The following is a 115,343-nucleotide window of genomic DNA, read 5'->3' on the forward strand; positions in this document are numbered from 1 at the left end:
CCTTTGACACGTGTTTTATGTTTAAAAATGACAATTTGACCGTTATAAATGTTAAATAAATGTCAAAAAGTCAGTTAAAGAGGCTTGGTACGTGAATTGTTTATAACAGTTCAAATTAAAAGTCTAATACAAAACATTGAAGTCATGAGTATAGTAAAAAGAAATAACCTGGTTTTTCCTTCTTTGATGAACGATATTTTTAAACCCGACTGGTTTGGAGGTATGGAAAATGTCGCGGCCAGTTCACCTGCAGTAAATATTAAGGATAATGAAAAGAATTTTGAGCTCGATTTGATGGTTCCTGGTCGAAAAAAAGAGGATTTTAATATTGAAGTAGATGCCGATTTATTGACTATTTCTTCCGAGATCAAGAAGGAGGAAGAAACAAATGAGGAGAATTACACCCGTCGTGAGTTTAGGTTTTCGTCTTTTAAGAGGGCATTTACCCTTCCGGAAACTATCGATTCCGAAGCGATCAAGGCGGAGTATATTGATGGGGTATTAAAAATCACCTTGCCCAAAAAAGAAGAAGCTTTGCCAAAACCAAAGCGTGTTATTGAACTAAAATAAACGGTGGTTTGTTGGGTCCGACCTTCGTGGTTTGACCTTTCATAATTCCGATTTAGATCGGGTTTTATTTAGTTGGTTGGTTAGTTGAAGAAGCCCTTTAGATTTTTCTAAAGGGCTTTTTTTCTGTTGGAATTAGTTCTAAATTACCGTTTTTTCCTCGCTTGTTCTCTTCGGATGGGAGGGGGGAATTCAATAAATATAAACTGTTTTTCTTGGATAAAAATCGGAATCGGAAAGGGTGTGAAATTAATGGATTTTTATAGGAAAAATACGATTTAGTCTTGTCTAAAAATTGTAGTTACCTATCTTTCAATCAGTTTTTTAGTCATTGTTATGTAAAGATTATATGTAAGTTGTTTAGTTTTTGTGACATTTTGCTTTTTATAGGGGAATCAGACTTGTTCTTGCAGTGATTTTATCTCGTCCCTCAGTTTTGCCGCTTGTATAAAATCGAGTTCTTTGGCGGCTTTTTCCATGGCCTTTCTTTTTTCACGGACCATTTTTTCGATTTGGTCTTTGGTCAGGTAATCGAGGTCGGGTTCCGCGGCCCGCATTTCTTCTTTTTCAAAATGGTAGGTGGATACGGAATTTTTTGCCAGCACACTATCCAAACTTTTATTCAGGGCCTTTGGGGTAATTCCATGTTCTGTATTGTAGGCAATTTGTTTTGCCCTTCGGTAGTTGGTTTGGTCAATCGTCTGCTGCATGCTATCGGTAATTTTATCGGCATACATGATGGCCTTTCCGTTAAGGTTCCTTGCGGCCCTTCCCACGGTTTGGGTCAGTGATCGGTTGCTACGTAGAAAACCTTCTTTGTCTGCATCTAGGATCGCTACCAATGAAACTTCCGGTAGGTCCAATCCTTCACGAAGCAGGTTCACCCCGATCAATACATCAAAAATACCTTTCCTAAGGTCTTGCATGATCTCTACGCGCTCTAAGGTATCTACATCACTGTGGATGTATCTACAGCGAACATTTATCCGTGTGAGGTATTTGGCGAGCTCTTCGGCCATTCTTTTGGTCAAGGTGGTAACCAGGGTACGTTCGTCTTTTTCGACACGTACTTGAATCTCTTCTACAAGATCATCGATTTGATTTTGGCTGGGCCTCACCTCGATTATAGGGTCTAAGAGTCCCGTTGGCCGTATCACTTGCTCTACAAACACCCCTTGACAGAGTTGTAGTTCGTAATCCGCAGGGGTTGCGCTCACATATATGGCTTGGTTTTGTAAGGCCTCGAACTCTTCAAATTTTAAAGGGCGGTTGTCCATGGCCGCGGGAAGCCTAAAACCATAGTCCACTAAATTCACCTTTCTTGAACGGTCACCACCGTACATGGCGTGTACTTGTGGTATGGTTACATGACTTTCGTCGATGACCATTAAGTAATCGTCGGGAAAGTAATCGAGTAAACAGAAAGGTCTGGTTCCGGGTTCTCGGCCGTCCAAATAACGGGAGTAATTCTCTATTCCGGAACAATAGCCCAGTTCACGAATCATTTCTAAATCAAAACTTGTGCGTTCTTCAAGGCGTTTTGCTTCAAGTGGTTTCCCTATTTCCTTAAAATAGTCTACCTGCTTTACCATATCTTCCTGAATTTGATGAATAGCACCTTGGAGGATATCAGGAGAAGTAACGAACATATTGGCCGGGTAGATATTCAAAGTCTCATAAACCTCGATTACGTTGTTGTTAAACGGGTCAAAAGCCTCTATTTCCTCGATTTCGTCCCCGAAAAAATGAATGCGAAAGGCGTGGTCCGCATAGCTGGGGAAGACATCCACAACGTCGCCCTTCACCCGAAAGTTACCGTTTCTAAAATCGGCGGTAGTTCTTGAGTATAGGCTCTGCACCAATTGATGTAGGAACTTGGTACGGGCGATCACTTGGTCTTTTTTGATGGAGATGACGTTCTTTTGGAATTCCACAGGGTTTCCAATACCGTACAGACATGAGACGGAGGCCACGACCAAAACGTCACGACGCCCTGAGAGCAAGGATGAGGTGGCGCTCAAACGTAGTTTTTCAATATCTTCATTGATGGAGAGATCTTTCTCGATGTACAGTCCGGACGAGGGTATAAAAGCTTCCGGTTGGTAATAATCGTAATACGAAACAAAATACTCCACCGCATTTTCTGGAAAAAATTGCTTGAACTCCGAGTACAATTGGGCGGCCAAGGTTTTGTTATGGGCGAGCACCAAGGTGGGGCGCTGTACTTGTTCAATAACATTGGCTACGGTAAACGTTTTACCCGAACCGGTTACCCCTAAAAGGGTTTGGTAGCGTTCACCGGTTTCCATTCCCTCAACAAGTTGTTTTATGGCTTGGGGTTGATCGCCCGTCGGTTTGAACTCTGAGACTACTTTAAATTTCATTCCTTAAAATTACAAAAGAAGTGTGATTTAAAGGGGTTCAATTCAAATATTCCGTGCATCTATCGGAGTACTGAAAAATGACCTGTATAGGTTTTGCCCGAATCGGAGCTTTGAAACAAGTACCAATAATCGGTTTCAGGTAGTTTTCGTGATTTTTCGGTGTTATTTCCCCGGCCTACTTCGTAATTAGAAGGGTAGTATTTACTTGAAGGAAAGCTATTATAAAAGCCAAAATATTTGTTCTAGTATAAATTCTATGAGTGGTCCATTTTATCGGTTTAAGGTAAAATGGCCTTTAAATTCTTTGCCATTCTCTAAGTTGATCCTAAACCAATAGTCCGATGACGGAAGGGGCTGGCCGTTCATAGATCCATCCCAGCCAGTAGAGTTGGGGTAAATTTGCTTTACCAGTTTGCCGTAGCGATCATAGATGTGGATTGCCTGGTTTTCAAAATGGGTGATGACACCGGTTATTTGCCATCTATCGTTCGTGTCATCGCCATTGGGGGTAATGCACTTGGGGAATCCAATGACCGAGATTTCCTTTTCTGTGATACCGCACCCATTTTTACCACGTACCACGATGGTATAAAACCCGGTTTCTACATTGTTGAACCTATTTTCGTCTTGGTAATTTTTCCCGTCAAGGGAATACTCGTAGTCTCCATCTTCACGTACTTCTATCTCAACGATATAGTTGCCGAAGGATTCCTCAATGCTTACTTCTTCAATACGAATGGGGATTGAAGGGACAAGCAACAATGAAATGGGATATGTAATCTGGAATATCGCTATTTCCACAAACAACAATAGCATCGATACAGTCATTTGCTTGCTGGGAAATGCCGCGGAAAAAGCTTGAAATAAAAATTACCGTAAAGAAGAATTTCATCGTGTTCAATTATATTCCAAGGTCGAATATAATCGAAAGGGTGGGTCGCCAATAATTCGAAGGAATAAATACTAGAAAACTACGACCTATTTCGACTGGATTACCGGTAGAAAACGTTAAGAATTAGCTTTTATAAATCCCGTTTTTTCAAAAGGGCATAAGAACCGTAAATAAAAATGGCCGTCCATGCCAACACAATAAGTATTTCGTACCAATGTACATGATAGTTTAGAACAATTTCCTCTCCCATTTGGTTGACGGCGGTCTGTACGGCGCTCAATCGGGAGAAGGGTTCCTTTATCAGGTTCCACATGGCATTTAGGGGAAAAAAGCCCATAACAAAATCGGTTGTCTCCCCATCAAAAAAACGCCACCTGATGATGCCGCGTACAAAGGTCTCAAATACTTGCCACAGGATTAGAAACCCCAATGCAAAAGCCGACCTTTTTACCAAGATGCCCAAGAAGAGGCAGAAAGAGAAAAAACCGACCAGCTTAACAAAAAATGCAAGGAGGAACTCCAATCCCGAAAAGATAATGCCGATTTCGTTAAAGTCGGAATAGATAAGCCCTAAAATAAGGGACACTACAAATACAAAGACCGTTGATGCCAAGGCGAAGGAGATGACGGTGAGAAACTTCGATAGAATGAATTCCTTTTTTGAAAGTCCGTCTATCAAGTTCTGTTTAATGGTCTTGTTGCTGTATTCGTTGGCCATCATGGACACGATGACAATGGCCAGGAACAATTTAAAAAATGCGGTTATAAAAGCGTTGAAGTGCCATATGTAGGGAAAGTTGAAAATCCCCTGTTCGGCCAAGTGAAACTTTATCGGTCCGATATCGAATTTAACCGCGGCGACCAAGGCAATGGAACTTAGAAGTACAAAGTAGGAGAGGATTAAGATTTTGCTGGCCCTGTTGTTCCACAATTTTATGAATTCTATTTGTAAGAGTCGAGTCATGGCTTTTAGTTGGATTGGTTTTTGGTCAAGGTCAAGAATTGCTCTTCAAGGCTTTCTTTTCTTTTCACTAGGTGAGATAGTACAATACCTTGGTCAAAAAGGGTTTTGTTAAGTTCGCCGGCATCCATCTCTTCTTTTAAAAAGGCGGTGATGTGGCCGTTTTCCAATTTTATTTGTCCGAAACTTGCGTGCTTTTCCAGGTAGGTTTTTAATTTGTCGAGGTCATGGGTTTTTAGTTCAAAAAAACCGTGACTTGCTAACAAGCCGTCTACACGACCGGAGTATAATTTTTCTCCTTTTCTTAAGATGATAACATGGCTACAGACCTTTTCGACTTCGTCAAGCAGGTGCGATGCCAATAAAATGGTCGTGCCCTGTGAAGCGATTTTCTTTATGATTTCCCGTATTTGGTGAATACCTTGGGGGTCGAGTCCGTTCGTCGGTTCGTCGAGAATTAATATTTCGGGATCGTTGAGTAGGGCAGAGGCAATGGCCAAGCGTTGTTTCATTCCTAGGGAATAGGTTCTGAACTTACTGTCTTTACGGTCGAGCAATCCGACAAGTTCTAGCTTTTCCTCTATTTTTTCTTCACCCACCTCTTTTATTTTACAGACCAATTTTAGGTTTTGGACCGCTGTCATATACGGGTAGAAATTAGGTCTTTCAATGATGGCACCGACCTTTTTTAAGGCTTCGTGGGTCGTTGAAGAACCATCGAACCACTCGAAATTTCCTTCGGTTCGGTTCACGACGTTGAGAACAATGCCCAGTGTAGTAGACTTTCCACTTCCGTTAGGGCCTAGAATACCGTAGACATTGCCTTTTTCAATCGTAAAAGAAAGGTCTTTGACGGCGGTCAGGTACCCGAATTTTTTGGTGAGATGGTTAACGGTTAGAATGGTGCTCACGTCAAGTGTTTTTTAGATGGATTACTTAGTACTTGACGAGATACCTTATGGAATGTTACATAAAAATATTAATTTCTATTTACGCGGTAGGTGATTTTTCTATTCGTTATTACGTTAGTGGGGCTACTCCTGTTCACTGTCACGGTTTCGGAAGGGTCGTCCGTAGTGATATTGGAGTCGACCTGGTCTTGGCTATTGCTTACCGTATTCGTATAGTTCGCAGTTGTCATATAGATATTGGCTAAACTGGCCCTAGTGACCAAAGTCAAAGTTTCTAGGTCACCGGAAGTCATACCTCCAACATTCCAATCAGGATAAGTGAACGTTCCTTTGGATACGGAAGAGGAAATGAACTCTAGGCCAGGGGGTAAAACATCGGTCAAGACTAGGTTGGTGACCGGGTCTATGCCTAAGGTTTCGACCGTAATCGTAAAAGTGACCGTATCTCCTTCGGTAACCGTATTTTGGTCGGCATCTTTTCTTAGAATGATATCGGGCTCACAATAGTAAGCGGTCAAAGGTTGCGAATCATAGGAACAGCCTCCTTTTGTAACCCGTACGTAATAATCGCCTGCATTGGTTGGTGTATATGTGGCACTATTTGCACCTGCGATCAAAGCGCCGTTTTCAAACCATTGGTAATCGTCAAAATTGGGGTCGACAACGACCACCTCTGCATTGGGCAAGCAACCGCCACCTGTAACTTGTAAGTCTACTTCCGGTACGGTATCAAAGCCTGAAAAATATCCGGCAATACCTCTGGCACCACTAAAACCAATAAATCCAACAGCAATTGGTCCCGTTGATTCTACGGTTACATCTCCGGTTAAGCCGGCAACATAATAGGTTTTCCACAAGCTTGTTCCTGCAACTGTGGAAGGGGCGGGTAGGACGACCGGTCCACTACCATCCGTTACCGTAATATTGGCATCTGGGGTTGAAGTAGAGGCAATTAGGGTTACCCCGCCTGTCATGGTTATTCCTGCGGCATCTTCTATATGTGTAATATTATCTACCGTATCGGGTAACAAACAGTTTACGGGGGCGATAAAGTTTAAGCCTTGGGTGTAAATAGCACTTGCCCCTGCCATTAGTTGATAGGCATAGGCATCCTTTGAGGTAGTTACGTACATATTTCCTCCTGCGGAAGAAACCGAGTAATTGCTTTCGGGAATCTCAAAATAATCCCCATCATTTATAGTGGCAATAGGGGTGGTACTTCCGTTGACATAGATATTGGTGCCGTTTTGGGTACCGATAATAATTGGTATTTCTGTTTCACTGGTACCGTTTCCTCTAATAAAAACATATTCCTTTCCCAGTTTATTCTGGGGTACCGGTTGGTCAATTGCAGCATCCCTACCCGAGTAACCGGTCCTAACACTTGTGTTAAGTCCCCCATTACTAATAACGATAGGGCTATTGGAAATCACGTCAGCTCCTAACCAGCCGTCGGCATTTGCGGGAGTTTCACCAACATAGGCCTCAAAGACAAAAGATTCATTGGCGTCTAAATTAATGGTGTAAGAATCGGCAGTTATTCCGTCTCTATCATTGCCTAACCGAAACTCACAACCTGGGTCATATCCTGAAACTGTTACCGTAGTGCCATCTTCGGTAGCCATTATTCCCAATGAATTTGTCAGGCTTCCTTGAGTTCCTTTATTCGGGGTTCCCCCCCACTTAAAATGGGTTCCCATCGCCTGCCTTCCTTTACTGGTCAAGGAAGTTGCTTGTGAACCGGACCTACCTCTGTAGTTCACGTAGAATTTTTGGCCGCCTGGAGCTTCCAATCGTAATCCGCCACCTGTAAGAACCACTCCCGTACTATCATTTACCATCATGGTAATGTTATTGTCCCCATTGGCCAATACGATTTCTTGAGGTGTAGTTTTGGATAGGGTAGTAGAGGAGTATGTTGAGGTAGACGTGCCTTGATATATGTTAACGGGAAATGCCGTGGTTTCCGGAGTGGATAAATAAATGCTCTGTTGCGTAACAGCTTGGTTGTTGCCACCTTGTTTTAATGGCGGCAGATAATGAAGGTCGCTCAGCTGTGAAAACCCTGCGGCAGACACCATAAAAAAGAGTATAAACGAAAATAACTTTAGTCTCATTTTGAAGCGCTAGCGAATGAATGTTTGTCAAATCAACTCAAATTGCAGCATGTTGGCAAATATTAGTTGTCAAAGCCTTGTTTATAGTTGTTAAGGGTAAAAAAACAAAGGCAGCTACTATTGTAACTGCCTTTTTTCTAGTTGATTGTGCTTATCGGTAGAGGGTGAAATGTCCGACGAATTCCCTTGTGTCGGCCTCACCGTTCAATTTAATGATGTACCAGTAATCTCCAGAAGGAAGCTCTGAGTCTTGGTAAATTCCACTCCAACCATCTTGGTTGTCCTTGAACCGGTATACGGTACGACCGTATCTATCATAGATGCTGATAAAGATATTCGGGAATATTTCAATGTTTTTCGGTTTCCAAATATCATTGGCACCGTCTCCGTTAGGCGTAAAGAAATTAGGAATCTCGATATCTATAAATTCCATAAAGATACTTTCGGTAGTCTCGCAGCCGTTTTCATCGACTACGGTAACCAAGTAGGTATCCGTTTTGGTAATATAGAAGACATTATCGGAACCATTGTTGGTGTCACCGAAATAATAGGTATATCCTTCCCTACCACCGTTAACCGTTGCGGTAATCTCATTGATATTGGTCTGTTCTACCGTTAGGCTCAATGGCTCGAACGACTCTACCTCAAATTCGTAGGTCGCCATACAGCCGTTCGCATGTGAAATGGCAATGTAATGGGGACCAGGAGCGAGATCCCTAAAGAACGGATTCAGTTGCATTTCAGATGGATCGGTGGTGTCTAGGCCGAACAGCACGTCTTTTTCTATGCTCGTATCATCAAGAACTATATTCACGTAATTGTTAGGTGTATTGCCGTTACATCCGTAGACGGGTTGTACAAAAGCTCCTAGGTTGACTCCATGGTCTATGGTTACCGAGATATTCTCTTCACAGCCTTGGGCGTCTTGAACGTAGATGATATAGAATCCAGCCGCCAAACCGGTCAAACTGGTACGGTCTTGAACAAAATCGGCTTCTGTGGCCAAGCGTGTGCTATATGGGGCCGTGCCACCGGTAATGGTCAATTCAATGGCTCCATTTTCCTCGCCTACACATATCTCGGGTGATGCGGTAGCAGTTACTTCAAGTACCGTTGGTTCGGTTATGGTAGCGTCGATTACCTCAAAACAACCGTTGGAGTCTTGTGCAATAATGGTATAATCACCTGGGGCCAGTTCTTCAAAAACATTGGTATTGCTAAACCGACTCAAGTTCGGGGAAATGGCATATTGATAGGTACCTGTTCCGCCAGTCATGTTCACCACGATGTTACCGTCATTGGCACCGTTACAGGTGACATTGTTAATTTCGGTGTTGACCATTAAAGGCGCTGGCTCGTCTATGCGGATTTCTTGGGAAACCAGCTCGCAATCTTCGCTCTGTACCCTTACGAAATAGCTTCCCATTGGCAGGTCGGTAAACAGGCCTGATGCTTGGTTCGCCCGTATCTCGTTGGTAAGTGCGGCATCGGAGAAAAGGGCGTATTGGTAATTGCCCAATCCGCCTTCGGCCTCGGCCTCGATGGCTGCCGTGCTTTGTCCGTTACAGTTGACCGTAGCGGCCGAATCGTCTATTGAAACCTGTAGCGGTTCTATCGGATTAATGGTAACACTGTTGGTCAGTACGGAGACACAATTAAAACTATCGCGAATGTAATACTCATAAACACCAGGTGTTATGTTGGTGAACAAATGACTGTTCGGTCCACTGGTTTCGTTCATGGCATTGTAGGTAGTTCCATCCGTACTCCACATGTAGGGAGCGGTACCACCCGAAGCCGTCAATAGCAGTTCGGCATCGGACAGGCAGGTCAATCGCTGTGCCGTAACCAGTTGTCCCCCTACTTCGGTAGGTTCGACAATTTCTTCAACAGCGGTTTCAAAGCTACAGTTCATATCATCTAAAATGGTGATACTATAGAAACCGGACCTTAAGTTGTCGAAGGTACTGGTGGTTTGCGAACTCGATGTTTGCAATAGGGTCGTACCTGTGGCATCGGCATAGGTGTTGAGAATGTACCTGTAATTTGTGGTTACATTTCTTGGGGCTACCGCAGCCGTGACGGAGGCATCCGTATCGCCAATACACAGCAAGGTCGTACTTGAAATGGTAGCCGTAATCGGGTCGGGTACGACGAGTTCGAAGGCATTGGCGAAAGTCGGGTTACAACCTAAGTTATCGGTTACTTCCACGGTATACTGTCCGGCGCCCAATCCTTGGAAAAGGAAACTATGTACTTGGTTGGCCGTGTACGAGGTGCCTGAGGCATTATGGGTCAAGATAATGTCATAGGGTGCTTCGCCTCCTAGGGGTACGATATTGGCACTACCAAGATCGTTGGTACAACCTACGTCTTCCGTATCGATCGTTGCCAAGGTTATGGGTGCGCTTGGTGTGGTAATGGTAAACGAACGGACTTGACTACAATTCGGTAAATCATCTTGTACCACTTCTACCAAATAATTTCCGGCAGGTACGGCAATGACCGGGGTAGGCCCTACATTGACCGAACTACCCGTGATTACCGCTGGTCCGTCGTCTGAGCGGTCCGCAGGGGTGTCATTGGTGTCGTAGATATAGTATGAGAATCCTGTGGTATACGTAGCGTCTACGAGGGTCAATCGTATGCTGCCGTTATCGCCATGACAGACTACATCGGACAGCTTTTCAACGACGACATCAAAAGTATTGGGTTCTTCGACAGTATGGGTTCGGGTAATTTCGCATCCTGTGGTGATATTTCGAATACCAAAGGTATAGGTGCCCACGGCCAAATTCAAGAACTGGTTCGAAGCTTGGTATGTGGCAGATGGTAATTGCCTGAACTCATAGTTGCCAGGGTTGGACGTAAAGTCGGTAAAAGTGCTGCTAACATCTATACTGATGTCTTCGCCACTGTTGATACAGCTTATGTCCCTATCTACGGTGATGGTAGCATCTACCAAGGCATCGTAGGCGTTTATGGTAACAGTTTGTTCTGCAGAGCACCCGGCATCATCGAATACACGGACAATAATACTACCTCCGGCAAAATCCGTATAGGTATATGTCGGGCTTAATCCACTTTGTAAAATAGTACCTGTTGCAACATCTTCAAACTCGTAACGGGAATAGGTGCTGCTGCCACCTGACAGGGAAGCCTCGTCCAAGGTGATTAGGGCATTGTTGACCGCATTATCGGAAGTACAGCCAAATTGATCTACAACTGGTGTATCGAAAGTAATGGCCGGGCGTTCGTCAACCACAATAGTACGGGTTGTTGTGCAGCCATTTGTTCCTGTTGCAAGAACGTCATATGTGCCGGCAGCAAGGCCTTCAAAACTATTTGTCGTAGTATTGAATGTTGCGCTGGCGGGACTTAAGGTATATAACAAAGGATTAATGCCATTATTTATTTCGGTAATCGCTATTGCACCGTCAGTACCTCCATTACAAGTAACATCTGTCGCTGTTGCCGTAAAGTTGGGTACAACGGCATCTTCTACTTCCAAGGTGAATGTAATTGGGTTGCATAAAGGAGTGTTGGTATCATAAACGGAAACGGTATATGTTCCTGCGCTTGAAGCCCCATCCCAAACAATGGTATTCGCAGGACCGGGTATTGCCGTTCTTGCTTGGTTGACCGGTCCGGAAACTTCATATTCAAAGGAACCGTAGCCGTCAAAAGCGGTAATCGTAATTTCGGCATTCGGACTGCCACTACAATCCAATAACTTGGTAATCTGTGCCGTAGCCTGGAATTTAGGCGCTATATCGAAGTTTTCCGAATTACCACATCCATTTACATCGGATATCGAAATGGATTGTGGCGAAGTGGAGGAACTTAATCCCGTAACAGTGTAAACCCCACCAACAAAATTGGCACTTTGTAGGGCACCGCCGTTCACACTTATGTTGTACGGAGCGGTATCTGGGGTGGTCAATGTCACTTCTACGGAATAGTTGCCTTCAGCCACACAATAGTCGCTTATGACGATCGTATCAATTTCAGGGGCCGTATCAAAGCCTACGGTAACCGAAGTGTGCTGGATACAGTCATGGGCATCTTTAATATAGACGATATAATCACCTGCGGCAACGTTTTTCACGGTACCGGTTTCCCATCCGCTTGATGTTGTGGTCGGGGCCGTAGCCGTATCGGGTAAATATTGATATTCATACGGACCCACCCCGTAGCGTCCCGAAGCTGTAATGGTACCATCTTCGTTACAGTTGGCGTTTTTAGTGGCCGTAGCGGAAACTTCCAATAGGGTAGGGGCCTGTTCGATTACAAAGATGTCCGAAGTATTTACACAACCGGTATTGGTCCCGTCCGTCTCCGTGAACAGAATATAGAATTCACCGGGAGGCAGAAGGTCTTTTATTTCGGTTTCGGGGCCTCCGACAGCACCTGAAATACTTCCGGTTATTCCGGTACTTGTATTTGTTGCGTAATGGAAAATTTCATAGCCAACGGTAGTGGCATCGTAACCCGAAATGGTAAACTCAACCTTTCCGTCGGAACTGCCGAAGCACGTAATCGGTGTTGTACTGTCTATGGTAGAAGTTAAATTGGAACTGGTAGAAACCGGAACCGTAGCTTCTTGCATGTATTCACAGTTGGTATCCGTATCGTGTACAATAAAGGTATAGGTTACACCCGGTGTTAAGCCAGTAAAATTATAGCTGTTGTCCAATACCGCATCTTCCGGGAACCAAGCGGGATCGCTAGGATCATACGGAGGTGCCGGGAATACGGCGAAATAGAACGAACCGGCTCCCAATGGGCCTGTAGAAGCTTGGGCCTCCACTAGCATTTCCCCACTTCCGGGCGTACAACCAGAGGCGCCTTGGGTCGTAATCAAAATATCCGGACCTGTGGCAATCGTAACCGAGCTCACGGTTTCACAACCATTATGGTCGGTTACGGTAACCGTATATTCTCCAAAATTCAGACCGGTAAAGGTATGGTCATTGGTGCCCGAAGAAGTGTCGTAAGTTTCAGAAACGCTAAAATCGGCATTATTGACCCTATAGGTATACGTTGCAGTACCTCCAGTGGCATCGATAGTAATCGTACCCAACTCTGTGCCAGTAGGCGTACATTGTAAATCGGTAGATACAATATTCGGATTTATAATAGTTGGCTCATTAATAGTCGTAGTTCCTGTTATGGTACAATTTTTACTATCGGTTACGGTAATCGTATAATCACCTGCGGCCAAACTCGTGGTATTCTCGCCATAATCCGTTGAGGTAGTCGTGTTGTACACATTGATGGTGTATGGTGCTAAACCTATGGAAGTATCGATGTCGATATCCAAGGCACCGGTATTGTCTCCGTTACAGGTTAGGTGGGTCGGGGTAATAGTTGTTATTGCCGGGGAAACGGCTTCCGTAACCGTTACGGCATTGGTAACAAATGTACACGGCGTAGGGGTTGAGGTGTCGGTGGCCCTAAAGTAATAGGTGCCTGCAGTACTTGTAGAAAAAGTATCTGCGGTAAATCCGGTAGCATCCCATGGTCCCGTCGTTGAAGTGGACCATTCATAGGTATAGCTTCCCGAACCACCAGTGATGTTGAGGTTGATCTCGGCATCGTCGGTACATGTTTTGTCCGATTGTAAAGTGGCGTTGCCGGTCAATTGCGGACTAATGGTAACACTTTTTTGTACAGGTCCACAGCTATAAGCATCCTCTATATCAATAGTGTATGTTCCGTTGGCCAAGCCCGAGAAGGTATAGGTGGTAGGGGTAGCCGATGCCGGGGTAACCCAGCCGCCGCCGTTTAGACTGAAGGTGTAGTCGCCATTACCGGAGGTGACATCAACGGTAATGGTAGCGTTGTTTGCACCGTCATAGCATTCGGTATAGGTGATATCGAAATCTATGGTTTCGGGAGCGGAAACCGTTACCGGAACAGTGGAAAGTACTTCACAACCATTGGTGTCCCTGACACGAATTAGGTAATCGCCGTCGGCCACGTTGTTAAAGATGGTGCTGGTTTGATAGCTTACAACAGGGGTGCCCGAAGTATCTTCCAATTGATATTCATAACCTGGTGTACCACCCGTAGCCGAAGCTTCTAATGTAGCTCCTGTATTGAGGCATGTATATTCTGCTGTTTGTTGTAGGCTGGGTACTATGGCCGCTGGAGCGGTCAGGGTTACCGATGTGGCCGAAGTTGCCGTACATGAATTGTCATCTACTTTTCTAACCATTATTCCATATGTACCATCGCCCAGTGTAGCAGGGGTGGTAATTGGGGAGGTAGTTTCGGCGATCCAACTCGTACCCCCGTCCAAAGAATATTCATAGCCGAAGGCAGGGTCGAAATTGTTGACTTCAAAACGGATGCTTCCGTTTGTATTGCCGTTACAAGTAGGGTTAGTGCTTCCCAATATAGCCACTTCAAAGGCTTTTCCTGTTTCTACGGAAACCGTGATGTCTTGGGTTTTTTTACATAGTTCAGGAATCTGGGAGGCCTGGATATCGTCCAAGACCAAGAAGTTTCCATAGTCGCTATCCAAGTTGGTGCGTAATATCACACCAACGCTAGTGTTTGCTCCAGGATTAAAGGTAACCTCCCTTAAATGCCAATCATCGGCATTGTTATTTTTAGGAATTGCCGTAGTGGCGGTGCTACTAATAAGGGTTCCTGAAGCATCTACAAGCTCTACAAGAATTTCAGGGTCGTTGCCCAAAGCACCGGTTTTTAATAGGTTATAGGCGTAAAAAGATATGGTAATGTCTTGGTCGGGGAGGACTTCCAATCCAGACCTAGACCATAAGATATTGTTGCTGCCCGCTGAGGTACTTACCCCTATGGCCATGAATCTGCCATCCGATAGTCCGGTATGGTCGTTAGGGGTTCTCCATGAGGTGTTGGGGTTGGTAACCGCTGTGGTGACCGTATATTCCCCGTTGACCAAAATGCCTGCAGGACCAAGGTTACAGGTGGTTGCACTACCGTTTTGCGGTTCAAAACAATAGCCAGGCCCGATTTCTCCGATGGCCGTGCTTATACCCGTGCCAAAATCTTCGAAAAACAAGGTACTTTGACTGGCGGCCAAGGTGCTTGTGTAGCCTACGGTAACGGTTTTCGTACCAGGGGTTATATTGCTGAAGATATTACTGTCAACTGGCGAATTGTCCGATCCGTCGATTTGGTAGGTATATTCAAAGTCCGTGGTGTTCGACGGGGTTATGGTAATAACGCCGTTACCATCGCAGTTATAGGTGACGTCACTGTCGAAGCTGGGGTCGGTCGGACTGTTCGGTACGGTGATTTCCATATTGAAGGTACAGCCCAAGGCATCCTTAAGTACCAATTGGTAGGTGCCCGAAGAAAGCCTTCTTTCGTTCGTAGCTTGAAACGAACTACCTCCATCAAAACTATATTCATAAGGCAATTGCCCTCCATTGGCATTTAAAATTTTGATCAAGGCCCCTGAAGGATTGCAAGAAGCGTCTTCTACGATAGCCGGTGATGCTGTAAGTCTAAACGGTTGAACGATTTCATAGTCTATGGAAGCCACACATTCGTTGCTGCCCGTACCGCTTGAATCCTTTACAGTAATCGTATAGTTGCCGCTAGCAAGGCCGTTAAAGAAATTTTCGTTTTGGTAGGTGGTGCCTCCATCCAAACTATATTGGTAGGGAGGGGTACCGCCCGAAGCGTTTATCGTCAAGACCGCGGTAGATGAGTCTGCACAAACAATATCGGTGTTAGTGGCAGAAATACTAACGGTTCCCACATCGTCCATATGTACGATATTGGAGAATCCATAACATCCATTGTCATCTTTAACAATAAAAACATAGTCGCCATCTTCGTTGGGGAAATATGTAGCGGGACTTCCCCGGTAACCGAATAAAAAGTTCGAGTTAGCGGTAAAATCCGTATCGGGGATACTGTTTTCATCGGCGTAATTTGCGATGCCGTCCTTACTCCAAATCGCATATTGATAGCCTGTGGTACCGCCCGAAGGGGTCAAGTTGATAACACCTGCGGTACACGTAATATTCTCTTGGTTTGCAGCGGTCAGTTGCAATTGTGGAATTTCATCCACGGTGATGGTCTGACTGTCGGTACAACCATCCGTAGTGCTGGTGACCACTATATAATCGCCCGGGGCAACACCAGTAAAGGTGTGCGTATTGTCGTTGACGACCAGTTCCGATTGAATGAACGAGCCGCTACCTCCATTACTGCCGTCATCTAAGAACAACTCATAGCTGTAAGTAGGTGAAACGTTCAAGGCTTGTACGGCAACGGTTCCAAGTTCGTCGCAATCCGCTGGGGTACTGCTTAGGTTGACCTGAAAGTTTCGTTCTTGAATTCCTATATCCTCGGTTTCAAAAACACAACCGTTCGGAATAGGGGCTCCCGTAGCAGGGTCGAGTTGGGTAACCTGTACTTTATAGGTGCCACTAGTGGCAATGCTAAAATCAGGGCCTTGTCCCGCGCTGAATGGAACCTCTATAGTATTGTTCGATACATTGTACAATTGATAACCATAGCCGTTACCTACACCAGTAATACGTATGGAGCCATCGGTATTACAGATAATATCCGAAGGGGTATAATCGAAATCCAAGGTGTTTTGATAAACGTTGAAATAGAATCGGCTGAAACATCCATTTTCATACGCGATAACCACTCTAAAGCTTCCGCTTTCGGTTACTGTAAAATTATTTTGTACCGTCTGTACCTCCCAGCTACATGTACTGTTTGTGTTGGCGCATTTATCGCTAACGGCCCCACAACTTGATTCGTCCAATTTTTGCCATGTTATACTTTGTGCATCAGTGATCCCCAATTGGATGGAAGCACTGTCATTGATGCCGCAAAGGAAAATGTTGGGCAGCAAACTTCCGTCTATAGAGCATTCTACAACTTCACCTTGAATGTCATTATCGGGGTTGGAATCACTATTGACTTGATTGAAGTAATCGATAATAGGGTTGGTCTGGACCGTTCCAAAACGATTTACGGTGATTCGTTCCACATGATCGGAACATCCGGCAGCTCCTGATTTTTCAACAATGTAGTTTCCTACTGTGGTGGCGGTAAAAGTACTTGGGTCGCCACTGTTGGGTAGGGTCTCCCCAGAATCGATTTGTCCGTTGTTGTTAGTATCAATTGCCCAGTTGTACGTGGTAAAACCGGAACCGGCGGTAAGGGTTACATTATCGCCACAAAGTAGGACCGTTCTGGCTAGATTACAGTTGGTGAGCGCATTGGCTACGTTATTGGTGGCAACCTCCAATGTAGTAGTACAGGCTCCTGCAGGGTTACTGCCGTCCTCGTCCGAAAAAGTATTGGTGTTCACCGTGCCGGTATAAGTGGCATAGGCCTGGTTCTCAAGTTGCGATGCACAGGCGGCAACGAACTCGGAACAATTACCGGAAATGGAAACCGTTATTTTGATCTTGTACTCCGGGTCGCCAATCTGCACCAAATCATCAGGAATGGTAAAACTGATGGTTTGCGTATTGGGGTCGTAGGTATGCGAAGCCCCTGGGGCATCACTATAATCTACATTGTCTAAAGTTACGTTGTCGGGAAGTACATCTCTTATCGTAAAATTGGTGGCATCGTCATCACCTGTATTTTGAAAACGGATGACATAGTTAAAAGTGTCTCCCAAGTTCAGGTCTTGGCCGTTAATGTTTGTTCCGCCAAGTTCCTCTGAAGTATTTCCTAAAACAATGATAGGCGCATAGACTTGGGTGTATGAAGCTGCATTTACAGTTCCGTCGATAGGGTCGACTACAGGTACTCCCGTGCCGTACTCTCCACCGTCGCCGCCATCTGCGGTGTCGTCTTTGTAAAATTCGTTGGCGTCACTACAACCGTCGCCATCACTATCTAAATCCAATGAATCGGGGTAATTGTCACCATCGGTATCACAACCGGCCGTTAAAAGCACGCCACGCATATTGGTGGGGCCCCTTACATCTTGGTCTATGGTAACGGTATTATTTCCAGAGGGGTTCCAGGCAATGGTACTGGGCGGGGTGTCAAGAACCATGGGTTCAAGGGGACTACCAGTGGTCCTTTTGCCAAATAGTTCGAATGTACCGCTTTGGTCGATTACAATCCGAATTACGGGATTACCGTTGGAGCCACTTACGGTCCATATGCTCGAATTGCCGTTTGTTCCATGTATGCTGCCATCTAAAAAGCGGGCGTAATTCCCTCCGGCACCATTTTCAAATTGTATTTCCCCGGCAATATCATTCCCATTGATGCTTAAGTAGAACGAGTTGTCCAATGAAAATACGTCGAGTACCAAATAGTTGTTGAGACTCATTAGGTTACTGGTAACCGGGGTGCCGTTAGTAATGTTGTAGGAAAGTGTGTCACACTCGTCCTCGTCATAAATACCGTCATTATCGTCATCAAGGTCAACAATGTCGATTACACCGTCTTTGTCAAAATCATTATGAACGATGATATGGGCAGAGGGGTTGTCGTCCGTAATATTGGTGTCGGGTTGATCTTGTGTGTTATATGCTGTATTGGTCAAACTTAGCAATGGCAGCGTATCGATTTCATCCGCTTGTACCTCTAGGGTCAAAAATGCGGTTTCACCACCGTTCAAGGTTCCAATATTCCAAGTGTTACCACTCCAAGTGCCTGTTATGGTCTGTGCATTTACAAGGCTCAGTCCTGCGGGAATATCATCCGTAATTCTTAAATTGGTCAATGGGCCAACACCAAGGTTTCTGACTTTTATGGTAAAGGTTGCCATTTCGCCTTCCACGATTTCAGACTTGTCTACGGTTTTGTTCACCACGACATCAGGGTCGCAATAATAGGCCGATATCGGTTGGGAATCGTAGGTACACGGTCCTTTGGTACCTCTAACGAAATAGTCTCCCGCTACGGAAGGGGCATAGCTTTCACCATTTGCTCCGGGAATCAATACTCCGTCCCCAAACCATTGGTAGGCATCAAAATTTCCCGTAGCCTCAAAAATTTCGGAACCTACAAAGCAACCGCTTCCTCCGCGAATACCTAGGTCAACGACAGGTACGGTGTCAAAACCGGAGAAATAACCGGCCACGCCACGTGCACCATTCAAACCAAAAAATCCGACCGCAATAGGGCCAGTTGATTGAACGCTTACGTTTCCGGTGAGGCTGGGTATAAAAATCGTTTTCCAGTCGGTAGATCCCGCCACCGGGGTCGAAGCCGGCAGTGCAACCGGGCCGCTGCCATCGGTTACGGAAATATTGGCATCAGGAGTGGTGGTGGCGGCAATGATGGTAACACCTCCGGTTACCGTAGTGCCCGCTATATTTCTGATGTCGGGAATGTTGTCCATTACATCGGGTAAGAGACAGTTTACCGGGGCAACAAAGTTAAGTCCGTGGGTATAAACTGCACTACCACCGGCCATTGATTGGTAGGCATAGGCATCTTTTGAGGTCGTTACCAACATATTGGCTCCGGCCGAGCTACTGGAATAGTAGGTGCCGGGAATTTCAAAATATTCGCCATTGTCTATAGTGGCAATAGGCGTAGCGCTACCGTTCACAAATATTTGTGTGTTGTCGGCAATACCTATAATCAAGGGGAATTCGGTCGAATTGGTACCATTTCCCCTAACAAAAACATAATCCTTGCCCAATCTATTTTCGGGCACGGGTTGGTCGATGGCAGCATCCCTATTGCTGTTGCCGGCCTGTCTACCGGTGTTAAGTCCACCATTACTGATAACTATATTTTTATTGGCTTCTATGCTTGCACCGATCCAACCGTCTACATGGGCGGTAGATTCCGATAAAACCGTTTCGAATACGAAAGATTCGTTGGCATCTAGGGTTATGGTATACGAATCGTCGGTAAGCCCATCGGGATCTCCTTGTAGGCGGAATTCACATCGGGGATCATAGCCGTATAAACGCACTGTGGTATTGTCTTCGGTGGCCATAATGCCCAAGGTGTTCGATTTTGAACTATGTGAACCAAGGTTGGGCAAGCCTCCCCATTTGAAACGGGTACCCATAGAAACTCTACCTTTGGAGGTCAGAGATGCTGCCTGGGCCGCTGAAACACCGCGATAGTTGACATAAAATCGGTTACCACTAGGCGATTCAAACCTTAGGCCTGCATCGTCCAATACCACTCCGGTGTGATTGTTGTCAACTAAGGTGATATTGTTGTCACCGTTACTCAAGGTATAAACGGCCGGACTAACATTATTGATATTAAAAGTAGCAATCGGAGTACCGCTTGTTCCCCTATAGGCGTTTACCGTAAAAGAGGTGGGCTCAGGCGTAGAAAGATAAATAGCCTGTTGCTGTATCGCTTGGTTGTTTTGCCCCTGTTTTAATGGGGGAAGGTAATGCAGGTCGCTCAATTGGGAGAAACCTAAAAATGCATTAAACGCTGTTAAAAAGAAAAGAACTACTTTAAGGTATGGTTTAAGCAAATTAATCATCGGTATGGATGGTTTGATGTGGAACAACAAACAAATAAAACGTACTTTGATAACATGGCTAAAAAAATGTTGGCAATCGTATATATTCTGTTGTTTTAAGTGCAAAACCTGTTTTTTAGGTTTAAATTATTTTGCAGAATTGCCTAATTTGTAAGTAAATTGATAGTATGTCAGAAGAGAGGTTAATGTCGAAAAAAAAGCCGGCCTATCCGGTGTGTAAAAAATTGGACCAATATTTAGAGCATTACAGCCGAAAAATTGAGATCCCTATTTTTTATGAAGATTTGTTGCGGTTTTCAGGGTCGGTTGTCGTTTATGATGCGGATGATGAAGATACATTGTGGGTCAGGGTCTACTACTCTGAATTCGATAGGATTGAAATAGATAATAGCCTAAAAAAGGTATATTCCATTCTACATTCCGATGGAAGCAATAATATTCACCAATACCTTAATATAGATGCCGTCGATTTTTGCACCTTCGGAAACTCAAAGCCTTTTCGAATCAAGGTAAGAAATATTCTCAACGATAACTTCACCTATTTCTATGTAAAGAAAACCGATGCGTCGCGGATATACGGACTTGAACTGGAGCACATGCTTTCGCCTTATAACCTGAATTTTTTGGTTTATAAGGATACGCTCATAGAAGAGCACATAGCGGGTATACCCGGTGATGTTTTTATTAAGGATATGTTGCCCAATTGTACCGAGTCGGAAAAATCACAATTGGCCAAAGAGTTCGTAAAGTTCAATGAGCGTTGTATGATCCGCTTATTGGGTGATATGAGATCTTATAATTACGTTATTGTTCCTGTACACGATTTTGATCATGTTGTCTACCGCATACGGGCCATAGATTTCGACCAGCAGTGTTTTGAAGGAAAGTTAAAGGTCTATCGACCTCAATTTTTTAAGGAGAACTTTGAAATGGTAGAGTTGGTCAGGAAGAAGTTGAAGCGTGATTCCGTAGATCAGTATAAACTAGAGGAAAGATCGATCGTAGCCAAGAGAATATTGAGTTCGGGGGCACGTATAAAACGATTGCGGTCTATTGGGAAAAAAGACACTATTTCTACCCAGGAAAATATTGAAATGTTGCGTGAGCAGATTTATGAACTTACGCTAGATCAGCAGTTCAGAAAGTCGAAAACTATGGGGGAAGTATTAGATCTGGCCTTGAACTTTGTACGCCGTAATTACGAAGATGTAAGTATGAAACAGATTATAGAACACCGAATAAAAATCTAAAAAAAAAAAAGCTATCGAGTGCACTGGCAATCGATAGCTTTTGATAAGAAACAATTTTGTACTAGCTTTTTTCCTCTTTGTTGAAGTATACCAAGTAATAGTACATCTGACGTTCTTCGTCCCACCCTTTTTCAACAAATTTTTCTGCCGACTCAGGGTTGATAAAATCCATTTTTATCTGAATATTGGTGTCAAGGTTGATGACGTTCTTTATCTTTTTACGGGCATCGGAAACCGCTTTGTTGGCAATGTCAAAATTGGAGACATCTTCAATACTGTATTTTGGGCCTTTTTCTTCTTTGTAATGTTTGAATTCGGGCACCAATTCGGGGTTTTCGAGTACCTCGTTTAAAAAATTGGTCTCTTCAAAAGCATCGTTTTTGGCAAAATGGTTGACTGCGCGATTCATGAAAAGCACTTCTTGCTGTTTGTCTTCGGCAGGTAATACCACGTCTTTGGCGAAATTCTGACAAAATTTCAAGTAGTTTTTGGTGTAGAAATTCTCATCGGCCAAGGGGTCGACACCCAAAAAGTTTTCGAGCCAGTATTTGGTGTCGTAGCGGTTGCTGTCTACGGAAAGTACTTTATATCCTTCCTCTTTATTGACATTAAAAATAAGACAGCCCTTGTCGAGCTTATTTATATTGATACCTTGTTGAATAACGATATCTAGGTTGTTGCCCCTTTCTTCAAACTGAAGAAAGTCGTGCTTAAGCTCGCTTTTAAAGATACCGATGGCTTCGGTCTTGACATTGTCGAGCATTACGTTTGATAAATGGGCCACGTAAACCTCTCCGCTCTTAATATGTGGGTGGTTCGATTGTTCGAAAAGGTGGGTGGCAATTTTTTTCGAATTGGCATGCATGCTCTCCGGGTCGTCGAATATGGCGGAAACGATCTTGTAAAGTTCGTTGAACTCTACATCTACATCATTCGTCAATTTAAAATAGTTCTCCTCTTTTTCGCGGAAAGGCTTGAAGAAATACTCTTTTAAAAGACCAGTGGTCTCATCATTGAGCGAGAAGGGTTCTTCGGAAAGAAAAATACCTTCACTCTTATTCTTGTTCCCCACTCGGTGCAGGGAAATCGTTTCGATTTGGGTAGGGTAGAGGTTAATCATATGTCTATAGTTTTTTTAATTTTAGAAAGGTCTGGGTACGTGTCGTACGTCCAGAAGGATGAAATGTAATGAAAGGGAATGCTATTTTAGGAAAATATCAGTTCCAGTTTTCATCAAAATCTAAATCATCGTAATTTTCAAAGGTATCGTCGAAATCGAAGGTAGGCTTCGACTCAAAGTTTTTTTCCGGAGGGGTTTCCGGAAGTTCCCCAAAACTGAACAACAGGTTCGGGTAGGTTATACCGGCCTCATAGGAAACAATATCGGCGAGTTCGACATAAAATGTCCACATACTCAAAAAGTCGTAGACATAGATAAGTTTCGGACTCTCTTCGGTCATGACATCCTCTAAGAAGGTTTCGTTCATCAAACGAACGTCAGACCCGTTTTCACTCATGTCGAAAAGGGCTATTTCTTCGTCTTGGTTCCATTCTTCGTCACAGGTATAAAACGAGGCCATTTCATTGCCCAAAAAGCCAAAAGACTGTGCTATGGCATTGTGAAACTCTTCCATAGAAGTACTGGCCTCTATTTCGAGGTCTCTGAAAATATCCTCTTGGGCATCTAAAATGACACGTATCTTATAAATCATAACCGCAATTTTTAAGGGAAGACAAAGTTACGAAGATTTATAGCTTCTTTTGGCACTTAAAGCCTCTAAAAGCAAATAAAACTGAACCCCAAAAAGTAAGCTTGCCAATACAAGATGAACCGTTTGTGAACCGAACGGAAAATCAAAGTAATACATGGCAATGCCCGAAATGACCTCAATGGACAAAAAGGCCAATACCCAATTGATCTTTAAAAAATGAAGTTTGTACTTGTAGATGCGTTGTGCCAATAATAGGTTGAGAAAGACAACTATTATGGAAAAGGTCCGATGTACGTAAAATTGCCAGTTGGCATTGGTCAACCATTGGTCTTTTGCCGCTTCGCCAAGGAGGTCTATACGGTCGTCGACAAATTGCCTGACCTGGGTGCCCAATACTACCTGAATTGTGGTCAAGGCCAATACAAGCCATAAAAGCGGTACTATGTTTTTATGCGTTTTGGGTCGTTCGGCCAGGGGCTTGGTCTCATGTATAATATAGAGGATAAACGCTACGATTACCAAGGCCATGACCATATGCACGGTGATCTTTACAGGCTCTAAAAGGGAATAGACTACAGTGGCACCCAGCCACGCCTGAAATCCCATTCCGAAGACCACCAACCAAGATAAAAAGGTTATTTTTTTGTTCGTTTTCAACAGCTTGAGCGAGAAAATAGCTAGGGCAAGGGTAGCTAAACCGGCCAAGGCCCCGAAAAGACGATTAATATATTCGATCCAAGTATGGGCAGCGTTAAATTCGGCGTAATCGTGCTTTGTGTAGGTTTTCCATTTCGACCGGTCAAAGGAAGAACCGGTATTAAAATCTTCCACTGCAACTTGAAGGGTTTGGTCAACAATGATAATTTGGCCCTTTTTAAATGGGGTATCGGGTTGCCATTGCAACTCTGAAATTTCTGTCGGGGGAATATAATGTCCAAAACATTTGGGCCAGTCCGGACAGCCCATACCACTGCCGGTCATACGTACTACGGCACCGGCAATAATGACGAAATACACGAGAACCAAAGCTACTTTCGCAACTTGTCTGAATTTTTTTTGCATAGGTGTGTTTCCTTTGTGCAAAAATAGGACTAGTTGAAGAATTTTGGCCCTTCTTCCGCTATTTCTTATAGAGGAAAAGCTTATTTTTCTATGACGATGAATTCAGAACGTCGGTTCAGCTGATGTTCACTTTCCGAGCACTTGACACCGTTGGCACATCGGTTCAATAATTGGGTTTCCCCATAGCCTTTACCTGAAATGCGAGAGGGGTCGATTCCTTTCGATGTAATATACTCGACCGTTCTCATGGCCCTTCGCCTAGAGAGCCATAAATTGTATGCATCCCCTTCCCGGCTATCGGTATGTGAACCTACGGCTATTTTTATATCGGGTCTTTTACTCATATAATCGACTACCTTGTCCAGTTCCGCATAGGCATCTTTCCGTAAGTAAGAACTGTTCAGGTCAAAATAGATGGGAGTGAGCTCCAAGAGTTTGACCAAGTCGGAACCTAAATCGGCCACCTTGGTCGATTGTTCTAGCTCTAAATGGACATCTTGAACCTGTTTTTTGTCTTTAGGGGTGAGCATATATAGGTTGGACGCTTCATAACCTTCCTTGGTGCCTGACAGCTGGTATTGTTCCTTTTGACAGGGTATGCGTAAGGTGTAGGAACCATCCGAAGCCGTTACCGTCTGCGACAGGGTTTCCCCGTCATGGGCAAATGCTTCTATTAAGGTCTCGGCCAGGGGCTTATCGGTGTCCTTGTCACGGGCGATACCTTCAATAAAGGTGAAACAATCCGAATCACTTCGCTTTAAGATATAAATATCGTCATTGCCAATACCCCCTTTTCGGTTTGAAGCGAAATAGCCGATTTCGCCAGATGCGTCCATTACCAGTGAAAAGTCGTCATCAGGACTATTAATGGGGCTTCCCATATTGGAGACCTTATCGTTTTTGTTGATGTCTATTTTAAAGATATCGAGACCTCCAAGGCCCGGATGTCCATTGGAAGCGAAGTACAGTATACCCGAATCGGAAATGAACGGAAAAGTTTCCTTTTCCTCCGTATTGATAAGTTTACCTAGGTTTTTGGGCTCCCCGAACTTGCCATCGGATAGTATATCCACTACATAAATATCAGATGCGCCCATACCTCCGGGCATGTCGGATGCAAAATAGAGCTTGGTACCGTCACTACTTAAAGAGGGGTGGGCTACCGAATAATTAGAGTTGTTAAAGGGAAGGTCTTCCGGTTCGCTCCAAGTACCATCGGTAAGCCGAGACCTGTATATTTTTAGCCTACTTATTCCGTTTTTATCTCTTTTAAACGATTTTTTAGAGAAGTTGTTTCTAGTGAAATAAACCGTTTTGCCGTCTTTTGAAAACGCGGTAGAAGATTCATTGGCTTTGGTGTTCAAGGTTTCTGAAAGTCCCGAAGCTTTTCCTGTTTGGCCATCTTCCTTAATTTCCGTTTGGTATAAATTAAGGTAGGGTAATTTATTGTATGTCTGTACATCGAGATCTCTGGCCGTGGTAAAGACTAAATTCCCCGAAAGGTATGAGGGGGCAAAATCAGATTCCTCAGAGTTGAGGTCGATCAGGTTTTTTATGGTGTATTGTTCTTTTGGAATCTGTATTTCCTTTAAATAATCCGTATTGTCGGCATAAAGACTGGCGCGGATGTCATTCTTCTTTATCTTTTTGAACTTTTCCATCCAATGGTGCGAGTCTTCATATCTTTTTATCGATTTAAGGGCAAGGGCATAGCGATAGAGGTAGTCGGGTGAGATGGCGATCTCATCGTTTTCAAGAAGTTTTTCGTACCAGAAGGTGGCTACGTCATAGTTGGCGTTGTGGTAATTGGCATTGCCCAGCTTTTTATAAATGGTAATTTCGTCATATCCTTTTTTTAATAGGGATGGATATGATTCAATATTTTGCATATAGGCATAGTGGTCAAAATTATCAGTGTCGCCTTCTTTCTTGTTTATTTGGGAATGGCCGTAAGCACCCAAAAAGAGCAAAAGAAGCGGAACTAGCTTATGTATTGGCAGGATGCTCATTTTAGAAAAATCTTGGGGTTAGGTCAATTTTATTGTTCTTGATAAATTCATATCTAAGGAATATTTCAAAAGAACCATCATTGAATTGGGTGCCGCCCAATTCCGATATTTCGCGGTCATAGGCCAGCCCGAGCATGAGTTTTTTCCCCATTTGAAACCCGAATAAGGCACTTATTGCCGCATCTAATCTATATGCCGCTCCTAAGGTGAATTTTTCATTGATCAAGAAATTAGCGGATAGGTCAACTTGGAGTGGGGCCCCGGCGACCGCTTTTATAAGGTATGCAGGCTTGAATTTTAAAGTAGGGTTAAGGTCGAAGACATATCCGGAAATCAAGTAAAAGTTCATTCGTTCGGAAGCTATTACGGAACCTTCGTCATCAGGGTTTTGAAAGTGTTCGGTCTCTAACAGACCGGGCACCGAGAGGCCCACGTAAAACTTGTTGGAGTGAAAGTAAACCCCGGCACCGATATTGGGGGAGAACTTTTTATACAGTTCGTTTTCTACCGAGGGCGCGAGACTTGCACTGTAGTTTCGCAACTTATTGAAATCAACGTTCAATAAGTGTCCGCCAGCTGTCACCCCGAAAGAGAGTTTGTATTTCTCAGAGGTCTGAACGCTGTATGAAAAAGCAACATCGAAGCTTGTGTTTTGGTTGGTGTTGTTTCCTATCTCATCGTGAACAATGGAAAGTCCTAATCCCATTTTATCCTTATAAGGACTTTGAATGTTAAAGGTTTGTGTGCTAGGGGCCCCATCAAGGCCAACCCATTGCGATCTATGCAATACAGAAACACCGAGCGCCTCCCTAGAACCTGCATAGGCCGGATTCACTGACAATGTATTATACATGTACTGAGTGAATTGCGCGTCTTGTTGGCCGAAGCAGAATGGCATCGTACAGAGTAAAAACAAGATTTTTGTTATTGTACTTTTCATGTTTATTTATTCTCCTTAGTCCTGTAAATAGAGATATCCTTCTTTCATTTTATCCTCGCCCTTAGCTACATACTTTATTTTATAAAAATAGACTCCGGAGGGTAGTTTTTGATTTTCGGTAATGGTAATCCTTCCTTGTGACAGACCGTCGAAGGCATTGTTCTTATTGTCGTATTTGGAAGACTCCCAAACTAAGATTCCCCATCTGTTGTATATCTCTACTTGGTGGTCGGGGTAACGCTCTATATTGATAATTCTAAAGCTGCCGTTTAAAATATCCCCAGGCCTGACCAAGTCTAATTCTACGTAAAGTTCGCATGCAATATGGCTTGGAGGGGTCCCACCGATTGAATCGCAAGGGTCAAGGGGATCGGTATGGTCCCGTACTTCTTGGCCATCGTTAATGGTGTCACCATCCGTATCGGGGTTGGTGGGGTCGGTTCCTCTATCTATTTCCTGTTCGTTGGTTAGGTCGTCCATATCACAATCGGCGATATTCCAATGGTTTGTAGGGGTAAGGGTCTGGCTCGCCAATAGAAAATCACAAAGGTCTAAAGGATTGGTGGCATCGGTTACCTCTTGCCCGTCAATGACACCGTCTCCATCCGTATCGGGGTTGGTAGGGTCGGTTCCCAATGCCTCTTCCTCTTCTTTGGTAAGATTGTCATTGTCGCAATCACTACTAGGTAAGGGTTTGCCTCCTATAGAATCGCAATCGTCAAAAGGATCGGTTCCATCTGTCATTTCCTTACAGTCCAATATAGTATCCCCATCTGAATCCAGGTTGGAAATAGTAACGGTAACCGTGGCGGTCGAGGTGCCACCACAGATATTGCCCATGATGGAATAAGTGTACACTCCGGCACCGGCACCGGCACCATCGGGATTAGGGCTCCAAGTTCCTCGATTATCATCTGTTCCCAAAAGTGAAAGGAGTTGGGCTTCGGTAACTGTGGTATCTGGACATATCGTAAGTGTAGCATCGGTTCCGGCATTCGGTTCCACTTCCTCGGTAACGGTTACGATAGCGGTCGCATCCTCGCAGGCATTCCCTTCAACGGTATAGGTGTAGGTTCCGGCACCTGCAAGTGAAGGGGTCCATGTTCCCCCTGTATCGGGGCTTCCTCCTAATTGGGCAAATAACTGAGCCTCGGTAACGGTGCTTCCTTCACAAATGGTAAGTGTGCCATCGGTACCCGCGTTCGGTAAAGTCTGTTCGGTTACGACGATTTCTGAGCTGTCATTCCCGGTACAAGGTGTCGATGCGCTTACGGTATAGGTGTAGGTTCCGGCCCCTGCAAGTGTTGGCGACCATGTTCCCCCTGAATCAGGACTTCCGCCCAATTGGGCAAATAACTGAGCCTCGGTTACGGTGCTTCCTTCACAAATGGTAAGTGTGCCATCGGTACCCGCGTTCGGTAAAGCCTGTTCTGTCACGACAACCTCTGCGGTAGCGTCCATGGCACAAGGTGCTGTTGCGGGTACGGTATAGGTATAGGTTCCGGCACCGGCAAGGGCAGGTGTCCATGTTCCTCCAGAATCAGGGCTGCCACCCAATTGGGCGAATAGCTGGGCTGTAGTAACTGTTTCTCCCACGCAAATGGTGAGCGTTCCATTGATTCCGGCATCCGGAGCTGCTTGTTCGGATACTGTAATTTTTGCGGTATCGTCTACGGTGCAAGGTGTTGTCGCGGGTACGGTATAGGTATAGGTCCCGGCGCCTGCTAGGCTAGGTGACCAGCTTCCTCCTGAATCAGGACTTCCGCCCAATTGGGCAAACAACTGTGCTTCGGTGACTGTTGTTCCTTCACAAATGGTTAGTACGCCATTGGAACCAGCATCAGGAGTGGGTTGAACCACTACGGTAACAATACTGGTGTCGTCTACGGTACAGGGTGATGTGGCACTTATGGTATAGGTATGGGTGCCGTCTCCGTTGTCCGTCCAAGTTCCCCCGGTATCTGGAGAATTACCCAGTTGAGCAAAAAGGTCGGCCTGTGTAAAGGAGTCAATTTCACAAATTGTGAGTGTTCCATCGGTCCCTGCATTGGGTGCCGCCTGTTCGGTCACCACGACCTGGGATGTATCATCCACGGTACAGGGTGAAGTGGCACTTACGGTATAGGTGTAGGTTCCGGCCCCGGCAAGGGTAGGCGACCATGTTCCCCCTAAATCGGGATTGTCATTTAGCTGTGCAAAAAGCTGGGCCTCGGTGACTGTGGTTCCCGCACAAATCGTCAATATGCCACCGGTCCCCGCATTGGGTGCCGCCTGTTCGGTCACCACGACCTGGGATGTATCATCCACGGTACAGGGTGAAGTGGCACTTACGGTATAGGTGTAGGTTCCGGCCCCTGCAAGGGTAGGCGACCATGTTCCCCCTAAATCGGGATTGTCATTTAGCTGTGCAAAAAGCTGGGCCTCGGTGACTGTGGTTCCCGCACAAATCGTCAATATGCCATCGGTACCTGCATTGGGTGCCGCCTGTTCGGTCACCACGACCTGGGATGTATCATCCACGGCACAGGGTGAAGTGGCACTTACGGTATAGGTGTAGGTTCCGGCCCCGGCAAGTGTTGGCGACCACGTTCCCCCTAAATCGGGATTGTCACTTAGCTGTGCGAATAGTTGTGATTCTGTTACGGTAGTTCCCGCGCATATGGTCAATAGACCACCGGTACCTGCATTGGGTGCCGCCTGTTCGGTCACGACCACTTCAGCCGTATCCGCTGTGGCACAAGGTGCTGTTGCATTTACGGTATAGGTGTAGGTTCCGGCCCCGGCAAGTGTTGGCGACCATGTTCCCCCTAAATCGGGATTGTCACTTAGCTGTGCAAAAAGCTGGGCTTCGGTTACGGTTGTCCCTGCGCATATGATGAGCGTTCCATCGGTACCTGCATTGGGTGCCGCCTGTTCGGTCACTACGACCTCGGATGTGTCATCTACGGTACATGGTGAAGTGGCACTTACGGTATAGGTGTAGGTTCCGGCCCCTGCAAGGGTAGGCGACCACGTTCCCCCTAAATCGGGGTTGTCGCTGAGTTGTGCGAATAGTTGTGATTCTGTTACTATAGTTCCCGCGCATATGGTCAATAGACCATCGGTACCTGCATTGGGTGCCGCCTGTTCGGTCACGACCACTTCGGCCGTATCCGCTGCGGTACAGGGTGAAGTAGCACTTACGGTATAGGTGTAGGTTCCGGCCCCTGCAAGGGTAGGCGACCACGTTCCTCCTAAATCGGGATTGTCACTTAGCTGTGCAAAAAGCTGGGCCTCGGTGACTGTGGTTCCCGCGCATATGGTCAATAGACCACCGGTCCCCGCATTGGGTGCCGCCTGTTCGGTCACCACGACCTGGGATGTATCATCCACGGTACAGGGTGAAGTGGCACTTACGGTATAGGTGTAGGTTCCGGCCCCTGCAAGGGTAGGCGACCACGTTCCCCCTAAATCGGGATTATCGCTTAGCGTTGCAAAAAGCTGGGCCTCGGTGACTGTGGTTCCCGCACAAATCGTCAATATGCCACCGGTCCCCGCATTGGGTGCCGCCTGTTCGGTCACCACGACCTGGGATGTATCATCCACGGTACAGGGTGAAGTGGCACTTACGGTATAGGTGTAGGTTCCGGCCCCTGCAAGGGTAGGCGACCACGTTCCCCCTAAATCGGGATTATCGCTTAGCGTTGCAAAAAGCTGGGCTTCGGTTACGGTTGTCCCTGCGCATATGATGAGCGTTCCATCGGTACCTGCATTGGGTGCCGCCTGTTCGGTCACTACGACCTGGGATGTATCATCCACGGTACAGGGTGAAGTGGCACTTACGGTATAGGTATAGGTTCCGGCCCCTGCTAGTGTTGGCGACCATGTTCCCCCTAAATCGGGGTTGTCGCTTAGCCGTGCGAATAGTTGTGATTCGGTTACGGTTGTCCCTGCGCATATGGTCAATAGACCATCGGTCCCCGCATTGGGTGCCGCCTGTTCGGTCACTACGACCTGGGATGTATCATCCACGGTACAGGGAGAAGTGGCGCTTACGGTATAGGTGTAGGTTCCGGCCCCTGCTAGTGTTGGCGACCATGTTCCCCCTAAATCCGGATTATCGCTTAGCGTTGCAAAAAGCTGGGCTTCGGTTACGGTTGTCCCTGCGCATATGATGAGCGTTCCATCGGTACCTGCATTGGGTGCCGCCTGTTCGGTCACCACGACAAGGGATGTATCATCCACGGCACAGGGTGAAGTGGCACTTACGGTATAGGTGTAGGTTCCGGCCCCTGCAAGGGTAGGGGTCCATGTCCCCCCTAAATCGGGATTATCGCTTAGCTGTGCAAAAAGCTGGGCCTCGGTGACTGTGGTTCCCGCGCATATGGTCAATAGACCATCGGTACCTGCATTGGGTGCCGCCTGTTCGGTCACGACCACTTCGGCCGTATCCGCTGCGGTACAGGGTGAAGTAGCACTTACGGTATAGGTGTAGGTTCCGGCCCCTGCAAGGGTAGGCGACCACGTTCCCCCTAAATCGGGGTTGTCGCTTAGCGTTGCAAAAAGCTGGGCCTCGGTGACTGTGGTTCCCGCGCATATGGTCAATAGACCACCGGTACCTGCATTGGGTGTCGCCTGTTCGGTCACCACGACCTGGGATGTATCATCCACGGCACAGGGTGAAGTGGCACTTACGGTATAGGTGTAGGTTCCGGCCCCGGCAAGGGTAGGCGACCACGTTCCCCCTAAATCGGGATTATCGCTTAGCGTTGCAAAAAGCTGGGCCTCGGTGACTGTGGTTCCCGCGCATATGGTCAATAGACCACCGGTCCCTGCTTTTGGTGCCGCCTGTTCTGTTACCACCACTTCTGCCGTATCCGCTGCGGTACAGGGAGAAGTGGCGCTTACGGTATAGGTGTAGGTACCTGCCCCTGCAAGGGTAGGCGACCATGTTCCCCCAGAATCCGGGTTGTCGCTTAGCCGTGCGAATAGTTGTGATTCTGTTACTGTGGTTCCCGCGCATATGGTCAATAGACCACCGGTACCCGCATTGGGTGTCGCCTGTTCGGTCACTACGACCTCGGATGTATCATCCACGGTACAGGGTGAAGTAGCACTTACGGTATAGGTGTAGGTTCCGGCCCCTGCAAGGGTAGGCGACCATGTTCCCCCTAAATCGGGGTTGTCGCTTAGCCGTGCGAATAGTTGTGATTCTGTTACTATAGTTCCCGCGCATATGGTCAATAGACCATCGGTCCCTGCATTGGGTGCTGCCTGTTCGGTCACTACGACCTCGGATGTATCATCCACGGCACATGGTGAAGTGGCACTTACGGTATAGGTATAGGTTCCCGCGCCGGCAAGGGTAGGCGACCATGTCCCTCCTAAATCGGGGTTGTCGCTGAGTCGTGCGAATAGTTGTGATTCTGTTACTATAGTTCCCGCGCATATGATGAGCGTTCCATCGGTCCCTGCATTGGGCGCCGCCTGTTCGGTCACTACGACCTCGGATGTGTCATCCACGGTACAGGGTGAAGTGGCGCTTACGGTATAGGTATAGGTTCCGGCCCCTGCTAGTGTTGGCGACCATGTTCCCCCTAAATCGGGATTGTCGCTTAGCCGTGCGAATAGTTGTGATTCTGTTACGGTAGTTCCCGCGCATATGGTCAAGGCTCCATCGGTTCCGGCTTTTGGTGCCGCCTGTTCTGTTACCACCACTTCGGCCGTATCCGCTGCGGTACAGGGAGAAGTGGCACTTACGGTATAGGTGTAGGTTCCGGCCCCTGCTAGTGTTGGCGACCATGTTCCCCCTAAATCGGGGTTGTCGCTTAGCGTTGCAAAAAGCTGGGCTTCGGTTACGGTTGTCCCTGCGCATATGATGAGCGTTCCATCGGTACCTGCATTGGGTGCCGCCTGTTCGGTCACTACGACCTCGGATGTGTCATCCACGGTACATGGTGAAGTGGCACTTACGGTATAGGTATAGGTTCCGGCCCCGGCAAGTGTTGGCGACCATGTTCCCCCTAAATCGGGATTGTCACTTAGCTGTGCAAAAAGCTGGGCTTCGGTGACTGTGGTTCCCGCACATATGGTCAAGGCTCCATCGGTTCCGGCTTTTGGTGCCGCTTGTTCTGTTACCACCACTTCGGATGTATCATCTACGGCACATGGTGAAGTAGCACTAACGGTATAGGTGTAGGTTCCTGCGCCTGCTAGGGCAGGAGTCCATGTCCCGCCGCTGTTGGGCGATCCCCCAAGTTGCGCGAATAGGTCTGCTTCCGTTACTATAGTTCCCGCACAAATAGTCAATGCTCCGTTGGAACCTGCATCGGGAACAGGTTGTTCCACTACGGTAACTATGCTGGTATCGTCCACGGTACAGGGTGATGTTGCACTAACGGTATAGGTGTAGGTACCCGCCCCTGCTAGTGTTGGCGACCATGTTCCCCCAGAATCGGGGTTGTCGCTTAGCCGTGCGAATAGTTGTGATTCTGTTACGGTAGTTCCCGCGCATATGGTCAAGGTCCCATCGGTACCCGCATTGGGTGCCGCTTGTTCGGTCACCACGACCTCGGATGTGTCATCCACGGTACAGGGTGATGTTGCACTTACGGTATAGGTGTAGGTACCTGCCCCTGCTAGGGTAGGCGACCATGTTCCCCCAGAATCGGGGTTGTCGCTGAGTCGTGCGAATAGTTGTGATTCTGTTACTGTGGTTCCCGCGCATATGGTCAAGGCTCCATCGGTTCCGGCTTTTGGTGCCGCCTGTTCTGTTACCACCACTTCGGCCGTATCCGCTGCGGTACAGGGAGAAGTGGCGCTTACGGTATAGGTGTAGGTACCCGCGCCGGCAAGTGTTGGCGACCATGTTCCCCCAGAATCGGGGTTGTCGCTTAGCCGTGCGAATAGTTGTGATTCTGTTACTGTGGTTCCCGCGCATATGGTCAAGGCTCCATCGGTTCCGGCTTTTGGTGCCGCCTGTTCTGTTACCACCACTTCGGCCGTATCCGATGCGGTACAGGGTGAAGTGGCACTAACGGTATAGGTGTAGGTACCCGCCCCTGCTAGTGTTGGCGACCATGTCCCCCCTGAATCGGGGTTGTCGCTTAGCCGTGCGAATAGTTGTGATTCTGTTACTGTGGTTCCCGCGCATATGGTCAAGGTTCCATCGGTACCCGCATTGGGTGCCGCCTGTTCGGTCACCACGACCTCGGATGTGTCATCCACGGTACAGGGTGAAGTAGCACTTACGGTATAGGTGTAGGTACCCGCCCCTGCTAGTGTTGGCGACCACGTTCCCCCTAAATCGGGGTTGTCGCTGAGTCGTGCGAATAGTTGTGATTCTGATACTGTGGTTCCCGCGCATATGGTCAAGGCCCCATCGGTACCTGCATTGGGAGCTTTTTGTTCTGTGATCGTAACGGTGGCGTGTTGGGTATATCCTTTGCTATCACTTATACCATAAACAAAACTATCCGAACCGGTGTAACCGACAGACGAGGTATAGGTGACATAATCATCCGTAGGGTTAGTAGGGCTACCATTGTCGTTTACGACAGCCGTTCCCCCGCTAGCAGGACTAATAATAAAGATGCTTCCGGATGAAGCTCCGTTTCCCCCAAAATCATCATTGGCGAGTACGTCAATGTCAATGCTTCCTTCTTCACAAACCGAAGCAGTATCATCCGTAGTCGTTGGAAAATAGCTGATTGTAGGGTCGTTTTCGGTATTTCCATCCGTATCGATACCATCATCCGACAAATCACTTACATCATTGGTTCCGTATGGGCTGTCGGCCAGAACACTTACTTGGTTTACCACGCCTCCCACTTCCAAGACCGGTGCGTTAAGGGTAAAGCTTGCCGAATAGGTTGCCGTTTCACCAGCTTCGAGGGTGCCTTCGGCCGAGCCTTCGGAGGCACTGACGAACGTAGGTCCGCTTGTTAGGGTCAAAGGGTTTGTGTCTATATCGGAAAAAGTGTCCGTTAGACTTATATTGTCAAGGGTAGTATTTCCTGTGTTCTCTATCGTAATGGTATAATCTACGGTATCTCCGGTACTGATAGGGTCGCTAAAGTTTTCGACCACTGTTTTGGTCGTTTCGACTTTAGGGTCGGCAATAATCAGATTGGTAAGAATGAACTCTACTTCATCGTATGCAGTAAATAGGGGTATGGAAAGTAATCCTCCTGTTACTTCGACATCCATCTCTATGGATTGTGTGACCTGTTCAATTTGTAAACTACCTCCACCTGTTCCAGTATTTTCTCCATCCCCACATTCTCCGCCACCACTGAACAGCAGGGCAGTATCGTCGATATTAAATTGAGTAGGGGTAGATTGAAAGATGTCCCCATTGGAACTTAGTTCCGTCCAAGTGCCGTTGGTGAGGTCAAAGTTCCCTGTGGCACTTCTTCCAACTAAGGAGACGACGGCAAATGTTCCTACTTTGTCTACGTGTAGGATGGGTTTCACAATATATACGGGATCACCGGTTACGGCATCAAAGAAATAGAAACTAATAGTACCGGTAGCATATGAGCTGGCGGATATTTCCAAGGAAGGCTCTTCGAAGACATTCGTTTCGCTGTAAGTATCATCACTGGTACAGCCCATTTCTCCGGTACCATCAATAGAAGCACCACCCGAAATCCTAGCTTCGACACGTACCAAACTATCATTGGTTACGGACTCCCATACGGAAGATGATACCGGTGTCCAATTTGTTGTCTGCTGTGCTCTTACCACTTGGGCGAACAGTAATAGTAGTAATGCCCCGAAAAAATGTTTAAAACGATTCGCCAATTGGGAATATATTTTACAAAGTCTAAAAAAATATCACGTTTGATGCTGTAGATAAAGACTTACAACGTTATGTTGTAAAATTAGGGTGATGGTAAGACCTGACAAATTATATGTTGTATACAGGGGAAAACTAGATGTATAAGACCCGTGAAGTGTAGGCTAAATTCGATGAAATACCTTTTTTTAGGGATGTATTGCAGGTATTTTGGAATAAATAAGTGAATTTCAGGGCTTTTAACCCCTTGAAACAATCTTAGAAAAGATATAGAATAATTTAAGTTTTTAAAAGAATCTTGGAGCTATGGCCCTTCTTCCAAATCGAGATCGGAATTCATACCTGAGCACTATTTCAAACGAGCCATCGTTGAACCTAGAACCGCCCAATTCTGAAATTTCCCGGTCATAAGCAAGGCCTAATAATATTTGGTCAGAGGCTTGAAAACCAAAAAGACCGCTCACCGCGGCATCCCATCTATAGGCCGCTCCCAAGATAAATTTGTCGTTGAACATAAAATTAGCGGATAGGTCGATCTGTAAGGGGGCGCCATTTACGGCTTTGAGCAATAAAGTGGGCTTAAACTTCCACCTTTGGTTCAATTCGTATATGTAGCCCGTGATTAAATAGAAGTTCATACGTTCTTTGGCCAAGAAGGATGAGCTTGTAGCATTGCCATCGAAATGTTTGGTGGCCAAAAAGTTTGGAACGGAGAAACCGATATAGAACTTCTCGTCGTAATAATATACCCCAGCGCCAAAATTCGGTGAAAATTTTCTGTCGATATTGGTCAGGCTGGTACTGGCGACTTCATCGTTATAGTTGGCCAGTTTACTAAAATCTAAATTCAGTACATGTCCGCTTGCCTTTAGCCCGAAGGCAAGTTTTGCTTCCCTGGTAATAGGTACCGTATATGAAAAAACACCGTCAAAATACGTTTCTTGACTAGTGCCGTTTCCTATATCGTCATTGACTATGGATAGTCCCACACCGACCCTTTCGGAAACCGGCGTGTGAAAATTAAGGGTTTGGGTTTTGGGAGCTCCTTCTATTCCGACCCATTGGGAGCGGTGTAGTCCGGCAATACTGAAAACACCCCTAGAACCTGCATAAGCAGGGTTGATGGCCATGGTATTATACATATACTGTGTATAGTGGGCGTCTTGTTGCGCACTTAGACCACTTAATGAAGAAATGGTAATGAGTACGGCCAGAAGGAATTTTTTCATGACTTTTTATTTGGATAAAAAGAAGATAATGTTGTATCTATCTCGGTAAAGATATTTATTTTTCCCGTTTAGGAGTCTTGTAATCGTCGATTGATAAAATAAATCGATGCGCTTATCGATTTCACTTTTTTAAAAAAAAATAGGAAATGGAGTAGACGATACGGTTTTGTTTTTATTGTATTTCAATGGGAAAAAGAAGGTCTTACAACAAATTTAGACCGGTGTAAGTCCGATAGATTTACCTTTTGCGAGCATAAATTCTTTTGCAGCCTCGTATTCATTAGGGATTTCGCCCTCTAAAATGGCCTCTTTAATGGCTTCTTTGATAATGCCTATTTCTTTTGAAGGCTTAAGGTTGAAGGTTTTCATAATTTCCTCACCGCTCACCGGGGGTTGAAAATTACGTATTTGATCTCGTTCTTCTACCTCGATTATTTTTTGGCGGACAATTTTAAAATTGTTCTTATACCTCCTTTGTTTCTTTGGGTTTTTTGTGGTGATATCGGCTTCACAAAGGGTCATTAGGTCCTCTACGTTTTCCCCCGCATCAAAAACGAGGCGGCGTACCGCTGAATCCGTAGCGAAATCTTCGGATAGAACGATTGGCCTAGAGCTCATCAAAACCATTTTTTGAACGAATTTCATCTTGTCGTTCAAGGGCATCCGCAGCCGTTTGAATAATTTGTAGACCATTTTAGATCCAACGAACTCGTGTCCGTGGAAAGTCCATCCTATTTTTTTATGGAATTTCTTGGTCGGAGCCTTGCCGATATCGTGCAATAGGGCCGCCCAACGCAGCCAAAGGTTATCGGTAGTTATTGCAATATTGTCAACAACCTCCAAGGTGTGCCAAAAATTGTCTTTGTGGCGTTGTCCTTCTATTTCCTCTATTCCCTGTAATGCGACCAGTTCAGGAAGGATATAGGGCAGGAGTCCTGTTTTATGCAATAGGGAAAAGCCAATGGAAGGCTTGCTACTGGCCAATATTTTGTTGAGTTCATCAACGATTCGCTCTTTTGATATGATTTTTATCCGCTCTTTGTTTACCGTAATGGCTTGGAGGGAATTTTCTTCGATCTTAAAGTTCAATTGCGTGGCGAAGCGAATGGCCCGCATCATGCGTAAGGGGTCGTCGGAATATGTAATTCCGGGAGCTAGGGGAGTTCGTATAATGTTTTTGTCGAGGTCGGCAAGACCGTTAAAAGGATCCAGTAGCTCCCCAAAATCAGTTGGATTTAGGGAAAGGGCCAAGGCATTGATCGTAAAATCACGACGGTTTTGGTCATCTGCCAATGAGCCATCCTCTACTACGGGTTTACGACTATCCCTATGATAGCTTTCTTTTCGGGCTCCAACGAATTCCAGTTCAATTTCACCGTGGCGCAACATGGCCGTGCCGAAATTTTTGAAAACACTCACCTTTGGCTTTCCTTCAAGCAAGGAAGCTACTTTTCTGGCGAGGTCAATACCGCTTCCTACGGCGACAATATCGATATCTTTTGGAGTGCCTCTTTGCAGTAAATAATCCCTGACAAATCCTCCGATAACATAGCAGTCCACCCCCAATTCATCGGCAGCTTGTGAAACGATTTTGAAAACTGGATTTGAAAGCGCTTGTTTATAGTTCAAAGATTTCATTTTTAGTTGGCTGCCCAAAATACGAATAACAAATAAGGCCCAATATTTTGTTACATCAAATTTATTCGCGTATTACTTTTACCGTACCGTCACTACTCAATTTGATGATGGCAGAAGGCACCGCGTTTTTTTCTTCGGGCTGCAAATTTACCACATAGTCTACACCTTTTAAAATAACTTTGTCTATTTCACCGAAACTTTTAGGCGTTGGGCGCCCTGAAATGTTGGAAGAAGTAGAAACAATAGGTTTTTTGAACTTGTTGATCAGGTAGCGGCAAAATTTGTCGGAAGCTACCCGTACGGCCAAGGTATTATCTTCGGCGATCAAATTTTTGGCAATACCCTTGGGATTGTCGTAGACAATAGTGGTGGGTTTGGTAGAAAGGTCCATGATATCATAGGCCAGATCGGGAACCTCTTCTATGGTTCGTTCGAGCATGGCATCATTGGCTACCAGGCAAATTAGGGCCTTGCTATCTTCCCTTTGCTTTAGGTCGTATATCTTCTTTACGGCCGACTCATTGGTAGCGTCACAACCAATACCCCAGACGGTATCAGTGGGGTAGAGAATGAGGCCGCCTTGTTGTAAGACGCTAATGGCTTGGTCTATCTCCTTTTGCATTTTTATCAAAAATTATACTTCTAATATTATATTCCTTCTCAAGCTGTGCCCATTGTTTGGTATTTAGGTCTTTGCCCAAATTTATTTTTTTAAGTGATACCTTCTGGGTATTTCCAATAGGAATCGGGTCTTTGGGTCTAAGGGTTGCTTCTACGGATAGTGTGCCCTTCAAAAGGGCCATAGCTTTAAACCAAAGGTCGTCTGCTTTTGGGGTCAAGGCCATAAACTTATCCAGGTCGGTAGCATCTTTGTGCAGGGAGTTTGGCGGATACAAAATACCCCATGCACCAATAGGGACCATTACTTTATCATTCATTTTTTTAGAATTCTTCCATTGTCTAAATGGTTTTGGGTTTCCCGTTTCATCATAGCTTAAATTTACGGTGCGATTGGCTATGATATGCTTTGGGGCCTTTAGATGTTCCTTGTATAAAAGTTCGATCAAATTCTTTCGATACATTAAATCATCATCTATGGTGATAATTGTTTTCTCCGGAAATGCAACGAGGGAGTGTATCAGCTTTCTATGGGATGACGTTAAATCAGAAAACCGTATCTCAAATCTGTTACCAATTAAAGCTTTAAGTTTTTTAGGAATGGCATTCTTAAGGTCGTTATTAAGCCAAAGAACAATCTTTTCGGGCAGCATAGACTGATTTAATATACTTTTTACGACCAAATGAAGGGTGTTCAATCTACTAGGGATTGAGGTTAAGGAAACAATTACCGGTACAGTCCTTTCATTGTGATGGCCCGAATCCGATACATTGAATTTTTTTAAAGAGAGTTTGACCGTAGTGTAAATGGAGATCGGTAGTTCTTTGATGAGTTTCATAAATTACACATTTAAGCAAAGCCTATAAAATTGGTTCTGGTAATTTAATATAGTTTCCGAAAATGGTATTGTATTCATCAGGGAAAAAGTCTAATCTGCCATCCCCAGGGTAAAATGTCATTTCACCAAAAATAATTTTCCCATCTAGGTTATAGAGGTCAACACGTACAAAGGGGAAATCAAAGGCCAAAGTTCGTGCAACTTCTATCATCTTTTCAAAATTGGGAGGTTTGGGGAGGTCATCCTCCAATTGTTGAATATGGGCGCGCCTAACGGGTAGTTTGTTCCAATCTATATCATAATAGGCTCGTTTTAATGTGCTACCGCGATCTGTATCTATGTTCAAGAATTTGGGTTCTCCGTTAAAACAGAAAAATTTATAGTCGTTGATATCTTCCTTGCCCAGTTCCTCTAGATATTTTTCAACGATTATTTTGGGCTCGGCGTTCTTATAAGCCCATTCTAACCCGCCACGCCAATATTGGTTTTTGCGAATCCACTTATGGAGTAATAGCTTGGCTTTTCTTTTGTTGAGTTTTGTTTTGTCATTGACCAAAATGTTAAAATGAAAGCCATGTGTGGCCTTTATGACAAATTGTTGGGGAAGGGCATCAAAATTTATTTCACTAGGTTTTTTATAAACACCGATAAGTTCGTTAAGGTATTGCTCGCCAATTTTGTCCTTGACATATTCACGAACGTCATATTTGTCTACTAGTTGGGTTAAAAGGTCTCTTTTGTAGTAAACTTTGAGCCATTGTATTTTTTGGTTGAACTCTATAGGCCGTTCTAAATCTAATTTCTTTCCTACGTAATATTCGTAATATGCTTTAACATATGTTGGTGGGGGCAAAAATTTTAGTTTTTTCTGAAGTCCTATCCATAATTTTCTTAGCATAGCAATACATTATTGAATAGTACAAAGATATATCTTTGTAGTTTACTATTTTTGAGCTTATGAATACCAATGTAGATGAAAGTGTAAAAATCTCTATAATTATCAGTACCTATAACGCCGAAGAGTGGCTTCAAAAAGTGTTATGGGGTTTTAACTGTCAGAATTATAAGAATTTTGAAATAGTTATAGCAGATGACGGGTCGGGTCCTAAAACGAAAGCCCTCATTGATTTAATGAGGGAAGAGGTCTTTTATCCGATAGTACATGTATGGCAGGAAGATGATGGCTTTCAAAAGTCTAGAATACTTAATAAGGCTCTGGTAAATTGTAAGGGGGAATATATTATCATGACCGATGGGGATTGTATACCACGAGAAGATTTTGTGCATGTACACTATCTGAATAAGAGTCATGGTTACTTTATTTCAGGAGGATATTACATGTTGCCAATGAATATTTCAAAATTAATAACCAAGGAAGATATAGAGGCGCAAAGTTGTTTTGATATTAATTGGTTGAAAGAGAAAGGTATTCCGAAGACATTTAAAAACAATAAGTTAACGGCTAAAGGTTTGATGTCTAGAATGTTGAATATAATAACCCCTACTAAAGCCAGTTGGAATGGTCATAACTCTTCAGGTTGGAAGAAAGACATTCTGAATGTTAACGGTTTCGATGAACGTATGCAATATGGGGGGCAGGATAGGGAGTTGGGAGAACGACTCTTTAATTTTGGAATAAAATCCAAACAACTAAGATATAGTGCGGTATGTGTGCACTTAGACCACAAACGAGGGTATAAAACCCCTGAGTCAATTGCCAAGAATGTTAAAATACGAAGGGAGACCAGAAATAGAAAATTAGTATGGACACATTACGGCATTACCAAATAATATGCTAGTTCGTTCTTTTTTTCCAGACGTTTTAATTCTTTACAATACTCCAAAACACCTAAGGCGTTTAAGTACGATATTGTAATTCCTTTTTTACCATCAAGGAAGCCTAGGCGTAAAAGATAATGATTAAAGAATTTCCAAAAAGGCTTAACCATCATTAATAGGTAAGTGAATTTTTTCTCTCGGTAGAACGACTCTTTAGCCTTGAGCCTACCATATCTAAGCATTTTCTGTTTGTAATCCTCATAGTTCTTATAACAGAAATGGATTAATTTTTCATTAAAAATACCAGATGCCCCATTTACTTCTAGGGTCTCGTGCACAATTTTTTTATCAGAAAATCTTGCTTTACTTTTTCTAAAAAGACGATAGTTTTTGTCCGTTTGCCATCCGCTAAAATTTAAAGCTTCGTTTTGAAACATAAATTTTCTATAAAACCAAAAAGCTACATTTTCCGTGTTGCCGTTCAGAACTTCTTTAATTTCATTCTTTAATGGTTCGGTGACAACTTCGTCGGCATCTAAAAACAAAACCCAATCATTGGTAGCTTGCTTTAAGGTATAGGATTTTTGCGAAGTAAAATTCGCGAAAGGGTGTTGAATGACCTTGACCTTAGGGTGAGCTAAAAGATATTCGTAAGTACCATCGGTGCTGTAAGAATCTACTACGATAATTTCATCAGCGAATTCAACTGACTCAATACACCTTTCAATGTATCCCATTTCATTGTAGGTGATAATTAGGGCCGATAACTTTTCTCTTTCTTTTATCATTGCAATTTGTTTGGGTAGGGTTCGGTCTTCTTCTTAGTAGATTAAAAAGTTCGGAAAGGGTTGCGTTTCCGAACTTTATTAAACTACCACCTTCTTATAACAATTAAAAAACAAAAAAATTATGTTTTTAAAAAAAAAACCTTTATACCACGTTTAAACCGCTACATCATATTCGCGCAAAGCATCGTTTAGAGAGGTCTTTTTATTGGTACTCTCTTTTCGTGTGCCAATGATCAAAGCACAAGGCACTTGAAATTCGCCAGCGGAAAATTTCTTGGTATAGCTCCCTGGTATAACAACTGAACGGGCAGGTACCCTACCTTTCATTTCTACGGGCTCGGTACCGGTTACATCTATAATTTTGGTCGATGCCGTAAGAACCACATTAGCGCCCAATACGGCCTCTTTCTCTACTCGAACCCCTTCTACTACAATACATCTAGATCCTATGAATGCGTTGTCTTCTATGATTACCGGGGCTGCTTGTAATGGCTCTAAGACCCCGCCAATGCCTACTCCTCCACTGAGGTGAACGTTTTTGCCTATTTGTGCGCAGCTTCCAACGGTAGCCCATGTGTCGACCATGGTGCCTTCGTCTACATAAGCGCCGATATTTACGTAGCTAGGCATTAAAATGGTACCGGCAGAAATGTAAGCGCCATGACGGGCAACGGCGTTAGGTACCACGCGAATACCTTTCTCCTGATAACCTCGCTTTAAGGGGATTTTATCGTGGTATTCGAAAATTCCCGCTTCAAGTGTTTCCATTTTTTGGATAGGAAAATAAAGAACAACACCTTTCTTTACCCATTCGTTGATCTGCCATCCGTCTGCCGTTGGTTCGGCACAACGTAATTTACCTTGATCCAGAAGGTTTACGACTTCTCTGATGGCGTCTTGGGTAGCCGTTTCTTTTAAAAGTTCTCTGTTGTCCCATGCTTTTTCAATGGTCTCTCTTAACTCGGTCATTTTTTGTAGAATTAAATGTTATCGATGGCGCTAACGCTGCGCTACATGCCAATTTTTGTTTAGTATTTCATAGGCCATTTAGTGATTTATGATCACCAAGGTCTTTTTGAAAGTGCAAATATACGGGCTCAAATATGATTTCGGGATTCAAATTTACGGTTATAACAATTTATAGGTTATTTTTGCAAAAAATAAATGAGAGGGTGGGAAGATTGTTGGCTTTGGATTATGGAAAGAAACGAACGGGAATCGCCGTTACCGATGAGTTACAACTGATTGCCTCTGGTTTAACGACGGTGCCTACTGCCGGACTTGTAGACTTTTTAAAAGATTACGTATCGAAAGAAAAGGTAGATAGGTTTATTGTGGGCGAACCGCGCCAGATGAACAATGAGCCAAGCGAGTCGGAAGCCTTGATCGTTCCATTTTTAAATCGTTTGGCCAAGGTTTTTCCGCAAATTCCTATAGAACGCCAAGACGAGCGTTTTACCTCAAAAATGGCTTTTCAGACCATGATCGATAGCGGCCTTAAAAAGAAAAAACGTAGAGACAAGGCACTGGTTGATGAAATCAGCGCAACGATTATCCTACAAGCCTATTTAAATAAGATATAAATGATTTTACCAATTGTTGCGTACGGAGATCCCGTATTACGAAAGGTAGGTACCGACCTACCCAATGATTATCCGAAGCTGAAAGAACTTGTAGAAAATATGTGGGAGACCATGTACAACGCCAATGGTGTTGGCTTGGCCGCTCCGCAAATAGGGCTACCTATCCGTTTGTTTATCGTCGATACTACTCCTTTTTCAAAAGATGAAGACCTTTCTGAAGAAGAACAGAAGCAGTTGAACGGATTCAAAAAAGTATTCATAAACGCCCAAATAGAAGAAGAAACGGGTGATGAGTGGGCCTTTAGTGAAGGATGCTTGAGTATTCCTGATATTCATGAAGACGTCAAGAGAAAGGATACGGTGACCATAAGCTATGTTGACGAAAATTTTAAGGCGCATACCGAAACCTATGATGGACTTCTGGCTCGGGTCATTCAACACGAATACGACCATATCGAAGGCATATTGTTCACCGACAAATTGTCGACCTTAAAGAAGCGTATGCTAAAGAGCAAATTGACCAATATTTCTAAAGGGAACATTAGGGCCGATTACCGCATGCGTTTTCCAAACCTAAAAAAAGGACGTTAAAATTTCATCGTAATCCGTTGAAAAGTGCAATATTTGCGCTCCTAAAATGTAAATTTTTATATGAGTTTAGATAAAATCTTATCCATAGGAGGTAAACCAGGCCTTTACAAATTGGTCACCCAAACCCGTACGGGATTCGTAGCTGAATCGCTTATCGATAAAAAACGCATCACCGTTGGAATGCGAAGCAACGTAAGCATTCTGTCTGAAATTGCAATTTATACCTTGGATGAGGAATTGCCCCTAAGGGAAGTATTCCTAAAGATACAGGTGAAGGAAAAGGGAGGTAAAACTTCAATTGCCCATAAAGCCGAAAAAATTAAGTTGGAAGAGTATTTTTTTGAAATTCTTCCCAACTACGATGAAGATAGGGTATATGCCAGCGATATTAAGAAGGTAATACAATGGTACAACATACTACATGATAATGGTATTACCGATTTTGCAGGGGATAAGAAAGAAAGTACTGAAGAAGAATAAGTTTTCCTGCTGATGTAATTTATAATATAAAACCCTCTGAACGAGGGTTTTTTGCATTCTTGACCTTTGATAGGCTCGATTTAATGCAAATATCAACATGTAAGATAAAACTTATTTTATTTGAGAGAATATATTGTAATTATCTGAATTACAGTTTTTTCCATATTTTCTTTGTTATATTATCGTTACCTTAGCTAGTAACTAGCCAATCCAAATACGACCAAATTACATGTTCTGTTTAGTATATACGTCTATTGCGAATATTGATTTTGGAACACATGAAATTCACGAATTGCTCGAAAGGGCGAGAGATTTCAATAAGCGCAACAATATTACGGGCTGTTTGCTTTTCTATAAAGACCGATTTGTGCAATACTTAGAAGGTGAAGAGACCGTTGTTAAAGAGCTTTTTGAGAGAATCAAGAAAGACCCTAGAAACCGAGAGGTAAGCCTGTTGTCGGAAAGCAAGATCCACAATAGGGAATTTGAAAGCTGGAGTATGGCTTTCGAGCACCTCAAGGCCGAGAACAGCAACCTTCAATATTTAAAATTATTGGTAGGCACCTTTTTTGAAAATCCTGAAAATTCATTATCTCCTAATCCCACATCCATTGAGTTCTGGAACGCCACCAAGCTATTATTGGAGACCAAGTACGCCAGTAAAAATGACTAAAGGGCAGTAGTGCCTCAAAAAGTGTTGGTGTATACTTGCCTGTTTCAAGGCATATTCCTCTATATTTCTTTCAATCACGGTTGGGGCATAAAATACCAATTCGGTATAACCTATAGCGTGCCCAAATCCCAAATATTCCAGATGCCTGTATGATCAATGGTTTTTGATCACATACGTATCCATACCTGATATTTTTCAATGCGACATTTAAAAAGGCAAGAATGAAGGGGGGAGTTATAGCTGTCTTTTTTTATAACAATCTTGTGTGGTTTAAATAGCTGTTTATTAGGGTTTTGTGTTGTGTTTTGACATTGTTGAATGTTTTTCGTCTACAACTAATCGTTACTCACCCTTAGCTTTTTGCTTTATACCTTCTTCTAACGACTATTTGTTCTAAAGGGCTATAAATTAGTGGTGTAAGTCACTGATGATTTGTCCCAAACAAGAAAAATATGATGAAACCTACTACTACAATTAATAATGATTTAAAGAGTGCCTTTTTTGAAAATGCGTATTCTCCTTTTGTTATCCTTGATGACCAAATGAATTTTGTGGACGCTAATCAAGCATCCATAGTTACAGTGGGAATTGCTAAAGAAAATTTTATAGGAAGAAATTTATTGGACATATTTCCATATCTAAAAGGTACGGAGCGTTATGATGCATACAAAGAAGTACTTAAGACGGGAGTTCCGGCGGGATATGATGAACTGTCCTTCGTAAGGGACAATGTTGAGTATAAGTGGATGGTCAAAGCCTTCAAGATTGGAGATTATTTGGGGATTTCTACTCGTGATATAACCAACTTGAGTAACACCATAGATCAACTAAAAATAGCACAGCGTTCTTTAAAGGATGTGAATGTGAACTTAAAAAGGAAGAACCGAGAGTTAGAAGAGTTTTCCTATGTGGCCGCGCATGACCTGAGGGCTCCACTTACCAATTTAAAAAGCCTTTTTGAAATGTTTTTAAAGGCAGGGCCTATTTCTGATGAACTGTCTCCCATAGTTGTCAGAATGCAGTCGGTGACGAAAATTATGTGTGATAAAATTAGGGCTTTGAATGAAGTTATTGCGGTGAAGTCCAATTTTAACGGGAATCACGAAAAAGTGGTTTTTTCCGAGGTGGTGGCCAAGGTTAAGGCCGGCCTTTCAGAAGATATCATCAAAAGCAGGGCTATTATCAAGGAAGACTTCTCGGGCTGTCCATCTCTTAAATATAGTCCTATCCACATAGAGAGTATTGTTCAGAACCTTATGTCCAATGCCCTGAAGTATCGACATCCTAAGCGAAAGCCTATCATTAAAATATCGGCGAAGGAAGTTCATGGTAAGATACACTTGAGTTTCAAGGATAATGGCTTGGGCTTTGATCCTGCTTTATCGGATAAAATTTTCGGACTCTTCAAAAGAATGCACACACACGTTGAAGGCTTGGGAATAGGCCTTTACATTATTCATTCGATAGTTACCCAAAGCGGGGGGGGAATCGAGGTCGAAAGTCAAGTGAACAAGGGAACTGAATTTAAGATCCAATTTTAGCAACAAGTAAAATCCATGAAAATGATTCAAATATTGATTATCGAAGATGACGATGTTACCAACTTTATTACCGAAACCAAGTTGAACGAAATAGGGCTGTACCATATAGCCATTGTAACCAATGGCCAAATGGGCATAGACTATTTAAAGGGCAACGATTGTCCGGATCTAATTTTATTGGATATAAATATGCCAATTTTAGATGGTTGGGAATTTCTTGCTGCTAAAAAAAGACTGGGTTTGTGTCCAAATATTCCCATCATCATAACCACTTCATCGGGAAGACCGGAAGATAGGTTTAAGGCGACCACTTTTAAGGATATCTATGAGTATTTGGAGAAGCCCGTGAATTTTGATGTTTTACAACGCCTACTTTTGAATTTGGAAAAAAAGAAACTTGAATGTTAACTTCATTTCCATTTTCAATTTTTTTGCTTTCAATTGGGTAAGCTGGTTCTATTTAAATTGGGTCAATCTTTTTTGATTTCCTTATAGGTATATTGGCTTTTTTTCCAATCGATTAATGGAGAGGGATAGTATTTTACGTTCATTCGGTCCAAGAAAGGGGCTTGCTGGGCTAAACGGACTTTATACTTCTCCCAATCGCGGTTTTCGGGCGTTGACCAACTCAATTCGGCATAACCTATGGCCCGCGGAAATGCCAAGTACTCTAGTTCGTCAATGTTACTAATGGTTTCTGACCATAAGGGGGCTTCAATGCCTAAAATGTTTTCCAGGGGTACCCCTTCATAGGTTTCGGGAGACCATTCATAGGCCGTATCCGTGGGGATATAGGCGGCCCAGTGCAGTCCGTGTTTAGATAGGCTGTCGTATTGCATGTCGAGATAGGCCTTTTTTGCCGGAGACATAATAATTTTCATTCCTTTTTCTACGGCTAGGTCGGCATTTTCTTTGCTTGACCAAAACTGGGAAATTGAGGTGGAGTCTATATTTGCGGTAGCAACCTCATCCCATCCGATCATCCGCTTGCCGTATTTCTGCACAATTTTTTCTACTTTTTCAACAAAGTACACATAGTCTTTTTTCTTGGTAACATGGCTTTCGTCTCCACCGATATGAAAATAGGGGCCAGGGCTTATGGCGGAAATCTCGCGTACTACATCGTCAATAAAGGCATAGGTAGTATCTTTTCTTGTGTCGAAGGTGCTGAAACCAACTCGCATACCCGTGTATAGTTTTACTTCTTTCCCATTTCCGTTTAAGAAGGGGTATGAAACGGAGGCTGCATTCGTATGTCCTGGCATGTCTATTTCAGGTACGATGGTCATATGCCGTTGGGCTGCGTAGTTGACAATATCGCTATATTCCTCTTGCGTATAGAATCCTCCTGATTTTCCTCCTACTTCGGTGCTTCCTCCTACTTCCGTGAGTTTGGGCCATGATTTGATTTCAATACGCCAACCTTGGTCATCGGATAGGTGTAAATGCAAGACGTTGTATTTGTAGTAGGCGAGAAGGTCTATATATTTTTTTACATCTTCTACACTAAAAAAATGACGGGCTACGTCGAGCATACTTCCTCTGTACTCAAAAACGGGGTTGTCGGTAATTTTCCCAGTGGGAATGTTCCATACTTGGTACGGAGCTACGGTATCGTTCGGTATTTCCGGTATGATTTGACGAATGGTCTGTACCCCTCTAAAAGCACCTGTTGAGGTATTCGCATTTAGAATTATGGAGTCTTTGGTGATGTACAGTTGGTAGGCCTCGGGGGCGTTCAATTCTAAACTGTCGGACTGGTTGATGTAGATAACGCCTTCACGTTCTGGAGTATCTTCCGTATTTACGGGGATATCCAAGGAAGTCTTGGCGTGTATTTTTTCGGAAAGAAATCGACCTACTTCGGGAAAACCATCGGCGTTTTCCGAGGTGTATATGGCGGTAAACTTATCTAAGGCAAAGCCTGAATTCGTAGGAATGACCTTCATCGGCATAGGGATCATAGGTTCCATGGCCAAATCGGTCTGCGGTAGGTTCAAGACGCGTTTCTTTTTTTCTGGTTCGCACGAACATAGTGCCACGAAAATACAGCTGATAAACAATGCTTTGATCAAGTTAGATTTCATCGAAGTAGTTTTTATGGGTTTGGGGTATTACGTGTCTAGTTGAGGTAATCTTTTAACACGGAATACCATATTTCATATCCTTTAGGGTTCATATGCAAGCCGTCTTCCACAAAAATATCCTGCTTCACCTTTCGGCCATCGAGCATAGGGTTCCAGACATCGACATATAGCAAACGGCCGTCGGTATATGTCATTTTTTCCATCTTTCGGTTCAGCCTTTTATATTTCCTTCTTAGTTTCCATCGGGCCAAACTCGGTTTTGCGGAGATAAAAACAATCTCGGTCTGTGGGTTTTCCTTAAAGATACTGTCTTTGATCGCTGTTATGGTGCGAATAATATCTTTTGGCTTTTTTTTGTTTTGGATGTCATTGTCCCCTTCGTATATAAAAACTTTTTTGGGATGGTAGCGTAGAATAAGCTCGTCGGTAAATTGAAGTAAATCTATAGCCTGCGAGCCACCGAATCCTGAATTGATGATCTGATGCTCGGGAAAGCGCTCTTGAAGGTCTTTCCAGACACGTATACTGGAACTTCCGGTAAACACAATACTCTCTTGTGAGGCATCATAAAGGCTGTCGTATTTTTGTACAATGGCCTTTACCTCTTTATTAAAGGCACTTTGGGCATGTAGGGAAAAGCTCGCTAAAAGGAATATGATAAGGGATGTTTTCATTTGAATTTAATTAGAAGTTGAGGTAATTCCTTGGGCAACGGACCATTCATAAAATCGTTGTATCCAATGATCGGCCGGTAAGCCTTGCTTTTTTAGGCCAAAGCCGTGGCCGCCTTTGGCGTACATATGTAGTTCCGGCCGTTGACCGGCTTTGATCCAAGAATTATATATTTCAATGCTGCCGGGTGCAAGGCCCAATGAATCGTCACTGGCACAGATAACAAGCATATCTGGGGCATTTTCCGGGGCTTCCTGAACAGGGTAGGCACTTGTCCATGCATATACAGGAACGATAAAATCGGGTCTGTCTTTGTCTTTGTAGTTATAAGCTACGCCCATGGTCACGGCGCCTCCAGCCGAAAAACCCATAAAGCCTATTTTGTTTGGATCTAATTGATATTTTTTTGCATTCTCCCTAACATATGAAACGGCTGAAAGTCCATCGGCAATAGACAAGGGGAAAACGGCCGCTATTCTTTCGGTTATACGGGATGGATCGGTTTTGCCTTCGGTGCTATATTCTTGAACGGCATCTTGGCCCGTGGGCACAAGGCGGTATTTTAAAACGAATGCGGTTATGCCTTTATCGGCAAGCCACTTGGCAACGTCTCTACCTTCGCTATTGATACTGTGGGCGTACAGGGCGCCGCCAGGAGCAATTATAACAGAAGTTCCGTTAGGTTTTTTAGGTTGAAAAACTTGAAGGGTGGGAACCGATACATTGGTGACCACCTCTGTTTTCCATATCTCCGAAAAGTATTGTTTTTCTTGATGCTCCCATTTCACGGTCGTACTCTCTTCATAGGGCAATTCTATAAATTCTTGGGCAAAGCTGATCTGAACAATGATCAAGAAAGAAAATACGAGACTAAGTTTTTTCATGTGCTGTTGTTATTTATGGCACTTAACAATAGGGGTAATGGATTACGGTTTAAACGGCAATGGCCAAATAGGTCAAGGCGGCTACAACGGCACCGCATAATGGAGCTACAATTGGGATCCATGCGTAACCCCAATCACTGCTTCCTTTTCCTTTTAAGGGCAAGATGGCGTGCAAAAGTCGCGGACCAAAATCACGCGCGGGGTTAATGGCATAACCTGTCGGTCCCCCAAGACCAAATCCTATGCCCATTACTAAGAGGGCTACGGGTAAAGCATCTAAGGAACCGAGTGAAATCGGTTCGTCACCAAATGTGCCACCAGCGATAAAAAATACACCGAATACCAAGACAAACGTGCCTATGGCCTCGGTAACAAAATTCCAAAAAGGACTCCTAATGGCCGGAGCGGTACAAAAGGTGGCCAGTATGGCACCTTGGTCTTCGGTTGCATCGTAGTGCTTTTTGTAACTGAGCCAAACCATAAAGTTCCCCATCATGGCCCCTAAAATTTGTGCCAACATATAACCGGGAACCAATTGCCAACTAAATTTCCCCGCTACGGCCAAAGCCAGGGTTACGGCGGGATTTATATGGGCATGGCTTACATCGGCACTGACATATACCCCAATAAAGACGGCAATACCCCAGGCTAAGGAAATACCTGTCCAACCCGTGTCGGGGCCTTTGGTTCCTTTTAAAACTAGGTTGGCGACCACGCCATTGCCAATGAGAATAAGCAGGGCGGTGCCGATAAATTCATAGAGGTAAACGATCATAGTGGAGTTGTTTAGTTGGTGAAAAGATACTAAAAAAACAAAATTTTACGCTTGTTGAGGGCGTGGGGTGTCAATATTAAATAAGCCTTAAGTAACTAATGGATTGATATTGAGATTTTTTCCCTAAAAGGAAAATCAAACATTGAATTGCTGAAGGTGGTGGTTTAAATGCTTATAAAAAAGAGTGTTCCATTCTTGGGAAGTGAGTGGCCCGAAAGCATGCGATTCTTTGTTTTGAAAATGAGGGGCACCCAGTTGTTGTGTTTTTTCCAAATAGGCGATTAGTTTTTGTTTTTCCATTTCAAAGTCGCGTTCATCGACAATCAAAAATTCAGGTGCGGTGCGGAGGTTTCGCTTGTAAGGCTTGGGGCCTACCACCATATTTTTTGCAAAAAGTTTGATCATAAATTTTTTGAAGCCTTTAGGCTTCGGGTACTTGTCGGTATAGGTCATATCGTAGGCCACATTGCAGTGGGCCATCATTTGAGCCACATTCATTTTGCCCCATTCGTTCTGGCTTTGGGGGTTGAGGTTGTTGATGCGCGAAACAAGTTCTTGAACATCTGTGGGGTCGAATATATTTTTCATAGTGGGCTGGTTTAAAGAATAAAGACCAACAAGTGAAATGGTCTGACCGAAAGATATTTAAAAAAAGTGGAACTTTTATTTTTAGTTCGTCGGTAAAAGGGGCTTTAACTGCTTATAACGAATTAAAAGTCTGTGTTAACAAACATTTAAGATAGACATGTTGTCCACATTAGGGTCGTGTACTAGTTTTGCTTCCAGATGAAAAAAAAGGTGCTTAAATATCTTTTATCTCTTTTTGTACTTCTGATAGGTGTTTGCAATCAAAGCGTTGCAAATTCACTTGTTGAAGGTGGTTTTTTCATTTATGGGAATTATTCCAACGATGCTGACACGGTCGATATAAGTGTCGATGGATTGTTGCAACAAGCAATTTTGAGCTCTTCTTCCACCGAAAAACATCGCAGCCATAAGGTGGAATGTATCGATAGTGAGGAAGAAGAGAGCGAACCTACCGTTTTAAAAAATCAATCGAGTAAGGTTTCCTTTTTGTGTTCTTTCTCGATTTTCTATCGAACTACTTACCTTTTTGACCGGGTAAAGAAGCAATTTTCGTTTTACGAACACTTTACCTACTTATCTACGTATAAGTCCCTTCACCTCATATTCAGCGTTTTTCGACTGTGATATCTCAAATCGGGTTCGGTCGTGACTATAAGCCGAATGCTGTCTTCTTTTTTCAGTGCGATGCGGAACAATGCACTTGAAAAACAATCATTTTCGATGTTGTAACACATCATCATAAACCATTATCAAAACTAAAATATTAAGTTATGAGAAGAATTTTCATGCTCATGGGCTTGGCTGTGCTATTGCTTCACTCAAGTTGTAAATCGGAAAAAAAACACCAAGAATCGGAAACAAAATTTTTGGTAACCAGCCCCTTAAAGAAAGATACCACCATAATTAACGAATACGTTTGTCAAATACAGTCTATAAGACACATTGAACTCAGGTCGCAAGAACGGGGCTATCTGCAAAAAGTGTTTGTCGATGAAGGCCAGTTCGTAAAGAAAGGCCAGTTACTCTTTCAAATTATGCCCAAACTATATCGGGCGGAGCAGCAAAAGGCACAAGCGGAAGCCGAAGTGGCAAGAATAGAATATGAAAATACCAAATCGCTGGCAGATAGTAACATAGTATCACAAAACGAACTGGCTATGGATAAGGCCAAGCTCGACAAGGCCAATGCGGAATTGGCTTTGGCACAGGTGCATTTGGGCTTTACCGAAATACGGGCTCCTTTTGATGGTATAATCGACCGCTTTCTTGTCAGGCCGGGTAGTCTAGTTGAAGAAGGGGAGTTGCTTACCAGTTTATCCGACAATGGAAAAATGTGGGTGTACTTTAATGTTTCAGAACCCGAATACCTAGATTATAAAACGAATTTAAAGGATGATAGCAAGGCTACGGTAAACTTGCTGATGGCCAATCACAGGCAATTTGAACATCCGGGAATCGTAGAGACTATCGAAGCCGATTTCAACAATGAAACGGGTAACATTCCCTTTAGGGCCACTTTTCCGAACCCCGATGGATTGCTTAGACATGGTGAAACGGGTAATGTGCTTATGTCGGTTCCATTGAAAGATGCATTGATCATTCCGCAAAAGGCCACCTTTGAGGTGCTCGATAAAAAATATGTTTTTGTAGTGGACGATACCAATAAGGTCGTGTCAAAAGAAATTACCATTAGCGCCGATATGCAAGACCTTTACGCCGTAAGCGAAGGCTTGAAGGAGGGCGATAAAATTTTGCTGGAAGGTTTACGTAAGGTTAGGGATAACGATGAGATATCCTACGAGTTTGAAAAGCCCGATGAGGTTCTCGCCCATCTAGAACTTTACTCTGAATAATCTAACGTAAAAAAATAGCAAGAATATGTTTAACAAATTTATAGAAAGACCAGTGTTGTCCATTGTGATATCACTGTTCATCGTGTTCTTGGGCATGCTCGCCATCAAGACACTGCCCATATCACAGTTCCCATCCATTGCACCACCAAGGGTAAACGTAAGTATAGCCTATCCAGGGGCCAGTGCCGAGGTATTGGTCAATTCGGTGCTGATTCCAATGGAGAAATCCATTAACGGAACGCCCGGTATGAAGTACATGACATCCGATGCCACTAGTGCAGGCGAAGCTACCATTCAGGTTATTTTTGACTTGGGCGTAGATCCCAACCAAGCCGTAGTAAGCGTTAAAAACCGTATCGAGCAGGTCACTAGTCGCTTACCGGAACTGGTTCAGCGTGAAGGTATCGTTATTTCAAAGGCTCAGCCCAATATGTTGATGTACGTAAACCTGTATAGCGAGGATGAACATGCCGATGAAAAGTTTCTTTACAACTATGCCAACGTAAATATACTGCCGGAATTAAAGCGGATAAAAGGTATAGGCCTGGCAAAAATATTGGGAAGTCGTCAATATGCCATGAGGGTCTGGTTAAAACCCGACCGAATGCGGGCCTATAACGTTTCTACGGAAGAAGTAATGGAAGCCTTGCAAGAGCAGAGCATTATAGGTTCGCCCGGTAGATTGGGCCGTAGTTCGGGTAAACGCTCACAATCGCTGGAATATGTGCTGACCTATGAAGGGAGGTACAACGAGCCGAAGCAATATCAGGATGTTATCATAAAATCGAATCCTGATGGTGAAATCCTGTATTTGAAAGATATAGCCGATGTTAATTTGGGAAGTGAGTTTTACGATATCTATTCCAACTTAGACGGGCACCCATCTGCAGCGATTACCTTAAAACAGACTGCAGGAAGTAATGCTAACGATGTAATTGAAGCGGTTAAGGCTAAATTGGAAGAGATCAAAGGCGATAATTTCCCTAAGGGGATGGATTACGAAATCAGTTATGATGTTTCCAGTTTCTTGAACGCCTCCATAGACAAGGTGGTACACACCCTTGGGGAAGCCTTTGTCTTGGTGGCCTTAGTGGTCTTTATTTTCTTGGGCGATTGGCGTTCTACCTTGATTCCTACCATAGCGGTTCCTGTTTCCTTGGTCGGGGCGTTTTTCTTTATGCAGCTGTTCGGACTTACGATTAACCTTATCACGCTCTTTGCCCTGGTTCTTGCCATTGGTATCGTGGTCGATAACGCTATTGTGGTGGTCGAGGCGGTACACGTAAAAATGGAAGAAGACCATCTCTCTCCCTTTAAGGCTTCAAAGATGGTGGTGCACGAAATAAGTGGGGCTATTATCGCCATTACCTTGGTGATGACCGCTGTGTTCATTCCGGTGTCTTTTATGACCGGACCTGTGGGTGTGTTTTATCGACAGTTCGCCATTACCATGGCCACATCCATTGTTATTTCAGGGGTCGTAGCCTTGACGCTTACCCCGGTACTTTGTGCGATGATATTGAAAAATAATCATGGGGAACCCAGAAAGAAAACCCTGATGAACCGGTTTTTAGACGGGTTTAATCATCGTTTTGAAAAGCTGACGGGCAAGTACACCAACTTTCTTAAGTTGATCGTTAACCGGCGGACGGTAACTTTTGGACTTTTGATTGCCTTTTGCGCGGGTATATTTTTTACGAGTAAGACCTTGCCGACAGGCTTTATCCCGAATGAAGACCAAGGCATGATCTACGCTATTTTACAAACCCCTCCGGGCTCTACTCTTGAGCGGACCAACGAGGTGTCCCGTAAATTGCAGAAGATAGCGGAAGAGATACCCGGCATCAGGTCGGTATCGGCCTTGGCGGGTTATGAGGTCTTGACAGAGGGACGTGGATCCAATGCGGGAACCTGTCTCATCAACCTTGAAGACTGGTCGGAACGAGAAATGTCTTCCGTTGAGATCATAGAAGAGCTTGAGGAGAAGGCAAAGGATATTCCCGGGGCTACCATTGAATTCTTTCAACCACCGGCAGTGCCCGGTTACGGAGCGGCAGGTGGCTTTGCCTTGCGCTTGTTGGACAAGACGAATTCGGGCGATTATAAGGCGTTTGAAAAGGTAAACGATGAGTTTATGGCCGCACTGAGAAAGCGAAAAGAGCTTTCGGGTCTATTTACCTTCTTCGCTGCAAATTATCCGCAATACGAGTTGAAAATCGATAATAAGCTCGCCATGCAAAAAGGGGTATCCATTGCCAACGCCATGGACAACCTTTCCATATTGATCGGTAGTACCTATGAACAGGGCTTTGTACGTTTCGGTAGCTTCTTTAAGGTGTATGTGCAATCGTCGCCCGAGTTTAGAAGGTTGCCGGCCGATGTTATGAAAATGTACGTAAAGAACGATCATGACGAGATGGTTCCGTATTCGGCTTTTATGAAAATGGAGAAAAAACAAGGGCTGAATGAAATTACCCGCTATAACCTGTATACGACTTCTTCAATAAACGGATCCCCTGCATCGGGTTACAGCAGTGGTGAGGCCATTGAGGCCATCCAACAAGTGGCGGAAGAGGTATTGCCCCGTGGTTATGGTATCGATTGGGCCGGACTTTCAAAAGATGAGGTGGGACGTGGAAACGAGGTATTGTACATTTTCTTGATCGTACTGGCCTTCGTCTATATGATCCTTGCCGCACAGTATGAGAGTTTCTTATTGCCCTTAGCCGTTATTCTATCATTGCCCGCCGGTGTCTTCGGCTCGTTTATATTGCTTAAGGTAATGGGACTGTCGAATAACATTTATGCCCAAGTGGGGCTGGTGATGTTAGTGGGACTTCTAGGTAAAAATGCAGTCCTTATCGTCGAGTTTGCCGTTCAGAAGCACCAACAGGGACTTTCGGTTCTTGAAGCGGCCATTGCCGGGGCCAAAGAGCGTTTTAGGCCGATTTTGATGACTTCCTTCGCTTTTATAGCAGGATTGATTCCCTTGGTCTTAGCTACCGGTCCTGGGGCCATCGGTAACCGTACCATTGGTTCGGCGGCTGCCGGAGGTATGATCGTTGGTACGGTCTTCGGTGTGATTGTCGTACCCGGACTCTATTACATCTTCGGTACAATCGCGGCGAAACGCAAGTTGATCAAATACGAAGATGAAAACCCATTGTCGGAAGATTACGTTGATAACGATCCCAAACATCCCTTGTTGGCAGAGTCTATAGCGGATAAATAAACCACTAACGAAATTTAGAGAAATGTATAAAAGAATAATATATATGGGTTTGGGTATAGCATGTCTATCCCTTACGTTTTCATCGTGTAAGAGCCCCGCCGTATTGCAAAAAACGGCGAATACCGCGGTGCCGGAAAGTTATAACGGTTCGCAGGATTCGACCAATACGGCTACGGTTACATGGCGCGAATATTTTAAGGATCCCCATTTGCGTAATCTCATAGATACGGCCCTAGCCAATAACCAGGAACTGAATATTGTTTTACAGGAAATTGCTATCGCCAAGAGTGAAGTAAGGGAAAAGAAAGGAGAGTATCTTCCCTTTGTAGGCCTACGGGCCGGTGCCGGCCTAGAGAAAGTCGGGCGCTATACCAGTCAAGGTGCCAATGATGCCAATACCGATATACGTCCGGGCGAAGAATTTCCCGAACCCCTGGGAGATTTCTTGATCGGGGCCGAGGCAAGTTGGGAAATCGATGTTTGGCATAAATTGAGAAATGCCAAAAAAGCAGCCGTTACCCGTTATTTGTCTTCTATCGAAGGACGTAATTTTATGGTGACCAATCTCATTGCCGAAATTGCCGATTCATACTATGAATTGTTGGCTTTAGACAATCAATTGGCTATCGTTAAGCAGAATATTGATATTCAAAGCAACGCTTTGGAAATTGTTAAGCTTCAAAAAGCGGCCGCCAAGGTAAACGAGCTGGCGGTAAAGAAGTTTGAGGCCGAAGTCTTGCATACCAAGAGTTTACAGTTTGAACTGCAACAGCAAATCGTACAGACCGAAAACAGGATCAACTTTTTGCTCGGGCGTTACTCGCAACCTATTGAAAGGGAATATCAAGGCTTCGAAGACTTGGTGCCTGAAACGGTACATTTGGGACTTCCGTCGCAATTATTGGCCAATAGGCCCGATATTAAACAGGCGGAACTGGATCTGATGGCGGCAAAACTCGATGTGAAAGTCGCCAAGGCCCGTTTCTATCCTTCTTTGGGTATTTCCGCCGGTGTGGGCTTTCAGTCATTCAATACCAAGTACCTATTGGAAACACCCGAATCCCTACTCTATTCGGTAGTGGGCGATGTAACGGCCCCCTTGATCAATAGGAATGCCATAAAAGCGGCATACTATGGAGCGAGTGCCAAACAGCTGCAGGCAGTCTATAATTATGAGCAGACTATTTTGAACGCCTACGTTGAGGTCGTTAACCAGCTGGCCAAAATCGATAATTTGGAAAAAAGTTACGATTTAAGGTCGAAGGAAGTAGAAGCCCTTACGGCCTCTATCGATATTTCGAATCGACTATTTAAGTCGGCTAGGGCAGACTATATGGAGGTTCTTTTGACCCAACGCGATGCCTTGGAAGCCAAGGTTGAACTAATAGAGACCAAGCAAAAACAAATGAGCAGCGTGGTTAATGTATACCGTGCTTTGGGCGGCGGTTGGAACTGATTTACTCCTAATACACTTTTACTCTTAATTTAAAAAGCCATTTCACAAATTCGTGAAATGGCTTTTTTTGATTTTGAAAATTTACGGTTTACCGTACGCCTTGAACGGTCATTTCTAAGGTGTAGACCGAATCCATGGCGGTAATGAAAAGTGTTTTTTGCTCAGCACCCCCAAAGGTTACGTTGGCCGTCCAGCTTTCCGGTACATCGATATGTTCTATTTGTTCGCCTTTTGAATTGAATACCGTAACGCCCTTACCGGTTAGGTAAACATTGCCGCGGTTATCCAAGGTCATACCATCGGAGCCCATATCGGTAAATAATTTTTTATTGGAAAGGTTTCCGTTGGCATCAATAGTATACACAAAGGTCTTCTTCGCGCCAATATCGGCTATGTAAAGTGTTTTGCCATCCGGCGAACCGATAATACCGTTGGGTTGTTCAAATCCGTTGGCAACTATCCTTGGAACGGTGCTTCCTTTTGGGAGGTAATACACCCTTCGGGCAGTTTGTTCCGGCTCCGTATGTTCCCACCAAGATCTTTTGTAAAAGGGATCCGTAAAATAAATTCCTCCTGCTAAATCGACCCAAAGATCATTGGGGCCGTTCAGCTTTTTTCCTTCGTAATCCGCTATAAGCATGGTGACTTTCTTATCTGGGGCAATGCTCCATAATTCGTTCTTTTCATCGGCAGCGGCCAAAAGGTTGCCCTCATGGTCAAAATAGAGTCCGTTAGACCGTCCTGAGGGCTTCATGTAGTCGGAAACCGTATTGGTGCTGGCATCCCATTTGACAATACGGTCATTGGGCTGATCGGTAAAATAAACATCGCCGTTTTTGTCAACGGCAGGCCCTTCGGTAAATTCATATTCCTCCGAGACCAAGCTCAGTTGGGCGTCTTGGGCGATAATTCCTTTGGGTGTATTGAGTTGTGCCTTGCAGGAAGAGAGCGCCAAAACGGCGAAGACCGATAAAAGGGAGGGTATTCTAATGTTTTTCATGTTTAAAGTGCTTTTAGAAATTTCATGTTGTGCTTCATGCTTTCCATAGGTGTACTGGCATATTCTTCTTGTTCTATAAAAATATGTTTTATGCCCGAGTCTGATTTGTGCTGTAGCAATGTGGCTATATCAAGGCCGCCCTTACCGAATTCGGTACTTATCTTTTCGTGCATGTTCATGTCTTTTAGATGCCATAGGGGAAAGCGTCCGGGGTATTTTTTAAAATAATACAAGGGGTCTTTTCCGGCAACGACGACCCAGCCCAAGTCTAGCTCCATATGAACAAGGTCGGGATCCGTATTGTCCATAAGAACATCGTAAAGTACCTCGCCTTTATCGGATTCGAATTCGTATTCGTGATTGTGGTAACCAAATTTCAAGCCTAATTTTTTACAGGCTTTTCCGGCCTTATTGAATGCCTCGGCTACCTTTTTGTAATTCCCGATGTTTTGGCCTTTGCTCGGGAGGGAAGAGCAGATTACATATTCTTGGCCCGATTCAACGGCTTGCCGCATGGTATCGTCAAAATCCTTATCCAGAGCCACGTGGCCGCTGCAGAGTTGCATGCCCAAACTATCGCAGGTATTCTTCATTTCATTTGGCGATAAGCCGTAGTAGAGTCCCGCCTTGCTTCGCGCCGATTCTATTTTTTTTATGCCAAGGGCCGCAATTTGTTCTAGGGTGCCTTTAGGGTCTTTGGCCATTTCGTTGCGAAAGGTGTAGAGCTGTACCCCGTATTTCTCACCGCTAGGCATGGCAAAACCGATGGAGGGTAGTAAAAGGCTTCCGGTAATGCCGAGGCTCGACCGTTTTACAAAATTTCTTCTATTGGTGTAGATCATAACTGGGTATGGATAAATCTTGGTAAAGACTCCTAAAATACTCTAAATTTTCGACACGTTAAAAGGTGGGTCTTTGTACTTTTACCGAAATTTTCGGGTATGAATACGAGAGAGCAAAAACTTCAGGCATTTGACCGTTTACTGACCATTATGGACGAGCTTCGTGAGCAGTGTCCGTGGGACAAAAAACAGACCATGCAAACCTTGCGGCACTTGACCATTGAAGAGACATATGAACTTGGTGATGCCATTCTCGAAAATGACCTTGAAGAGGTTAAGAAAGAGCTGGGCGATGTGTTGCTTCATATTGTCTTTTATTCAAAAATAGGGAGTGAGACCGGTGATTTCGATATCGCCGATGTTTGCAACAATATATGTGAGAAGTTGATCAACCGTCACCCCCATATTTATGGAGATGTAAAAGTGACCAGTGAAGAAGATGTAAAACGAAACTGGGAAAACATCAAACTCAAAGAAGGCAAGGGGAAAACAAGCGTTTTAGAAGGTGTTCCCAAAGGTTTGCCCGCATTGGTAAAGGCCAGTCGTATTCAAGACAAGGTGGCCGGGGTTGGTTTTGATTGGGAAAAACCCGAACAGGTATGGGAAAAGGTTCAGGAAGAACTCGGTGAATTACAAGCGGAAGTAAAAATAAACGACCAAGATAAAATGGAATCGGAATTTGGGGATGTCATGTTTGCCATGGTCAATTACGCCCGCTTTCTTAATATCAGTCCGGAAAACGCATTGGAGCGTACCAATAAAAAATTTATTGGCCGTTTTCAGTATTTGGAGGGAAAGGCCAAGGAACTGGGGAAAGAGCTTAAGGAAATGACCTTGGCTGAAATGGATGTTTTTTGGGAGGAAGCCAAACAGGCACAATAAAAATAACGCAGTGAACAAGTACAATGACGCCGTTGAAAAAATACTTCGTTTTGTACTTGATTCAGATTAAAGACAACAGTTTTGTTTCAGCAATACACTAAAGAATTTAGATATAACATAAAGCTTTCCGTACCCGTAATCTTGGGAATGTTAGGGCATACCTTCGTACAATTGGCCGACAACATTATGGTAGGGCAATTGGGTACGGCAGAGTTGGCGGCGGTTTCATTGGGCAATAGTTTTGTGTTCATAGCCATGTCCTTGGGTATCGGTTTTTCCACGGCCATAACCCCTTTGGTGGCCGAGGCCGATGGTGCGGGTAATAAGGAGAATGCCAAAAAAGCCCTAAAGCATGGCTTGGTCTTGTGTACGGTCCTTAGCCTGATGTTGTTTGGGGTGATAATGTTGGCAAAACCTTTGATGTACTCCATGAAGCAGTCTGAAGAGGTGGTGGCCTTGGCCGTTCCGTATTTGGATTTGGTAGCTTTTTCACTGGTGCCGCTCATTATTTTTCAAGCCTTCAAACAATTTTCGGAAGGACTCTCGCAGACCAAATATCCCATGTACGCTACCATTATGGCCAATGTGGTAAACGTAATTATAAACTACCTTTTGATTTTTGGGTCTTTTGGTTTTCCGAAAATGGGTATTGTAGGTGCCGCTATCGGTACCTTGGTCTCACGCTTTATGATGGTGGCCTATATCTGGTACCTTCTTAAGAGTAAAAAGAAATTTCACGATTACGTAACCGGGTTCAATTTTAGAAAAATAGAAAAAAAGGTTATCAAAAAAATTGTAAACCTGGGCTTTCCTTCGGCCTTGCAAATGTTTTTTGAGGTAGCCATCTTTACGGCGGCCATATGGCTAAGTGGTGTACTAGGGAAGAACGCCCAGGCGGCCAACCAAATCGCCCTTAACCTGAGCAGTATGACCTTTATGTTCGGAATGGGACTTGGTATAGCGGCCATGATAAGGGTGGGTAACCAAAAAGGCCTACGCAATTTTTTGGAGCTACGCCGGATCGGACGGTCAATATTCTTGCTGACCCTTCTGTTGGAAATACTTTTTGCAGGCCTATTTCTTCTCGGAAGACATTGGTTTCCCACTTTGTACCTTGATTTAGACGATGCAATGAACATTGCCGATAATACGGAAGTAGTCGTTCTTGCAGCGGAATTATTGCTGGTTGCGGCATTTTTTCAAATATCCGATGGGGTACAGGTGGTAGTCCTAGGTGCCCTCCGCGGATTACAGGATGTAAAGATCCCTACACTGATCACCTTTATCGCCTATTGGGCCATTGGTTTTCCCGTTAGCTATTACTTGGGCCTACATACCGATTTAGGAAGCATAGGAATATGGGTAGGGTTACTTACCGGGCTTAGTGCATCGGCCGTTATGTTGTATCTTCGCTTCAATTATTTGACCAAAAAGTTAATAGTAAATTCATAAGATGGAATTCCCGAAATTTTTGTTAGGTGACAACACCGATTATCCGACTGCTATATTCGTAGTACATACCGAATACCCACGCTTTATTATCAATCTAGAGAACGATGAGGTGGAATGGTTGGAGGATTTTTCGGCGGAAGATGAAAAAGAACTTGAATCGGAAGCTAAAAACCTGATCGAGCAGGCCACCGAATTTTATGATCGGGAGGTCTCTCGATATGAAGACTAAATGACATGTGGCAAGAACTTATACAACAAGATAAAGAGCTTTTTCTTTTTTTGAACAATTTGGGAAGCCCTACTTGGGATCCCTTTTGGCTGTTCATTACCCATAAGTTAAGTGCTATACCCTTGTATGCCGTGCTATTGTTTATTACCTATAAACAACTAGGGGCCAAGAAAACATTGGGAGTTTTGATAACCGTAGCCCTTATGATCTTAGTTACGGATCAGTTGACGAATTTCTTCAAATATGGGGTACAGCGCCTACGACCTTGCCATGATCCTAGCTTAGATGGACTTATGCGGTTGGTAAAAAGCTCGTGTGGAGGTAAATTCGGGTATTTTTCGGCCCATGCGGCAAATAGTTTTGCGGTAGCTTTTTTCTTTACTTTTTTACTGAAACATAAATACGCCTACATAGGAGTTTTCTTGATACCTTGGGCGATTTTGGTTGCTTTTAGCCGGGTGTATATTGGGGTACATTTTCCATTGGATGTGCTTTCAGGGGCTGTAATAGGGCTGTTTTTTAGTTGGTTATTTTCAAAGTTGTATATATTTGCAATTGAGAAATATACGTATGATATCAGACCTTAGATATAGGTTTTTATTAGTTTTGATTGTTCTGGTCTACGTTGCCGGAATGTTTGTCACCCTTTTTGAACCCGATTCGGCCCAATTTGCAGTAATGGCTATGCGAATGGTGCAAGAGAGCGATTTTCTTAACCTGATAAAAGGGGGCTCCCAATATCTCGATAAACCCCATTTGCATTTTTGGTTATCGGCATTCTCTTTTAAGCTATTTGGTTTTTATGAATGGGCCTATAGGCTTCCCGCTATATTGGTAACCTTGCTCGGGGCATATAGTTGTTTCGGTCTTGGTACGTTGCTCTACAACCGTGATACGGGAAGGTTGGCTGCCTTGATTTTTATGACCGCCCAAACGATCGTTCTGTCTGTTATAGATGTACGAACCGATGCCGCACTTACGGCATTTACCATTCTTGCCATTTGGCAGTTTACCAGCTATATAGAAAAAGGTTCATTGGCCTCGATATGCATAGGTGCCGTTGCGGCTGGCCTTGCCTTTTCTTCAAAAGGGCAGATAGCCCTGTTTGTTATTGGTTCGGCTTTGATATGTCATTTGGCATATACCCATAAATGGCAACGTGTCCTTAGTTATAAAGTCCTTGTAGGACTGGGCTTTTTTGCAATGGCTATTGCCCCTATGCTCTATGCATACTACCATCAGTTCGATATGCATCCGGAGAAAGTCATTCGCGGTACAACGGGTCATAGTGGCATTCGTTTTATTTTTTTGGAACAGAGTCTAGAGCGTAGCGGAGGTGCCATGGGGAAGACTTCTAGCGATTATTTTTTCTTTTTTCACACATTTCTTTGGGTGTTCATTCCATGGACCATTCCTGCAGTGGTTGCCGTCGGATCTCGGGTCAAGGCGCTATTCAAACTAAGGTTCGCTTATCATCCCCAATATGAATTCATGACCTTGGGCACCATCGCCATATTCTTTTTGGTGGCCAGTTTTTCACAGTTTAAGCTGCCCCATTACCTGAATATCGTAATTCCGCTTTTTGCGGTTTTGACCGCTTCTTATATAATTGATCTGGTTAAAGTTGATAATAAGAAAATCTTGACGATCTTCTTGGGAGCTCAATACTTTGTCTTGAGCGTGGTATTTACGGCGGTATTGTTCATTTGTTTTTACGTCTTTGAATTCCAAAGCCTACTGGCATGGGGGCTTTTAATCGTTCTTTGCGGCATTATTGTATATTTCTGTTTAAAAAGGGAAGCTCGTTTTTTACGTGTAATTACCCTATCGGTGTATAGTTCATTACTCTTGAATTCGGTGATGAACCTTCATTTTTACCCTAATTTGCTATTGTACCAAGCCGGGTCTAGTATGGCAGAAGTGGTGGCGGATGAGAATATTCCGGTAGATCGAATTTATAGGATATCGGACTTTAATACTTGGGCCCTTGATTTTTACAACCGTCAACGTGTAAAGCATACGTCTTTAAAGAACGTACAGGAGAAAAAGGATATTTGGCTATACGTAAACGATAAGGATTTACGAAGGGTGCAGGATGCCGGTCTTGATTGGGACCAACAATTTATCGAGAACGACTACAATATATCAATGCTTACGATGGGGTTCCTAAACCCGTCGACACGAAAACGCAACCTAAAAAAAATGCATCTTATCCACTTGCGGTGATAATTTTTTGCTGATTACGGCTGAACTTGGTCGGCTATGGTAATGCTCTTTATCCTGTAGGGACGTTTCTTTTGTGATTCGTAGTAAGTACGTATCAAGAGCTCCATTACTATGCCTATGGTAAACAATTGAATGCCGGCCAGTATGAACATCATACCAAAAGTAAGCAAGGGCCTTGTTCCTATATCTTCCCCGAATCCGAATTTTACGATGAGGAGATACATGTTGATGGCAATACCAATAAGTATAAGTACAAATCCAAAAATACCAAAGAAGTGAATAGGGCGCTGAAAATACTTTCTGATGAACAATAGTAACATAATGTCGGCTACTACCTTAAAAACGCGTTCTAGGCCGTATTTTGAGCTTCCTGCGTGCCGTGCATGGTGTTTTACCGGAACCTGTTTGATGCGGGCACCTTCAAAATGGGCCAATAGGGTAATGAAACGGTGCATTTCACCATATAGGTTCAGGTCTTTTGCTATTTCCTTGGTGAAAATTTTAAGGGCGCAACCATTGTCTTTGATATCAAGTTTTGCGGTACGACGAATGAGTGAGTTTGCTATTTTCGAGGGGATTTTTTTTACGAAGGAATCTTTCCTTTCTTCACGTATACCGGTAACCACGTCATAGTCTTTTTCCGTTATGTATTTCAGCATTTTGGGTATGTCGCTCGGGTCGTTCTGCAGATCGCCATCCATAGTAATGATATAGTCGCCCTGTGCGTAGTCGATACCGGCCGCCAAGGCCAAGCTCTGGCCGTAATTTCTTTTGAGGCTGATAAGGTGGACCCGGTCATCTTTCATGTTTTTAATAGCCTTTCGCGTACCGTCGAATGAAAAATCGTCTACGTAGATGATCTGGTAGTTATAACCTTCTAGGCTCTCGTGTATTTTCTTCGTAAGTAAGGCAATATTGTCGACCTCGTTAAATATAGGGATGACAATAGACAGCGGTGATGTTGTTACCAAATTCATGGGGCAGGTGAAGTTTGTGGCAAATTAAGTGAATTATTTAAGAGCTGGTTTTAAAAATGCTTATCAATTCTTCGGCCGCTTGAAACGGACTGATTTCTTTTGCGGTGACCATTTCGGTGTATTTTTTTAAGTTTTTGTTTATCTCCCCAGTGTGAAAAAAATCTGATTTTAGCCGTTCTTCAATGGCTTCATACAGCCATTTCTCGTTTTGTTGTTTGCGTTTTTCTTCATAGGCCCCGCTCTTTCGGGTGTCTTTGACATACTGCTCTATCATTGTCCAAATTTCGGTGATTCCCTCGTTTTTCAATGCCGAGCAACTCAATACCTTTGGTATCCAGCCATTTTCCTTCGGTGGGTACAACTGAAGGGCGTTTTTGAATTCTGCTTTGGCCGCCTCTGCTTTTTGGCGGTTGTCGCCATCGGCCTTGTTAATGACTATGGCATCCGCCATTTCAACGATTCCTCGTTTAATTCCCTGTAGCTCGTCTCCGGCACCGGCCAATTTGAGCAAGAGGAAGAAATCTACCATTCCGTGTACGGTAGTTTCGTTTTGTCCTACACCTACCGTTTCCACCAAAATAATAGGGTAGCCTGCGGCTTCGCAAAGAACGATGCTTTCCCTGGTCTTTCGGGCTACACCACCAAGTGAGAGGCCAGAGGGCGAAGGACGGATAAAGGCGTTGGAATCTTTGGCCAAGGTTTCCATACGGGTTTTGTCCCCAAGTATGCTGCCCCTACTTTGCGTGCTTGTGGGATCGACCGTCAATACGGCAATTTTATGCCCTGCAGAGGTCAATGACCGTCCCAAGGTCTCAATGAAAGTACTTTTTCCCACACCTGGTACACCGGTAATACCAATGCGAATACTCTTGTTCTTATGCTTTAAGCATTGTTTAATGATGGCATTGGCCTGCCCATAGTGTTTTTGATGGTTGCTTTCGACTAGGGTAATGGCTCGGCCCAAGGCCGTTTTGTCGCCTTGCTGTAAGGCATCGGCCAATGTTTTCGGGTCCAGGGCAACTTTCCTTTTTTTCCGTATATCGGAAATATGGGTGGAATCTGTATTTTTTATTGGTTTCAAGTTATTTTGAAATAGGTATTTTAATTTTTGTTCTATCCCATGAAATACCGAGAAATAGTTGATTCTGCCTCTCGAAATCTATCGTTAGGTTTTCTATTGGCAGGTTTGTTTCTTCTGTGGGTATTTCTACCTCTAAGACATCGTGCTTAGGTATTCTGGTCGTCTTCTTTCCTCCACTTAAGACCGTTACGCCCCAGTCGGGAATATGACTGTTAAATATGACCGACCAACTCTGGCGGCCAGGTCTCGTCCATAGGGAATAGGTGCCTTTGGCCAAAGGGTAATTCGCTACAAGTATATCGGTAGAGGTAGTGAAAGTTGTGGGTTCGTTCGCTCCTGTACGCCAAATTTCGTCATAGGGGACAAGTTCGCCAAAAATGATTCTGTCTTTTTTGGCAGGGCTGGAGTAACGTACCAGTAGGTCTATGCCGTTCTGGGTGTACGTTGCCGTTTTTTCTGGGCTATGCTTTTTGGTCTGTCTACGCATATAGGGCCCTATTACAAAAACGAAAAGTAGCCCGACGCACGCAATGCCGATGAGTAAGCGTTTTAATAGTTTCATGATTCGGTCTTGGTTCACCTAAGTTACGAATAAGGTGTGTAATCCCTTCTTTTTTTAATAGTAAAGATGTTTTTCACAATAATTTAATAACCTATAATCTTCTTATAAAAATTCATGGCTTAAATTGATGGTGTAATTATAAATTCTACGTAATGAAAACTATTTTTAAAACAGAAGCAACGAATACCGGAGGTAGGGGAGGTCACGTAAAGAGTAGCGATGGCGCCCTAGACCTAGATATAAAAATGCCGGATGCCCAAGGTAATACGGATGGAAAGTCTACCAACCCGGAACAACTATTTGCAGCGGCCTATGCGACATGTTTTGCAGGGGCACTTCAGGCAGTTGCCAAAGAGCACGATGTTGACGATTTAGGTGATTTTAGTGTAACCGCTATTGTTGGTTTTAATAAGGATGAAGATGGTTTTTTCATCGATGCCACTTTAGATTGCCTGTTGCCTACGGTAGATAAGCAAAAAGGGGAAGACTTGATCAATGCGGCCCATGAAATATGCCCATACAGTAAGGCCACGAGAGACAATATTACGGTGGAACTGAATTTGTTGGTAGAGGAATAGGATTGGCCTTGTAATACGAAGAAAGCCCTAAAAGCATTGCTCTTAGGGCTTTCTTTATATGAGTGCAAATTCATACTTTGAGATATTGCGGTACTTTTCGTTAGGCCTTAACAGGGCACTCGGAAAACTCGGTTGGTTCGGTGCATCGGGAAAGTTCTGTGTCTCGAAACATATGCCCGTAAATTCAGGAGGAGTATAGACGATAAGGGCCGGTTGATTGGTTTTGACCGTCATACTGATGCCTGATTTTTTTGACGAAACCCGTGCCGCCAGATTTGTCTTGGGGTGAATGGCAAAGGGAATGTCGAATCGCGTGTTGCCGATGGGACGTTCAGAAAGAAAATCGTACGTATTTCCTTTTACCGGAACAAATTGGCCTGTGGGTAACTTGTCTTGGGTGGCTTCCGTATAGTGGGTGCAATTAAGCTGCAGGTTGTAGTGGGCCAGAGAATCGGTGTCATCGAGCTTAAAATACGAATGGTTGGTGAGGTTTATTACGGTGGTACGATCGGTAATGGCCTGATGGTCGATGACCAAGGCGTTGCCCGATAGTTTATAAGTCACGACCACCTTTAGGTTGCCAGGGTAGCCTTCCTCAAGATGCTTGCTGAAATACGATAGTTTGACGAATGGTTCAGGGCCATTGTTGACTTCCTCGAATTTCCAGGTCTTTTGGGCAAAACTTGTTTTTCCTCCGTGTAAGTGAACCCCGTTTATATTGTGCAATGGGTAGTTCTGTCTGTCAATGACGAAACCACCCTTGGAAATTCGTCCGGCATAGCGACCAACGCAAGCTCCCATAAATTTTTTGTCCTGCGGATAGGCACTTGGATAGTCAAGGCCAACGACTACATTTGTATAGTTTCCGTCCTTATCTTTTACTAGCAATTTTTGAATAACAGCACCATAATCTAATACGATTAAGATGATGTTTTCTGTCTGTATCGTAACTTGTTTCAAGTGTCTCGAATTAAAATTATTGCAAAATTATGGGTTTTTTGCAACACGGGAATACTTCTTTCGTCCTTATAATGGAATAAACTTAAAAAACAGAAGACGAAATCTCGTCAGTACAAAATCTTTTTAAAATTACTAGCCTTGCAGCTCTTACAGGCAAAGGCAATTTGAAACGATTCCTGAAACAATGGAATTACTCAGATCAATGGACATCTTCTTTTAGATACGCTTTAAAATTCTGTTTAAAGCGGTTTAATCTCGGTACCGATACATTGGTGATATATGGATTGTTCGGGTGTTTGCGTTCGTAATCTTGATGGTAGTCTTCTGCATCGTAAAACTTGGTGAACTGGACTACTTCAGTAGTTATCGGAGCGCCGTCGTATACGTTTTGGTCTTTTAGGGCTTGTATATACCCATCGATAACCTGCTTTTCCTTGTCGTTTTTATAAAACGCAATTGAACGGTATTGCGGCCCTTTGTCGGGACCTTGTCTATTTAAGGTTGTTGGGTCGTGCGAACCAAAGAACACTTGGACCAAGGCCGTAAACGAAATGACTTTTGGGTCGTAATAGATTTTAACGGCTTCGGCGTGGCTTGTCATCCCTCCTCCAACTTGTTCGTAGGTAGGATTCTTTTCCGTGCCCCCAGAATAACCCGATACCACTTCCTTTACTCCCTTTACGCTTTCAAAAATGGCTTCAACACACCAAAAACAACCACTTGCAAAATATGCAGTTTCATATGTATCAAGGTCTTGGGGCGTGAGTCTCGTCAATTCGCTTACACCCTCTTTTTTTGTAGGGGCGATTTTTTTATTGCTGTTCGATTGGCAAGCAGTGGTAAGGGAAAGCCCAAGGGCCAAAAGGTATAATTTTAGAATTTTCATTGTTGTTTTTATTATTAGTTCTTAAAAACGGGAAGAACTTACTTAAAAATAAAAATAGGCAAAAAAATAAGGCCTGTTCGAAAAAATCGGACAGGCCTTATTAATAGGGATGGGAGTGTCTTATGGTTCGACACTTCCAGTACCTAAAATTTCTATAGCTGAAACTTTAGGTTTGTTGACAGATGCTTCAAAAGTAATTGTCAATTCACCATCTGAAACTTCAATATCGTACATACGGGTGTCTGGTTTTCCGGCTCCGATATCTTTGTAAAGGTCGTATCCGGTAAAAACTTCAGTGTCTTCCATTGTAACATTAAAGATTCTACTGCCGACACCGCCCTCTAGTCCTTCTGGGTTATCAAGGCCCCAATAGATTTCAGCGAAGTAAAGTTTAACCGTATAGCTGCCGTTTGTAACAGGGATTTTATAGGAAAATGGTCCCTTTACCTTAGTGTTGTCACTGATTCTCTCCGTTAAAAAGATGGCATTCATATCCGTGTCTTCTTCAGTGAAAAGCGGATTGGTATAGGCTTCGGTAGGACCGTCAAAATGTTGGTCCGCTAAAAAGAGATTGCCTTCATAAGTAGCCTCTGGGCCTCCACAGTTGATTCTAAGAAGGGTTGGGCCAAGCGGCTCCGTTGACTGGGCGACCTCTTGTGCAGGATTCGATTCGTCGGGATTAAAGGTTATATCTACAGTGCTTGTAATGTCTACGCCATCTAACTTGGCGGATACAGTTACAGTTTCTTCGTCTTCACTACTTACTGTTGCCGTATAGGTCCCGTTTTCGTTATCGGTTACTTCCGATACGGTGGCATTACCGGTAACCGACAATACTACGGTACCTCCACTAGCCTTAAGTAAATTTCCGTCGGCATCCGCCAGTTTGATTGTTACCGTCGAAGTACTGACTCCATCGGAATGGGCCGCAGCAGTGGCGTTTAAAGTTGTGTTCGAATTTGTTGGGTCTGCTTCGGGAGTGGGTTCTGGATCTGGGTCCGGGTCTGGCTCGGGTTGTTGTTCTGTGCCAGTTCCTCCATCATCGCTGCTGCATGCTACCGGTACCATAACGAAAGACACGAATAGCATGGCAAACAGAACTAACCTTGTTAGTAAGTTACGTCTCATAATTCAGTGATTTTAAATTAATTCATTTTCTTTTTCAAAAGTGGCTGCAAAATATTCAAAAGGCGGCCTCAGAACAATAATATTAACTAATAATCGACAAAAGATGAGACTTGATCGTTAGTCCAACTTTTTTGTGTAAGTGGAATATTACAATGTCTGAAAATCAGTGGGTTTCGTTGTAAGATTCTCGATAATATGATAAAGGGGATATTAGAATGTAAGGGCTTCTTATAGCTTGTAGACTTTTACAATAATCGGAGGAGCTTACGGCGATTGATCAGATATGAATGGATACCATCGAGTCATGGTTTTTGGAGAATTAAAAAACAGTAGGTGTGTGGCGGTATTAAAAAATGAAGAATCTACAGTTCTAGGAAGCACTTGTTTCCGATTAAAAACACTTAATCTCGATAAGCTGTTTTTGAGGTCGATTACGTTCATCGATGGTTTTTTACACTTGAACCGAAGTTGTGCAGCTAACCGAAAATAAGAGGTTTTTCAGCGAATGAAACCTCGGTAGGGTGGGGCTTCGGGCGTTTTATATATATAAACGCACAAGTCATGAAAACTATCGCAACTTTAATTTTTGTTCTTTTTATCGGATTGACCGCCCAAGCCCAAACATCGACTGAAGAGGTTAAAATAGACACTGTTGAAATGACGATCGTTACCGAGACTGCTACGGAAGAAGTTAGTCTGGAAAACACTTTGGAAGTTGCCCGTTTGTACAAAAGGGATAACGCTAGGGTAATCAAGGCACTTTCTTTTACTACAAAAAGGAACAAAGCAAAAATGGCTTAATCGATTATTTATCTACAAACCCATCAACATACATAGCAATATTTTTTTAGAACAGTCTCCCTAGGCTTTTTATAACTTTTCTATTTCTCTAGGTAATTGTTTGTGGCAAATACTCACGATAGAACAAAGTCGTATTGACTTGGTACGGCCTAGATATAACTATAGGGATGTCTTGGGAATAATTCCACAGGGAATTCACATATAATATGTATCACATTGCAGTATAATCGTTAGGCACTTTATTGATGGGATGGGGGTATGGCAAACATATTAGAACGAAACTAATTGTGATATTGGCCAAATAGAGATATCTGTCGAGGGGGGAATGCATTCTTTTCCGATTAAAAACACTTAATCTCGATAAGCTGTTTTGTAGGTCGATTACATTCATCGGTGGTTTTTTACACTTGAACCGAAGTTGTGCAGCTAACCGAAAATATGGGGTTTTTCAGCGAATGAAACCTAGGCAGGATGGGGCTTTGGGCGTTTTATGTATATAAACGCACAAGTCATGAAAACTATCGCAACTTTAATTTTTGTTCTTTTTATCGGATTGACCGCCCAAGCCCAAACATCGACTGAAGAGGTTAAAATAGACACTGTTGAAATGACGATCGTTACCGAGACTGCTACGGAAGAAGTTAGTCTGGAAAACACTTTGGAAGTTGCCCGTTTGTACAAAAGGGATAACGCTAGGGTAACCAAGGCGCTTTCTTTTACTACAAAAAGGAACAAAGCTAAGATGGCTTAAGAAATTAAGGCTTAGCTTATTTATAATAACACACGGAAGTTTCTAATAAAAGAAAAAGCCCCAATCCCATTCCTATGATAGTACTCATTTCTTTAATCGTTGTTGCGCTAGTCTTTTGCAATGTCTTGTTGTTTCCTAAAACGAAAGGAATCTTACGACCCTTGAAAGTAGAGGTCGAGGATGGTGGTTCAACAGAAGAATGCGATTAGGTCACATTAGACATCTGATCTCTGATTTCCTTGAATTTAATCGTATAATGGGTGCCTTGTCGACTTAAGTCGCGCATAAGCGAACCTTGTAATTGACGGGTTAGGTTGTGTATTAGTTTTAGACCAAGTGAGTTGGAGTTTTTGTGGTTGGTTTCTTCAGGGAACCCCTTTCCGTTATCGCCCATTTGAAGAATCAGGTAATCTTCTTTTTCTTTTCTTAACTTAATGTTTATTTCGCCTTTATTATCGTCGACTATACCATATTTAAGGGCATTGGTCACGGTTTCGTTAATCAGAAGCCCTAAGGGTATGGCCGTATCTATATTTAATTTGATATTGGGTATATCGATGTTCAAGGTAATATTGGAGCTGGTTCCTTTAATCGACCGAATGAGGTATTCCACTAACTCCTGTACATATGATTTGTATTCTATTTTAGAGAGGTCTTCCCTCATATAGAGCATTTCATGAACCATGGCCATGGTAATTACCCGGTTCTGGCTGCTTTTCAATAGGCCCTTTACATCTTTATCGGTTATGCCTCTAGATTGAAGGCTGAGCAAACTTGAAACGGTCTGTAGGTTGTTTTTTACCCGGTGGTGCACTTCCTTGATAAGGGTTTCCTTTTCGCGAATCTTTTCTTCGAGCTCATTCTTGGTCTTATATAGGTTATGGTGGGCGTGCAGGAGGTTCTTTCCGAAAACTCCCCCTAAGAGGTATATTGAAAACAATACACTGAGAAAGGCAAAAAGATTTTCGGATTCTTTGGGTACCACATTCTCCACAAAATTGAAATCGGCAACATTTTGGGTGTATATCAAGATGATGATGAGGAGGTTGAGATTGAGGTAGAGCGAGCCATAAGCCTTGGTGGTGACATAGCCGGCAACGACGATAAGGGCTAGCACAAAAATAAACGGACTATTGATTCCCCCACTGTATAACGTTACTACACTGGCCCCGGCCAAGGTCATCATTGAAACGATGTTGTATGTGAGGGCAAGATTTTTGTGGTACTTATAGAGTAGGGTGTTGAAGAGGTTTAGAATGCCGAAAATAAGAAAGGCGTAAGGTATAACTTCGGTAATATGTAGAAGAAAATAGCAAAGCGCGGCAAAAATAAGCGAGAGAACGGAAGAATAGTAATTGATTTTTAAAACTAGTCTAACTTTGGTTTTCAAGCGTTTTTCTAGGTCGGTATCCTGCTGCATATAAGATTCGTGTTTTTCTTATCTAAAACCGGTAAAAGTTTAAGAAAAATCTTCCCTTTCCACGGTAAATCTAAATAGGTTTTGGCAATCTATCAAAAAAGTAGGTGTAATACTACCACTTAAAGGCTATGTTTAACATTTATGATCGCTGTTTTCTTGGTTTTAAATCGGTCAGTTCTGAAATCTGAATTGTTTTTTTGTTTTCGATGCTGCGTCTTGCCGCAATGCCGATAAGAATAGACATGGCACCATCACGTATGCCGGCCGTACGGCCGTAGGGGTCGTCAATATCGGAGGTTCTGAAAATTTTGTCCTGTAGGCGTTTATCGCCACCGCCGTGACCATTTTTTTCCATAGGTACGGCTAGGGTTTGATGTGGTTGCCAAAGCGGGTGTACGATGATGCTTTCAAAAGAAAGATCTTCTTGGTCGGTCTGTGTCATTTCTTTTTGGTGTTTTTCTGCTTCGGAAATGGTACTCTCTTTAAAATATGGGATATCTTGAGAAGCTTCGATCCTACCTTTTGTGCCGTTGAACGCCACACGCCAGCCCTCGAAAGGGGAGTAGGTGGTAAGCGAATAGTTCAAGGTGGTATTATCGGCATATTTTACTTGGGCCGACATTTTATCGTAGATATCTATGTCTTCTCTGAAGAGACAATTGTCTCGTATATAACCGTCTTCATGCTCATGGTCAACGTACAACGCTTTCATGAATTTATCCTGGTTGATGTCCCAGTGGAAATCGCAATTCGAACTATGTTGGCAGCTACGGCAATTATCTCCCCTAAACGGTCCGTTTTTGCCGTAGAACTCTAAATCGCCATAGGCGAATACTTCTTCAGGTTCAGAGTTTATCCACCAATTGAGTAAATCAAAATGATGGGTCGCCTTATGCACCCATAAAGAGCCACTACTGTTCATGTTGCCGTGCCATCGCCTAAAATAGGAGGCGCCGTGGTAGGTGTTGAGGTACCAATTGAAATCTACGGAGACCAAGTCGCCAATGGTCTTGTTCATCAAGAGTTCCTTTATTTTGGTGGCATAGGGGCTCCATCGGTAGTTGAAGCCGACAATAAGGTTTTTTTTCGATTTTCTTTCTGCCTCTAAAATGGACTGACATTTGGCTTCATCGGTGGTCAGTGGTTTTTCGGTGAGCACGTCGCACCCCATTTCCAATCCCTTGATAATAAACTGGTGGTGGGTAGAGTCTTTGGTGGTGACGATAACAAGGTCGGGCCGGGTAGTTTTGACCATCTCCTCAAAATCGCTAAAAGTAGGACATGATGTTCCTATATACGTTTTTGCGTAGGCCAACCTACTGGGGTTGATGTCGGAAAGGCCCACAAATTCGATGATATCTGAATATTGGTCGATCAATCTTTTTCCCCAAAAAGTAATACCCCGTATTCCGGTTCCTACCAAGACAACGGAGAGTTTTTTAGAGGCATTAAAAGCGAATGCCTCTAGGGGTAATGCCGTAGTGGCGGCGAGCATGCTGACTGATGACAGAAACTTTCGGCGAGAGTTTTTCATTTTGGTCTATGGTTTCCTAAAGATACAGATTTATGGGAAACAACCCTAAAGGATGTTATTTACGCTTCATCAACCATTGATGCCGGTAAAATGGCGCTCCCGGTCCTTGAAGATGATGTGGTAGCCCGTGCCTTTGTCAGTGGTCATACGTGACACAGAGCCCCTTAGCTGGCGTCCTAGGTTGTGCATGAGCTTCAGGCCGAGAGAGTTGGTGGTCTTATGGTCTATGCTCTTAGGAAAGCCTACGCCGTCGTCGATAATGTCAAGGAAGTAACTCTGGGATTCTTTTTCGTCTTCTTTTAAGAGAATGCTTATTTCTCCTTTGCTGTTTTCGGGAAATCCATATTTCAAGGAATTGGTAACGGCCTCGTTGATCAAGAGGCCTAAGGGAATAGTGGTATCGAGACCTAGACTAACATCGGGCATATCGATATTCACTTTGATGTCAAGGTTTTTGTCATTGGCCGATTTTATAAGAAACTCTGTGAGTTCCCTTACGTATGGCCTGAAAGCTATTTTTGAAATGTTGTCTCGCATGTACAGCATTTCATGAATTATGGCCATTGAATTGATTCTGTATTGGCTGCTTTTGGCCAACTCTTTTATTTTTTCGTTAGAGGTGTTCTTAGATTGAAGGCTTAAAAGACTCGACACCGTCTGTAGGTTGTTTTTGACACGATGGTGGACCGTTCTTAAAAGCATTTCCTTTTCTGTGATACCCGTTTCTATCTCATTTTTTGATTGTTTTAAGATTGAGTGTGTTCTTAGTAGATGCTTTCCAAAAACACCAATGAGAAGATAAATGCAAAAGAGCAGGCTGAGTAGACTAAAGGTGTCTTTCGATTCTTCAGGGACTTCGTTGGAGACGATCGTAAACTCGCTCACGGCATATAGGCCCGCAATTATAAGGAGTACCAGTACGAGGTAGGCCTTGCCAAAAAAACGTCCCGAAATATAGCCTCCTAAAATAATGATACTTAGAACAAATATAAACGGACTGTTGATCGCCCCGCTGAAGATACAAATACCGACCACACAAATTAGGGATAAAGATGAACTTGTAAATGCCCCTATAAGGGGATTACCGTGAATTTTAAAGAGAAAGATATTGGTCAGGTTCAATATAGCGAACAAGAAAAAAAATAAAGGGATATGTCCTGTTATATCCAAGGCATATATGACCACAAAGGCCAAGACAAAAGAGAGTACCGATGATGCATAGGCGAAATTGAACAGCAACTTCGTCTGATTGTCGATCCTATTTTGAAACTTGTTTTTAATTGACATTATTACACTAATTGCGACCGTAGCGGAATAAAATATTTGTATACAAGAATACTCTAGCTTGATATGGTTTTATCAAGAAGATACTCTGGTGTAGAGGTATTTAAGAAATGGTTAAAATGGGGTTGCAGCAGAAATCTACAATTTTATTCCGAATTTTCTGTCATAAAAGGACAGAAAAATTTATTTTAGAGCAATCGCAAATAATTTGTAGTTAAAACGCTAAGCGAATATAAGGTTTACGGATTAAATTGATCCGTAATATCTTGAAATACTAACTTGTATTTCGTGCCTTTTTTCGAAGGAATACGCTCCATGTTTCCCTGAAGTTGCCTGGCCAAGTTGTGTACTAGTCTTAGACCTAGTGTATTGTAGTTTTTATAGTCATGGTCTAGGGCATACCCTAAGCCATCATCGCTAATTTTCAGTACATAACAGTCTTGGTCCCGTTTTTCAAGTTCTATTTTTATTTCGCCTTCGTTTCGGTCTTTGAAACCGTACTTTATGGAATTGGTGACCGTTTCATTGATCAGTAGTCCCAATGGAATAGCGGTGTCTATGCTTAACAAAGTTTCAGGAATATTGAGGTTGACTTTTATTTTTTGGTCATTTCGTTCAACCGTTCTTAAAAGGTATTGGGTCAGTTCATTAACGTAAGACCCGAATTCTATTTTTGAAAGGTTGTCTCTAACGTAGAGCATTTCATGGATCATGGCCATTGATGTTACCCGGTTTTGGCTACTTCTGACCAAGGCTTTTATTTGTTCGTTAGGTGTGTTTCTGGCCTGCAAGCTCAATAAGCTGGAAACGGTTTGTAGATTGTTCTTTACGCGGTGATGTACTTCCCTTAAAAGGTTTTCTTTCTCGTCTATACTTTTTTCAATACGTGCCTTAGAGCGATATAGGCGATGGTGGGTACTTAAAAGGTTTTTACCGAATACGCCACCTAAAAGATAAACGGAAAACAACACGCTTATAAGGCTGAACAGGTCACGTACGTTTTCCGGCACTTCATTTTCGATAAAGTCGAAATCGGCATAATCGATTAAATAGATAGAGACAATTGTACTAATGATAAGATACAGATAAATGGTACCGAACCAACGTGTAGAGATATACCCTGCAAGGACGACAAGACCCAATACGAAAATAAACGGGCTATTGATTCCCCCGCTGTACAGGGTGATTACAACTGTGCCCAAGAAAGAGATGATGGAGGTATATATCGCCATGGCCATCAGGTTTTTGTGCTTGTTGAAGGCCAGTACGTTCAATAAATTCGAGGCCGAATAGAAGAAGAAAACATAGGGTATGGTACCGTGCATATCAAAGGCATAGGTACAGATTAAGCCTATGGCCAAGCTAAGAAAAGACGATACATAATTAAATTTAAGTAATAATGTGGTCTTGTCACTTATTCTATTCAGACTTTTCTTTGGCTTTCGCATGTACATGTTTTGGGTCTGCCATTTTTCAAAAAAAAGAAGTGAACCCGCGTGTGATAGACGACACTTCAAATAATATGGTCAACCAAGGTTTTTACGACATCAATATTTATCGAAGTTAAGTTTTTGAACAAAAAATAAGGTGTATTTGCTTAATTTACTGCAATTTACCTTTGGGGTCTATTTGTTCATAGCCCTGCAATAGTAGATACAATTGCACTGAACCAACGTTTTACTCGTTTATCGGACAAAAAAAACGGCAACTTATCGCTAAGTTGCCGTAGATTATGGTGTTTTGATAGGTTTTATTCTTCCGTAAGTACCCAATCGCCTTTTTCGATAAGGGGTTCCGCCTGCTTGTATTTGACGGTTTTGCTTTCGCCTGACATTACGTTTTTAATGGTAACCCTGTCGTTACGTCCAATTTTTGGCCGTTCGCGTACAATGGTTTCCGTAACCTGGGGCCGCTGTCCCTGGGTTTGTCCTGCAGCACGGTTTTGGGCCGCTAGCTCATCGCTGTTCGGAATTTCTTCCTTACTGGTCTGAAGGTTTTCCTTAGGCCTGCGAACATTTCGCTCTTCTTGGATCTGGTTGGGGTTTTCACTGGGAAGTTCACCCTTGTACAAGAAAGAAACTACTTCTTTGTTGACTTTGTCTATCATTTCCTTGAAGAGTTCAAAGGCTTCGAATTTATAGATCAACAAGGGGTCTTTCTGTTCGTGAACGGCCAATTGTACCGACTGTTTCAACTCGTCCATCTTACGCAAATGCGTTTTCCAAGAATCATCGATAATGGCCAAGGTGATGTTCTTTTCAAAATCGGTGACCAGTTCCTTTCCTTCACTTTCGTATGCGCGTTCGAGGTTGGTAACCACGTTGAGTGTTTTAATACCGTCAGTAAATGGCACTACAATACGTTCGAACTTATTGGCACTGTCTTCGTATACTTTCTTTATCACAGGGTAAGCCGTGGCCGCATTGCGTTCCATCTTGTCCTGGTAATATCTATAGGCTTCCGAATAGACTTTGTTGGCGATATCTTGTACGCTCATCTTACCGAAATCTGCTTCGGAAATCGGAGAGGTTATCGAGAAATATTTGATCAGTTCAAACTCGAAGTTCTTATAATCGTTTGCCGCCTTGTTCGTGTCGGCAATTACCTCACAGGTATCGTAGACCATATTGGCAATATCGACCTTTAAGCGCTCGCCTTGCAATGCGTGACGCCTTCTTTTGTAGACCACTTCACGCTGGGCGTTCATTACATCATCGTATTCCAAAAGACGTTTACGAACACCGAAGTTGTTTTCTTCGACTTTCTTTTGTGCGCGTTCAATCGATTTGGTCATCATGGAATGTTGAATGACCTCACCGTCTTCCAAGCCCATTTTATCCATCATTTTGGCTACACGGTCCGAACCGAAAAGACGCATCAGGTTATCTTCCAAAGACACATAAAACTGTGAACTACCAGGGTCACCTTGTCGACCGGAACGACCTCTTAACTGTCTGTCAACACGTCTTGAATCATGTCTTTCCGTACCGATGATGGCCAAACCACCTGCTTTTTTAACTTCTTCCGTTAGCTTAATATCGGTACCACGACCTGCCATGTTGGTCGCAATGGTCACGACTCCGGGCTTACCTGCTTCGGCAACCACATCGGCTTCCTTTTTATGAAGTTTGGCGTTCAGTACGTTGTGCTCAACCTTTCTGATATGAAGCATTCGCGATAGCAACTCGGAAATCTCTACTGAAGTCGTACCGATCAATACAGGTCTACCGGCTTGTGAAAGCTTGGTGACCTCTTCGATTATAGCATTGTATTTTTCACGTTTGGTCTTATAGATCAAATCGTTTCTGTCATCACGGGCAATTGGTCTGTTGGTAGGTATTTCCACAACATCCAACTCGTAGATTTCCCAGAATTCACCCGCTTCGGTAACGGCCGTACCGGTCATACCTGCGAGTTTGTTGTACATTCTAAAATAGTTCTGCAGGGTAACCGTGGCGAAGGTCTGTGTAAGGGCTTCGATCTTTACGTTTTCCTTTGCTTCTATGGCTTGGTGAAGTCCATCGGAATAACGACGACCGTCCATAATACGACCGGTCTGCTCGTCAACGATCATCACCTTGTTGTCCATCACTACATATTCTACATCTTTTTCAAAAAGGGTATAGGCCTTTAAGAGTTGGCTCATGGTGTGGATCCGCTCGCTCTTTACCCCAAAGTCTTTAAAGAGCTCTTCCTTAAGTTCGGCTTCTTTTTCAATATCGAGGTTTTGATTTTCAATTTTCGCTATTTCCCCTCCGATATCGGGCATGACGAAGAAATCTCGGTCTTGCTCCCCTGAGATATAGTCAACCCCTTTTTCGGTAAGTTCTATTTGATTGTTCTTTTCATCAATAACGAACAATAGGTCTTCGTCCACTTTAGGCATTTCCCTATTGTTGTCTTGCATATAGTAGTTCTCGGTTTTTTGAAGGAGTTGCTTTATACCTTCTTCGCTCAAGAACTTGATAAGGGCCTTGTTTTTTGGCAATCCCCTGTGAACACGCAACAATAAGAAGCCACCATCTTTTGTGTTGCCTTCCTGTATCAGCTTTTTGGCCTCGGCCAGCACGCCTGTAAGGTGCTGTCGTTGTTTGCTAACGATATCGGCAACCTTTGGTTTGAGTTCGTTGAATTCGTGACGGTCTCCCTCGGGTACCGGGCCTGAAATGATCAAAGGGGTACGGGCATCATCGATCAATACCGAATCTACCTCATCGACTATGGCGTAATGATGTGGTCTCTGTACCAAGTCTTTAGGGGTGTGGGCCATATTATCCCTTAGGTAGTCAAAACCGAATTCATTGTTGGTACCATAGGTAATATCGGCATTGTAAGCGGCCCTTCTACCGTCTGAATTGGGACGGTGGTGGTCGATACAGTCGACCGATAGGCCATGAAATTCAAAAATGGGAGCCATCCATGCGCTGTCCCTTTTCGCTAGATAGTCGTTTACGGTAACCAAATGTGCTCCGTGACCTGCTAGGGCATTTAGGTATAGGGGAAGGGTAGCTACCAAAGTTTTACCTTCTCCGGTATGCATTTCGGCAATTTTACCTTGGTGAAGGGCAATACCGCCGATCAACTGTACATCGTAATGTACCATGTCCCAAGTGACTTCTTTACCAGCGGCGTTCCATGAGTTTTTCCAGATCGCATGGTCACCTTCAAGGCTTACATAGTCTTTTGACCCCGATAGTTCGCGGTCAAATTCAGAAGCGGTGACCTTTAGGGTTGTGTTGTTGGCAAAGCGCTTGGCCGTTTCTTTAACAACGGCGAAGGCAACCGGTAAGATTTCGTCAAGTGTTTTTTCACTTACTTTATATGCCTCTTCCTTGAGTTTGTCGATTTCGGCATATATATCTTCGTTCTTGTCAATGTCTGAGGAAGCTTTGACCTCTTCTTCGAGTTCGCTAATTTTTTTGGTGAACTCACTGATGTCTTCGGCAATTTTCTGTTTAAAGGTTCGGGTCTTTTCGCGCAACTCGTCGTGGCTTACTGTTTCCAACTCCTTTTCAAAAGACTTGATCTGTTCTACTATAGGCTGTAGCTCCTTTACGTCTTTTTCCGATTTATCACCTACAAATACTTTTAATATAGAATTTAAAAAACTCATTTTTTACTGTTTAGCATTAGACCGCTTCTTGAGATGCTATGCGCGGCAGGGCATTCCGTTAAATTACCATTTGCAGCAACCTTGCAAAAGGCATTCCAGTTTGAAGTTTGTACGCATTTTACCTAGTTGCCTGCCAAAATTACATAAAAAAAAAGCCTCGATAGAGACTTTTTTGTTTCAATTAACGTAATACTTCTAATATTCGTCTTCGTTCCAGAGATAATCTTCTTCAGTAGGGTAGTCTGGCCAGATTTCTTCGATAGATTCGTAAATCTCGCCACCCTCTTCTTCCATAGATTGCAAGTTCTCTACGACCTCTAGCGGCGCGCCGGTACGGATAGAGTAATCTATCAATTCGTCTTTTGTCGCCGGCCAGGGCGCATCACTCAAGTACGATGCTAGTTCTAATGTCCAATACATTTTAGTTGTTCGATTTTAAATTTTTGCAAAAATAATTTTTATAAACACATAGCCAAGTAATTACGGCTATTTTATCCGCTTTATTTCTCTTTTAATAGTTTGATAACGAAGAATTAAACAAATTATTAGAGAATAACAAGCTAAAGAGCGATAAATATTTTAAAATCACCGTTTTTAGCCTTTCGTTTTATCCCTAGGAATCCATTTTACTTCGTCAGCTTTTAAGGCTTTTGACAATTTTCGTGCCAGTACGAATAGGTAGTCGGAAAGTCGATTTAAAAATGACAATAATTTTTCGTCAAAAGGCTCATTTTCGAATAAAAGTGTGCTCATTCGCTCGGCCCTGCGACAGACGGTTCGGGCAATATGACAGTATGACACGGTCGTGTGTCCGCCAGGAAGTATAAAATGTGTCATTTGCGGCAGGTCGGCATCCATTGTGTCGATTTCATTTTCTAGGAGTTCAATATCGTATGCCTCGATTTCAGGGATATTCAGCCTTTTTTTTCCGTTTTTTAGGACGGCCTTGTCGGGGTCGGTCGCCAAGACGGCCCCAATGATGAACAACCTATCTTGAATTTGGGCCAGGATCTCCTTGGTATGCGAATCTATATCTTGGTCGCGTATCAGGCCGAGCCAAGAATTCAGTTCGTCTACCGTACCATAACTCTCTATACGGATATGGTGTTTCATTACCCGTGTGCCTCCAATAAGGGCCGTGGTGCCGCTATCGCCAGTTTTGGTGTATATTTTCATGTGGGATGTATTTGCCGGTCTGTATTTTTTTTGTGGATGTCTACGGGAGCCTACTTTTGGTCTTCGTCCCTTTTTCTTTCGGCTTTCCGTTCATAGCCATCCATAAACCTCCGTGATTTTCGGTCTTTACCAATACGGCGATTGTTCATTGAAATTACGATATATATGACCGCTACGACCCCGAGAATAATATATATGGAATTATTGTACATAAATGTAATTTGTGCTAAAAATAGCGTTTAAATCCGAATCTTAAAATGCTCCTTGGCCTGTTCCCGTCTAAAAAAAACGGCGCCGCAATAAAACATATCAATGGTGACCGTTACTTTTTGATGCGCTTTTAGGGCTTCCCAGATAGCTTCATTTTGGGGTGATCCATGGGGGGCGTCACAAAAGAGCATGGTATCGTTATGTTTGGCTTTCTCATGGGATAAAAAGTCCTTTACCGAATCATAGGGGGTGTTTTTCGGCAGAACCACTATGTCGGCCGCCTCGGAAACCATTTCGATATCGGGAAAATTCTCGAGAACATGGGCTTTGCATGGGCCGTCATCGCCTAGGTACATAATGCGTTCCGCGTTGAAATAGGCTGTGCTTTTTAACAAGACCTTCAGTGACTTAGACACGTGATACGGCCTTTTTTTATAGAGACATTTGGTGACGTAGGCGTATACGAAAGGGGAGTGTACCCCGTGTTGATTCGTTGCCGAGGTCAAAAATCTAAAATACTTCAACAGCTGCTGTACGGTATTGCCGGTAGTCATATTCCCTCAGTGCGGCCAGGTGCCATTTTGTTTTTGTGCAACGATCAATCTTCCATCTGTGCCGATAGTTCGAACCAACGCTCTGTCTTTGCTTCAATGGCTTCGTTGATCTCCTTGAGTTCAATCGAAAGTTTGTCGATTTCCTCGCCCGTTAGGCCAGCGTCGGCAAATTTGTCTTGTACCGTTACTTTTTTCGCTTCTAATTTTTGAATGTCCTTTTCAAGGTTTTTGTATTCTTTTTGTTCCGAATAGGAGAGTTTGCTCTTTGAACTGCTCTGTTTTTGAACGTTTTTGTTGGCCGTAGATTCTTTGATATTCGCCTTTTCCTCACGCTCTTCAAGCACCTTGCTGCTTTCATAGGAGCGGTAGTCCGAATAGTTTCCTGGGAAATCTTCGACTACGGCATTGCCCCTAAAGACAAAAAGGTGGTCTACTATTTTATCCATAAAATAACGGTCGTGGGAAACCACGATAAGACATCCGGGGAAATCCAGAAGAAAACTTTCGAGTACATTCAGGGTTACTATGTCAAGGTCGTTGGTAGGCTCATCAAGAATCAAGAAATTCGGATTTTGGATCAGAACCGTACACAAGTACAATCTTTTTCTTTCGCCACCACTGAGTTTGTCGACAAAATCGTATTGTTTTTTTCGGTCGAAGAGAAAGCGCTCCAAAAGCTGTTGGGCCGAGATCTGCTTTCCTTTTTTCAGCGGAATGAAATCGCCGAAATCGCGAATGACATCAATTACTTTTTGGCCTTCTTTGATATTGATTCCTTTCTGGGTGTAGTAACCGAATTTAATCGTGTCGCCTACTACCACCTTGCCCGAGTCGGGTTGGTCCGAGCCGGTGACAATGTTAAGAAAGGTCGATTTTCCGGTACCGTTCTTGCCGATGATCCCTACGCGTTCGCCTTTGGTGAAGTTATATTCAAACTTATCGAGTATCGGTTTGTCGGGGTAGGATTTTGAAATTTTGTGCAGCTCTAGAATTTTGCTGCCCATACGTTCCATGTTTAGTTCAAGCTGAACCTCGTGTTCTTTTCTGCGCTGGCTTGCTTTTTCCTTTATGGTCGAAAAATCGTCTATACGTGATTTTGATTTTGTGGTACGGGCCTTTGGCTGCTTGCGCATCCACTCCAGTTCTTTTTTGAAGAGACGTTCAGATTTGTGCTGTTCTACCGATTCTTGTTCGATTCGCGCCTCTTTTTTTTCTAGATAGTATGAATAGTTGCCTTTGTAAGGGTACAGTTGGCCGTTGTCGAGTTCTATGATTTCGTTACAGACCCGTTCTAAAAAATAGCGGTCGTGCGTTACCATAAACAGGCTCATGTTTTCTTTTGCGAAGTATTCTTCAAGCCATTCGATCATTTCAAGGTCCAAATGGTTGGTAGGTTCATCAAGGACCAAAAGATCGGGCTTGTTGATAAGGGCGTCGGCCAGGGCCAAACGCTTTTTTTGCCCTCCGGAGAGTAAGCCTACCTTGGCATCGAGGTCTTCTAGCTTCAGTTTGAACAGAATCTGCTTGTAAAGGGTTTCAAAATCCCAGGCGTTGAAACGGTCCATCGCTTCAAAAGCAACTTGGTATGCATCGGCATCTTCTGGGTTTTTGAGCGCTTTTTCATACGCGTGTATCACCCTTAGGATTTCGTTTTCCGAAGCAAAAATGGTTTGCTCTACGGTCAGGTTGCCGTCAAGATTGGGCTCTTGGTCCAAAAATGACACACGTATGCCCTTTCTGTAATTGACCTGACCCGAATCAGGACTGTCGAGTCCTGACATAATATTAAGTATGGAGGTCTTGCCTGTTCCGTTCTTGGCGATTAAGGCAATTTTTTGGCCCTTATTGATTCCAAAGGAAAGGTTGTTGAACAAGACACGTTCACCATATGATTTTGAAATATTCTCAACTGTAAGTAGGTTCATGCAATTATGCGATTTTTGGCTTGTGATACGACCAGAATAAAAATAAATATCGTGCGATAAGGGCGGCCCATACGGCCAATAGTAAGGGTGAAAATTCTTGGGCCCCGAACATCCAGAATACGCCGGAGGCCAGAATGAGCCCGGCCAGTAATACGGCGTATTTGGCAATCCAGTTGGGTCCCTTTTTTAAGGCGACCACAAAAGCGATGAACAAATTGAACGGAAAGGCCCATAGTAAATTGTAGTTGCCTGCGGTGGCGCTATGGTCGGTAAAGAACCATAAAAATAAGATGAGTACGCCTATAAGGCCCGTACTAAAGAACAGGATGAAATCAAGCCACCTTCTGCGCGTATTGTTCTTAAAGTCGAAATAGGTTAAAACCAATATTACGACCAGAAATACGATGAGCCATAGTTCTGGTGAAACCAAAAAGCTCGAGCCTTGATCTTGGTCTTTTGCTTCTAGTAAAACCTTGGGGCGGGCCGTTAAAGATTGACCGTTCAATTGGGCAACCTCCAGTTGCTTCAAGATGTAGTCGGGCAAGAACATATGTTCTTTAGGTGTGGCAACATCATCTATTACCGAGCCAAGGGCCAAGTCTATACCGAAACCGGCCCATGAATTGATCTTGACCTTTTGGCGTATCAGTTGGCGATGGGTGTACAGTTCGTTTAGGTAGCTTTCATCAAAAACCAGGGCGTCTCCATAGACTTCCTTAAGAACGTCCCAAATTTTGGTAGCACAGTTGTTATAGAAAAAATCGTATTTGTAATCTCGGTTTTCAGGAAGGAAATTGGTTTCGAGAAAATTAAAAAGCGACTGTCGTTGGGCCAAGGTTAATTGCAATTCTTGACTTTTTACCCATCGGTTTTCGTACTCATACTCTTTTAAGAAATAGGCGAAATTTTGTCTGGCCAGGCTGTAGTCGAGTTTGCCTCGCGCGAATTTCATATAGAAATTGGGCGTAGTAAAGTCAAAGGTGCCATAGTTGTATACGGCGTTTATCCCCAAACTAGGGTCTTCAATGCGAATGGCACTATGGCCAAAGGTGGAATACAGTTCGGATCCAGGGCCACAGGTTACAACGCTTATTTTTGATAAGGGCGTCAATTCAGGTGCTTGGGCAAAGCCCAAAACCGAAAAGCCGAAAAGTAATATGTAAAGTAATTTTTTCAAAGGCATTTCTGTTTTTGCAGAATTTTTGTTCGGCAAATATCCGAATAAATTATGGTCTGACCTGATTGATGTTAAATTGTGTTATTTTTACGCAAAAGCAAATGATAATATGAAAAAGTATATTCCCAACCTGATTACGTTGTTGAATGTTTTCTGTGGATGTGTCGCTACGGTTTTTGCGGTATCGAACCAGCTCGAAATGGCGGCGTTGTTTGTTTTTTTAGGGATTTTCTTCGATTTTTTTGATGGATTGGCCGCAAGGGTTTTGAAGGTGCAGAGCGAATTGGGGGTTCAGTTAGATTCTTTGGCCGATATGATAACCAGTGGGCTCGTTCCCGGAATTGTGATGTATCAGTTACTGGCCATGGCTATGGGAGGAGGATGGCATACGGGCGACGGTGTTTCATTTTCTTTTCTCTATTTGGCCGATTATGTTCCTTTTTTAGGATTTTTGATTACGCTAGGATCGGCCTATCGCCTGGCAAAGTTCAATATCGATGAAAACCAGGTTTCATCCTTTGTTGGGCTGCCCACTCCGGCGAATGCCCTTTTGATTCTTTCCTTGGCCTTAATATTACAGTATCAGAACAATGATGCCTTAAACGGTATTATTCTCAATCAATGGTTCTTGATTTTTATAACGGCCTTGAGTACTTATCTGTTGAATGCCAACATTCCGCTATTTGCCTTAAAGTTTAAGACATGGAGTTTTAAGGACAATGCCGTGCGCTATATTTTCTTGATCGTTAGTGCCGTGCTTTTGTTGACCTTGAAGTTTTTGGCCGTTCCTTGCATCATTGTGTTTTATGTGGTCGCCTCTTTGGTAGCAAACGTAGATGCCGTAAAGAACAGGTCTTAAAAATCGAGTTTCTTTTTACGCAATTCGAAGTTTTGCCCCAGGTAAACCTTACGTACCATTTCATCCGCGGCCAGGTCTTCGGGTATTCCCGATTTCAAGATGCCACCTTCGAACATAAGGTAGGATCTTTCGGTAATGGCCAAGGTTTCCTGAACGTTGTGGTCGGTAATGAGTATCCCGATGTTTTTGTCCTTTAGTTGGGCTACGATACGCTGAATATCCTCTACGGCCACGGGATCTACACCGGCAAAAGGTTCATCCAATAGAATGAATTTTGGGTCGGTAGCCAGTGCACGTGCTATTTCGGTACGCCTGCGTTCGCCACCCGAAAGTAAGTCGCCACGGCTTTTACGGATATGGCCCAAGCTGAACTCTTCAATAAGCGACTCCATTTTCATGAGTTGCTCTTTTTTGCTAAGCTTGGTAAGCTGTAGCACGCTAAGAATGTTCTTTTCAATACTCAGCTTCCTAAAAACGGAAGCTTCTTGCGCCAAGTAACCGATGCCGTTTTGGGCCCTCTTGTACATGGGGAAGTTGGTAATGTCGGTTCCGTCCAAATATATTTTTCCCCCGTTGGGCTTTATCAAACCGACGATCATATAAAAAGAAGTGGTTTTTCCGGCACCGTTAGGCCCGAGCAGGCCAATGATTTCCCCTTGGTTTACTTCCAAGGAAATACCCTTTACTACTTTTCGGCCCCGGTAGGCTTTCATTATATTTTCAGCTCTTAACTTCATTTTTATGGTTTCTTGTTTTAGGTTCCATCGGCCTTTGGTACATCTAATGAAGTACTAAAGAAACGGGAAACTTTTGAAACAGCCGTATATTTACGTTTTCTTTAACCCTTTTTCCTTTGCCTTTTTCTCGCGTTTGGCTTCGTTCTTCAATACTATTTTTGAGATGTAAATACTTACTTGGTATAAAATCAACACCGGTACCGCTACAATGATCTGACTGGTTACGTCTGGAGGGGTTATTACGGCGGAAAGAATCAGTACCACGACTAGGGCTATCTTTCTGTATTTTTTCAGTATTTCAGGGGTTACGATGCCTACCTTGGTTAAAAAGTAAATGATAATGGGCAGTTCAAAAAGTACCCCACAGGCTATTACCGCCGTTCTTACGGTGCTGATATACGAACTAAGGTCAAATTCATTGAGAACGATTTCACTTACTTGGTAGGTGCCCAAGAAATTGATAGATAACGGGGCTACCACGTAATAACCGAACAATACGCCCATGAAAAAAAGAAAAGAGGCAATAAAGATGAAGCCTTTGGAATGCTTTTTTTCGTTGGGATGGAGTCCCGGACTTATAAATTTCCACAGCTCGTACAGTACATAGGGGAAGCCTACAATAAAGCCGACCCAAATGGCCGTCCAGATATCGGCTGAGAACTGTCCGCCCATGGTCCGGCTCTGAATGGTGAACGGAAGCTTATCGGCACAGAAGGCCGAGTCAAAACCTAGGTAGGTAGCTATGTCACAAAACAAGCGATAGGTTGGGAAATCCATTTTAGACGGTCCGAAAATGATGGTGTCGAAAATAAATCCGCTCATCACGAACGCCCCAGTGGCTATAATGACGACCGCTAAGACCGATCGTATCAAATGCCATCGTAATTCTTCTAGGTGATCTAAAAACGACATTTCGTCGGGAGACTTCGTATTCTGCTTTGCCATTATAATATACCTTCGTTGATCAAGTTGTGCAAATGTACAACACCCATATATTTTTTACCGTCTACACCCAATAATTGTGAGATGCCCTTTTCTTGCATCAGTTCCAAGGCTTCAATGGCCAAAACGTTTACCGAAATGGTCTTGGGGTTGGAGGTCATAATATCACGCGCCGTTAGGCCGCTTATGTTATCGTATTTGTTGAGCATGCGCCTAATGTCGCCATCGGTCACGATACCTACGATGTCGTCACCTTCGGTAACCGCCGTAACGCCCAACATTTTTTCGGAGATCTCGACAATGACCTTTTTTACGTCCGCATCAATGGGTACTTGGGGTTTTTGGTTCGTGCCTACAATATCGGAAACCCTGAGGTATAACCTTTTGCCCAAAGATCCGCCAGGATGGTATTTGGCGAAATCCTTGCTGCTAAATCCTTTTATCTTTAAAAGACAGATGGCCAGGGCATCTCCCATAACCAGTTGTGCCGTGGTACTGGTCGTAGGGGCCAAATTATTAGGGCAGGCTTCCTTGGCCACATAAGTGTTGAGAACAAAGTGTGCTTCCTTGGCCAAATAAGACTCGATATTTCCCGTCATGGCTATCAGCTTGTTCGTTCCCCGTTTTATTAGGGGGACCAACATTTTAATTTCAGGGGTGCTACCACTTTTTGAGATACAGATTACCACGTCTTCTTCTTGGATAGTGCCCAAGTCACCATGAATGGCATCGCCGGCATGCATAAAAATGGCAGGTGTTCCTGTGGAGTTTAAGGTGGCTACGATTTTAGACGCGATTATGGCGCTTTTGCCAATGCCCGAAACAATGACCCTTCCTTTAGATTCAAGAATGCAATTGACGGCATCGGAGAACTGTTCGTTCAATAAAGTGCCCAAATGATTGATGGAAGCACTTTCGGTTTCTATGGTTTTTTTTGCTATCGCAAGAATAGCTTTGCTATCGTTCAAAGTGTAAAATAGGTTAAATTTGTTCTTTTTAAGGGGCTTGTAAACGACAAATACCCTCATTTTGAATAAAACAATCTTAAAACACGGACGGTTTCTAAAACTTTGTTTTATATTTAAGATTACAAAATTACATAATCTTGACGTATAGCTAATTTAATACCTTAAAATATATTTTGAATAAATTAGAGTCCCCCGTAAAGAAAACTATGATTTTTGAGCAATTGAGACACAGATTCCTAAAGTTTTTTACGACATATGGCAAAAGATAAAAAAGTTTTGAAAGAAACGGATCTGCACGCCTCGTTAAAAAAACATTTCGGTTTTTCCGAATTTAAAGGTCTACAACAAGCCGTTATCACCAATATTTTAGAACGTAACAATACATTTGCCATTATGCCCACAGGCGGAGGTAAATCACTTTGTTACCAACTCCCTGCGTTAATGCAAGATGGTACCGCTATCGTGGTCTCGCCGTTGATCGCATTGATGAAGAATCAGGTAGACGCCATTAGGGGAGTGTCCGATCAGTTCGGTATTGCCCATGTACTTAATTCTTCTTTGACCAAAACAGAGGTAAGGCAGGTAAAGGAGGATATTACGAACGGTATTACCAAGTTGCTCTATGTTGCGCCCGAATCATTGACCAAAGAAGACTATATCGATTTTCTTCAGTCGGTGAAGCTTTCTTTTATCGCAGTAGACGAGGCGCATTGTATATCTGAATGGGGCCACGATTTCAGGCCCGAATACAGAAATTTGAGAACCATTGTCAACCGTTTGGACGACGATATACCCATAATAGCATTGACGGCCACGGCCACACCCAAGGTACAAGAAGATATCATTAAGAACTTGGGGATTACCGATGCACAAACCTATAAGGCTTCGTTTAACAGGCCCAATCTCTTTTATGAGGTACGGCCCAAGACGGCCAATGTAGATTCCGATATTATTCGCTTCGTAAAAAAGAATGCCGGAAAATCGGGTATTATCTACTGTTTGAGTAGAAAGCGGGTTGAGGAGTTGGCCCAGGTACTGCAGGTAAACGGCGTAAGTGCCGTACCCTACCATGCCGGTTTTGATGCCAAGACCCGTTCAAAATATCAAGATATGTTCTTGATGGAGGATGTTGATGTGGTGGTGGCAACCATAGCCTTTGGTATGGGTATTGACAAGCCCGACGTGCGCTTTGTTATACATCACGACATTCCCAAGAGTATTGAAAGTTACTATCAGGAAACCGGAAGGGCCGGAAGGGACGACGGTGAGGGCCATTGTTTGGCGTTCTACTCCTATAAGGATATAGAAAAGCTTGAAAAGTTTATGTCCAACAAGCCTGTTGCCGAACAAGAAATCGGTAATGCCCTGTTGCAAGAGGTAGTAGCCTATGCCGAAACTTCAATGTCACGCAGAAAATTCATGCTCCATTATTTTGGGGAGGAATTTGACGAGATCAACGGAGAAGGGGCAGATATGGATGATAATACGAGAAACCCCAAAGAAAAGCAAGAGGCTAAAGAGAACGTTGTCAAGCTGATCAAGGTAGTAAAGGCGACACACGAAAAATTCAAATCGAAAGAAATCGTAAGGACTCTTTTGGGTAAGGTCAACGCCCTGATTACATCCCATAAAACGGATGAAAAGCCCGAGTTCGGGATTGGTGCGGACAAGGATAAGGGCTACTGGATGGCCTTAATTCGCCAAACCTTGGTGGCTGGCCTTTTGAAAAAGGAAATCGAACAATACGGTATTCTTCATGTGACAGAACGTGGAGAGGCCTATTTAAAGGCGCCCGAGTCGTTTATGATGACTATGGACCACGCCTATAGCAAAGAAGGTAACGATGCCATCGTTAGTGCCGCAAAAGGAGGCGTAGCTGATGAGAACCTGTTGAAGCGGTTAAAAGAATTGCGAAAGAGCCAGGCCCATAAGTTGGGAGTGCCTCCGTTCGTAGTCTTTCAAGACCCCTCCCTAGAGGATATGGCCACCAAATACCCGATTTCACAAGAAGAACTTACGAATATCTATGGGGTAGGAGAGGGCAAGGCTCGTAAATACGGAAGGCCCTTCGTTGATTTTATTTCCCGCTATGTTGAAGAGAATGAAATTATCAGGCCCGATGACCTTGTGGTGAAAAGCACAGGGGCCAACTCTGCCTTAAAACTTTACATTATACAGAATGTAGACCGCAAGCTTCCGTTAAGTGATATTGCATCGGCCAAGGGAATTGAAATTTCGCAGCTGTTAAAGGAAATGGAACAGATCGTATTCAGTGGTACCAAGTTGAATCTCGATTATTGGATCGACGAGGTGCTCGATGAAGATCAGCAGGAAGAAATCCATGACTATTTTTTAGAAGCGGAAACCGATGACCTGGAAGAGGCGATGAAGGAGTTTGATGGCGACTATGAAGACGAAGAGCTTCGCTTATACCGACTTAAATTTATTAGTGAGGTAGCGAATTGATTTTTTAGCATATTGACATAAAGAGCGCGATGCAAGCTTTTGAGTTTGACATCGCGCTTTTTTTATGTTTTTACGGGTTAAATAACAGCTTTCTCCAATAGCTGTAGGTTCATTTTTGCGGCATCCATTTTTCCCGTGATTCCGATCGGGAAGGTGAAATTGTTCTCAACATGACCAAAGCTCATGCCATAGACTGCCGGGATGCCAAGAGGCCTGATCCGGTCTAGGATCACTTCCTTTAAAGAAAAGGACTTCGGATTGGTCGAAGCGTTGCAACCGGCGCAAACACCGATAAGAATACCTGCGGCCTTTTTAAACGTGCTGCCCTCGATCAATTGGGTAAGCATACGGTCTATCCGATATGGGGCTTCTTCAACATCTTCAATGCAAACAATGGTATCGGTAAAGTCGATTTCATGTGGCGTGCCGATTAGGGCATTGATAAGGGTCAGGCTGCCTCCGACGAGTTTTCCCGTGGCAATACCTTCGGTAATGGTATAGCGTTCGAACTCGGGGTTCGTACGTAATTCAGGGTTCAATAGTTCTACATTTTGTATGGACAAGGGAGCTCTTGGGAACATTACCACCTTTTCTAATTGCCTAATGCTATAGGGGTCGTTCAAAGTGCTGCCTACCGGCCCGTGAAAGGTTACGAGGCCCGTTTCTTGATAGATGCCGTTCAGTAGGGCGGTGATGTCGCTGAAACCGATAAAGGTTTTGCCGTTCTTTTTAATGGTTTCGTAATCTATCATCTGCATGATCCGGGTACAGCCATAACCGCCTCTTGCACAAAGTATACCATCGATGTCTGGGTTGGCGAACATTTCGTTAAGGTCTTTTGCGCGTTCCTCATCGGTGTTGCTTAAATATCCATAATTTCCTATGATGCGATTGGTGTGAAAGGGCTTGAAACCCATGGATTTTAGCGTTTTCTTAGCTTCCTCCAAGATCGGTGGTGCAATGGCGTAGCCCGGGGCGATTAGTCCTATGGTGTCTCCTTTCTTTAACCTTTTCGGTCGAATCGTCTCGGGGTAGGTCGATGGAATACTATTCGCTATACCTACATTGGGAAGGAGTGCCGCTATGGCACCTCCTAAGGCCGAACCTATAAACTGTCTTCTATTGCCCATATACTTTGTGTTTATAGGGTGAATTTAAATAGAATCATAAAAAAATCGACCATTTGGCCGATTTTATATATGTGGTTCTTATCCTTTCTAAGGAATGGAAGTGCCTCCATCCGAACTGGCCCTTCGCAATTGCCGTTGAATTTTCTTGATGGCCGACTCAATCGATTTTTCGGGTTCAATGATATTGTACTGCCCCCAAAAGTCTGGGTCGGCAAAGCCTATGGCCTCATCACTTAAAATAATGGACGTCTTAATTCTATCCTTGGCCTTTGGAAAATCTTCCATCATGTTTTTCTTCCAATCGGTAACGGCCATTTCACATGTCATGCTGTAGACCGAGTTAAAGAGACGTTTGTCCCAATTGACCTTGAACTCCAAGAGAACATTGCTGTAAGAGTAATACCATTTGCCATTCTTTTCGCGATAATCGACCCTGTAGGCAACATCCGTAGGCCATACCTTGGCATTTTTTGGCTTTCGCCTGACGAACATTCGTGCCGCCATTTCCTTATCGGTGATGTTGAGACTGTAAATGGCACTGGTGAGTATCTTGTTTTCGGCGTCTATGTATAATTGACCCTTGTACAAGGGGTCTAATATCTCGGGAAGCTGCTCAAAACTTATCACATAGATCAATTTGTCGTTTACCCGGGTAGAATGGTCGAACCGGAATGTATAATAGTCTAAGGATTCCGGTGAAAAGATATATTCGGGGTATTTCATTATATCGATGAACAAGGCGTTGAAAGGGCCGCCCTGTAGTTTTAGGGCAACGGTGTCGAGCTTGCTGTAATCGGTGCTTTTACGGGCCTTGTATAGCTTTACACCATCTTTTTTCAGTGAGGTATAAGGCGTTTTGTAAATGTTGACCACAGCTTCAGAGAGAGAAACGTTCTTTCTTCGTTTTTTTATGGTTTCCCTGTAAAAAGCGGTCATAAGGGTAGGGTCGTCAAAATAATTTTCCCCCTTACTTTTTAGTACTTCGCGAACAAGGCTTTCGGCATCTTTCGGTACTTCCACATTGACCTCGTTCAATTTAAGTACGGAGGGCACCATAAGAATTTTGTTGCGTTCTTCTTTTAGTTGGCTCAAAGGGATGGATTGGGTGCTGTAACCCAAGAAGGATACCGTGATGTTGGCCTGGGTCAGGTCACTTGGTATTTTTAGGGAAAATTCCCCTTCGGTATTCGTTATGGTACTGATGTTCGATTCTTCTACGGATAAGGAAGCGAATACCAATGGTTTTTTTGAACTGGCATCCAAGACCTCGCCTTTGTAAAGGTTGTATTCAGCCTCTTCCTCTTGTTCGACAGGGTCTTGAAAAAATGCGCTGGCGGACAGGGGTGCTGCAAATAGGGCCAATACGGCCAAGGCCGTGGCCACAGATCGGAATGTAGTGCGTGTAATATCGTGTTTCCGTATCATTTTTTGTGAGTTTGGGTTATAGCTTTCGCTTCTCCCTAATATAGTGATTTTTAATGGGATATATAGGGTTTTTAACACACGGAATTAGCTGGGGTGGTTTCCTTTTTAAGAAGGGCAGGTTGGGGCCAAGAAAGGCAGGGGGAATTCATGTGTTTTTATCGACTTGTTCAACCCTGCACTTTTGTGTTATGGTGTGTAGAAAGGGGGTATTTTCCGTTTTCTTTACAAAATTCGCTTTACAAAATAGGCGGTAATGGCCCGGTCTACGTTTACCAAATGTTCTTTTTTGTGGTGGTTGCCGACTAAAGTTTTCCCTCATCTATTTCAGTGGCAATATCTTTCATTGTGTCGATCATACCATTCTCAAATAAAAGTGAGTCCGAGAATGTATAGGACTTAGACCAGACACTATTTGGCTCTTTTCTGTCTAGTGTAATGAACGCGTATCCACCACCTCCATTGCTATCAGCATTAAAGGCGCGCCTCAGTTTCAGCCGCTCACCATTAACCGTCCCGATATAATTAAACGTGCCCTTGGGTAGACCTCCTTCGGCCTCTGTTTTGAAAAACTTATCCTCTAACGTATTCAGAAACCACTTCAAGCCATGCTTTGGGAATTCAATTTGATAGTGGAGCCACTTGCTTTCGCCCCTACTCTTATACGTAACATGCCTTGCATTTGAAATTATTATATAATCACCTATTAACAAAAAGTAAAACGTATTTCTAACATCTGTTTTATCGGGTAATGTCGCTATCAAATTGGGATGCTTAGCAACCGTAAGCGGGTCAATGTCTTTAAACTGTTTCATTAGGCAGATCCATTTCAAATAAACAGACTATGGCATCGGTAAAGTCTATTTCGTTGGGCGTTCCGATCAATGCTTTGGTCAAGGTTAGGCTTCTGTCGACCTATTTTTGTTATTCGGTGCTTCGGGAAACTGGGGTTTTGGTATAGGGATCGGGGCGGCCTAATGTGTTTTTGCCGATTCGGAGACCAAACGATGGATCTCGTCGAGTTCGGCTTGGGTAAGGTCTCGCCATTTCCCTACCGGTATGTCAAGTTTTACGTTCATAATGCGTACGCGTTTCAGGCGTTGTACGTTGTAGCCCAAGTATTCGCACATACGACGGATCTGTCGGTTGAGACCTTGGGTCAAGATGATCTTAAACTCGTATTTGCCGATTTGTTCAACCTTACATTTTCGTGTTATGGTGTCTAAAATAGGCACCCCATTTTCCATTTTCCTTACAAAATCGGCGGTAATGGCCCGGTCTACGGTTACCAAATATTCTTTCTCGTGGTTGTTGCGCGCCCGAAGGATCTTATTTACGATATCGCCATCGTTCGTTAAAAAAATCAGGCCCTCACTGGGTTTGTCCAAACGACCGATCGGAAAAATCCGCTTGGGGTAATTGATGAAATCGATAATATTGTCTTTTTCTACCCTGGTATCGGTAGTACAGACAATGCCGATGGGTTTGTTAAAAGCTAGGTAAACGGGCTTTTCCTTTGGTTCGGAAATCAATTCGCCATCAACGCGTACTTCATCACCTTGGGTAATTTTTGTACCCATTTCAGGAACTTTGCCATTGATGGTGACACGCCCTTGGTCGATTAGTTTGTCAGCGGCACGGCGCGAACAATAGCCAACTTCACTAAGGTATTTGTTGATTCGGGTCTGTTTCGGTTCTTGCACGCTTTCCTGTTTTTGTAGCGCAAATTTAAGGGATCTTAATTTGGTATACTAGTCAATTTTCACCGTACGGTTTGCGCGTACATTTTTTAGATATGCCTTTAGCGCTTGGCCATCATACGAAGTGTAAACCATCCGAGAACTACGATAACGAAGCCCATAACCATCCATAACCAAAGTTTGTTTTCAAGTAGGGCCCGATTGGTCTTTTTTGCCTTTGGAGTGTGTTCTACCTTGCCTAGGGCAAGTAGGGGTGCATCATCGGGAATTTGCGAGGCAATGTTTATAATGTCGTATTTGGGTGCCCGGGCTTTTTTATTTCCGTAGGCCAGATAATATTTTGCCTTGTCGTCGAAACGGGCAATGAGTTCGTGCCGATAGCCTTTTATGTTGGCTCCTTCTACTTGTAAGGGCCTATTGTCGTTGTTTTCTATGATGACCCTCAATTTTTGGGCTTTGGTACTGTTGAATTTGAAGCCTGTAGTATCGATAGAGGTCAGTGTGCCCCTGTATAGCTCCTTGTAACGGTATTTTAATCCCTTTTCGGTCTGTATGCTATCTTGAACGTATTTTACGGTCACCGGCCTGTAATAATCGACCGTTTCCTTTAGGTTTAAGCGTAAAAAGCTCAAAGGCAGGCTTTGGTTCAGGTCGATATCGATTATCGTTTTTTTATCCTTCTGGTCAATATTCATGAAGGTAACCGGGTAACTGTCGTAAATGGCTTTGAGCGAACTGTCTAGATTCAGTTTGGTCCGGGTTAATTTTGGGGATTTGTGACTCTTTATAAGCAAGCGATAGTATTTGTATTGGCTTGAAGGAAAGGTCAAGGTCGTATGCTGGTAATCGGTCTGGCCTGTTTTTATGGAAAGGATACGGTAGTCTTCTAAGATCCGGAACCAATCGTTTTGGTTTTGGCTTCCTTCTAGGTCGACCATCCAATTAAAATTGTCGGTATCGAATTCGAGTTCCAGTTCGTTGATGCTTTCGGTTGTGGGGATTTCATAGGTATAATAAAATCCGTTTGCGTTCGAAACCGTATTCAATAGGTTGAAGTCTACCTTTTGTTTGGTGTGTTTTCCTGAACCAATATTCAATACGTATGGCGCTTCCAAGGTATCGTTTTCGGTAAGGCCATAAATCCTGATGTCAGATAGGTCGGGGTTGGAACGGTCAAGAACGGATAGGGGCAAGGAAATCTTATGCCATTGCTCCGTGATGTTCTTTAACTCTTGCCGATGTTCGTATTTTGGGAGTTGGCCGAAGGCAAAGGAACAGCCAAACCAGCATCCGATAAAAACAAGAAGCTTCATTTTAACTTTCATCAGAAATTTGATTTTTGTATTTGTTGTAAAGGAATGAGATAATAAGCAAGAGTACACCTAGCGATACAAAAACAATGGTTTTTGATATGGAATTTAATGAGGCGATGTCGTAAAAGAACAGCTTGGCCAAAGTAATGCCGAACAAGGAAATGGCGCAGATACGAAGGTGTTTTCGTTTTTTATAGATGCCAAGGCCGATCAAGAACAGCGCATAAGTACCCCAAAGTAGACTGAGTCCCAGTTTGTACGATTTTTCGGAGCCGGCAAGGTCCATCAGGTTCAAGAGTTCACTGCTCAAGATCCAGAGTATGGAAAGATGTACCATGATTTCAATGCCGATGTTCATCTTCAGGTCTATGAATTTACGTTTTGCAAGCTTGAGGGCGGCAATCAAATTCAAGGCGTAAAATGCGTATGATACATAGCGAATACCCAAATTGAATGCACCGATTTCATAATACTCCGATGAGGCCCGATTGATATAGCTTTCCCTTAGTTCACTTAGAATATATAGCCCTCCGGTAAGGTAGACCATCCATATTAACATGCAAAAGGCCAAGGTGGCAACGCCCAATACGCGGTTCTTGACTTTTTTGATGTTCAGAACGGCCAATAGGGCAAAGAATAGAAACGTAAAGTTGAAGAGCCACATGGCCCCAAAGTTCTTCAGGTCGTAGTTGTAATTGCCGTACCCATAATCGTTATTGGGGGTTAGGTTTACTTCGGAGGCCCTGTACAATTGGTCCCAGTAATATTCGATTTCTAAATAGCACGAAACATAGGCGACAAAAAGGAGGATAATAGGAACAATAAAAGACATGATACGCGATGCTTCCGGCTGGGGTTCGGGCAAAGGCTTCCTTCGGATTATCCAGTACATAAAACCAAATCCGGCCGAGAACAATACAGAGGTTAGAAAGTAAATGTTCAAGATGGGTTGGAGCGGTGTCTCCGTGCGCCGTTCAAATATGTACCCTATGTTCCAGTCGTGCGTTAGACTGAAAAGAGCCAATAACATTAGTGGGTATGAGAGGTATTCGTAAAAAATAACATTCTTTGTGCGACCAATATAAAATAACAGTGCGGCTTGAAGCGTCCATAATAATGTTACCCAGTTCCCGTCGAGTTGTACGGGTATGGCAAGGGTAATGAATACCAGCACCATGCCCGTTACCAGATTGAAAAGATTACGGTCGGCTAATTTTTTCTTGAATAAAATCACGCTTACCACAAAATGAACAACGGCATTGGCCAATGTAAATAGGCCCAAGAATTCAACACCTGTCTCATGTTGGTTTAAAAGGCCGTAACCTATGCCATAGAAAGCAAAGGAATTCAAGAGCAGGAGAACGACATCTATTTTTAAGAATACCTCATGCCGAATAAGTTTATAGGCTAGGAAACATGCATAGAAAATGATAAAAAATATACCTAGGAAACTAAAGGCCATGAGAAAATCGGAATCGATCTTAAAAGAGGAGGAGAGCCACGATATATAGATCAGGTAGGTGAAACCAAAGGCCGAATAGAATAGTCCTTTCCAATATTTTTTCACCGAAATTGTCAAAATACCTAAATTGATAATGACCATATAGGAGAACAGGGTGAATGTACTACCCGAATCATTGCTCAATAAAAAGGGTATGGCATAGGCGCCAACGAGTCCGATATGGGCAATGACCTGATTGTTGTAATTCAATGCCGCTACAACACCAAATGCCGTAAATACCAACATTAGGGCAAAGGCCATCAGTTGGGGGAATAATCCGTAAAAACTATAGGCGGCAAAAGTGATAAAATATAGCGAAGCCAAGGCGCCACTGACCAGAACGGCACTGTAACTTTCATATTTGGCCTTGAGCTTGATACCAAAGCCCAAAAGTCCGAGTCCGGCCAAGTATCCAAAAACAATACGGGTCAAGGGACTGATCAGACCGTTCTCAATAGAATATTTCACCCCGATCGCAATACCGATCACCGTTATGACGATGCCGATTTTACTGATGAGGTTTTCACCGATGAATTTTTCAAGATTCCACTTCCTTTTTTCTTTTTTAGGTTTTTTCGGAATTGGGGCTTTTATACTGGGAGGCTCTTTATCAAGAGGTTTTTTAGGGGTGTCGGGCGTTAGGGGTACGACCTTTTCCGTAGCTTCTATGGAAGCCGGGGTTTCTTTAATGACGGGGGCTTCCACGGGTTTTTCCGGAACTAGGTCTTCTGGGCGAAGCTTTTTGACCGCTTCGATTTCTTTGTAGAGCGACATTAGCTCTTTGGCAAAGCCTTCCTGTTTGCTAAGAAGTAGCTCGAGCTTTTGGTTTAATTGGTCGATCCGGTCTTGGTGGTTGGGCATAATCTGTAGTTTTAGGTATGCAGGGCCTATATGGGCCAAACACGTACTGAACTATCTTAGATAACGTTCAACTCGAGATTTTATTGATGTGTGAAAGAAAGCGTTGGTTGAAAATCGACGAAATGAGGTCTGGTAGTCGGCAGGGGGGAGAATGGTGTTTTTTCCCCTGTATATGTGTTTACGGTTTATTCTTGTTTACGGCGCATGAGCTCATAGGCATGGAGCTGTCTTCCCAATTCGGCCAAAAAGGGAAGGCCTATTTCCTTGTACTCGTACGTATCGTCGTTAAAGATGCCGTTTTTGTTCACGAGGATGGTGGCGGTGAGCATAAATTCAACCTTGTTCTTCGCATCTTTTATATAGGCACAATCGGTAAGGGTTCCATAGGCAAAGCCTACCTTGTTGTATATTTCGATGTGTTCGGGAATTTCTTCCGTGGTATCGCCGTACATAAAGAATTTGCCATACCCATCGTGATATTTTGTAGGGTCGTAGCCTGCTTGTCGGGGTACGGTGTGCATCGCTTTTAGTAAAAAGGAACGCTGCCCTTCGCTTAGGGCGAACCGCTGTAGGGAATCGAAACGTTCAGGGAAAATAATGCGTTTCAACAAATCGTGTTGGGCGCTTATGGGATAGTAGTTTTTTAGGCTAAAATCGAAAGCTTCCTGAATGAGGGAGTCTTCTTCGTCATAAAAACCTATTCCCTTTCGAATGCCTTGCAGGTCTAAAGGTTGGGGGTAGGCGCTGATAAGGGGCGAACGCATCGTAGTTGTTGAGTCGTTTTCGTAAACGATCAAGGGAGTGGTGGTTACATTGTCGTTTGGGTCATCAAGTCTTTGCCAAATCCGTACGGGGGAAATGCCCCTTTTGTGTAATCGATGGTTGATCGAATCTTGACCGAGAAAATCGATCAGCCGATTGGCCGCTTGGTTGTCGCTCACCGCGAATATTTGTGAAATGGCTTCGGAAAATGTGCTTTCAACGGAATCGCCCTCAACGTAGAACCTGGTGTTTAGGTCAAGGGTCTTGGTTTCGTTCAGTTTTTCTAGGGCGGTTACCACAATGGGAAACTTTACCGTGCTGGCAGGGTAGAAATAGTTGCTGGAATCGACCTGGAAATCAAAATCGGTAAAATCTACTTGCCTTCCCTTTCTGTGGATCTGTGTGTATCGTATCTGTACTTCATAGGCGGCGAGGCTATCCATTACCCTTTTGATCTTGGGGTGGTCGCTGCCCAAGGCAAACTCGAGGGGGGCATTTCTTTTTTCCGGCTCTTTTGGGGCACATGAAAAAAGGAACAAAAAGCATATGCCGATTAAAAAAGATGATTTGAACATAGTTTCCTTAAATCGTAAGCTAGAACGTACTATTGGTCGGTCGGTTCCGTATAAACCTCACCACGATGGGGTTTAAGGACGTCCCTTACCGGAATCATTTCAGATTCGTCCACTACCATATACGCAATACTGTGCATGGGGCCAAAATCTTGATGGCCGGTAATATTGAGGTTTGTTTTTTCTATGGCTATGTATTCTTTTAGGTGAATAACATGGTGCTCCGCTGTTTTTTCGGCGGTAGGCCCTCTAAAGTCCCAAATCAATTTTATTTTTCTGCCCATAATGAATGCTGTCGATCGTTCTAACAGAACTTATTTTAGGGCAAAAGTACCATCGTTTTGGCAATATAATGGATTATCTACGGGCATTTTTCACGAATGGTACAGTATGTGTAGGTTTTTGGTTACATTAAAAACCAAAATCTTGTTAAGACCTTTGTGGGCTATTGTCCACCATAACGGATTTGTTATTTTTGCCCAATGGAATTCAAAAAAATACCTTTGTGCTACTTGGTTCGTTACTCGGCAGTTACAGTAGTTCTTACGTTTCTTGTCGGTTGTGGTTCTTTTTTTAAAAAAGATGAACCGGAGTATATAGCGCGTGTGGGCGAAAATTATCTTTATCGCGACGAGGTAGATAAATTGTTGGCCAAAGGGATATCCAAAGAAGACAGCGCTTCCTTCGTAATGAACTATATCAATAATTGGGCTTCGAAGCAATTGCTGTTGGACAAGGCGAAGATAAACTTGCCGGAAGACAAGTTAGCGGAGTACGATGCCTTGGTAGACGATTACCGCACCGACCTTTATACCAGGGCCTACAAAGAAGCCTTGGCACATCAGAGCGGTGATACCGTGGTTTCCAGCTCGCAGTTGAAGGGCTTTTATGAAAAGGAAAAGGAAAACTTCAAGTTAAAAGAGAAAATCGTTAGGTTGAGGTTTGTGGAATTGCCTACGCAGTTTTTGAACAAAGACGACGTTATCAGCAAATTGAAACGTTTTAAAAAAGACGATATAAGCTATCTCGACTCCATAGGGGTACAATTCAAAAAACTGAATTTTAACGATTCTATATGGGTAAGTGCCACAAGGGTCATTGAAGAAATACCGCCCTTAACCTTCGATAATGCGAATAAACACCTAAAAAAATCACAATTTTTTGAGTTGGAGGATGCAAACGGGGTATATTTGGCAAAGGTTACCGATGTAAGGGATGTTAATGATGTCGCTCCGCTATCATACATAGAACCCACGATCAAGCAGGTACTACTGAGCAGGAGAAAACTCGATTATTTACGAAAACTGGAAACAGAAATTATAGATGAGGCTATTAGAAAAAAGGAATTTGAAGTTTATGGGCAAGGTGAATAAGTTTGCCATAATTTTGGGATGTCTGTTTTTGACGGGAATGTCTTTTGCCCAAGAAACAGAGGAAGCAACCGAAAGCGAAGACGAATCCATAGCCCCTGCATTAGAGGCTGAGGCAGTCGTTGAAAAAGATTCGGCCAAACCTTTCAAAAAAATAAAGCTAGATGGCATTGCCGCCGTAGTAGGCGATTATGTAATTCTGGAATCGGATATAGAAAAGACCCTGATTGACTTAAAAAGTCAAGGCGTCTCTACGGCCGATGTTACCCGATGTGGACTTTTAGGGAAATTGATGGAGGATCGTTTGTATGCGCATCAAGCCGTACAGGACAGTCTTTTGGTCTCCGATGACGAAATCGCCGCAACTACGGATCGTCAAATCCAATCTTTCGTACAACAGACCGGTTCTATGGAAAAGCTGTTGAAGTTCTATAAGAAAGAAGACGAGGCTAGCCTTCGTGAAGACATCAATAAAATCAACAAGCTACGTATGCTTTCGGAGAAGATGCAGTCGAGTATTGTTGAAAAAATAGAGATTACACCCGAAGAGGTGCGTCAGTTCTTTAATAAAATTCCTGAAGATGAACGCCCGGTGTTCGGAGCTGAAATGGAAATCGCCCAAATTGTGAAGGCACCCAAGCCCACAGAGAAAGAAATTCAGAACGTTATCGATAAGCTGAACGAAATCAAGGCCGATGTAGAGGACAATGATGCCAGTTTTAGTGTTAAGGCCATTTTGTATTCACAAGATCCAGGATCGAAATCAAAAGGAGGCTTCTACAGTATCACGAAAGATACCGGATTCGATAAGACCTTTAAAGATGTCGCCTTTAGCTTGAGGGAGGGCGAGGTTTCAGAGCCTTTTGAGACCCAATTCGGCTACCATATTATCTACATCGAAAAAATAAGGGGACAAGAATTGGATTTGCGCCATATCTTGATACAACCAAAAATCTCCCAACAAGCCTTAGACGAGGTAAAAACGGAATTGGATACCATTCGCAAGCATATAATGGAGGGCAAGTATACCTTTGCCCAAGCGGCCCTTAATTTTTCAGACGAAAAAGAAACCAAATTTGATGGTGGTCTTTTACGAAACCCTACCAATTTTGACTCGCGTTTTGAGTTGACCAAAATGGACCCGACCCTTTACAATCAGGTCCGTAACCTTAAAGATGATGAAATTTCATATCCGATTCTAGAGGAAGATCCTAGGGGAGGAGGTCCCAAGTATAAAATCTTGAAGGTAACCAACCGCTACGACGAGCACGTGGCCGACTTTGCCAAAGATTACATCAAGATCCAGCAATTGGCCAAAACGGAAAAGCAGTACAATGCCATAAAAAAATGGATGGACGAACATATAGATGATACCTATATTAGCGTTAACGATAGTAATAGGGACTGCGATTTTGCAAACAATTGGATAAAAGACTGATTGCATGTCAGACGTTAAGGCGATCGATCGACTGGTAGAAAAACATAAGGCGCTCAAACAAGAAATCGCCAAGGTCATAGTGGGCCAAGACGAGGTCATAGACCAGATTCTTTTGAGTATCTATACCGGAGGGCACTCACTGTTGATCGGTGTTCCCGGATTGGCAAAGACCTTGATGGTGAATACCATAGCCCAGACGCTCGGACTCGATTTTAAACGGATTCAATTTACGCCCGATTTAATGCCTAGTGATATTCTAGGTAGTGAGGTCTTAGACCAAAATCGAAACTTTAAATTTATCAAAGGCCCTATATTCGCGAATATTATATTGGCCGATGAAATCAACAGAACACCGCCCAAGACGCAAGCGGCCTTGTTGGAGGCCATGCAGGAAAGGGCTGTGACCATTGCGGGCCACCAGCACAAGCTTGAGCTTCCTTATTTTGTCCTGGCCACCCAAAACCCGATCGAACAAGAGGGTACTTATCCCTTGCCCGAAGCGCAGTTAGACCGGTTTATGTTCGCCATAGAGTTGAAGTACCCATCCATAGCCGAAGAGATCCAAGTCGTAAAAAGTACGACTTCCGATCGATCGGTAACCGTCAATGCCTTGTTCAATGCACAAGAGATACTCGAGGTGCAACAGTTGGTACGTCGTATTCCGGTGCCCGATAACGTTGTTGAGTATGCGGTAAAATTGGTAAACTCCACACGTCCCAACCTTGAAACGGCCAGTGATTACGTAAAACAATATATTGATTGGGGTGCAGGGCCAAGGGCTTCCCAAAACTTGGTGCTAGGGGCCAAGGCGCATGCGGCCATACACGGAAAATACTCTCCTGACGCCGAGGATGTTCAGGCAGTGGCTACGGGTATATTGCGGCATCGTATCATAAAAAATTACAAAGCCGAGGCCGAGGGTATTTCCGAAGAAACCCTGATCGGAAAATTACTGTAGCCGAAATTTAACATATCTGCTGTAAATTCTAAAGTTTTCTGCCTTTCTTCCCATTGGTAGTGTAAGTGAAGGGCAATCTACTGATCAATTTCTAAAAAAGGTGGGAATCCTACGGCAAAAGTTTTATTTACGCTTCTTATTTTATTAATTTTACGGGATTACAATAACCTAAAACAGATTAGATAATGGCATTTGATATTGATATGATCAAAGGGGTGTACGCCAATATGGCCGAACGTGTTGATAAAGCACGTGAAATTGTCGGCAAACCGCTTACCCTTTCGGAGAAGATTTTATATTCCCATTTATGGGACGGAAACCCTAGCAAAGCATTTACAAGGGGAAAAGATTATGTGGATTTTGCTCCAGATCGTATCGCCTGTCAAGATGCCACCGCACAGATGGCCCTTTTGCAGTTTATGCAGGCCGGGAAGCCCAAGGTGGCGGTGCCTACTACGGTACACTGTGACCACCTTATTCAGGCAAAGAGTGGGGCTGCTGCAGATTTGAAGTCCGCCAACAGCACTAGTGCCGAAGTTTTTGATTTCTTGGAGTCCGTTTCCAATAAATACGGAATCGGTTTCTGGAAACCGGGCGCAGGTATCATTCACCAAGTCGTACTTGAAAATTATGCCTTCCCTGGAGGAATGATGATCGGTACCGATTCACATACGGTAAACGCAGGTGGACTTGGTATGGTTGCTATCGGTGTCGGAGGGGCAGATGCAGTTGACGTAATGGCCGGTATGGCATGGGAATTGAAATTCCCGAAACTTATCGGGGTTAAACTAACCGGAAATATCTCAGGTTGGACTTCCGCAAAGGACGTAATACTTAAAGTTGCCGGCATTCTTACCGTAAAAGGGGGAACCGGCGCTATTATAGAATACTTCGGGGAAGGGGCTAAAAACCTTTCTTGTACAGGTAAAGGTACCATTTGTAACATGGGCGCTGAAGTAGGGGCGACCACTTCTACTTTTGGATATGACGATTCTATGGAACGTTACTTAAGGGCTACCGGTAGAAACGAAGTGGCCGATGAAGCCAACAAGGTTAGGGAATACCTGACTGCCGATGCTGAAGTATACGCAAACCCAGAGCAGTATTTTGATGAGATCATTGAAATCAACCTCGACGAGTTGCGTCCACACTTGAACGGACCGTTTACACCAGATTTGGCTACTCCGGTAGGTGAATTGGGAGCGAAGGCAAGAGAGAACGGCTGGCCAATAAACGTAGAATGGGGATTGATCGGATCCTGTACCAACTCTTCTTACGAAGATTTGACCCGTGCGGCATCGATTGCCAAACAGGCAGTGGACAAGAAAATAAAACCAAAATCCGATTTCGGTATCAACCCTGGTTCCGAGCAGATCAGATATACGGCAGAACGTGACGGATTGCTCCAGATTTTTGAAAACTTGGGAGCTACCGTATTTACCAATGCCTGTGGGCCATGTATCGGTCAGTGGGATAGAAGTGACCTGAAAGGGGAAGAGAAGAACACCATTGTTCACTCCTTTAACAGAAACTTCTCTAAAAGGGCAGATGGTAACCCGAATACCCATGCCTTTGTAGGTTCTCCTGAAATGGTAGCTGCAATCGCTATCTCAGGGAAGTTGGATTTTGATCCGATGAACGATACCCTTATCAATGAAGATGGGGAAGAGGTGAAACTAGATGAACCAATGGGTATAGAATTGCCGGTCAAAGGTTTTGAAGTGGAAGATGCCGGTTATTTGGCACCTGATGAAGATGGTACGGGCGTTGAGGTAAAAGTTTCTCCCGAATCGGAAAGATTACAGTTGTTGGAGCCTTTCCTTCCTATTCAACCAGAGGAATTACAAGGGGTTAAACTATTGATCAAGGCCTTCGGAAAATGTACAACGGACCATATCTCTATGGCAGGTCCATGGTTGCGTTTCCGTGGTCACCTAGACAATATAGCCAATAACACCTTGATCGGTGCGGTGAATGCCTTTAACAAAAAGACAAACTTTGTCAAGAATCAACTTACCGGCGAGTACGGAGGTGTTCCTGATGTACAACGTCAATATAAGGCCAAGGGAATCAAGACCATTGTTGTGGGAGACCATAACTACGGAGAAGGTTCTTCCCGTGAGCATGCGGCCATGCAACCACGTCATTTGGGTGTAGCTGCGGTATTGGTGAAATCTTTTGCCCGTATTCACGAAACAAACCTTAAAAAACAAGGTATGTTAGGCTTGACCTTTGCCAATGAAAGCGATTACGATCTAATTCAGGAAGATGATACCTTCAACTTCTTGGATATCGCTGAATTTGCTCCAGATAAGCAATTGACCATCGAATTGGTTCATGCTGACGGTAGCAAAGATGTGATCAAGGCAAATCATACCTATAATGATGCGCAGATCAATTGGTTCAAAGAAGGCTCTGCCCTAAATGTGATCAAAAAGGAAAATGCGGCATAACCGCAATTGAAATAGTATCTAGAAACTCCCGTTATTTAGCGGGAGTTTTTTAGTTTTAGTACTTTCTAAACTGTTCTATGAAACGAAAAACTTTCTTTACGCTCATTATAATAGCGTTTGTACTTTCATTTTTCGTAACCCCTGTAGGCTATTGGGGGAAGATTTGGTTGATGCGTTTGTTTGCGTCTCCCCCGGAAATTATTCATGTAGCGGATCGAAAGGAAATCAATACCTACGATTGGAAGCTTAAAGATGCGAATTGGGACTTCTTTAATTTTCAACGGTCGAAGGGCAAGGTGGTATTCGTTCATTTTTGGGCCTCTTGGAATACTCCAAGTGCAGCTGAACTGAAAGGGATACAGACATTGTACGATGCCTATTCCGATAAGGTCGATTTTTATATCGTGACCAATGAAGAGCGCGAACCCGTGGAGGAGTTTATGGAGAAGAATAAATACACTTTTCCCGTAACCTACCGTATCGTAGGGGCCGATGCACCCTTTGAGATACCTAAGGTGCAAGGCACGTATATCATTGATAAAAACGGCGCTATTGTAGTAGATTCCAAAGGAACGCATGACTGGGATAGCGATAGGGTAACCCAATTGTTGGAATCTCTTTTTTAGTACTGCGTGAAGCCTTATTTAAAATACAGTGTCATAGGTATACTGCTGATTGCAGTATGTTTAATTATGTTTACATCCCTTGGGCCTCGATTGAGGGCTTTTGCGGGAAGGCTTGTTTCCTATACTTCCATAAAACTTAAAACCGAAAAGACCCTTCCCGAAGAAACCTACGAGTGGGCGGTAACCGATTTAGAAGGGAATCTTCATGTTTTTAAGGAGGAGAAAGGAAAAGTGATTTTCTTAAACCTATGGGCTACCTGGTGCAAACCGTGCCTAGAGGAAATGCCCGATATTAAATCGCTTTTTGAAGACTATGGCGATAGGGTCAGTTTTATGTTGGTGAGCGAGGAAGGGTCGGACAAGGTCGAGAGTTTTGAATTAAAGAAAGGGTATGGTTTGCCTTTTTACCTAGCGGAAAGTCCAATACCAGAAATATTTGCATCAAAAACGATTCCCACTACCTATATTTTGAACCGGCAAGGTAAGATCATCATGGCCGAAAACGGTGTGGTCGATTGGAATGGAGCGGAAATCAGAAAACTCTTGGATCGGCTCATCGCGGAGTAGGGCTTAAGAATTTTTCTTAAAATATTTAAAGGGAACGACGAGCATACCGAAGCATTCCCCATCGCCTTTTCCTAAATGTTTGTGGTGCATTTTGTGGGCCCTTCTAACGCCCTTTGCATACCAATGGTTGGCATTTCTGAACATTTTAAACCGTTGGTGGATAAAGATGTCGTGCACTAAAAAGTAGGCTATGCCGTAAGCTAAAATGCCAAAACCCAAGGGCCAACCGTACCAAAAGGAGGTTTGGGCGCCCAAGTAAAAGAGTACCATGCTTACAATGGCGTAGAAAACAAAGAAAGTATCGTTTCTTTCAAACCACGAGTCATGGTCTTTTTTGTGGTGATCTTGGTGCAGGCTCCATAAAAAACCGTGCATGATATATTTATGGGTAAACCAAGCCATAAATTCCATAAAGGAAAAGGTTCCTAAAAATAGGGCTATCCAGATTACTGTTTTCATGCTATACCAAATTCAATTTGTAGTTTACGTAAGATTTGGCCAAAAGACCAAATTTTTCATAGTTGGGCACCCGTATACGCACTTTTCTGATTTCGAGCGAAGGGGTCCGTTGCAGTTTTTTCAATAGTTTATAATAGTACTTGTATGCGGTATACACGCCGAACTTGGCCTCGTTCGGCAATTGAAGTATGCCTTTGTAGGCCAGTTGGAAATCGGCTTTTATTTCATTTACGATCTTGGTTTTGGAGGCTTCGTCCAACATGGCCAGATCGGTATTGGGGAAGTAACTCCGGTTCAGGTCTTCGTAATCGCTTTTAAGGTCGCGTAGGAAGTTTACTTTTTGGAAGGCGGACCCCAATGCCATTGCGGTTTCCTTTAAGCTATTATACTTATCTATATCGCCTTTTACGAATACCTTCAAGCACATAAGACCCACTACATCTGCCGAACCGTAAATGTATTCCCTGTATTCTTCCTCGGTTCTGTACACGTTTTTGTATAGGTCCATTCGCATACTTTTCATAAAGGCGGCCACCAGTTCGTACGGTATCTCGTACTTGTGGTATGTATGTTGAAACGAATTAAGAATAGGGTTGAGGCTAATACGTTGCTCCAAGGCGTCTTTCATACTTGCTTCGAACTGGTTGAAGAGCTTTTCCTTGTTGTATTCGTCAAAGGAGTCGACAATTTCATCGGCAAAGCGAACAAAGCCATAGATATTGTAGATATCAGATCTTATCGATGATGATAACATTTTTGTGGCCAATGTAAACGATGTGCTGTACGATTCCGTAACCGTTTTGCTGCACTGATAAGAGACTTTGTCGAATAGGGCTTTCATAATCTTGGCTTTTAGGCGTTCTTATTGATCAATTGGGAGACGAGCTTACCCGAAATTAAAGCCGGGGGAACCCCAGGACCGGGGACGGTCAACTGGCCGGTAAAGTAAAGATTTTTGACCTTTTTGCTCTTTAGACCAGGTCTGAGAAAAGCTGTTTGACTCAGGGTATTGGCCATTCCGTAAGCGTTTCCTTTGTAAGAATTGTATTGTTCAACAAAGTCGTTTACACAAAAGGACTCTTTAAAGATAATATTATTTTTTACGTCTTGACCGGTACGTTCCTTAAATCTATCTATAACAATATCAAAGTATTGTGAGCGAAGTTGGGGCGTATCGGTCAGATCTGGAGCGATGGGAATTAGAAAAAAACCGGTTTCACAATTTTCCGGCGCCATGCTCGCATCGGTTACCGAAGGAAAGTTGGCATAGAACAAGGGGGCTTTTGGCCAACGTGGACGGTCGTAGATTTCTTCGGCATGCCGTTCAAAATCGGTATCGAAGAACAGATTATGGTGTTCTATGTTTTTAAGCTTTTTGTCAAAACCTACATAAAACAATAATGATGAGGGGGCAAAGGTCTTCTTGTCCCAGTACTTCTCCGAGTACTGCCTGTATTCCGGTTCGAGTAGCGATTCTGAGTGGTGGTAATCGGCGCCGCTGAGCACAATGTCGCCGGCGATATCTTTTCCGTTGATGTTTACACCAATGGTCGTATGGCCTTCTACATTTATCTTTAGGGCCGTTGCCCCGGTATTTATGGTAACGCCCAGCTCCCCTGCCAAATTTTTCATGGCCTTTACAATTTCGTACATGCCGCCTTTCGGGTGCCATGTGCCCAAGCCGAAATCGGCGTAGTTCATGAAATTATAGAACGATGGGGTCTGGTTGGGTTTTGCCCCTAAAAACAATACCGGAAACTCTAAGGTAGAGATCAGCTTCTTGTTTTTGAATTTTTTACGGACTTCCCCACTGATTGTCTTAAAAAATTGATCGACCCGCAATGCCGTTTCAGGGGTTATAAGCTCCAAGGGTGATCGTCCTGGGCGCAATACTACTTTGTTAATGGCGATATCGTAGTTCTTTTGGGCCTTGGCAATAAAATCTTTTAAATGCTTGGCGCTTCCGGACTCTATGCGTTCAAACTCGGTGCAGATCTTGTCCATGCAGTCACCGATGGTAATCTGATCGTCGGCAAAGAAAATCTTATAGGCCGGGCTCAATTTGTCCAGCTGGTAGTAGTCTGAAACCTTTTTTCCAAAGTCGCCAAAGAATTTATCGAAAATATCGGGCATCCAATACCAACTGGGACCCATGTCAAAGGTGAATCCGTTTTTTACTAGTTGACGCGCCCTTCCACCGACCATATCGTTTTTTTCATATACGGCTACGTCATGCCCTGCCTGTGCCAAATAGCAAGCCGCCGATAGGGATGAAAAACCTGAGCCGATTATGATGATTGTTTTCTTCATGGATGGATGGGCACTAATTTTATAACTGTTCTATTACCTTGTCGATAGAACTGAATAATTTGATGCACGAAGGCAATTTGTGTGGGTCTAAGTATTGGGTTTGGTAGCCTAATAACCAAAGTTTGGCCTGGGGGTAATCGCTGGCAAGGGAGGCAAATTCCGCTACGTATTCTTCAATTTTATCCTTGGTCGGCGATACGGTGAAGTATGATATGAAATGGGCATCTTCAAAGGTCTTCATCAGCTCCTGTAAGTTTTTTAAGGGAACGGTTTGGCCTAGATAAATCGATTTATAGCCTTTTGAAACTATTTCATAGTTTAAAAATAGAAGTCCTATTTCATGGATTTCGTTTTCGGGTAAATAAGGTACGATCACCGGCGTCTTGGTCACACTTTGTACCCCGGCCATTTCCTCGGTCTTGAGAATTATCTTTTGTTTGATGAGATTGGCCACAAAATGTTCGTGGGCGGGACTAATGGTGTCGGTTTGCCATAGAATACCCAATTCATTGAGCAAGGGAACAAAGGTTTCCCTAAAAATTTCGCTAAACGTATACTTTTCAAGCAAGCTGTTGTAGGTCTGGGTAAAAAGGGCCTGGTCGAAATTTATCATAGCCATTTTAAAGGTGTTGGCTATATAGTCTTCGGTGTGGCTCTTTGATGTGATATCGGTTACCAATTGAGGGATCTTTCCTTCCTCAAAATGCGCAATCTTTGATATTTTATAGCCATTGTTGTATAGCAGGGTGATGTTCAGCAGCTTTTGCAGGCTTTCTAAACTATACCTTCTTATATTGGTATCGGTACGTTCAGGCGATAACAGGTTATACCTCTTTTCCCAAATGCGGATGGTATGGGCCTTTATGCCCGAGAGGTTTTCTAAATCGCGAATGCTAAATGATTTTTTTATATTGTTCATTCTTTTTTGGTAAACATTAAACAAATCTAATGAATTTTATTGAGCCCATAGGGCGCAAAGGTGCTCATTTGCTAAAAAAAGTAACAGGATAAAGGAATAAGACAAGTTAAGTATAAAAAAAAACCATCAACAAGAAATGTCGATGGTTTTTTAAGGTGCGCACGAGAAGACTCGAACTTCCACGGCCTAATGGCCACCAGCCCCTCAAGCTGGCGCGTCTACCAATTCCGCCACGTGCGCAATTTAAATTTTCGAAAGGCCGATAAGTATCGCTTTGTTCGAAAATCAGAATGCAAATATCTGCAAAATATATAATCTATTCAAAGAAGTTTTGAAATTAGCGCATTATGGTGGGGTAATTTGCTGTTACATACCATGTTGCACCGTATTTTTGATGTTTTTTTTGGAGCCTGAACAGGGTGTTCGGCCACTGGTTCGGGCTTGGGAAGAAGGGCCATACGGTCAAAAACGGCGTGTTTTGGTAAAATACTCGTCATACTTTAATAACCATTCGTCTACAGTTAAGCGTCATTCGCCTACTCTCGGTCATTATTTGAAGTTTAAAAATGAAAATTTGTAGTTCACTTAAATTATTGAGCTATGGATATTTTACTGATTGAAGATGATGCCATTGAAGTAATGAAATTACAACGTACGGTCAAAAAGCTTGAACTTAAACATAATATCATCGAAACCAAAAACGGCGAAGATGCACTTGAGATATTACGATCTGGCGATGAATTGCCCGATATTATACTTTTAGATTTGAATATGCCCCGAATGAACGGGATAGAATTCCTGACTATTTTAAAGGCGGATCCCGTTCTTAAATACTTGCCGACGGTAATTCTTACGACCTCTGAAAATAGGGCCGATTTGTTGGAATGTTATAAGGTAGGTGTTGCCGGATACGTGATA

88 protein-coding genes and 1 tRNA gene (1 of these 89 cut by a window edge) are annotated in these 115,343 nt (G+C 43.5%); 30 read left to right on the forward strand and 59 right to left on the reverse strand.

Features of this window, described 5'->3' with window-relative positions; translation table 11 throughout:
- Nucleotides 1-144 precede the first annotated feature (144 nt).
- The gene (locus B4Q04_RS11825) at nt 145-570 is read left to right on the forward strand and encodes an Hsp20/alpha crystallin family protein (RefSeq protein WP_013994218.1); all 426 of its coding nucleotides are present in this window, start codon (nt 145-147) and stop codon (nt 568-570) included.
- A 392-nt stretch (nt 571-962) separates the two neighbouring features.
- Here the strand turns inward: B4Q04_RS11825 and uvrB are convergent, their stop codons facing one another.
- From uvrB to B4Q04_RS11855, 6 genes are all read right to left on the reverse strand, one after another.
- Nucleotides 963-2,951, reverse strand: coding sequence for an excinuclease ABC subunit UvrB (gene uvrB / locus B4Q04_RS11830; protein ID WP_013994220.1), 1,989 nt, complete (start codon nt 2,949-2,951; stop codon nt 963-965).
- A gap of 270 nt (nt 2,952-3,221) precedes the next feature.
- Entirely contained in the window at nt 3,222-3,767 is a 546-nt protein-coding gene (locus tag B4Q04_RS11835) for a T9SS type B sorting domain-containing protein (RefSeq protein ID WP_236631011.1), read from the reverse strand.
- 206 nt (nt 3,768-3,973) lie between these two features.
- A complete protein-coding gene (locus B4Q04_RS11840) occupies nt 3,974-4,807 on the reverse strand; it encodes an ABC transporter permease (protein WP_013994222.1) in 834 nt (277 codons plus the stop codon).
- Nucleotides 4,808-4,812: 5 nt separating this feature from the next.
- Entirely contained in the window at nt 4,813-5,715 is a 903-nt protein-coding gene (locus tag B4Q04_RS11845) for an ABC transporter ATP-binding protein (protein WP_088696934.1), read from the reverse strand.
- Between the two features lie 68 nt (nt 5,716-5,783).
- Nucleotides 5,784-7,832, reverse strand: coding sequence for a DUF11 domain-containing protein (locus tag B4Q04_RS11850; RefSeq protein ID WP_088696935.1), 2,049 nt, complete (start codon nt 7,830-7,832; stop codon nt 5,784-5,786).
- A gap of 151 nt (nt 7,833-7,983) precedes the next feature.
- Nucleotides 7,984-20,286: a T9SS type B sorting domain-containing protein gene (locus B4Q04_RS11855; RefSeq protein ID WP_088696936.1), complete on the reverse strand. Its 12,303-nt coding sequence runs from the start codon at nt 20,284-20,286 to the stop codon at nt 7,984-7,986.
- Between the two features lie 167 nt (nt 20,287-20,453).
- Here B4Q04_RS11855 and B4Q04_RS11860 point away from each other — a divergent pair, with 167 nt between their 5' ends.
- Nucleotides 20,454-21,536, forward strand: coding sequence for a hypothetical protein (locus B4Q04_RS11860; RefSeq protein ID WP_013994230.1), 1,083 nt, complete (start codon nt 20,454-20,456; stop codon nt 21,534-21,536).
- 61 nt (nt 21,537-21,597) lie between these two features.
- On the opposite strand, the gene B4Q04_RS11865 is transcribed toward B4Q04_RS11860, so the two are convergent.
- From B4Q04_RS11865 to B4Q04_RS11915, 11 genes are all read right to left on the reverse strand, one after another.
- Nucleotides 21,598-22,656, reverse strand: coding sequence for a nucleoid-associated protein (locus tag B4Q04_RS11865; RefSeq protein WP_013994231.1), 1,059 nt, complete (start codon nt 22,654-22,656; stop codon nt 21,598-21,600).
- Nucleotides 22,657-22,753: 97 nt separating this feature from the next.
- The gene (locus B4Q04_RS11870; RefSeq protein WP_013994232.1) at nt 22,754-23,248 is read right to left on the reverse strand and encodes an IS1096 element passenger TnpR family protein; all 495 of its coding nucleotides are present in this window, start codon (nt 23,246-23,248) and stop codon (nt 22,754-22,756) included.
- Nucleotides 23,249-23,275: 27 nt separating this feature from the next.
- Entirely contained in the window at nt 23,276-24,310 is a 1,035-nt protein-coding gene (locus B4Q04_RS11875; protein WP_088696937.1) for a COX15/CtaA family protein, read from the reverse strand.
- 80 nt (nt 24,311-24,390) lie between these two features.
- Nucleotides 24,391-26,319: an OmpA family protein gene (locus B4Q04_RS11880; RefSeq protein ID WP_088696938.1), complete on the reverse strand. Its 1,929-nt coding sequence runs from the start codon at nt 26,317-26,319 to the stop codon at nt 24,391-24,393.
- 1 nt (nt 26,320) lies between these two features.
- The gene (locus B4Q04_RS11885; RefSeq protein WP_013994235.1) at nt 26,321-27,259 is read right to left on the reverse strand and encodes a type IX secretion system membrane protein PorP/SprF; all 939 of its coding nucleotides are present in this window, start codon (nt 27,257-27,259) and stop codon (nt 26,321-26,323) included.
- A gap of 15 nt (nt 27,260-27,274) precedes the next feature.
- Nucleotides 27,275-36,043: a gliding motility-associated C-terminal domain-containing protein gene (locus tag B4Q04_RS11890; RefSeq protein ID WP_088696939.1), complete on the reverse strand. Its 8,769-nt coding sequence runs from the start codon at nt 36,041-36,043 to the stop codon at nt 27,275-27,277.
- Between the two features lie 282 nt (nt 36,044-36,325).
- Nucleotides 36,326-37,267 carry a type IX secretion system membrane protein PorP/SprF gene (locus B4Q04_RS11895; protein ID WP_013994237.1) on the reverse strand — a complete coding sequence of 314 codons (942 nt, stop codon included), beginning with the start codon at nt 37,265-37,267 and terminating at the stop codon, nt 36,326-36,328.
- Between the two features lie 213 nt (nt 37,268-37,480).
- Complete coding sequence (locus B4Q04_RS11900; protein ID WP_088696940.1) at nt 37,481-38,905, reverse strand: CCA tRNA nucleotidyltransferase; 1,425 nt, start codon at nt 38,903-38,905, stop codon at nt 37,481-37,483.
- 61 nt (nt 38,906-38,966) lie between these two features.
- The gene (locus B4Q04_RS11905) at nt 38,967-39,527 is read right to left on the reverse strand and encodes an L-threonylcarbamoyladenylate synthase (protein ID WP_013994240.1); all 561 of its coding nucleotides are present in this window, start codon (nt 39,525-39,527) and stop codon (nt 38,967-38,969) included.
- Nucleotides 39,499-40,362, reverse strand: coding sequence for a hypothetical protein (locus B4Q04_RS11910; RefSeq protein ID WP_013994241.1), 864 nt, complete (start codon nt 40,360-40,362; stop codon nt 39,499-39,501). The genes B4Q04_RS11905 and B4Q04_RS11910 overlap by 29 nt, the downstream gene beginning before the upstream one ends.
- Before the next feature lie 22 nt (nt 40,363-40,384).
- Nucleotides 40,385-41,260 carry an ATP-grasp fold amidoligase family protein gene (locus B4Q04_RS11915; RefSeq protein WP_013994242.1) on the reverse strand — a complete coding sequence of 292 codons (876 nt, stop codon included), beginning with the start codon at nt 41,258-41,260 and terminating at the stop codon, nt 40,385-40,387.
- A gap of 59 nt (nt 41,261-41,319) precedes the next feature.
- On the opposite strand from B4Q04_RS11915, the gene B4Q04_RS11920 reads away from it, so the two are divergent.
- The gene (locus tag B4Q04_RS11920) at nt 41,320-42,153 is read left to right on the forward strand and encodes a glycosyltransferase family 2 protein (RefSeq protein ID WP_088696941.1); all 834 of its coding nucleotides are present in this window, start codon (nt 41,320-41,322) and stop codon (nt 42,151-42,153) included.
- Here B4Q04_RS11920 and B4Q04_RS11925 read toward each other — a convergent pair.
- A complete protein-coding gene (locus tag B4Q04_RS11925; RefSeq protein WP_088696942.1) occupies nt 42,135-42,929 on the reverse strand; it encodes a glycosyltransferase family 2 protein in 795 nt (264 codons plus the stop codon). The genes B4Q04_RS11920 and B4Q04_RS11925 overlap by 19 nt on opposite strands.
- A gap of 153 nt (nt 42,930-43,082) precedes the next feature.
- On the reverse strand, nt 43,083-43,898 hold the full coding sequence (locus B4Q04_RS11930) for a 2,3,4,5-tetrahydropyridine-2,6-dicarboxylate N-succinyltransferase (protein ID WP_013994245.1): 816 nt from the start codon (nt 43,896-43,898) through the stop codon (nt 43,083-43,085).
- Between the two features lie 203 nt (nt 43,899-44,101).
- Here B4Q04_RS11930 and ruvX point away from each other — a divergent pair, with 203 nt between their 5' ends.
- The 6 genes from ruvX to B4Q04_RS11960 all read left to right on the forward strand — a co-directional run bounded on the left by ruvX (nt 44,102) and on the right by B4Q04_RS11960 (nt 48,205).
- Nucleotides 44,102-44,512, forward strand: a complete 411-nt coding sequence (gene ruvX, locus B4Q04_RS11935; protein WP_046287935.1) for a Holliday junction resolvase RuvX — start codon at nt 44,102-44,104, stop codon at nt 44,510-44,512.
- Nucleotides 44,513-45,103 carry a peptide deformylase gene (gene def / locus B4Q04_RS11940; RefSeq protein ID WP_013994247.1) on the forward strand — a complete coding sequence of 197 codons (591 nt, stop codon included), beginning with the start codon at nt 44,513-44,515 and terminating at the stop codon, nt 45,101-45,103.
- Nucleotides 45,104-45,163: 60 nt separating this feature from the next.
- A complete protein-coding gene (locus tag B4Q04_RS11945; RefSeq protein ID WP_013994248.1) occupies nt 45,164-45,583 on the forward strand; it encodes a DUF5606 domain-containing protein in 420 nt (139 codons plus the stop codon).
- Nucleotides 45,584-45,812: 229 nt separating this feature from the next.
- The gene (locus tag B4Q04_RS11950) at nt 45,813-46,256 is read left to right on the forward strand and encodes a BLUF domain-containing protein (protein ID WP_013994249.1); all 444 of its coding nucleotides are present in this window, start codon (nt 45,813-45,815) and stop codon (nt 46,254-46,256) included.
- Between the two features lie 452 nt (nt 46,257-46,708).
- Nucleotides 46,709-47,797 carry a sensor histidine kinase gene (locus B4Q04_RS11955; protein ID WP_088696943.1) on the forward strand — a complete coding sequence of 363 codons (1,089 nt, stop codon included), beginning with the start codon at nt 46,709-46,711 and terminating at the stop codon, nt 47,795-47,797.
- A gap of 21 nt (nt 47,798-47,818) precedes the next feature.
- Nucleotides 47,819-48,205, forward strand: a complete 387-nt coding sequence (locus B4Q04_RS11960; RefSeq protein ID WP_236631012.1) for a response regulator — start codon at nt 47,819-47,821, stop codon at nt 48,203-48,205.
- A gap of 62 nt (nt 48,206-48,267) precedes the next feature.
- Here the strand turns inward: B4Q04_RS11960 and B4Q04_RS11965 are convergent, their stop codons facing one another.
- From B4Q04_RS11965 to B4Q04_RS11985, 5 genes are all read right to left on the reverse strand, one after another.
- Nucleotides 48,268-49,884, reverse strand: coding sequence for a beta-N-acetylhexosaminidase (locus B4Q04_RS11965; protein ID WP_088696945.1), 1,617 nt, complete (start codon nt 49,882-49,884; stop codon nt 48,268-48,270).
- A 35-nt stretch (nt 49,885-49,919) separates the two neighbouring features.
- Nucleotides 49,920-50,558, reverse strand: a complete 639-nt coding sequence (locus B4Q04_RS11970; RefSeq protein WP_088696946.1) for a GDSL-type esterase/lipase family protein — start codon at nt 50,556-50,558, stop codon at nt 49,920-49,922.
- Nucleotides 50,559-50,564: 6 nt separating this feature from the next.
- The gene (locus B4Q04_RS11975) at nt 50,565-51,440 is read right to left on the reverse strand and encodes an alpha/beta hydrolase (protein ID WP_088696947.1); all 876 of its coding nucleotides are present in this window, start codon (nt 51,438-51,440) and stop codon (nt 50,565-50,567) included.
- 49 nt (nt 51,441-51,489) lie between these two features.
- Nucleotides 51,490-52,215, reverse strand: coding sequence for an MIP/aquaporin family protein (locus B4Q04_RS11980; protein ID WP_013994255.1), 726 nt, complete (start codon nt 52,213-52,215; stop codon nt 51,490-51,492).
- A gap of 135 nt (nt 52,216-52,350) precedes the next feature.
- Nucleotides 52,351-52,803, reverse strand: coding sequence for a DUF1569 domain-containing protein (locus B4Q04_RS11985; protein ID WP_088696948.1), 453 nt, complete (start codon nt 52,801-52,803; stop codon nt 52,351-52,353).
- Between the two features lie 198 nt (nt 52,804-53,001).
- Between B4Q04_RS11985 and B4Q04_RS11990 the strand changes: the two genes are divergently transcribed.
- The 4 genes from B4Q04_RS11990 (at nt 53,002) to B4Q04_RS12005 (ending at nt 59,344) form a co-directional block, all read left to right on the forward strand.
- Nucleotides 53,002-53,427, forward strand: a complete 426-nt coding sequence (locus B4Q04_RS11990) for a hypothetical protein (protein WP_013994257.1) — start codon at nt 53,002-53,004, stop codon at nt 53,425-53,427.
- A 146-nt stretch (nt 53,428-53,573) separates the two neighbouring features.
- Complete coding sequence (locus B4Q04_RS11995) at nt 53,574-54,656, forward strand: efflux RND transporter periplasmic adaptor subunit (RefSeq protein ID WP_088696949.1); 1,083 nt, start codon at nt 53,574-53,576, stop codon at nt 54,654-54,656.
- 25 nt (nt 54,657-54,681) lie between these two features.
- Nucleotides 54,682-57,888, forward strand: a complete 3,207-nt coding sequence (locus tag B4Q04_RS12000) for an efflux RND transporter permease subunit (protein ID WP_088696950.1) — start codon at nt 54,682-54,684, stop codon at nt 57,886-57,888.
- A gap of 22 nt (nt 57,889-57,910) precedes the next feature.
- Complete coding sequence (locus B4Q04_RS12005; RefSeq protein WP_088696951.1) at nt 57,911-59,344, forward strand: TolC family protein; 1,434 nt, start codon at nt 57,911-57,913, stop codon at nt 59,342-59,344.
- 88 nt (nt 59,345-59,432) lie between these two features.
- On the opposite strand, the gene B4Q04_RS12010 is transcribed toward B4Q04_RS12005, so the two are convergent.
- Nucleotides 59,433-60,344 (reverse strand): SMP-30/gluconolactonase/LRE family protein, encoded by a 912-nt coding sequence (locus B4Q04_RS12010; protein WP_088696952.1) that lies wholly within the window; start codon nt 60,342-60,344, stop codon nt 59,433-59,435.
- A gap of 2 nt (nt 60,345-60,346) precedes the next feature.
- Nucleotides 60,347-61,186, reverse strand: coding sequence for a sugar phosphate isomerase/epimerase family protein (locus B4Q04_RS12015; RefSeq protein ID WP_013994262.1), 840 nt, complete (start codon nt 61,184-61,186; stop codon nt 60,347-60,349).
- Nucleotides 61,187-61,285: 99 nt separating this feature from the next.
- Between B4Q04_RS12015 and mazG the strand changes: the two genes are divergently transcribed.
- The 5 genes from mazG (at nt 61,286) to B4Q04_RS12040 (ending at nt 65,975) form a co-directional block, all read left to right on the forward strand.
- On the forward strand, nt 61,286-62,068 hold the full coding sequence (gene mazG / locus B4Q04_RS12020) for a nucleoside triphosphate pyrophosphohydrolase (RefSeq protein ID WP_013994263.1): 783 nt from the start codon (nt 61,286-61,288) through the stop codon (nt 62,066-62,068).
- Between the two features lie 81 nt (nt 62,069-62,149).
- The gene (locus B4Q04_RS12025; protein WP_013994264.1) at nt 62,150-63,520 is read left to right on the forward strand and encodes an MATE family efflux transporter; all 1,371 of its coding nucleotides are present in this window, start codon (nt 62,150-62,152) and stop codon (nt 63,518-63,520) included.
- Between the two features lies 1 nt (nt 63,521).
- Nucleotides 63,522-63,749, forward strand: a complete 228-nt coding sequence (locus B4Q04_RS12030; RefSeq protein WP_013994265.1) for a hypothetical protein — start codon at nt 63,522-63,524, stop codon at nt 63,747-63,749.
- A gap of 5 nt (nt 63,750-63,754) precedes the next feature.
- Nucleotides 63,755-64,336, forward strand: coding sequence for a phosphatase PAP2 family protein (locus B4Q04_RS12035; protein WP_013994266.1), 582 nt, complete (start codon nt 63,755-63,757; stop codon nt 64,334-64,336).
- On the forward strand, nt 64,320-65,975 hold the full coding sequence (locus B4Q04_RS12040; protein ID WP_088696953.1) for an ArnT family glycosyltransferase: 1,656 nt from the start codon (nt 64,320-64,322) through the stop codon (nt 65,973-65,975). Before B4Q04_RS12035 ends, B4Q04_RS12040 begins: the two co-directional genes overlap by 17 nt.
- Before the next feature lie 14 nt (nt 65,976-65,989).
- On the opposite strand, the gene B4Q04_RS12045 is transcribed toward B4Q04_RS12040, so the two are convergent.
- From B4Q04_RS12045 to B4Q04_RS12055, 3 genes are read right to left on the reverse strand one after another with little or no spacing between them, the layout of a single operon-like run.
- Nucleotides 65,990-66,952, reverse strand: a complete 963-nt coding sequence (locus B4Q04_RS12045; protein WP_088696954.1) for a glycosyltransferase family 2 protein — start codon at nt 66,950-66,952, stop codon at nt 65,990-65,992.
- A gap of 37 nt (nt 66,953-66,989) precedes the next feature.
- Nucleotides 66,990-68,033, reverse strand: coding sequence for a methylmalonyl Co-A mutase-associated GTPase MeaB (gene meaB, locus B4Q04_RS12050; RefSeq protein ID WP_088696955.1), 1,044 nt, complete (start codon nt 68,031-68,033; stop codon nt 66,990-66,992).
- 1 nt (nt 68,034) lies between these two features.
- Entirely contained in the window at nt 68,035-68,595 is a 561-nt protein-coding gene (locus B4Q04_RS12055) for a DUF2911 domain-containing protein (RefSeq protein ID WP_046287499.1), read from the reverse strand.
- A gap of 152 nt (nt 68,596-68,747) precedes the next feature.
- Between B4Q04_RS12055 and B4Q04_RS12060 the strand changes: the two genes are divergently transcribed.
- Nucleotides 68,748-69,173 (forward strand): organic hydroperoxide resistance protein, encoded by a 426-nt coding sequence (locus B4Q04_RS12060; RefSeq protein WP_088696956.1) that lies wholly within the window; start codon nt 68,748-68,750, stop codon nt 69,171-69,173.
- A gap of 54 nt (nt 69,174-69,227) precedes the next feature.
- On the opposite strand, the gene B4Q04_RS12065 is transcribed toward B4Q04_RS12060, so the two are convergent.
- The 3 genes from B4Q04_RS12065 to B4Q04_RS12075 all read right to left on the reverse strand — a co-directional run bounded on the left by B4Q04_RS12065 (nt 69,228) and on the right by B4Q04_RS12075 (nt 72,147).
- Nucleotides 69,228-70,133, reverse strand: coding sequence for an aldose epimerase family protein (locus B4Q04_RS12065; RefSeq protein ID WP_013994272.1), 906 nt, complete (start codon nt 70,131-70,133; stop codon nt 69,228-69,230).
- Nucleotides 70,134-70,332: 199 nt separating this feature from the next.
- The gene (msrA, locus tag B4Q04_RS12070) at nt 70,333-71,019 is read right to left on the reverse strand and encodes a peptide-methionine (S)-S-oxide reductase MsrA (protein WP_088696957.1); all 687 of its coding nucleotides are present in this window, start codon (nt 71,017-71,019) and stop codon (nt 70,333-70,335) included.
- A 120-nt stretch (nt 71,020-71,139) separates the two neighbouring features.
- Nucleotides 71,140-72,147 carry a malectin domain-containing carbohydrate-binding protein gene (locus B4Q04_RS12075; protein ID WP_088696958.1) on the reverse strand — a complete coding sequence of 336 codons (1,008 nt, stop codon included), beginning with the start codon at nt 72,145-72,147 and terminating at the stop codon, nt 71,140-71,142.
- 561 nt (nt 72,148-72,708) lie between these two features.
- On the opposite strand from B4Q04_RS12075, the gene B4Q04_RS12080 reads away from it, so the two are divergent.
- The gene (locus B4Q04_RS12080) at nt 72,709-72,948 is read left to right on the forward strand and encodes a hypothetical protein (protein WP_013994277.1); all 240 of its coding nucleotides are present in this window, start codon (nt 72,709-72,711) and stop codon (nt 72,946-72,948) included.
- Between the two features lie 511 nt (nt 72,949-73,459).
- Nucleotides 73,460-73,699 (forward strand): hypothetical protein, encoded by a 240-nt coding sequence (locus B4Q04_RS12085; RefSeq protein ID WP_046287501.1) that lies wholly within the window; start codon nt 73,460-73,462, stop codon nt 73,697-73,699.
- 205 nt (nt 73,700-73,904) lie between these two features.
- On the opposite strand, the gene B4Q04_RS12090 is transcribed toward B4Q04_RS12085, so the two are convergent.
- The 11 genes from B4Q04_RS12090 to B4Q04_RS12135 form a co-directional block, all read right to left on the reverse strand.
- Complete coding sequence (locus tag B4Q04_RS12090; RefSeq protein ID WP_013994279.1) at nt 73,905-75,119, reverse strand: sensor histidine kinase; 1,215 nt, start codon at nt 75,117-75,119, stop codon at nt 73,905-73,907.
- Between the two features lie 139 nt (nt 75,120-75,258).
- Nucleotides 75,259-76,653, reverse strand: a complete 1,395-nt coding sequence (locus B4Q04_RS12095; RefSeq protein WP_088696959.1) for a Gfo/Idh/MocA family oxidoreductase — start codon at nt 76,651-76,653, stop codon at nt 75,259-75,261.
- A 69-nt stretch (nt 76,654-76,722) separates the two neighbouring features.
- Nucleotides 76,723-77,940, reverse strand: a complete 1,218-nt coding sequence (locus B4Q04_RS12100) for a sensor histidine kinase (RefSeq protein ID WP_088696960.1) — start codon at nt 77,938-77,940, stop codon at nt 76,723-76,725.
- A gap of 236 nt (nt 77,941-78,176) precedes the next feature.
- Nucleotides 78,177-79,385, reverse strand: coding sequence for a sensor histidine kinase (locus B4Q04_RS12105; RefSeq protein WP_088696961.1), 1,209 nt, complete (start codon nt 79,383-79,385; stop codon nt 78,177-78,179).
- A 302-nt stretch (nt 79,386-79,687) separates the two neighbouring features.
- Nucleotides 79,688-83,050 carry a preprotein translocase subunit SecA gene (gene secA / locus B4Q04_RS12110; RefSeq protein WP_088696962.1) on the reverse strand — a complete coding sequence of 1,121 codons (3,363 nt, stop codon included), beginning with the start codon at nt 83,048-83,050 and terminating at the stop codon, nt 79,688-79,690.
- Between the two features lie 195 nt (nt 83,051-83,245).
- Nucleotides 83,246-83,470, reverse strand: a complete 225-nt coding sequence (locus tag B4Q04_RS12115) for a DUF2795 domain-containing protein (protein ID WP_013994285.1) — start codon at nt 83,468-83,470, stop codon at nt 83,246-83,248.
- 174 nt (nt 83,471-83,644) lie between these two features.
- The gene (locus B4Q04_RS12120; RefSeq protein ID WP_088696963.1) at nt 83,645-84,226 is read right to left on the reverse strand and encodes a cob(I)yrinic acid a,c-diamide adenosyltransferase; all 582 of its coding nucleotides are present in this window, start codon (nt 84,224-84,226) and stop codon (nt 83,645-83,647) included.
- Between the two features lie 50 nt (nt 84,227-84,276).
- Nucleotides 84,277-84,438 carry a hypothetical protein gene (locus B4Q04_RS22845; RefSeq protein ID WP_013994287.1) on the reverse strand — a complete coding sequence of 54 codons (162 nt, stop codon included), beginning with the start codon at nt 84,436-84,438 and terminating at the stop codon, nt 84,277-84,279.
- 27 nt (nt 84,439-84,465) lie between these two features.
- Nucleotides 84,466-84,852, reverse strand: coding sequence for a hypothetical protein (locus tag B4Q04_RS12125; protein WP_123772368.1), 387 nt, complete (start codon nt 84,850-84,852; stop codon nt 84,466-84,468).
- Nucleotides 84,853-85,034: 182 nt separating this feature from the next.
- Complete coding sequence (locus B4Q04_RS12130) at nt 85,035-86,915, reverse strand: ABC-F family ATP-binding cassette domain-containing protein (RefSeq protein ID WP_013994289.1); 1,881 nt, start codon at nt 86,913-86,915, stop codon at nt 85,035-85,037.
- A 4-nt stretch (nt 86,916-86,919) separates the two neighbouring features.
- Complete coding sequence (locus B4Q04_RS12135; RefSeq protein WP_013994290.1) at nt 86,920-88,098, reverse strand: DUF4105 domain-containing protein; 1,179 nt, start codon at nt 88,096-88,098, stop codon at nt 86,920-86,922.
- 103 nt (nt 88,099-88,201) lie between these two features.
- Between B4Q04_RS12135 and B4Q04_RS12140 the strand changes: the two genes are divergently transcribed.
- Nucleotides 88,202-88,951 carry a CDP-alcohol phosphatidyltransferase family protein gene (locus B4Q04_RS12140; protein WP_013994291.1) on the forward strand — a complete coding sequence of 250 codons (750 nt, stop codon included), beginning with the start codon at nt 88,202-88,204 and terminating at the stop codon, nt 88,949-88,951.
- Here B4Q04_RS12140 and lptB read toward each other — a convergent pair.
- The 3 genes from lptB to B4Q04_RS12155 form a co-directional block, all read right to left on the reverse strand.
- Nucleotides 88,948-89,688: an LPS export ABC transporter ATP-binding protein gene (lptB, locus tag B4Q04_RS12145; protein WP_013994292.1), complete on the reverse strand. Its 741-nt coding sequence runs from the start codon at nt 89,686-89,688 to the stop codon at nt 88,948-88,950. The genes B4Q04_RS12140 and lptB overlap by 4 nt on opposite strands.
- Nucleotides 89,689-89,778: 90 nt before the next feature.
- The gene (tatC, locus tag B4Q04_RS12150; RefSeq protein ID WP_013994293.1) at nt 89,779-90,633 is read right to left on the reverse strand and encodes a twin-arginine translocase subunit TatC; all 855 of its coding nucleotides are present in this window, start codon (nt 90,631-90,633) and stop codon (nt 89,779-89,781) included.
- The gene (locus tag B4Q04_RS12155; RefSeq protein ID WP_013994294.1) at nt 90,633-91,598 is read right to left on the reverse strand and encodes an SIS domain-containing protein; all 966 of its coding nucleotides are present in this window, start codon (nt 91,596-91,598) and stop codon (nt 90,633-90,635) included. Before B4Q04_RS12155 ends, tatC begins: the two co-directional genes overlap by 1 nt.
- A 255-nt stretch (nt 91,599-91,853) precedes the next feature.
- Here B4Q04_RS12155 and B4Q04_RS12160 point away from each other — a divergent pair, with 255 nt between their 5' ends.
- Entirely contained in the window at nt 91,854-94,064 is a 2,211-nt protein-coding gene (locus tag B4Q04_RS12160) for a RecQ family ATP-dependent DNA helicase (protein ID WP_088696964.1), read from the forward strand.
- Between the two features lie 77 nt (nt 94,065-94,141).
- Here the strand turns inward: B4Q04_RS12160 and B4Q04_RS12165 are convergent, their stop codons facing one another.
- The 8 genes from B4Q04_RS12165 to B4Q04_RS12205 all read right to left on the reverse strand — a co-directional run bounded on the left by B4Q04_RS12165 (nt 94,142) and on the right by B4Q04_RS12205 (nt 103,609).
- Nucleotides 94,142-95,194 (reverse strand): LD-carboxypeptidase, encoded by a 1,053-nt coding sequence (locus B4Q04_RS12165; protein ID WP_088696965.1) that lies wholly within the window; start codon nt 95,192-95,194, stop codon nt 94,142-94,144.
- A gap of 87 nt (nt 95,195-95,281) precedes the next feature.
- On the reverse strand, nt 95,282-96,619 hold the full coding sequence (locus B4Q04_RS12170; RefSeq protein ID WP_013994297.1) for a carboxypeptidase-like regulatory domain-containing protein: 1,338 nt from the start codon (nt 96,617-96,619) through the stop codon (nt 95,282-95,284).
- Between the two features lie 302 nt (nt 96,620-96,921).
- Nucleotides 96,922-97,431, reverse strand: a complete 510-nt coding sequence (locus B4Q04_RS12180; RefSeq protein ID WP_088696966.1) for a hypothetical protein — start codon at nt 97,429-97,431, stop codon at nt 96,922-96,924.
- A 159-nt stretch (nt 97,432-97,590) separates the two neighbouring features.
- The gene (rluF, locus tag B4Q04_RS12185; protein WP_013994301.1) at nt 97,591-98,319 is read right to left on the reverse strand and encodes a 23S rRNA pseudouridine(2604) synthase RluF; all 729 of its coding nucleotides are present in this window, start codon (nt 98,317-98,319) and stop codon (nt 97,591-97,593) included.
- 98 nt (nt 98,320-98,417) lie between these two features.
- On the reverse strand, nt 98,418-99,641 hold the full coding sequence (locus tag B4Q04_RS12190) for a DUF3999 family protein (protein ID WP_013994302.1): 1,224 nt from the start codon (nt 99,639-99,641) through the stop codon (nt 98,418-98,420).
- A complete protein-coding gene (locus tag B4Q04_RS12195; RefSeq protein WP_088696967.1) occupies nt 99,631-101,991 on the reverse strand; it encodes a DUF2339 domain-containing protein in 2,361 nt (786 codons plus the stop codon). Before B4Q04_RS12195 ends, B4Q04_RS12190 begins: the two co-directional genes overlap by 11 nt.
- Before the next feature lie 185 nt (nt 101,992-102,176).
- The gene (locus B4Q04_RS12200; RefSeq protein ID WP_088696968.1) at nt 102,177-103,328 is read right to left on the reverse strand and encodes a serine hydrolase; all 1,152 of its coding nucleotides are present in this window, start codon (nt 103,326-103,328) and stop codon (nt 102,177-102,179) included.
- 29 nt (nt 103,329-103,357) lie between these two features.
- The gene (locus tag B4Q04_RS12205) at nt 103,358-103,609 is read right to left on the reverse strand and encodes a hypothetical protein (RefSeq protein ID WP_088696969.1); all 252 of its coding nucleotides are present in this window, start codon (nt 103,607-103,609) and stop codon (nt 103,358-103,360) included.
- 198 nt (nt 103,610-103,807) lie between these two features.
- On the opposite strand from B4Q04_RS12205, the gene B4Q04_RS12210 reads away from it, so the two are divergent.
- The 6 genes from B4Q04_RS12210 (at nt 103,808) to B4Q04_RS12235 (ending at nt 110,737) form a co-directional block, all read left to right on the forward strand.
- On the forward strand, nt 103,808-104,698 hold the full coding sequence (locus B4Q04_RS12210; protein WP_013994307.1) for a peptidyl-prolyl cis-trans isomerase: 891 nt from the start codon (nt 103,808-103,810) through the stop codon (nt 104,696-104,698).
- Nucleotides 104,649-106,133 (forward strand): peptidylprolyl isomerase, encoded by a 1,485-nt coding sequence (locus B4Q04_RS12215; protein ID WP_236631013.1) that lies wholly within the window; start codon nt 104,649-104,651, stop codon nt 106,131-106,133. The genes B4Q04_RS12210 and B4Q04_RS12215 overlap by 50 nt, the downstream gene beginning before the upstream one ends.
- Nucleotides 106,134-106,137: 4 nt before the next feature.
- Nucleotides 106,138-107,091 (forward strand): AAA family ATPase, encoded by a 954-nt coding sequence (locus tag B4Q04_RS12220; RefSeq protein ID WP_013994309.1) that lies wholly within the window; start codon nt 106,138-106,140, stop codon nt 107,089-107,091.
- A gap of 185 nt (nt 107,092-107,276) precedes the next feature.
- Complete coding sequence (locus B4Q04_RS12225) at nt 107,277-109,544, forward strand: aconitate hydratase (RefSeq protein WP_013994310.1); 2,268 nt, start codon at nt 107,277-107,279, stop codon at nt 109,542-109,544.
- A 77-nt stretch (nt 109,545-109,621) separates the two neighbouring features.
- Nucleotides 109,622-110,170, forward strand: a complete 549-nt coding sequence (locus B4Q04_RS12230) for a TlpA family protein disulfide reductase (protein ID WP_046287502.1) — start codon at nt 109,622-109,624, stop codon at nt 110,168-110,170.
- 66 nt (nt 110,171-110,236) lie between these two features.
- On the forward strand, nt 110,237-110,737 hold the full coding sequence (locus B4Q04_RS12235; protein WP_088696970.1) for a TlpA family protein disulfide reductase: 501 nt from the start codon (nt 110,237-110,239) through the stop codon (nt 110,735-110,737).
- Nucleotides 110,738-110,740: 3 nt separating this feature from the next.
- Here the strand turns inward: B4Q04_RS12235 and B4Q04_RS12240 are convergent, their stop codons facing one another.
- The 5 genes from B4Q04_RS12240 to B4Q04_RS12260 all read right to left on the reverse strand — a co-directional run bounded on the left by B4Q04_RS12240 (nt 110,741) and on the right by B4Q04_RS12260 (nt 114,665).
- Nucleotides 110,741-111,196, reverse strand: a complete 456-nt coding sequence (locus B4Q04_RS12240; RefSeq protein WP_013994313.1) for a sterol desaturase family protein — start codon at nt 111,194-111,196, stop codon at nt 110,741-110,743.
- 1 nt (nt 111,197) lies between these two features.
- Complete coding sequence (locus tag B4Q04_RS12245; protein ID WP_088696971.1) at nt 111,198-112,037, reverse strand: phytoene/squalene synthase family protein; 840 nt, start codon at nt 112,035-112,037, stop codon at nt 111,198-111,200.
- An 11-nt stretch (nt 112,038-112,048) separates the two neighbouring features.
- A complete protein-coding gene (locus B4Q04_RS12250; protein ID WP_088696972.1) occupies nt 112,049-113,506 on the reverse strand; it encodes a phytoene desaturase family protein in 1,458 nt (485 codons plus the stop codon).
- A gap of 19 nt (nt 113,507-113,525) precedes the next feature.
- Nucleotides 113,526-114,425 (reverse strand): MerR family transcriptional regulator, encoded by a 900-nt coding sequence (locus B4Q04_RS12255; RefSeq protein WP_088696973.1) that lies wholly within the window; start codon nt 114,423-114,425, stop codon nt 113,526-113,528.
- 156 nt (nt 114,426-114,581) lie between these two features.
- Nucleotides 114,582-114,665 (reverse strand) — tRNA-Leu (locus tag B4Q04_RS12260).
- 360 nt (nt 114,666-115,025) lie between these two features.
- Here B4Q04_RS12260 and B4Q04_RS12265 point away from each other — a divergent pair.
- A protein-coding gene (locus tag B4Q04_RS12265) for a response regulator (RefSeq protein WP_088696974.1) crosses the window boundary here: on the forward strand, nt 115,026-115,343 show its 5' portion. Its footprint extends 84 nt past the window's final position; 318 of the gene's 402 nt are visible here — the first part of the coding sequence; it begins with the start codon at nt 115,026-115,028; its stop codon lies beyond the right edge, outside the window.

Origin of the sequence: Zobellia sp. OII3 (genome assembly GCF_002211465.1) — a bacterium.
Classification (GTDB): domain Bacteria; phylum Bacteroidota; class Bacteroidia; order Flavobacteriales; family Flavobacteriaceae; genus Zobellia; species Zobellia galactanivorans.

Bases quoted from the DNA above. Each gene is read 5' to 3' on its own strand.
- B4Q04_RS11825 (WP_013994218.1), top strand. From the start codon at position 145: ATGAGTATAGTAAAAAGAAATAACCTGGTTTTTCCTTCTTTGATGAAC.
- uvrB (WP_013994220.1), bottom strand. From the start codon at position 2,951: ATGAAATTTAAAGTAGTCTCAGAGTTCAAACCGACGGGCGATCAACCC.
- B4Q04_RS11835 (WP_236631011.1), bottom strand. From the start codon at position 3,767: ATGCTATTGTTGTTTGTGGAAATAGCGATATTCCAGATTACATATCCC.
- B4Q04_RS11840 (WP_013994222.1), bottom strand. From the start codon at position 4,807: ATGACTCGACTCTTACAAATAGAATTCATAAAATTGTGGAACAACAGG.
- B4Q04_RS11850 (WP_088696935.1), bottom strand. From the start codon at position 7,832: ATGAGACTAAAGTTATTTTCGTTTATACTCTTTTTTATGGTGTCTGCC.
- B4Q04_RS11855 (WP_088696936.1), bottom strand. From the start codon at position 20,286: ATGATTAATTTGCTTAAACCATACCTTAAAGTAGTTCTTTTCTTTTTA.
- B4Q04_RS11860 (WP_013994230.1), top strand. From the start codon at position 20,454: ATGTCAGAAGAGAGGTTAATGTCGAAAAAAAAGCCGGCCTATCCGGTG.
- B4Q04_RS11865 (WP_013994231.1), bottom strand. From the start codon at position 22,656: ATGATTAACCTCTACCCTACCCAAATCGAAACGATTTCCCTGCACCGA.
- B4Q04_RS11870 (WP_013994232.1), bottom strand. From the start codon at position 23,248: ATGATTTATAAGATACGTGTCATTTTAGATGCCCAAGAGGATATTTTC.
- B4Q04_RS11875 (WP_088696937.1), bottom strand. From the start codon at position 24,310: ATGCAAAAAAAATTCAGACAAGTTGCGAAAGTAGCTTTGGTTCTCGTG.
- B4Q04_RS11880 (WP_088696938.1), bottom strand. From the start codon at position 26,319: ATGAGCATCCTGCCAATACATAAGCTAGTTCCGCTTCTTTTGCTCTTT.
- B4Q04_RS11885 (WP_013994235.1), bottom strand. From the start codon at position 27,259: ATGAAAAGTACAATAACAAAAATCTTGTTTTTACTCTGTACGATGCCA.
- B4Q04_RS11895 (WP_013994237.1), bottom strand. From the start codon at position 37,267: ATGAAAAAATTCCTTCTGGCCGTACTCATTACCATTTCTTCATTAAGT.
- B4Q04_RS11900 (WP_088696940.1), bottom strand. From the start codon at position 38,905: ATGAAATCTTTGAACTATAAACAAGCGCTTTCAAATCCAGTTTTCAAA.
- B4Q04_RS11905 (WP_013994240.1), bottom strand. From the start codon at position 39,527: ATGCAAAAGGAGATAGACCAAGCCATTAGCGTCTTACAACAAGGCGGC.
- B4Q04_RS11910 (WP_013994241.1), bottom strand. From the start codon at position 40,362: ATGAAACTCATCAAAGAACTACCGATCTCCATTTACACTACGGTCAAA.
- B4Q04_RS11915 (WP_013994242.1), bottom strand. From the start codon at position 41,260: ATGCTAAGAAAATTATGGATAGGACTTCAGAAAAAACTAAAATTTTTG.
- B4Q04_RS11920 (WP_088696941.1), top strand. From the start codon at position 41,320: ATGAATACCAATGTAGATGAAAGTGTAAAAATCTCTATAATTATCAGT.
- B4Q04_RS11925 (WP_088696942.1), bottom strand. From the start codon at position 42,929: ATGATAAAAGAAAGAGAAAAGTTATCGGCCCTAATTATCACCTACAAT.
- B4Q04_RS11930 (WP_013994245.1), bottom strand. From the start codon at position 43,898: ATGACCGAGTTAAGAGAGACCATTGAAAAAGCATGGGACAACAGAGAA.
- def (WP_013994247.1), top strand. From the start codon at position 44,513: ATGATTTTACCAATTGTTGCGTACGGAGATCCCGTATTACGAAAGGTA.
- B4Q04_RS11945 (WP_013994248.1), top strand. From the start codon at position 45,164: ATGAGTTTAGATAAAATCTTATCCATAGGAGGTAAACCAGGCCTTTAC.
- B4Q04_RS11950 (WP_013994249.1), top strand. From the start codon at position 45,813: ATGTTCTGTTTAGTATATACGTCTATTGCGAATATTGATTTTGGAACA.
- B4Q04_RS11955 (WP_088696943.1), top strand. From the start codon at position 46,709: ATGATGAAACCTACTACTACAATTAATAATGATTTAAAGAGTGCCTTT.
- B4Q04_RS11960 (WP_236631012.1), top strand. From the start codon at position 47,819: ATGATTCAAATATTGATTATCGAAGATGACGATGTTACCAACTTTATT.
- B4Q04_RS11965 (WP_088696945.1), bottom strand. From the start codon at position 49,884: ATGAAATCTAACTTGATCAAAGCATTGTTTATCAGCTGTATTTTCGTG.
- B4Q04_RS11970 (WP_088696946.1), bottom strand. From the start codon at position 50,558: ATGAAAACATCCCTTATCATATTCCTTTTAGCGAGCTTTTCCCTACAT.
- B4Q04_RS11975 (WP_088696947.1), bottom strand. From the start codon at position 51,440: ATGAAAAAACTTAGTCTCGTATTTTCTTTCTTGATCATTGTTCAGATC.
- B4Q04_RS11980 (WP_013994255.1), bottom strand. From the start codon at position 52,215: ATGATCGTTTACCTCTATGAATTTATCGGCACCGCCCTGCTTATTCTC.
- B4Q04_RS11985 (WP_088696948.1), bottom strand. From the start codon at position 52,803: ATGAAAAATATATTCGACCCCACAGATGTTCAAGAACTTGTTTCGCGC.
- B4Q04_RS11990 (WP_013994257.1), top strand. From the start codon at position 53,002: ATGAAAAAAAAGGTGCTTAAATATCTTTTATCTCTTTTTGTACTTCTG.
- B4Q04_RS11995 (WP_088696949.1), top strand. From the start codon at position 53,574: ATGAGAAGAATTTTCATGCTCATGGGCTTGGCTGTGCTATTGCTTCAC.
- B4Q04_RS12000 (WP_088696950.1), top strand. From the start codon at position 54,682: ATGTTTAACAAATTTATAGAAAGACCAGTGTTGTCCATTGTGATATCA.
- B4Q04_RS12005 (WP_088696951.1), top strand. From the start codon at position 57,911: ATGTATAAAAGAATAATATATATGGGTTTGGGTATAGCATGTCTATCC.
- B4Q04_RS12010 (WP_088696952.1), bottom strand. From the start codon at position 60,344: ATGAAAAACATTAGAATACCCTCCCTTTTATCGGTCTTCGCCGTTTTG.
- B4Q04_RS12015 (WP_013994262.1), bottom strand. From the start codon at position 61,186: ATGATCTACACCAATAGAAGAAATTTTGTAAAACGGTCGAGCCTCGGC.
- mazG (WP_013994263.1), top strand. From the start codon at position 61,286: ATGAATACGAGAGAGCAAAAACTTCAGGCATTTGACCGTTTACTGACC.
- B4Q04_RS12030 (WP_013994265.1), top strand. From the start codon at position 63,522: ATGGAATTCCCGAAATTTTTGTTAGGTGACAACACCGATTATCCGACT.
- B4Q04_RS12035 (WP_013994266.1), top strand. From the start codon at position 63,755: ATGTGGCAAGAACTTATACAACAAGATAAAGAGCTTTTTCTTTTTTTG.
- B4Q04_RS12040 (WP_088696953.1), top strand. From the start codon at position 64,320: ATGATATCAGACCTTAGATATAGGTTTTTATTAGTTTTGATTGTTCTG.
- B4Q04_RS12045 (WP_088696954.1), bottom strand. From the start codon at position 66,952: ATGAATTTGGTAACAACATCACCGCTGTCTATTGTCATCCCTATATTT.
- B4Q04_RS12055 (WP_046287499.1), bottom strand. From the start codon at position 68,595: ATGAAACTATTAAAACGCTTACTCATCGGCATTGCGTGCGTCGGGCTA.
- B4Q04_RS12060 (WP_088696956.1), top strand. From the start codon at position 68,748: ATGAAAACTATTTTTAAAACAGAAGCAACGAATACCGGAGGTAGGGGA.
- msrA (WP_088696957.1), bottom strand. From the start codon at position 71,019: ATGAAAATTCTAAAATTATACCTTTTGGCCCTTGGGCTTTCCCTTACC.
- B4Q04_RS12075 (WP_088696958.1), bottom strand. From the start codon at position 72,147: ATGAGACGTAACTTACTAACAAGGTTAGTTCTGTTTGCCATGCTATTC.
- B4Q04_RS12080 (WP_013994277.1), top strand. From the start codon at position 72,709: ATGAAAACTATCGCAACTTTAATTTTTGTTCTTTTTATCGGATTGACC.
- B4Q04_RS12085 (WP_046287501.1), top strand. From the start codon at position 73,460: ATGAAAACTATCGCAACTTTAATTTTTGTTCTTTTTATCGGATTGACC.
- B4Q04_RS12090 (WP_013994279.1), bottom strand. From the start codon at position 75,119: ATGCAGCAGGATACCGACCTAGAAAAACGCTTGAAAACCAAAGTTAGA.
- B4Q04_RS12095 (WP_088696959.1), bottom strand. From the start codon at position 76,653: ATGAAAAACTCTCGCCGAAAGTTTCTGTCATCAGTCAGCATGCTCGCC.
- B4Q04_RS12100 (WP_088696960.1), bottom strand. From the start codon at position 77,940: ATGTCAATTAAAAACAAGTTTCAAAATAGGATCGACAATCAGACGAAG.
- B4Q04_RS12105 (WP_088696961.1), bottom strand. From the start codon at position 79,385: ATGCGAAAGCCAAAGAAAAGTCTGAATAGAATAAGTGACAAGACCACA.
- secA (WP_088696962.1), bottom strand. From the start codon at position 83,050: ATGAGTTTTTTAAATTCTATATTAAAAGTATTTGTAGGTGATAAATCG.
- B4Q04_RS12115 (WP_013994285.1), bottom strand. From the start codon at position 83,470: ATGTATTGGACATTAGAACTAGCATCGTACTTGAGTGATGCGCCCTGG.
- B4Q04_RS12120 (WP_088696963.1), bottom strand. From the start codon at position 84,226: ATGAAAATATACACCAAAACTGGCGATAGCGGCACCACGGCCCTTATT.
- B4Q04_RS22845 (WP_013994287.1), bottom strand. From the start codon at position 84,438: ATGTACAATAATTCCATATATATTATTCTCGGGGTCGTAGCGGTCATA.
- B4Q04_RS12130 (WP_013994289.1), bottom strand. From the start codon at position 86,915: ATGAACCTACTTACAGTTGAGAATATTTCAAAATCATATGGTGAACGT.
- B4Q04_RS12135 (WP_013994290.1), bottom strand. From the start codon at position 88,098: ATGCCTTTGAAAAAATTACTTTACATATTACTTTTCGGCTTTTCGGTT.
- B4Q04_RS12140 (WP_013994291.1), top strand. From the start codon at position 88,202: ATGAAAAAGTATATTCCCAACCTGATTACGTTGTTGAATGTTTTCTGT.
- lptB (WP_013994292.1), bottom strand. From the start codon at position 89,688: ATGAAGTTAAGAGCTGAAAATATAATGAAAGCCTACCGGGGCCGAAAA.
- tatC (WP_013994293.1), bottom strand. From the start codon at position 90,633: ATGGCAAAGCAGAATACGAAGTCTCCCGACGAAATGTCGTTTTTAGAT.
- B4Q04_RS12160 (WP_088696964.1), top strand. From the start codon at position 91,854: ATGGCAAAAGATAAAAAAGTTTTGAAAGAAACGGATCTGCACGCCTCG.
- B4Q04_RS12165 (WP_088696965.1), bottom strand. From the start codon at position 95,194: ATGGGCAATAGAAGACAGTTTATAGGTTCGGCCTTAGGAGGTGCCATA.
- B4Q04_RS12170 (WP_013994297.1), bottom strand. From the start codon at position 96,619: ATGATACGGAAACACGATATTACACGCACTACATTCCGATCTGTGGCC.
- B4Q04_RS12180 (WP_088696966.1), bottom strand. From the start codon at position 97,431: ATGAAACAGTTTAAAGACATTGACCCGCTTACGGTTGCTAAGCATCCC.
- B4Q04_RS12190 (WP_013994302.1), bottom strand. From the start codon at position 99,641: ATGAAAGTTAAAATGAAGCTTCTTGTTTTTATCGGATGCTGGTTTGGC.
- B4Q04_RS12195 (WP_088696967.1), bottom strand. From the start codon at position 101,991: ATGCCCAACCACCAAGACCGGATCGACCAATTAAACCAAAAGCTCGAG.
- B4Q04_RS12200 (WP_088696968.1), bottom strand. From the start codon at position 103,328: ATGTTCAAATCATCTTTTTTAATCGGCATATGCTTTTTGTTCCTTTTT.
- B4Q04_RS12205 (WP_088696969.1), bottom strand. From the start codon at position 103,609: ATGGGCAGAAAAATAAAATTGATTTGGGACTTTAGAGGGCCTACCGCC.
- B4Q04_RS12210 (WP_013994307.1), top strand. From the start codon at position 103,808: ATGGAATTCAAAAAAATACCTTTGTGCTACTTGGTTCGTTACTCGGCA.
- B4Q04_RS12215 (WP_236631013.1), top strand. From the start codon at position 104,649: ATGAGGCTATTAGAAAAAAGGAATTTGAAGTTTATGGGCAAGGTGAAT.
- B4Q04_RS12220 (WP_013994309.1), top strand. From the start codon at position 106,138: ATGTCAGACGTTAAGGCGATCGATCGACTGGTAGAAAAACATAAGGCG.
- B4Q04_RS12225 (WP_013994310.1), top strand. From the start codon at position 107,277: ATGGCATTTGATATTGATATGATCAAAGGGGTGTACGCCAATATGGCC.
- B4Q04_RS12230 (WP_046287502.1), top strand. From the start codon at position 109,622: ATGAAACGAAAAACTTTCTTTACGCTCATTATAATAGCGTTTGTACTT.
- B4Q04_RS12235 (WP_088696970.1), top strand. From the start codon at position 110,237: ATGTTTACATCCCTTGGGCCTCGATTGAGGGCTTTTGCGGGAAGGCTT.
- B4Q04_RS12240 (WP_013994313.1), bottom strand. From the start codon at position 111,196: ATGAAAACAGTAATCTGGATAGCCCTATTTTTAGGAACCTTTTCCTTT.
- B4Q04_RS12245 (WP_088696971.1), bottom strand. From the start codon at position 112,037: ATGAAAGCCCTATTCGACAAAGTCTCTTATCAGTGCAGCAAAACGGTT.
- B4Q04_RS12250 (WP_088696972.1), bottom strand. From the start codon at position 113,506: ATGAAGAAAACAATCATCATAATCGGCTCAGGTTTTTCATCCCTATCG.
- B4Q04_RS12255 (WP_088696973.1), bottom strand. From the start codon at position 114,425: ATGAACAATATAAAAAAATCATTTAGCATTCGCGATTTAGAAAACCTC.